The 81,945-nt window shown below is 45.7% G+C and carries 68 protein-coding genes, 7 tRNA genes and 9 pseudogenes; 33 read left to right on the forward strand and 51 right to left on the reverse strand.

The genetic code is table 11. From position 1 onward, the window contains the following. The first annotated feature begins 181 nt into the window (after nt 1-181). The 3 genes and pseudogenes from DXA13_RS13725 (at nt 182) to DXA13_RS13735 (ending at nt 4,075) form a co-directional block, all read left to right on the forward strand. Nucleotides 182-1,438 (forward strand): WYL domain-containing protein, encoded by a 1,257-nt coding sequence (locus DXA13_RS13725; protein ID WP_118245277.1) that lies wholly within the window; start codon nt 182-184, stop codon nt 1,436-1,438. Between the two features lie 4 nt (nt 1,439-1,442). Further along, on the forward strand, nt 1,443-2,441 hold the full coding sequence (locus tag DXA13_RS13730) for a WYL domain-containing protein (protein ID WP_118245158.1): 999 nt from the start codon (nt 1,443-1,445) through the stop codon (nt 2,439-2,441). A gap of 175 nt (nt 2,442-2,616) precedes the next feature. Continuing rightward, nucleotides 2,617-4,075, forward strand: a pseudogene (locus tag DXA13_RS13735) (BCCT family transporter). 169 nt (nt 4,076-4,244) lie between these two features. Here DXA13_RS13735 and nth read toward each other — a convergent pair. The 5 genes from nth to DXA13_RS13760 form a co-directional block, all read right to left on the reverse strand. Beyond that, nucleotides 4,245-4,877 carry an endonuclease III gene (gene nth / locus DXA13_RS13740; RefSeq protein WP_118245160.1) on the reverse strand — a complete coding sequence of 211 codons (633 nt, stop codon included), beginning with the start codon at nt 4,875-4,877 and terminating at the stop codon, nt 4,245-4,247. 19 nt (nt 4,878-4,896) lie between these two features. After that, on the reverse strand, nt 4,897-5,400 hold the full coding sequence (locus DXA13_RS13745) for a flavin reductase family protein (protein ID WP_243009142.1): 504 nt from the start codon (nt 5,398-5,400) through the stop codon (nt 4,897-4,899). A gap of 73 nt (nt 5,401-5,473) precedes the next feature. Continuing rightward, the gene (locus DXA13_RS13750; RefSeq protein WP_118245162.1) at nt 5,474-8,692 is read right to left on the reverse strand and encodes a UvrD-helicase domain-containing protein; all 3,219 of its coding nucleotides are present in this window, start codon (nt 8,690-8,692) and stop codon (nt 5,474-5,476) included. Nucleotides 8,693-8,729: 37 nt separating this feature from the next. After that, nucleotides 8,730-9,233: a hypothetical protein gene (locus DXA13_RS13755; RefSeq protein ID WP_118245164.1), complete on the reverse strand. Its 504-nt coding sequence runs from the start codon at nt 9,231-9,233 to the stop codon at nt 8,730-8,732. 452 nt (nt 9,234-9,685) lie between these two features. Further along, nucleotides 9,686-10,858, reverse strand: a complete 1,173-nt coding sequence (locus DXA13_RS13760) for a cyclopropane-fatty-acyl-phospholipid synthase family protein (protein WP_118245166.1) — start codon at nt 10,856-10,858, stop codon at nt 9,686-9,688. A gap of 238 nt (nt 10,859-11,096) precedes the next feature. On the opposite strand from DXA13_RS13760, the gene DXA13_RS13765 reads away from it, so the two are divergent. Further along, nucleotides 11,097-11,300 (forward strand): cold-shock protein, encoded by a 204-nt coding sequence (locus DXA13_RS13765; RefSeq protein ID WP_118245168.1) that lies wholly within the window; start codon nt 11,097-11,099, stop codon nt 11,298-11,300. A 317-nt stretch (nt 11,301-11,617) separates the two neighbouring features. On the opposite strand, the gene DXA13_RS13770 is transcribed toward DXA13_RS13765, so the two are convergent. From DXA13_RS13770 to DXA13_RS13805, 8 genes are all read right to left on the reverse strand, one after another. Next, on the reverse strand, nt 11,618-12,886 hold the full coding sequence (locus DXA13_RS13770) for a diaminopimelate decarboxylase (RefSeq protein ID WP_118245170.1): 1,269 nt from the start codon (nt 12,884-12,886) through the stop codon (nt 11,618-11,620). Between the two features lie 285 nt (nt 12,887-13,171). Further along, on the reverse strand, nt 13,172-14,608 hold the full coding sequence (gene pyk, locus DXA13_RS13775) for a pyruvate kinase (RefSeq protein ID WP_118245172.1): 1,437 nt from the start codon (nt 14,606-14,608) through the stop codon (nt 13,172-13,174). A 233-nt stretch (nt 14,609-14,841) separates the two neighbouring features. Further along, complete coding sequence (locus tag DXA13_RS13780; RefSeq protein WP_118245174.1) at nt 14,842-15,573, reverse strand: FadR/GntR family transcriptional regulator; 732 nt, start codon at nt 15,571-15,573, stop codon at nt 14,842-14,844. Between the two features lie 137 nt (nt 15,574-15,710). Then, complete coding sequence (locus DXA13_RS13785) at nt 15,711-16,433, reverse strand: FadR/GntR family transcriptional regulator (protein WP_243009143.1); 723 nt, start codon at nt 16,431-16,433, stop codon at nt 15,711-15,713. 30 nt (nt 16,434-16,463) lie between these two features. After that, complete coding sequence (locus tag DXA13_RS13790; protein WP_243009144.1) at nt 16,464-17,375, reverse strand: NAD(P)-dependent oxidoreductase; 912 nt, start codon at nt 17,373-17,375, stop codon at nt 16,464-16,466. 29 nt (nt 17,376-17,404) lie between these two features. Further along, entirely contained in the window at nt 17,405-18,892 is a 1,488-nt protein-coding gene (locus tag DXA13_RS13795) for a tripartite tricarboxylate transporter permease (protein WP_118245176.1), read from the reverse strand. Nucleotides 18,893-18,906: 14 nt separating this feature from the next. Beyond that, nucleotides 18,907-19,362 carry a tripartite tricarboxylate transporter TctB family protein gene (locus tag DXA13_RS13800; protein ID WP_118245178.1) on the reverse strand — a complete coding sequence of 152 codons (456 nt, stop codon included), beginning with the start codon at nt 19,360-19,362 and terminating at the stop codon, nt 18,907-18,909. 210 nt (nt 19,363-19,572) lie between these two features. Beyond that, the gene (locus DXA13_RS13805; protein WP_118245181.1) at nt 19,573-20,685 is read right to left on the reverse strand and encodes a tripartite tricarboxylate transporter substrate binding protein; all 1,113 of its coding nucleotides are present in this window, start codon (nt 20,683-20,685) and stop codon (nt 19,573-19,575) included. A 322-nt stretch (nt 20,686-21,007) separates the two neighbouring features. Here DXA13_RS13805 and DXA13_RS13810 point away from each other — a divergent pair, with 322 nt between their 5' ends. Further along, nucleotides 21,008-21,775: a TIM barrel protein gene (locus DXA13_RS13810; RefSeq protein ID WP_243009145.1), complete on the forward strand. Its 768-nt coding sequence runs from the start codon at nt 21,008-21,010 to the stop codon at nt 21,773-21,775. Then, nucleotides 21,750-21,962, forward strand: coding sequence for a hypothetical protein (locus tag DXA13_RS21920; protein ID WP_243009146.1), 213 nt, complete (start codon nt 21,750-21,752; stop codon nt 21,960-21,962). Before DXA13_RS13810 ends, DXA13_RS21920 begins: the two co-directional genes overlap by 26 nt. A 216-nt stretch (nt 21,963-22,178) precedes the next feature. Here DXA13_RS21920 and tnpA read toward each other — a convergent pair. Both tnpA and DXA13_RS13820 read right to left on the reverse strand, forming a co-directional pair. Continuing rightward, nucleotides 22,179-22,676, reverse strand: a pseudogene (gene tnpA / locus DXA13_RS13815) (IS200/IS605 family transposase). A gap of 294 nt (nt 22,677-22,970) precedes the next feature. Beyond that, nucleotides 22,971-23,384, reverse strand: a complete 414-nt coding sequence (locus DXA13_RS13820; protein ID WP_118245183.1) for a hypothetical protein — start codon at nt 23,382-23,384, stop codon at nt 22,971-22,973. A 168-nt stretch (nt 23,385-23,552) separates the two neighbouring features. Between DXA13_RS13820 and DXA13_RS13830 the strand changes: the two are divergent. The 4 pseudogenes from DXA13_RS13830 to DXA13_RS21060 all read left to right on the forward strand — a co-directional run. After that, nucleotides 23,553-23,675: pseudogene (locus DXA13_RS13830) on the forward strand (cysteine-rich VLP protein); the annotation flags it as partial. Between the two features lie 11 nt (nt 23,676-23,686). Next, nucleotides 23,687-23,983: pseudogene (locus tag DXA13_RS13835) on the forward strand (plasmid recombination protein); the annotation flags it as partial. Continuing rightward, nucleotides 23,967-24,176: pseudogene (locus DXA13_RS21055) on the forward strand (hypothetical protein); the annotation flags it as partial. The pseudogenes DXA13_RS13835 and DXA13_RS21055, both read left to right, overlap by 17 nt. Next, nucleotides 24,165-24,317, forward strand: a pseudogene (locus DXA13_RS21060) (recombinase family protein); the annotation flags it as partial. The pseudogenes DXA13_RS21055 and DXA13_RS21060, both read left to right, overlap by 12 nt. 266 nt (nt 24,318-24,583) lie before the next feature. Here DXA13_RS21060 and DXA13_RS13850 read toward each other — a convergent pair. Continuing rightward, nucleotides 24,584-25,441, reverse strand: a complete 858-nt coding sequence (locus tag DXA13_RS13850; RefSeq protein ID WP_118245186.1) for a hypothetical protein — start codon at nt 25,439-25,441, stop codon at nt 24,584-24,586. Nucleotides 25,442-25,473: 32 nt separating this feature from the next. Beyond that, nucleotides 25,474-26,415 carry a magnesium transporter CorA family protein gene (locus DXA13_RS13855; protein WP_118245189.1) on the reverse strand — a complete coding sequence of 314 codons (942 nt, stop codon included), beginning with the start codon at nt 26,413-26,415 and terminating at the stop codon, nt 25,474-25,476. 600 nt (nt 26,416-27,015) lie between these two features. Between DXA13_RS13855 and DXA13_RS13865 the strand changes: the two are divergent. Further along, nucleotides 27,016-31,252, forward strand: a pseudogene (locus DXA13_RS13865) (acyl-CoA dehydratase activase-related protein). 147 nt (nt 31,253-31,399) lie between these two features. Here the strand turns inward: DXA13_RS13865 and DXA13_RS22505 are convergent. The 5 genes from DXA13_RS22505 to DXA13_RS13890 all read right to left on the reverse strand — a co-directional run bounded on the left by DXA13_RS22505 (nt 31,400) and on the right by DXA13_RS13890 (nt 35,218). Beyond that, nucleotides 31,400-31,882, reverse strand: a complete 483-nt coding sequence (locus DXA13_RS22505) for a hypothetical protein (RefSeq protein ID WP_278287061.1) — start codon at nt 31,880-31,882, stop codon at nt 31,400-31,402. After that, nucleotides 31,765-32,889 carry a hypothetical protein gene (locus DXA13_RS22510; protein ID WP_118245194.1) on the reverse strand — a complete coding sequence of 375 codons (1,125 nt, stop codon included), beginning with the start codon at nt 32,887-32,889 and terminating at the stop codon, nt 31,765-31,767. The genes DXA13_RS22505 and DXA13_RS22510 overlap by 118 nt, the downstream gene beginning before the upstream one ends. Beyond that, the gene (locus DXA13_RS13880) at nt 32,886-33,173 is read right to left on the reverse strand and encodes a YhdT family protein (RefSeq protein ID WP_118245197.1); all 288 of its coding nucleotides are present in this window, start codon (nt 33,171-33,173) and stop codon (nt 32,886-32,888) included. Before DXA13_RS13880 ends, DXA13_RS22510 begins: the two co-directional genes overlap by 4 nt. A 20-nt stretch (nt 33,174-33,193) precedes the next feature. Then, nucleotides 33,194-34,198, reverse strand: coding sequence for a dipeptidase (locus DXA13_RS13885; protein WP_181995681.1), 1,005 nt, complete (start codon nt 34,196-34,198; stop codon nt 33,194-33,196). A gap of 147 nt (nt 34,199-34,345) precedes the next feature. Then, nucleotides 34,346-35,218 (reverse strand): LysR substrate-binding domain-containing protein, encoded by an 873-nt coding sequence (locus DXA13_RS13890; RefSeq protein ID WP_118245200.1) that lies wholly within the window; start codon nt 35,216-35,218, stop codon nt 34,346-34,348. A 123-nt stretch (nt 35,219-35,341) separates the two neighbouring features. Here DXA13_RS13890 and DXA13_RS13895 point away from each other — a divergent pair, with 123 nt between their 5' ends. Then, entirely contained in the window at nt 35,342-36,259 is a 918-nt protein-coding gene (locus tag DXA13_RS13895; protein WP_118245202.1) for an EamA family transporter, read from the forward strand. Nucleotides 36,260-36,469: 210 nt separating this feature from the next. Here the strand turns inward: DXA13_RS13895 and glyA are convergent, their stop codons facing one another. Together glyA and recJ are read right to left on the reverse strand one after the other, a co-directional pair. Beyond that, nucleotides 36,470-37,717: a serine hydroxymethyltransferase gene (glyA, locus tag DXA13_RS13900; RefSeq protein WP_118245204.1), complete on the reverse strand. Its 1,248-nt coding sequence runs from the start codon at nt 37,715-37,717 to the stop codon at nt 36,470-36,472. Between the two features lie 198 nt (nt 37,718-37,915). Then, the gene (gene recJ, locus DXA13_RS13905) at nt 37,916-39,625 is read right to left on the reverse strand and encodes a single-stranded-DNA-specific exonuclease RecJ (protein WP_118245206.1); all 1,710 of its coding nucleotides are present in this window, start codon (nt 39,623-39,625) and stop codon (nt 37,916-37,918) included. A gap of 217 nt (nt 39,626-39,842) precedes the next feature. Here recJ and DXA13_RS13910 point away from each other — a divergent pair, with 217 nt between their 5' ends. From DXA13_RS13910 to DXA13_RS13935, 5 genes and pseudogenes are all read left to right on the forward strand, one after another. Next, nucleotides 39,843-41,747 (forward strand): sigma 54-interacting transcriptional regulator, encoded by a 1,905-nt coding sequence (locus tag DXA13_RS13910; protein ID WP_118245208.1) that lies wholly within the window; start codon nt 39,843-39,845, stop codon nt 41,745-41,747. Nucleotides 41,748-42,006: 259 nt separating this feature from the next. Next, the gene (locus DXA13_RS13915; RefSeq protein ID WP_118245210.1) at nt 42,007-43,020 is read left to right on the forward strand and encodes a tripartite tricarboxylate transporter substrate binding protein; all 1,014 of its coding nucleotides are present in this window, start codon (nt 42,007-42,009) and stop codon (nt 43,018-43,020) included. A 22-nt stretch (nt 43,021-43,042) separates the two neighbouring features. Then, nucleotides 43,043-43,507, forward strand: coding sequence for a tripartite tricarboxylate transporter TctB family protein (locus DXA13_RS13920; protein WP_181995682.1), 465 nt, complete (start codon nt 43,043-43,045; stop codon nt 43,505-43,507). Nucleotides 43,508-43,574: 67 nt separating this feature from the next. Further along, a pseudogene (locus DXA13_RS21925) lies at nt 43,575-45,019 on the forward strand (tripartite tricarboxylate transporter permease). 5 nt (nt 45,020-45,024) lie between these two features. After that, a complete protein-coding gene (locus tag DXA13_RS13935) occupies nt 45,025-46,206 on the forward strand; it encodes an amidohydrolase family protein (protein WP_181995684.1) in 1,182 nt (393 codons plus the stop codon). Between the two features lie 169 nt (nt 46,207-46,375). On the opposite strand, the gene DXA13_RS13940 is transcribed toward DXA13_RS13935, so the two are convergent. From DXA13_RS13940 to DXA13_RS13965, 9 genes and pseudogenes are all read right to left on the reverse strand, one after another. Further along, nucleotides 46,376-47,389, reverse strand: a complete 1,014-nt coding sequence (locus DXA13_RS13940; RefSeq protein ID WP_118245220.1) for an MCP four helix bundle domain-containing protein — start codon at nt 47,387-47,389, stop codon at nt 46,376-46,378. A gap of 10 nt (nt 47,390-47,399) precedes the next feature. Next, nucleotides 47,400-48,380 carry an oligopeptide/dipeptide ABC transporter ATP-binding protein gene (locus DXA13_RS13945; RefSeq protein ID WP_118245222.1) on the reverse strand — a complete coding sequence of 327 codons (981 nt, stop codon included), beginning with the start codon at nt 48,378-48,380 and terminating at the stop codon, nt 47,400-47,402. After that, a pseudogene (locus DXA13_RS13950) lies at nt 48,370-49,412 on the reverse strand (ABC transporter ATP-binding protein). The gene DXA13_RS13945 and the pseudogene DXA13_RS13950 overlap by 11 nt, the downstream one beginning before the upstream one ends. A 12-nt stretch (nt 49,413-49,424) precedes the next feature. Beyond that, a complete protein-coding gene (locus DXA13_RS13955) occupies nt 49,425-50,333 on the reverse strand; it encodes an ABC transporter permease (RefSeq protein WP_118245224.1) in 909 nt (302 codons plus the stop codon). Nucleotide 50,334: 1 nt separating this feature from the next. Then, on the reverse strand, nt 50,335-50,652 hold the full coding sequence (locus DXA13_RS22515) for an ABC transporter permease (protein WP_278287059.1): 318 nt from the start codon (nt 50,650-50,652) through the stop codon (nt 50,335-50,337). Continuing rightward, a complete protein-coding gene (locus DXA13_RS22520; RefSeq protein ID WP_278287060.1) occupies nt 50,618-51,052 on the reverse strand; it encodes an ABC transporter permease in 435 nt (144 codons plus the stop codon). The genes DXA13_RS22515 and DXA13_RS22520 overlap by 35 nt, the downstream gene beginning before the upstream one ends. Further along, on the reverse strand, nt 51,037-51,255 hold the full coding sequence (locus DXA13_RS21935) for a hypothetical protein (RefSeq protein ID WP_243009147.1): 219 nt from the start codon (nt 51,253-51,255) through the stop codon (nt 51,037-51,039). The genes DXA13_RS22520 and DXA13_RS21935 overlap by 16 nt, the downstream gene beginning before the upstream one ends. A gap of 120 nt (nt 51,256-51,375) precedes the next feature. Further along, the gene (locus DXA13_RS21940) at nt 51,376-51,861 is read right to left on the reverse strand and encodes an ABC transporter substrate-binding protein (RefSeq protein ID WP_243009148.1); all 486 of its coding nucleotides are present in this window, start codon (nt 51,859-51,861) and stop codon (nt 51,376-51,378) included. After that, nucleotides 51,816-53,048: an ABC transporter substrate-binding protein gene (locus tag DXA13_RS13965; protein WP_243009149.1), complete on the reverse strand. Its 1,233-nt coding sequence runs from the start codon at nt 53,046-53,048 to the stop codon at nt 51,816-51,818. The genes DXA13_RS21940 and DXA13_RS13965 overlap by 46 nt, the downstream gene beginning before the upstream one ends. A 299-nt stretch (nt 53,049-53,347) precedes the next feature. Between DXA13_RS13965 and DXA13_RS13970 the strand changes: the two genes are divergently transcribed. From DXA13_RS13970 to DXA13_RS14000, 7 genes are all read left to right on the forward strand, one after another. After that, nucleotides 53,348-53,421 (forward strand) — tRNA-Arg (locus tag DXA13_RS13970). A 166-nt stretch (nt 53,422-53,587) separates the two neighbouring features. Further along, the gene (locus DXA13_RS13975; RefSeq protein ID WP_118245226.1) at nt 53,588-53,842 is read left to right on the forward strand and encodes a hypothetical protein; all 255 of its coding nucleotides are present in this window, start codon (nt 53,588-53,590) and stop codon (nt 53,840-53,842) included. Nucleotides 53,843-53,964: 122 nt separating this feature from the next. After that, nucleotides 53,965-54,903, forward strand: coding sequence for a LytS/YhcK type 5TM receptor domain-containing protein (locus DXA13_RS13980; protein WP_118245228.1), 939 nt, complete (start codon nt 53,965-53,967; stop codon nt 54,901-54,903). Continuing rightward, nucleotides 54,807-55,562, forward strand: a complete 756-nt coding sequence (locus DXA13_RS13985) for a histidine kinase (protein ID WP_118245230.1) — start codon at nt 54,807-54,809, stop codon at nt 55,560-55,562. Before DXA13_RS13980 ends, DXA13_RS13985 begins: the two co-directional genes overlap by 97 nt. 114 nt (nt 55,563-55,676) lie before the next feature. Then, a complete protein-coding gene (locus DXA13_RS13990; RefSeq protein ID WP_118245232.1) occupies nt 55,677-56,396 on the forward strand; it encodes a LytTR family DNA-binding domain-containing protein in 720 nt (239 codons plus the stop codon). 195 nt (nt 56,397-56,591) lie between these two features. Further along, the gene (locus DXA13_RS13995) at nt 56,592-57,956 is read left to right on the forward strand and encodes a GntP family permease (RefSeq protein WP_181995685.1); all 1,365 of its coding nucleotides are present in this window, start codon (nt 56,592-56,594) and stop codon (nt 57,954-57,956) included. Nucleotides 57,957-58,015: 59 nt separating this feature from the next. Beyond that, nucleotides 58,016-58,375 carry a cupin domain-containing protein gene (locus DXA13_RS14000; protein ID WP_118245237.1) on the forward strand — a complete coding sequence of 120 codons (360 nt, stop codon included), beginning with the start codon at nt 58,016-58,018 and terminating at the stop codon, nt 58,373-58,375. Between the two features lie 227 nt (nt 58,376-58,602). Here the strand turns inward: DXA13_RS14000 and DXA13_RS14005 are convergent, their stop codons facing one another. Together DXA13_RS14005 and DXA13_RS14010 are read right to left on the reverse strand one after the other, a co-directional pair. Further along, nucleotides 58,603-59,802, reverse strand: a complete 1,200-nt coding sequence (locus DXA13_RS14005) for a mandelate racemase/muconate lactonizing enzyme family protein (protein ID WP_118245239.1) — start codon at nt 59,800-59,802, stop codon at nt 58,603-58,605. A 49-nt stretch (nt 59,803-59,851) separates the two neighbouring features. Then, a complete protein-coding gene (locus DXA13_RS14010) occupies nt 59,852-61,174 on the reverse strand; it encodes an SLC13 family permease (protein ID WP_118245241.1) in 1,323 nt (440 codons plus the stop codon). A gap of 222 nt (nt 61,175-61,396) precedes the next feature. On the opposite strand from DXA13_RS14010, the gene DXA13_RS14015 reads away from it, so the two are divergent. Both DXA13_RS14015 and DXA13_RS14020 read left to right on the forward strand, forming a co-directional pair. Continuing rightward, on the forward strand, nt 61,397-62,143 hold the full coding sequence (locus DXA13_RS14015) for a GntR family transcriptional regulator (RefSeq protein ID WP_118245244.1): 747 nt from the start codon (nt 61,397-61,399) through the stop codon (nt 62,141-62,143). A gap of 55 nt (nt 62,144-62,198) precedes the next feature. Continuing rightward, complete coding sequence (locus DXA13_RS14020) at nt 62,199-63,197, forward strand: Gfo/Idh/MocA family oxidoreductase (protein WP_118245246.1); 999 nt, start codon at nt 62,199-62,201, stop codon at nt 63,195-63,197. Here DXA13_RS14020 and DXA13_RS14025 read toward each other — a convergent pair. The 7 genes from DXA13_RS14025 to DXA13_RS14055 all read right to left on the reverse strand — a co-directional run bounded on the left by DXA13_RS14025 (nt 63,189) and on the right by DXA13_RS14055 (nt 69,821). Next, nucleotides 63,189-64,271 (reverse strand): glycosyltransferase, encoded by a 1,083-nt coding sequence (locus DXA13_RS14025; protein WP_118245248.1) that lies wholly within the window; start codon nt 64,269-64,271, stop codon nt 63,189-63,191. The two genes, DXA13_RS14020 and DXA13_RS14025, sit on opposite strands and share 9 nt — an antisense overlap. Nucleotides 64,272-64,410: 139 nt before the next feature. Further along, the gene (locus DXA13_RS14030) at nt 64,411-64,836 is read right to left on the reverse strand and encodes a MaoC family dehydratase (RefSeq protein WP_118245251.1); all 426 of its coding nucleotides are present in this window, start codon (nt 64,834-64,836) and stop codon (nt 64,411-64,413) included. Between the two features lie 37 nt (nt 64,837-64,873). Further along, on the reverse strand, nt 64,874-66,163 hold the full coding sequence (locus DXA13_RS14035) for a TRAP transporter large permease (RefSeq protein ID WP_118245253.1): 1,290 nt from the start codon (nt 66,161-66,163) through the stop codon (nt 64,874-64,876). After that, a complete protein-coding gene (locus DXA13_RS14040) occupies nt 66,160-66,657 on the reverse strand; it encodes a TRAP transporter small permease (RefSeq protein ID WP_118245255.1) in 498 nt (165 codons plus the stop codon). The genes DXA13_RS14035 and DXA13_RS14040 overlap by 4 nt, the downstream gene beginning before the upstream one ends. Before the next feature lie 23 nt (nt 66,658-66,680). Then, nucleotides 66,681-67,805, reverse strand: coding sequence for a TRAP transporter substrate-binding protein (locus DXA13_RS14045; RefSeq protein ID WP_118245257.1), 1,125 nt, complete (start codon nt 67,803-67,805; stop codon nt 66,681-66,683). 67 nt (nt 67,806-67,872) lie between these two features. After that, a complete protein-coding gene (locus DXA13_RS14050) occupies nt 67,873-68,682 on the reverse strand; it encodes a DUF169 domain-containing protein (RefSeq protein ID WP_118245259.1) in 810 nt (269 codons plus the stop codon). Between the two features lie 98 nt (nt 68,683-68,780). Next, nucleotides 68,781-69,821: a LacI family DNA-binding transcriptional regulator gene (locus DXA13_RS14055; RefSeq protein ID WP_118245261.1), complete on the reverse strand. Its 1,041-nt coding sequence runs from the start codon at nt 69,819-69,821 to the stop codon at nt 68,781-68,783. A 786-nt stretch (nt 69,822-70,607) separates the two neighbouring features. Between DXA13_RS14055 and DXA13_RS14060 the strand changes: the two genes are divergently transcribed. From DXA13_RS14060 to DXA13_RS14080, 7 genes are all read left to right on the forward strand, one after another. Further along, nucleotides 70,608-72,224, forward strand: coding sequence for a class I adenylate-forming enzyme family protein (locus DXA13_RS14060; protein ID WP_118245263.1), 1,617 nt, complete (start codon nt 70,608-70,610; stop codon nt 72,222-72,224). Between the two features lie 25 nt (nt 72,225-72,249). Beyond that, entirely contained in the window at nt 72,250-73,191 is a 942-nt protein-coding gene (locus DXA13_RS23175; RefSeq protein WP_347559866.1) for a CoA-transferase, read from the forward strand. Next, nucleotides 73,188-73,841, forward strand: coding sequence for a hypothetical protein (locus tag DXA13_RS23180; protein WP_347559867.1), 654 nt, complete (start codon nt 73,188-73,190; stop codon nt 73,839-73,841). Before DXA13_RS23175 ends, DXA13_RS23180 begins: the two co-directional genes overlap by 4 nt. A 19-nt stretch (nt 73,842-73,860) precedes the next feature. Further along, nucleotides 73,861-74,604 carry a 3-oxoacyl-ACP reductase FabG gene (gene fabG, locus DXA13_RS14070; RefSeq protein WP_118245266.1) on the forward strand — a complete coding sequence of 248 codons (744 nt, stop codon included), beginning with the start codon at nt 73,861-73,863 and terminating at the stop codon, nt 74,602-74,604. A gap of 91 nt (nt 74,605-74,695) precedes the next feature. Further along, a complete protein-coding gene (locus DXA13_RS14075) occupies nt 74,696-75,619 on the forward strand; it encodes a thiolase family protein (protein ID WP_347559868.1) in 924 nt (307 codons plus the stop codon). 17 nt (nt 75,620-75,636) lie between these two features. Next, entirely contained in the window at nt 75,637-75,882 is a 246-nt protein-coding gene (locus tag DXA13_RS23185; RefSeq protein WP_347559869.1) for a hypothetical protein, read from the forward strand. 23 nt (nt 75,883-75,905) lie between these two features. After that, a complete protein-coding gene (locus DXA13_RS14080; RefSeq protein ID WP_118245268.1) occupies nt 75,906-77,087 on the forward strand; it encodes a CoA transferase in 1,182 nt (393 codons plus the stop codon). 129 nt (nt 77,088-77,216) lie between these two features. On the opposite strand, the gene DXA13_RS14085 is transcribed toward DXA13_RS14080, so the two are convergent. From DXA13_RS14085 to DXA13_RS14125, 9 genes are all read right to left on the reverse strand, one after another. Beyond that, a complete protein-coding gene (locus DXA13_RS14085; RefSeq protein WP_118245271.1) occupies nt 77,217-78,134 on the reverse strand; it encodes a DUF3298 and DUF4163 domain-containing protein in 918 nt (305 codons plus the stop codon). Between the two features lies 1 nt (nt 78,135). Next, nucleotides 78,136-78,612, reverse strand: coding sequence for a sigma-70 family RNA polymerase sigma factor (locus DXA13_RS14090; RefSeq protein ID WP_118245273.1), 477 nt, complete (start codon nt 78,610-78,612; stop codon nt 78,136-78,138). A gap of 224 nt (nt 78,613-78,836) precedes the next feature. After that, a complete protein-coding gene (locus tag DXA13_RS14095; protein ID WP_118245275.1) occupies nt 78,837-81,098 on the reverse strand; it encodes an EAL domain-containing protein in 2,262 nt (753 codons plus the stop codon). 181 nt (nt 81,099-81,279) lie between these two features. Beyond that, nucleotides 81,280-81,366: transfer RNA gene (locus tag DXA13_RS14100), tRNA-Leu, on the reverse strand. Between the two features lie 43 nt (nt 81,367-81,409). Then, nucleotides 81,410-81,482 (reverse strand) — tRNA-Val (locus DXA13_RS14105). Between the two features lie 35 nt (nt 81,483-81,517). Then, nucleotides 81,518-81,591: transfer RNA gene (locus DXA13_RS14110), tRNA-Asp, on the reverse strand. Between the two features lie 39 nt (nt 81,592-81,630). Then, nucleotides 81,631-81,704: transfer RNA gene (locus DXA13_RS14115), tRNA-Ile, on the reverse strand. A gap of 50 nt (nt 81,705-81,754) precedes the next feature. Continuing rightward, nucleotides 81,755-81,827: transfer RNA gene (locus DXA13_RS14120), tRNA-Thr, on the reverse strand. A gap of 11 nt (nt 81,828-81,838) precedes the next feature. Continuing rightward, a tRNA-Glu gene (locus tag DXA13_RS14125) sits at nt 81,839-81,910 on the reverse strand. Nucleotides 81,911-81,945: the final 35 nt, after the last annotated feature.

Below are 81,945 nucleotides of genomic sequence, written 5' to 3' on the forward strand. Positions count from 1 at the left end.
GGAGGCACCATATTTTCGAAGAAAATACGGAATAATATCCGCAGCGCGGTTATTATTCCTGCGCATCCCGATTTCTGCGTTCACCGCTGAAATCCGTGCGCTTTATTCCGCCGGAGGCGCCATATTTTCGGAGAAAATATGGTATAATAGCTGCATATCACAAATACGGGAGAGAATCATTATGGCTGAATTCCAGGAATTAATTAAAAACTTTGACAGAATTCGTGATTATATGCGTCAGTTTTATGTATATGGATTTAAAGTGCGGGGAGACTTCACGCAGAAAAGCGCCCGGACATACGACAATGAGCGGCGCAGAATCGAGAGCTGGATGTCCGGCCGAATACGGACCGGATATACGCAGAAAGGAAAACAGGTTTCCATAAGCCTTGGCGAAACTGACGTTTCCTCCAATCCTCTTTATGCTGCATGGAAATCCAAAAGTTTTACCGATAATGACCTGCTGCTGCATTTTTTCATCCTGGATCTGTTTGCCGGTGAAAATGAAATGACAGCCGGAGAGCTTGCCGATGCAATTTCTGCCTCCTACGGAATTGCCTTTGACAGCCAGACCGTACGCCTGAAACTCAAGGAATACGAAGCCTTGGAAATTCTCACTTCCCGCCGTGATAAAAAGTCCGTCTTTTATCGGCTTCACCAGCCGCTTTCGATCCAGCTTCCTGAGAATGACTGTGCCAGACGCCATCTGATGACCGCCGTTGCTTTCTTTTCCGAATACGCTCCGTTCGGCTTCATAGGCAGTACGATTCTGGATCAGGAACGTTTGAATAACTCCATTTTCAGCTTTAAACATCATTTCATTGTACATACACTGGAGGACGGGATCCTCTACCCTATTTTAACGGCTCTTCGTGAAGGACGTTATCTTTTTCTGGAAAACCACAGCGTCCGCTCCGGCAGAGTTGCGGAAATCGAAGGGCTGCCTCTGAAAATATTTGTAAGCACCAGAACAGGAAGGCGCTATGTCTGTATTTATGTGAAACGGGAACATCGTTTTCTGAACCTGCGCCTCGACTGCATCGCAGCTGTCCGGCCGTCTTCCTTCTGCAATGACGCTCCCTTTTACCGCGAAAAACTGGAAAAAAATATCCCGGACTGTTTCGGCGTCTCGTTCGGCGGACGCGCTGCAAGGCTGGAAGAACTCTGTCTCAAGCTGCATATCGATGAGGAAAAGGAGCCGCATATTTTAAACCGCCTGTACCGGGAGGGCCACGGCGGAGAAATTATCCGAGCAGAGAAAAATACGTTCATTTACAGCGGCTTCTTTTTTGATGTGAATGAGATCCTTTCCTGGGTGAAATCATTTACGGGCCGTATTCTGGATATTCAAAGTTCAAATCAGTCCGCTGTTATCAAAGTTACTGCGGACTTGGAAATCATGTACCGGATGTACTGCCGCGAAGATTCATGGGGGTAGAAATATGAAATCATTAGAATTGTTTGACAAGGTTTATAACTGCTATTATCAGGTGGTCAGAAAAATCCTGGAAGAAGCCGCCGCTTCTCCCATATCCGCTGCCCGTATGGAAGAAATCTGCAGGGAACTGGCCTTTGAAGAAAGTGCTCTGGCCATACTTCCCAGACTGACATGCGGAAGCTGGAGCGCTCTTTTGTCTGCCGAAGGAAAAACTATGTTTTCTTCCGCCCTTTCATCCGGCAGGCTATCCGTCCCTTTTACATCCTTACAGAAATCATGGCTGAAATCCCTGCTCTCCGACGACCGGATTTCCCTGTTTTTTACAGAAAAAGAGCTGGAACTTCTGTCCTCTTCGCTACACGACGTAGAACCGCTCTTTCACACAGAAGATTTTCATTATTATGACCGTTTTCACGACGGAGATCCATACAAAGACAGCACCTATCTTACCATTTTCCAAACAGTTTTATCCGCCTTTGAGACAAAACAGATTCTTCTCCTTTCTTATGGAGGAAAGAATCAGGAGCCTGTCGTCATGGAAGCCGCCCCCTGCCGTCTCCAGTATTCTTCCAAGGATGACAAATTTCGGCTTTTCTGCATGAAGCGGACAAAACGAGGATTTTCCGTTCCATTTACCTTAAATATAGGCAGAATTCTCGACTGCCGCCTTTCTCCTGAAAAACTCCCTTCCTCGTTCAGACCGGATAACGCGGTCTTTCGCTCTCTGAATTCAGAACCTGTCTGCATAGAAATAGACGGCAGGCGTAATTCTCTGGAACGGTGTATGCTGCATTTTGCAAATTACGAAAAGCATACGGAATACGATGAAGACCGTCACGTTTATCTCTGTTCCATTTATTATGATCCAAGCGACGAAACCGAACTGTTAATCGAGCTTCTGTCCTTTGGTCCGGTCATCCGTATTCTCGGACCGGAAACCATGCTCAAACAGATAAGAGAACGTGTTCAAAGGCAGCACGATCTGTTATACGGTACAATTTAATAAATAATATGCTTGCAAAATCAGGAGTAAGATGGTACAATGTTCAATAAATTAATATTTAATCTTTTTTTGAACATATTGAGTATTACCGAAAGGAGCACTTATCATGCAAAATCATACTTCTGATAACTTAAAGGGGAGGATCGACTGGGTTACGACGATTATTCCATTTCTTATGATCGTATTTCTCTGCCTCAGTTTTTTTCTGTTTCCTGATACGTCGAAACACATACTGGAATCCACCAGGTTTTTTCTTGGCGACCGCTTAGGCGTTTATTATCTTGCGATCGGGCTCGGCGTATTCCTCTTGTCTTTCTTTATTGCCTTTTCTAAATATGGCGACATCCGTCTCGGCAGACCGGATGAAAAGCCAAAATATTCTACATTCGCCTGGAGTTCCATGATGTTTACTTCCGGCTTGCGGCCGATATCTTGTTCTACTCCTTCTGTGAATGGGTTCTCTACGCCAAAGACCCTCATATCGGAGAAATGGGATCCATGCAGGACTGGTCCAGCACTTATCCGATTTTCCACTGGGGGCCGATCCCATGGAGTTTTTACCTCGTGCTTGCAGTCTCATTTGGCTTTATGCTTCATGTAAGGGGCTGTCACAAACAGAAATATTCCGAAGCCTGCCGCGCGCTTCTGGGTAATCATGTAGATAAGCTGCCGGGTCGGCTGATCGATCTTCTTGCGCTCTTTGCTCTTCTTGCCGGTACGCTACTACGTTCAGCCTTGCGACGCCTCTGATGAGTCAGATCACCGCCTCTCTCTTTGGGATTCCTAATTCCAAGTGGATTACCATTGCAATTCTGATTATCACCTGCGTTGTATATACCTTGTCTGTAGTCAAGGGGATGAAAGGCATTGCAAAGCTTGCCGCTTCTTGTATTTATCTGTTCTTCGCCCTGCTGGCTTACGTCCTCCTGGTCGGCGGAGAGACCCGTTATATCGTAGAAACAGGATTTTCCGCTATTGGAAATCTGGCGCAGAACTTCTTTGGCCTGGCTACCTATACGGACCCGACAAGAACTACCTCGTTTCCACAGACCTGGACGATTTTCTACTGGGCATACTGGATGGTCTGGTGCGTAGCCGCTCCGTTTTTCATCGGCAGCATTTCCAAGGGGCGTACAATCCGTCAGACCATTCTGGGCGGATATGTGTTCAGCCTTGGAAGTACGTTTACCAGCTTTTTAATTCTTGGTAATTACGGCCTAGGGCTGCAGGTAAACGGCCGCCTGGACGTCATTGGGATTTATACGTCTACCGAAAATCTGTACGAGACGATTATTGCCGTCGTAAATACGCTGCCTTTCCCGATGCTCGTGCTCATCCTTTTGGCAGTTACTATGATCGCATTCTATGCCACAAGTTTCGACGCAATCGCTCTCGTCGCCTCATCTTATACGTATAAACAGATCAATGCCGACGAGGAACCGCATATGGCAGTAAAAACATTTTGGTCCATTATGTTGATCTTGCTGCCCATTGCCCTTGTTTTCAGTGAAAATTCCATGGCGAATCTTCAGACCGTGTCCATAATTGCCGCTTTTCCAATCGGAATTGTTATTCTTCTAATCATTTTAAGCTTCTTAAAAGATGCGAAAAAATATATAGAAGAATTGAAGTAATAAATTCTCAGAACAAAAAAGAGAGTGCTGCAGAAAAGAAACAGTCATTGTTTCCTGCCGCACTCTCTTAATTTCTGTGATACCGCGTTGTGCAATCTTATTTCCTGCCGGTCCTCAGATATTTCCTGAAATATGTAACCGCTCTCTTCTTTTCATACTTCCTGTGCCCTCACAACCGTTTCATACACCATTCTTCCAGACTGCAGCTTTCACAGCGGCCTTTTCTGGCCGTACAGACTTCACGTCCATGATAGATCAGCTGAAAATTAATTCTGATCCAGTGTTCCTTTGGAAGCAGCTCCCGAAGCTCTTTTTCCACCTCCTGAGGATTCTTCCCCTCCGCCCAGCCCAGACGTCTGGATATCCGGAATACATGGGTGTCCACAGTTACTCCCGGTATGCCATAGGCGTCTGACAGGAAAAGATTTGCCGTTTTCCTGCCTACGCCTGCCAGCTTCAAAAGTTCTTCCATCGTCTTTGGTACAATTCCGCCATAGTCCTTGACAATCTGTCCGCAGCACTGTTTTACATTTTTTGCCTTACTTTTATAAAGGCCTACCGAACGAATGTAATCTTCAATCTCCTCGGCCGGTGCCTCCGCCATGGACTCAACTGTCCGATAGTGGTCAAACAGGGCCGGTATTGCCTCGTCCACCTGCTTGTCCGTACTTTGAGCGCTCAGCATAATCGCAATCAGCAGCTGCCATGGCTCGTGGTGATAGAATCCTTCCTTTGTTACGCCATATATCTCATCCAGTTGATCGAGGATATAAGGAAGGTTTTTCTTTACCTTTTTATCCATCTATTCTCCTTTGTATCGCTTATTCCCTGTATGAAACAGGAGCTGTTTTCGGGCTTTTCCCTTTAATCACCCGATGGTAATACTCGTATGTCATGGCAGGAGTTTCCGAATCATATACTTCTCCTTCCACAGCCTTTCCCAAAAATATCGTATGTGTTTCCGTTTCCATCGTATTGATTACTTCACACACGACATATCCTTTCGTGTCTTTCAATACCGGCATTCCATCCGCCAGTTCATATTCAGTCCCTTCGAATTTGTCCGTATCCCTGCTGGAACGAAAACCGAATTTTCCGATCAGAATCGGCTTTGAATCCTCCTTTAAAATGGAAAATGCAAATTTTCCTGCTTTCTGAATACATTCATTGGTGAAGTTATCATGGTGAATGCTGGCAGTGATATAACAGGGATCTGCCGTGACCTGTGCAACACTGTTAGCCGTGCATCCTACGGGCCGGTCGCCATCCATCGTAGTAACAATATACACGCCGTAAGACATATGGTTTAAAACCGTCAGATTCATAAAAATCCTCCTTTTAATGGCTTTTCTTCTTTCCATATGTATTATGGTGGAAACATCAGATATCATGCATACCTTACATAAAATCAAACAGGCTCATCTGTACAGGACGGTCTGTGCCGTTTCTCTTATCTGCATATTCCCTTATGCATGCTTCATCTGGTATGTCATCCAAAAAACAAGAAGGCTCCAGCCCTGAAGTCACGATCAATTCCTCCATGGCCCTTGTCATACCTACGTAGAACAGTCTGCGCTCCTCTTCTTCATCCGATTCTCCTCTGCTGTTTTCCAGCGGAAGCATTCCCTTTCTGGCTCCGTAAATCAAAACTGCCGGAAATTCCAGTCCTTTTGAGCCATGCAGAGTCATCAGCGTCACCGAATCTGATGTGTACGTTTTTCCACCGCATCTCTTCAGATCGCTTTCTCTGCCGAATGCCAGCTGTTCCAGAAATTCCTCCATATTCTTGTAAAATAACGCCATAGAAGCAAGCTTCTCCATGGATTCCTCTTCTTGTAATCCCATGTCTTCCATCCATCTGTCCATGATCTTCTGTGGCTTTTCCTTTTTAAACGATGTTTTATACCGTTCTGCCATCGCTTCATATATGCTCCCCGATATGCAATCCTCATCCAGATTCCACAGCAGCTTTAAGGCTGTTTTTCTTGAAAGGCTGTCTTCCGGGCTCACCAGACTCCTGAAAAAACAGATTGTTCCACGGACCGGCTTTTCTTCGAGAAATTCTTCACGCCCGGTTACTACATATGGAATCCCCTCTTTCTTCAGGCACTTCTCCAGCAAGGCCGCATGTCTATGGGTTCTGTAGAGAACAGCTATATCGCTGAAACTCCTGATCTTTGTATCACCGCCCTTTTCCCGTTCTTCTACATCCAGCATATCAATCCCGCCTACGAGACGGTTGATTTCCTTTGCCACGAATATGGCCTCAGCCATTTCTCCCTTCGCCTTCACCACCCGGATTGGCTGCCCTTCTTCGCGTACAGCATGAAGCACCCGTTCCATTCCCGGATTCTTTGAGATAACCGCACCGGCCCCCGTTACGATCCGGCCGGACGAACGATAATTCTCTTTCAGCTGTATGACATGTACGTCATTCCAGTCGCTGCAGAGGCGGTCAAAGCATTTCGCATCCGCTCCTCTGAATCCGTAAATAGCCTGATCGGGATCTCCAATTACGAATAACTCCCGTTTCTTTTTATTCCAGGCCATGATCAGCTCATACTGGATTGGGCTGATATCCTGAAATTCGTCCACCAGCAGATAGGAAAAGTTCTTTTTGTCCAGCCTTCCTGCCTCTGCTTCTTTCAGAGTCTCCAGAAGAAGATCATCGAAATCCAGCAGGTTTCTCTCTTTCAGCCGTTCATCATAATAGGAAAACGCTTCCCAGTTTTCTTCCCCCTCCGGCCTTTTTTCATTTTTCCAAAGAGATATCTGACGTAGAAACTGCTGTAAAGTTCCTTTTATTCCGAACTGCCTCATGGCATCGTCTGCAATTTCCAGCGTTTCTGTTTCATCCGCAAGTGAAAAACTGCCAAGCTCCTTCAGCTGTTCCCAACATATGGAATGGAACGTGCCGATATTGATCCTGCGCGCATTTCTTGCCCCCAGCTGACCCTTCAGCCGTTCCTTCATCTCTTCTGCCGCCTTATTCGTAAACGTCACAGCCGTAATTTCAGATGGCTTTACCTTTCTGTTCTGAAGCAGCCACAAAATTCTCGCCACCAGAGTCCGTGTCTTGCCTGTTCCCGGTCCGGCAATAACAGCCGTCACTCTGTCCACAGCATGTACGGCCTCTTCCTGCGCCTCATTCATGCCTGCCGATATATCCTTTGATACATCTGATACATGAATCTCCATTATCTGCCCATCGGATGCTGTACTTTCCTCCGCCGCCCTGTTCTGTGCTGTCACAGCTCTCTGATTCACGTCCGTCCGGCTTTCGTCTCCTGCCTCCAGGGCCGGACAGCGTTCTGATTTTGCGGCTGCTGATTCCATGGCCCCAAAACCTGGAAACAGGCTCAGCTGGCCATCCAGAATGTCAATCTCTCCCGGCTCAAAAAGCTTAATCGTCCCATATTCACCGTCAAAGCCCGGCAGTCGTTTCACATTTCCTTCCCTTAGCCTTCTGATTCCTTCCGATACGAGATATCCCGCTTCCTTACGAATATCTTCAACCGGTACTTCTCTAAGAATTTCAAATTCCGGCCCAAGTTTTTGTAGCATTTTTTCATATTGCGCCTGCACCGCCGCACCTGCAGAAGACCGGCCTGTGGAAGCGCCAATCACTTCCGGAAGGGGAACCATGCTTTCAAAGGGCTTTGCATCCGGCCGGACATATCCTTCTTTCCGGTCAGCCAGCTGTTCTACCCTGTGGTCCACGCCAATGGTCAGCTTTTTACGGCATACGGGACAAATTCCCTGGTTTTCCTCTGCCTGAAGGGGGCTCATGCAGATATGGCATTTTCTGTGTCCGTCGTAATGATACTTGCCTTCCTCCGGAAAAAACTCAATTGTGCCTTCCAGACCTTCACCTGTCTGTATGGCCCTTTCCATCCCCTCATAGCATAATTCTGTTCCAAAGAGATTCGCCTCTCTTCCCAGTTTTGACGGGGAATGGGCATCGGAGTTGGATACCAGCTGATAGGAGTCCAGAGCCGACAGTCTCCAGTTCATAGGCGGATCGGAAGACAGTCCCGTTTCGAGCGCATGAACATAAGGGGTAAGATCTTCAAAGCATTCTTCGATTGTGTCGAACCCGGAAAATGCACCGAACATGGAGAAATGGGGCGTCCATATATGAGCCGGTATGAAGATGCCGTTGGGGCAGATATCCAGCATGATTTCCAGCAGATCACGGCAGTCCAGCCCCAGAATAGGGCGTCCGTCCGAATGGATATTTCCAATCGTCTCCAGCTTTTTTGACAGAAGTTCCGCTGCTTCCAATCCTGGAAGCAGAATCAGATTATGTACCTTCCGCACCTTTCCGTTTTTCTTATAGATCGAACTGATTTCACCTGACACTACAAAACGGGGCTGTATGGCATCCGTTGCCGCCTCATTTTCCAGACGGTATTCATCCTTCAGACGATACAGCCCGTCTTCAGCGGCAGTCAGCCTGTCCCTCAGTTCCTCTCTCCAGGCCGGATGGGTAAAGTCTCCCGTTCCTACCAGCTGGATTCCCTTTTTGCGCGCCCAGAGATCCAGATGCTCCGGCGTACCTTCCCTGCTTGTAGCCCGCGAAAAGCGGGAATGGATGTGTAAATCTCCTATATACATAATTACCTGCCTTTTCTTCAGTAACAGCCCTCAGCCCTTAAATCTCATGTTTCTGACAGAAAGCCCTGACCGCCTCGTTCAGCTGGTTAAGTTCCTCTATGAACCGGAAATCATTAACGGAAATCTCCCCAATCTTCATTTCACTGATCCGCTTCATAGAATCATCGGCCGCCTGTTTTAATGTTTTTCCGATTTCCTGCTTTGTTCTTGCAAAGCGCTCATTTCCCGAACCTGACGCCGACGCAGCTGATCCCTCTGCTTCTACAACGCTGCCTGTATATACATATTTGGCCTTTTTGTAATATCCTGCTTTCTTTTCAAAGCCAGGCCCCATTCTGTATACGCCCCGCTCTACGTTCTGCAGTTCCCCGCTTTTGCACATATTCGTAAAGCATCCGGACAGCTGTCCGGATGTATACGGCTTACCGATGCGGTGGTCTATGTATTCCCGAATCTCCGCCACATCGTTCAGTCCGATCTGTGAAATGGCTTCCCTGATCAGTCTTCTGATTTCTTTACTGGTTGCTCTCTCTTCCATCATTCATATCCCTTCTGTCGATTTTTCTGCTTCTCTTCTTGATTGATTTATGATTCTTTCTTGACAAAATTAAGCAGAAGAAGTAAAAACGTGGCAAAATTAATCATCAGAGACATCGCTTCATACACATTCATATCCTTCGTTCCTTCCTGCTTTTATTCATTTGTTCTTTATGCCTCTATTATACATGTTTTTCATATAATGTCAATGCATTTAATTTAAATTTGCGTTTTTCTTTATTTACATTATTTACATTATTTACATTATTCAAGTATCAGAACGTTCCTGTACAAGAATACGATCTTTCCTGAAAAGTAAATAACAAAAGCAGCTAAGTTCCCATGCAGCATATGACGCTGACCTCATATGGCACGGTCTCTTAACTGCTTCTTTTATTGTTCAAATTCAGATACGTCAGCCAGCCGTACTGAAAAAGGGCCGTTCCTTTCTGAAGGTCAGTACCACCTCGTCATCGGCAGGCTGTTATTCACCCCTTTTGAAGCCAGGACCTGATGAATATCCACTACGCCGTTATGAAAAGCAGCCGCGCAGGACGCGAGGTAGAGCTCCCACATTCTAACGAACTTATCATCGAACATCTCTTTGACCTCATCGATGTGATTACGGTAATTTTCCTCCCAGCACAGCAGGGTTTTGTTATAGTGCAGCCTCAGATCTTCTACATCCAGCGTATGAAAATTATCGTCTGCCATGCAGGATATCATTTCGCGGAGGCTGGGAATCATGCCGCCTGGAAAAATGTATTTCTTTATCCATGGATCCCCCGGATATTCTTTCAGCCCGCTGATAAAGTGAAGCAGAAACAGTCCTCCGTCTTTCAGGCATTCATTCACACAGTCGATAAAAAGGTGATAGTTCTCTCTGCCCACATGCTCTGCCATGCCTACGCTTACGACTCTGTCAAATTTCCTTCCTGACTTGGGCAGATCCCTATAATCCATCAATAGGACCTCCAGCCGGTCTTCCAGACCTTCCTTTTGGATCCTCTGTTTAAATTCGTTATACTGCTCCCGGCTCAACGTGATCCCCGTACCTTTTATTCCATATTTTTTTGCGGCCTCAATCAGCAGAAAGCCCCAGCCGCAGCCGATATCCAGAAGCGTCATGTCTTTCTTCAGGTATAGTTTTTTCAAAATATAATCCACCTTGTTTACCTGTGCTTCATACAGCGTATCCTGTTCATTTCTGAAATACGCGCAAGAATAGCTCATCGTTTCGTCCAGCCACAGCTTGTAAAAATCGTTTCCCAGATCATAATGGCTGGTTACTTCCTTTTCCTGGTTCTTTTTCGATGTCGATGTATGAATCAGCTTCTTCAGCGCGTTTTCATCCATAGAAAATTTTCCGATCTGTCCAAGAAAATGATCGAGGGCTTCATACAGATCGCCATCAACTTCCAGATCTCCATCCATGTATGCCTCGCCTAAAGCCAGCGATGTACTCGTAAGCAGCCTGGACGCAGGAATCGTCTTCTTAAAGTCTACCGTAAATACAGGATTTCCTTCCCCCATTCTGTAATCATGACTGCCGAATCGGACGAGGAACGGGTACTCCGTAAACCTGCCCAGGAAATGCACCACTGCTTTCTCTTCTACTTTTTCCAGCATATTTCTTCCTCCTTTTCTCTTAATACATATAGTCTTGCCATTTCTTCCGGAAATAGTATTTTATCCATGATTTTCTCTTGACAAATCTATAATTTCATGTTATTTTAAAGAAGTATTTTTGATAAAGTTTTGATTTCACATATTCATGTAAATCATTATTCTATTAATGATTTACACGAGTATGTGATTTTTTTCTTTTCGTAAAAATATAATAATATTATTCAGGAGGTATCTTTTCATGAACAAAGGTACAGTAAAATGGTTTAACTCACAGAAGGGCTACGGCTTCATCACTAATTCCGAAAACAATACAGATATTTTCGTGCATTTTTCCGGTATTAACACAGACGGATTCAAGACATTAGAAGAAGGACAGGCTGTAACATTTGACATCACAAACAGCCAGCGTGGACTTCAGGCAGTTAACGTTTGTCTTGCATAAGCATATCTGCGTAAAAATAATGTAAGTTTTAGCAGCCGAGGGCAGAAGCCTTCCGGCTGCTTTTTACTTTCCCGAAAAACCCCGTTTTTTCAATAAAATATTGCCGGCTTTTCTCTATTTCAGAACAATCTGTCCGTATTTTATGGTATGGAATATTAAGAATTTCTTCAGAATCTATTCAAACAATCTACAAACATTTTCCAGAAGGCTATGATATACTAAGATCATAAGAAATGCAAAATCCTTTTAATACTTTTTGAAATACAATCGAAATAAAAAACCCTCTGCTCCCATCACCGGCAGAGGGTTTTTACCGTCTATAAATACTTCTTCATCATCGGACAGCAGTCCAGGGTTGCAAAATAGTCCTGTGCCGTCTCCGCTCTTCTGATCATCTGTACGGAACCATCTTCTTTGAGAAGAAGCTCCGCCGACTTTAATTTTCCATTATAATTGTATCCCATGGAAAATCCGTGAGCGCCCGTATCGTGAATAACGAGAAGGTCGCCTTTTTCAATTTCCGGTAAAATACGGTCAACCGCAAATTTGTCATTGTTCTCGCAAAGGGAACCTACCACATCGTACATGTGAGTTTCCGGATCGTTTTCCCTGCCCATAACGGTAATGTGATGATATGCCCCATACATGGCAGGACGCATCAGATTTACCGCACATGCGTCTACACCGATATATTCCTTATACGTATGCTTTTCATGGATTGCTTTTGTCACCAGGCAGCCATACGGCGCGAGCATATACCGGCCCAACTCCGTATAAATAGCCACATCACCCATTCCGGCCGGAATGAGGATTTCTTCAAATGCCTTTTTTACGCCCGCACCGATCGCCATAATATCGTTCGGTTCCTCCTCCGGACGGTAGGGTACTCCAATTCCGCCGGAAAGATTGATAAAGGAAATATGGACTCCCGTCTCATTTTTCAGCCTTACAGCCACTTCAAAGAGGATTCCTGCAAGTTTGGGATAGTATTCATTCGTGACCGTATTGCTGGCAAGGAACGCATGAATACCGAAATTCTTCGCGCCTTTTGATTTCAGTATCTTATATGCTTCGACCATCTGTTCATCCGTCATGCCGTATTTGGAGTCGCCCGGATTGTCCATAATGCCGTTGCTCATCTGAAATATTCCGCCCGGATTATAACGGCAGCTGATTGTCTCCGGAATTCTTCCCAGTACCTGCTCTACACAGCTGATGTGGGTAATATCATCCAGATTGATAATGCCTCCCAGGTCATCTGCCATCCTGAACTCTTCCGGCGGCGTATCATTAGAGGAAAACATGATGTCATGACCGGAAAAGCCAACTGCATCGGACATCATCAGCTCAGTGGCTGAAGAACAGTCCGTTCCACAGCCATACTCCTTCAGAAGCTGAAGGATATATGGGTTCGGCGTAGCCTTTACTGCAAAGTATTCTTTAAATCCCTTATTCCATGAAAATGCTTCTTTCAGTTTTTCTGCGTTTTCACGTATTCCTTTCTCATCGTATAGATAAAAAGGGGTTGGGTATGATTTCGTAATCTCCTGAAGCTGCTCCAGGGTGACAAAAGGGGTCTTTTTCATAACTGCTTATCTCCTTCTCGTATATCATTTGATAATTGTTCAGAACGGCGGACATACAGGAAGATGCGCCGCCCTCACTCATTGCTGACCGGCTGTGCCGGGTCCTTTTAAGGCAAACGGGGCCCGTCATTCGGTATCCCATGAGCTTCTGCGAGCCTTTCCGCTCCGCAATTTTTCATATTATACCTGCTGACAGACCCCTTTGTCCAGTCTTTTCCTCTTATTGGAATTTTATTCTGCTGTGTACCTCAGTTCAGCGCCCTGACTGAATAGATGTATTTAATCTCAATCAACGATAACAACGCGCATGATATTTGTATCGCTGGCCGGCTCATGACGCCTTGAATAACTTACAACTCCCGCCGTTACAACAGTTACATCGCCCTCTTTCACCAGGCCTTTCTCTTTTAAAAGCTCCATGGAAGAGTAAACGAGAACGTCGGTAGAATCGGCTCTCTTGGCCTGAAGCGGTATAACGCCCCAGAAAATCTGCATCTGGCGAACGGTAGATGAACTTGGAGACAATCCGATAATCGGCGCCAGAGGTCTCCATTTAGAAAGCATCTTGGCGGTAAATCCGCTGATCGTAGGCGTTACGATTGCCTTTACCTGAAGGTCATGAGCGGTAGAAACAGCTGCATAGCTTACTGCCTTGGAAATATTGCTGGTATGATTCATAATCTTGTCTCTGCGGCGGTAGTCGCTGTAATCGAGATGAGATTCTGCCTCTTCCACAATATGTGACATCATCTTAACAGCCTCAACAGGATACTTGCCCATGGCAGTCTCTCCTGACAGCATAACGGCGTCCGTTCCGTCATAAACGGCATTTGCCACATCCGTAACCTCAGCTCTCGTAGGACGGGGATTGCGGATCATAGAATCCAGCATCTGTGTCGCTGTAATTACGCTCTTGCACGCCTTGTTACATTTCTCAATAATCGTCTTCTGAATGTAGGGAACTTTTTCCGGCGGGATCTCAACGCCCATATCGCCTCTGGCTACCATAATACCGTCAGCAGCCTCGATAATTTCATCCAGGTTCTCAATTCCTTCCGCATTTTCGATCTTGGCGATGATCGCCATGCTTGCGCCGTGTTCTTCCAGAATCTGTCTGATCTCATAGATGGCATCTGCGCTGCGCACGAAGGAAGCCGCGATAAAGTCGAATCCCACCTCAATGCCGAACAGAATATCCTGGATATCCTTGTCTGTCAGGGCCGGGAGCTTAATCTTTACATTCGGTACGTTCACGCCTTTTCTGGCTCCTAATTCGCCGCCGTTTTCAACACGACAGACAATTTCCGTACCCTCAACCTTTACAACCTCCATCTCGATCAGACCGTCATCAATCAGGATCTTGTTGCCGGCAGCCACGTCTTCATGAAGCCTGTCGTAGTTGATATATGCAATATTCTCGTCGGAAAGCACTTCTCTGGTAGTCAGAGTAAATGTCTGTCCTTCTTTTAATGTCACTTTCTTATCGTCTTTTAAAAGTCCTGTTCTGATTTCCGGACCTTTTGTATCAAGCAGCGCAGCGATCGGCAGATCCAGTTCTTCTCTGATACTCTGCAGCAGCTCCAGTCTTGATTTATGTTCTTCGTAATCGCCATGGGAAAAATTAAATCTGGCAATATCCATGCCGTTTAAGGCCAGTTCTTTTAATAATTCTCTGTCGTTTGTGTTCGGGCCCATTGTACAGATAATCTTTGTCTTCTTCATCATTTTCTCCTTATTTTACAACCTTCACTTCAAATTCCAGAACGATGGTTACACTTTCGGATATTCTATGCACCAGCCTTCCAAATGTCTGAAATGAATCTATGCCCGTCGGTGCATCTCTCGCTAATATCCCATGTTATTGTACAATAAAGGAAATAAAAAGTAAACACCAATTTAAAAGGGGACGCGATATCTGCTCTTGCGGCAGACCCATCCCCTCTTTTATATTTCTGTTACTGCTGTTCTTCTTTTTTATCCAGGTCGCTGTAATACAGCTCTGTATTCTTGTCTACATGATAGCGCATTACTTTTCTGGCCTGGTCGGGATCGTGATTTTCAATCGCCTCCAGAATCAGGCGGTGGCACTTGACGCCGTGGTCATAGCCAATGCTGTCGGTAATTTTTCCCATGGTAACCTTGAGGATCTCTCCGATAATTTTATAGATTTCCCTGACCAGAACGTTCTGGGTACATTCCCCCAAAAGGGCATGAAATTCAAAATCGATGTCTATATATTTATCCAGCTTTCCCGTGTTCTGAAGCATTCTGGCAAAGTTATTCTGAAGCCTTTTGATCTGATCCTCTGTCGCATACTGTGCCGCCATCTCAGCCACACCGCACTCAAAAAGGGTCCGAAAGATAAATATCTCCTTTAAATCTTCTTTTTTCAGGCAGGATGCGGGAATCATTCCCCGAAAATAATTCTCCAGCTCCATGCTCTTTACATAAGAACCTTCCCCTCTTCTGGTCTCGAGGTAGCCGATCGCAACTAATTTCTGAATCGCCTGCCGTACCGTCGTCCTGCTGACTCCGAAAATCTCCATCAGTTGATTCTCTGAAGGTATTTTTTCATTTGCCGGCCATGCACCTGATACAATCTGTGCCTTCATCTGATCATACACCTGATCTCCAATATTAACCTTCTTGATAGCCCGCAGCCCCGGCACTTTGTCCGCAGATGACATGATAAGGTTCCCCTCCTTCCGACAGCGATATTTCTCCATTATTATATAATTCTACAATAAAGGAATTAAAAAGTAAACACCAATTTAAACGGCGGAGAAATCATAGCTGATGACATTTCTCCGCCGTCTTTCTTACGTTATTCCTTCTGCTCCAAATCACTGTAATACAATTCCGTATTTTTATCCACATGATAGCGCATCACTTCTCTGGCCTGATCCGGATCGTGGTTTTCAATCGCTTCCAATATCAGCCTGTGACATTTGACACCATGTTCATAACCGATGCCGTCCGTTATTTTTCCCATGGTAACTTTCAGAATTTCTCCAATAATCTTATAAATCTCTCTCACCAAAGTATTGCAGGTACACTCCCCTAAAAGGGCATGAAATTCAAAATCAATTTCTACGTATTTGTCCAGCTTCCCTGTATTCTGGAGCATCCGTTCCAAATTATTCCTCAGTCTTTTAATCTGTTCATCCGTCGCATATCTGGCTGCCATTTCAGCCACACCACATTCAAACAAGGTCCGGAAGGTAAAAATCTCCATGAGGTTTTCTTTTTTCAGGCATGAGGCCGGAATCATTCCCCGGAAATAGCTGTCCAGCCCCATATCTCTGACATAAGACCCCTCTCCTCTCCTCGTCTCAAGATATCCGATCGCCACCAGCTTCTGGATCGCCTGCCGCACCGATGTCCTGCTGACTCCAAAAATCTCCATCAACTGGTTTTCTGACGGTATCTTTTCATTTGCCGGCCAGGCACCTGATACAATCTGCGCTTTCATCTGCTCATATACCTGATCACCAATATTTACTTTTTTAATTGGCCGTAATTCCAGTATCTTTTCAGCAGACGACATTATATGGGTTTCCTCCCTCCAGCAGTGAGATCAGCCATCCAGCAGTTCATGCAGCATCCCAATACGGACTTCTGCAACATTTGTGCAGCAGTGGGGTGTAATTACGATATTAGGCAGTTCTGCGATATCCGCTGAAATGTTCGGTTCAAATTCATGGACATCCAGGGCCGCTCCTTTGATTTCATGATTCTTCAGCGCCTTCACCAGCGCCTTTTCTTCCACGATTGCACCACGGGCCGCATTGACAAGATAGGCGTCCTTTTTCATCATAGCGATCTTTTCTTCATCCATAAAATGATGCGTCTCATCTGTATATGGTATATGCAGGGTCACCACATCCGCCATATGGAGAAGCTGTTCCAGACCGACGGATTCTGCCTCATACTGGTCCAGTACTTCCTGGCGAACCGGGAATGGATCATAGCATATGATTTTCATTCCCAAAGCTGCAGCTCTCCTGGCAACAGCCTGGCCGATTCTTCCGAATCCCACAATTCCAAGCGTTTTCCCGTACATTACCATATCCCTGTAAAAGAAGAGCTGTCTGGTGCAGACGCGATCCCTTCTCAGTTCCCTGTCATACTGGACTACGCCGCGGCAGGCTCCCATCATTATTGCAATGACCATTTCCGCCGTAGACTCTACGACGGAACGTGGAGCATTCAGAACATGAATCCCTTTCTCTTTCGCATGAGCCGTATCTACATTGTTGTATCCCGATCCCATATTGCCGATAATTTTCAGATTTCTGCCGCTGTCAATCAGCCGGGCATCGCATACATAATCCGCAATGCAGATAAAAATGTCTGCGTCCTCTATGGCTTCCATGGCTTCTTCCCTTGTAAAGCATGCCAGCGGTTCCTTCGGTACTTTCACGTCCATATTTTTTACGTAATCAGAATAATATTCCTTCGGGATATTGTGGCTGAAAACTATTTTCATTCTTTTTCTGTCCTTTCTTTTTGTCCTTTTTATGCTTTCTGTTTCAGAAGTTTTTTCTTCTCCATGTGCTGTCTGATAAACGGCCATATCAATGAAATGATTCCAATAATAATAAATGCTGCCGAAAACGGGCGCTGGAAAAATATTGCATAACTGCCCTGCGACATCACCAGGCTTCTTCTGAAATTCCCTTCCGCCATTGGCCCCAGAATCAGGGCAAGTACGATCGGAGAAAGCGGATATCCTCCCTTCGTCAGGAAGTACCCCACGATCCCTGCGATCACCATAACGACTACATCATAGTAGTTGTTATTAATTGCAAAGGAACCAACCGTACATAGTACGATAATTACCGGTACCAGAATCCGTTTTGGAATAGAAACGATCTTTACGAACAGCGGCTGTCCGAGAAGTCCCAGAAGGAGCATGAAACAGTTGGCAACCATAAATCCGGCAAACAGAGTGTTGACTGTTGCCGCTTTTGTCAGAAACAGCTGAGGGCCTGGAGTCAGATTATGCATCATCAGAGCTCCCAGCATGACGGCCGTATTTGCATCTCCTGGAATTCCAAGAGTCAAAAGGGGAATCAGTGCGCCTCCCGTCGTACCGTTATTTGAGGCTTCGGGCGCTGCAACTCCCTCCGGAATTCCCGTTCCGAACAGTTCCGGGTGTCTGGAACAGCGGCGTTCCATGTCATAGGAAACAAATGCGCTGATATCCCCGCCTGCGCCTGGTATGCAGCCGATAAAAGTTCCTGTAAGGCCGGCCCTCAGGATTGTAGGCAGGATACACCTGAAATCCTTTTTGGAAGGAAGGGGATTTCTCGTCTTCTTCGCCTTTGCCCGTTCAACAAAAATCTCTTCTGTCGTCAGGAAACACTGGCTGAGTGCAAAGAGGCCTACCAGCACAGGAATAAAGGACAGTCCGCCCATCAGGTATGTAGAGCCGAAAGAGAATCTGGTATAGGCAGTCACATTATCCATACCGATCAATGACAAAAGAAGACCAAGTGTTCCTGACATAACTCCCTTGATCAGGTCTTTTCCTGAAATACTGGCGATAATGCTGAGTCCGAAAAAGGCCAGTGCAAAAGATTCCGGAGCGTTGAATTTCAAGGCGATCTGAGCCAGCTGGGGAGCGACCAGAATCAGGATAATACCACTGATAATTCCTCCGCCGAAGGATGCAAAGGTGGAAATGCCAAGCGCTCTTCCCGCTTCGCCTCTGAGGGTAAACTGGTAACCGTCAATCACGGTAGCCGCCGCAGAAGGTGTGCCCGGCGTGTTAATTAAAATCGCTGTTATGGAACCACCATAAATTGCACCGCAGAAAATTCCGATCAGTACAAGCATGCCCACATGAGGACTCATGGAAAATGTGATAGGCATAAGGAGCGCCACTCCCATGGTGGAAGTCAGACCAGGCATAGCTCCAAAAGAAATTCCCATTGCAACACCGCCTAATATTGCCAGCAGCGTAGCAGGGTTCATAATATTGCCGAGAACCGTCATAAACATGTTTCCTGCACCTCCTAAAATATGATTCCGGCCGGAAGTTTCACCTTCAGCAGGATTGTGAATACAAAGTAAAGAACTGCAGTAACGCCGATCGGAACGGCGACTGCCGCTATCCTGTTCTTCACCTTAAAGTACATGAGCATTGCAAATAAATAAACAGGTGTCATAATAATGAATCCGGCAATCTTCAGACTCCAGACATAGATGATGCAGGCCAGTACCGCGATCCATACCCTGAGGTTTTCTTTCTTAAACAGCAGCACTTCCTCCTGTCCCTGAGGAACTTCTGCTTTTCTGGAGCCAACCAGTTCCAGAACAGACAGAAAAATTACGAGTACAGCCAGAACTCTTGGGAAAAATCCCGGTCCCAGCGCGCCGTTTGATCCCGGCGGAAATGTTCCGGCTTCTATAAAAGCATAAACGCTGACTGCGATAAAGATAAGAGCGATTGCATTTGCAATCTTTTTCATAGTCAATACCTCCTAAGATAAAACAGAGGGGGTGCTGCAAAAGAGAAGAACCATACTGCCTCGAACCAGATTTTACGACTCGGCGGCTGCCTCAGAATGAAATCCGGAATCGATGGCATGTCTGACTTTACTTTTGCAACACCCTCTCTATCCTGCATTAAAAATTACTGCAATTATTCAAAACCTCCGTCCTGAACAGTTACATACTATTTACTTTGTGGCAATTCCCAGCGCTCTTGACTGTTCGGAATATACACCGTCCTCACGGTCCATAAGCGCTTTGAAATCAGCTGCATTCATATAATTATGGGTGTAGTTCTGTGTTTCCATAAACTCGCATACACTCTCATCTTCCAATGCGTATCTGGTAGCTGCGTCCAGCTTCTTAATGATATCCTCCGGTGTTCCTTTCGGTGCCAGGAATCCGCGGAAAACAGTCATCATAGAGTTAGGATAACCGCATTCCCCTGCAGTCGGCACATCAGGAAGCTCCGGAAGTCTCTCTGGAGAGAATGTAGCCAGAACCTTGATAAGGCCGGAATCTACGTATGTCTGTACTTCCTGTGGACTTACCGGAACGGCTTCCACATTGCCGCCTGCCAGTGCTACTGCTGCCGGTCCGCCGCCGTCAAATGGAACATGCACGACTTCAATGCCTGCCTCATCTGCAAAAGAAGCTGCTAAAATATGCCATACACCGCCGATACCGGAATTCCCGATACGGACCTTTCCAGGATTTTCCTTACAGTAGTCTACAAATTCTTCCAGCGTGTTATATGGTGCGTCTGCCGCTACAGAAAGCGCCCCATAGCAGGAATTGAAATTGCATACAGAATCAAAGCTCTCATATGTAAAGTTTACTTCAGATACGTATGGAAGGCCAAGCAGTTCCGATACGCCTGCAGTGATGCAGCTTCCGTCATTCGGATCCTGGGCACCGGCCGCAAATCCAATGGCGCAGCCACCGCCTGATTTATTCACTACGGATACAGGAACTCCCAGATATTCTTCCATAGCAGGAGCCATCGCCCTTAACAGAAGATCCGTACCGCCGCCTGCGCTCGGCGGACATGTAATCGTAACAGAAGACGCCGGATAATCATTAATTGGGGTTAAATCCTGGCTGTCTCCGCTTTCCTTTGCCTCTTTTGCCTGTTCTGCGCCGTTTTCTGCCTTTGTTTCATCCTTTTTCTCTGCAGAAGTCTCAGCTGTCTTTGTCGTTTCTTCCTTTGCTGATCCGCTTCCGCATCCTGCTGCCGTTACAGCAATTACTGCTGCCGCCATAACGACTGCTGCTGCCTTTTCAAATCCTCTTTTCCTCATGTAACATCCTCCTCTTACTTTATTCTACCTATCAGAGTTGTACCTTAACACCTATCATTTATAGGTTGTCGTACAACCGTTAACCGATGTGTGTATTATACTTGCCTGGTATATTTTTGTCAATTTTGATATTGCATAAAAAAACGGTTTGTTTTTTATATATAATGCACAAAACTTTTTCCTTTTCCCACGGTCAATTGACTTTTTTATACACATGTGATACGCTGACACAAATACTCTTTCTTTACGTAAATCCACTCTTTTTTATTTAGAAAAGCCTCTGCTTTAACCGAAATAATAAAAAAGAGAGGAACGTTTTATTATGCAGTTAAAAGATTTTGTCAGCTTTGGGATCAGCCCTTCCATGCTCTTTCCCGGCTCATTTGACGATGAACTCACTCATTATAAGGCGGTTGAATTGTGCTGCCATCTTCCGGAATTCGAACGTTTTGAGACTTTCCTTCCTCATTCCGAACGCCTGCGGCGTGCTGAAATTAATGATATGGCCAGACATCACAAAAAACTGAACTATAATATTCCCGGTTATTTTCAGCTGGATAATGAATTCAATCCGTGCAGCGACACCGCGTCCATTCGAGCTAACGCGCTCGCTTCCATGAAGGAGCAGATCGATTTTGCCGCAGAAGCCGGTTCCTCTATTGTGGAAATGACTGGTTCTGTTGACAAAGGCCCGGAACGCCGTGAGGAACTCCTAGACCGTTTTTTTGAATATTTTATGGAAGTTTCCCTCTATGCTGAAAAATATGGAATTCTCACTGCTATCGAACCGATTGAACGCAGTCGCTTTAAACGTCTTTTTCTTGGCCCCACATCGGAATGCGCGGAATTTATTAAAAAAGCCAGGGAAGCCGGCGCCGGCAATGCAAGACTGATGCTGGACTTTGCCCATCTTCCCCTTATGGAAGAACAGGCAGATGAGGCTGTAAGAATCAGCTCCGAGACTGGACTGGCTGTTGTCCATATGGCAATGCTGTTCTGGAACCTTCCAGCCAGTTTTACGGCCATACCCATCCCCCATAGGCGTGCCGAACGGCATGTTCGATATGGCGGAACTCATTTATCATTTTAAGCTTCTGATGGACTGCGGCTATATTTCTCCCGTCCCACAGCGAGACGGGCGTGCTGTCATATCTCTTGAAGTAAGGCCTTATCCGGGAGCTTCTCCGCTGACTTCCGCACGGCTGATGTATGAAAAGGCTTCCTATGCCTTTGAAAAGGCCGCCGAACAGTCACTGCGCTTTCATCTGAATTCCTGATAAAACGTCAACCGGCCTGATCATACGGTCAAACCGCAGCACTGAAAGAATCCCGCTCGCGGGATTCTCCGCCTGCGGCGGATCACTTCAGCGACATTATTCCTTACCGCCGCAGGGCGACCCTGCCCGGAGAACTTTTCTAAGTAGTTAAGACCACCGGCTTAGCCCCTAAGGGGGCTTGCTGGTTTGCTTTGACTCCCTACTGGCTCTTAAGTCTTACTTCTTGTTTTTCTTCACTGGCTCACCCGTAAACAGGTCAATGTACTCTACTAACGACATCTGGTCATATTCCAAGCCTTCCTTTATCTGATTTTGTATATATGCCTTTATGGCCGCTACATTCTTTCCTGCTGTGTCCACGTAATATCCATAGCACCAAAAATGACGGTTTCCGTACTTATACTTTAGATTCGCATGCTATTCGAATATCATGAGTGAACTTTTTCCTTTCAGATATCCCACCACCTCGGACACTGCATATTTGGGCGGAATGCTTACCAGCATATGGATATGATCTGGCATGCATTGTGCCTCGATTATCTCAATCCCTTTTCTTCGGCATAAGGTTCCTAGTATTTGGCCTACATCGGCCTTGATATCTTTATATATTGCCTGCCTCCGATATTTTGGTGCAAAAACCAGATGATACTTGAAATCCCATTTAGGTCAGTTTACAAGAGACTACGCGCAGACCGCGAAACGGGCTGCTGACAACAAACGGCGCTATGCTCCCGGCAGGGTGGCATAGCGCCGTTTTGTTGTGGGGAAACCAAAGGGGCAAAATCCTTTTGGCACACGACTTTGCGCAGCAAAGTGTAGTGTGTTATACGCTCTGTCGGCGTTGCCGCTTCAAATGCCGTTTCCGCCAGCGAAGGCAACGGCGGCGCTGTAAGCGCCGTTCATCTTGTCCGTTGACTGGCTCGGCTGGCTTTGCTATCTCCCCGATTATGCGATTGCGGCTTATACCAATAAGACGTACTACAAATTTGCCCGACAAACGGGAAGTAGTTATTTGTTTTCTGTAAAAGAAACGGTATCAATTTGAAGATAGGTCTTCTGATGGCGTGAAATAGAAAGAACAAGTATGTACTTGTCAGTAGTGCCGTCATCGTTTGTACATTGAAATATCATTTCACCTTTGCCATCGTTCAAAGCAATTATGTGAAACTCTGCAATGTTTTCAGTAATGTTATGATAATCACTTGCAAAAGTCTCAGGTTCTGATACGATTGACCAATCTTTGCTTTCATTGGAGTTGTTCAAATCCAAAATTAAAGTGCCTCCATTCTCAACCGTAGCCGAGAAAATCTCTCCATCTACAACAAAAGAGGTTGGCTTGTAAGGCTTGTTCACCACAAACAACACCGCAACAAGAGCAATTACCAATACAGAAATAGCAATAATTAAGCTTTTCTTTTTCATATTCATTGCCTCCTAAACTTCCGATTTGTAAAGTACGCCTTATACGCCTAAGGCGTACTTGTCATTTTCTCTTACCTCTCTGCGGCAAATAGCTTTTCGCCAGTTCGGATTTCTGGACAATCCGGGGCAGCCATTGTTTTTCTTCCTCTATCAGCTTACGGTTTTTGGGAGAACGGCAACTGCCTGTTGCTGGACGATGGGTAGGAATGTGTCTGCCCCCAGACTATCTCCTATTCCGTCTGCTGCAAGTGGTTTCGCTGGGCGGTGCTGCCCCAGGACAAGGCGCTGGACGGATCGGCCAGTTGAACGCCTGGAAGAAGAAAGAGGAAGCCCTCGTCCTGCTGAAAAAGTGGTTTCCGCAGATGGAGGACTTTTCCGGGCAACTGAAAAAGTACAAGGTGACGATTGCCGACCTGCTGGAAGAAAACAAGAAGCTAGAAACAAGGGCAAAGGCCAACGAAAGAAGCAAGATGAAAGACACGATGGAACGGGCGAAGCTGGAAAGCGAATTACATAATATCCAGCGGCTTGTGGAGCGTATTCCCCCGGACGTACTGGCGGAATTGAAATGGCAACCGCATGATAGAAAGGATAGGTAATTTTATAAGTGGTATCAGATATAAAAAAGAAACAGAGGTCGTGACTTTTCAGGGAAAGGAAATCATGCTGGAAAATCTCACCCCGATTTTCACGCCGGAACAGGAAGCGGCGAAACGCCGGGAATTGGAGCAGCAGCTTTATGATGTGTTCCGCAAGTACGCTAACAAGCGGCGGATCGAGAAAGCCATCAGCCCGAAACAGTTTATCCAGATTTCCGGCTATCTCGACACTTGGGACAGCGTATCCTTTGACGACAAGCGGCGGGTGGTGGATTTGATGATTACCACCATAGTCGCCACAAGCGACAGCTTAAACATTACATGGAAAATCTGACGGGCGGCACATCTCCCGTCAGACCGTTACCTTGTGTAGTCCCTTGTAAACTGTACTTTTGTATGATCTAAACTATTATTGTCCATTTTAGGACTTCCTGTGCTTTTTTATTTGTGGTTTGCAGACCTACATCTATTTTAGCACAGGAGTTACTTTTATCTAAAGATATTCCCTCCGCCTGCAGAGCAGGTGATTTTTTTACTGCGACACAACAAAAAAAGTTCCACGCAGGAGCAGTTTTCCTGCGCGGAACTTTTTTTATTTCCTTATGACGACTGATCGCTGCCGCCATGAGCGGAATCAGCCGAGTCTTTCGTCACATGTTTATGCGTATATAAATGATCAAGACAGTATTCATAATCGCCCTCGCATTTGGAGCAGTATCTAAATTCCAGATCGTCCCCATCCAGTTCCGTTCTTCCGCAGACAGCGCAGCGGTGATGGGTCTTCCCCTGAGGCATCATCTTGATCTGCGTTTTAAACTCACGCTTTCTCTTAATCTCTTTTGGATTCACCTTGCTGTAATTCCTCGTCATCAGCCAGAATATGATGAAGTTGAGAAGGGAGAGCACGATTGCGATTCTCGTCGCAGCCGTTCCCAAAAGGAGACCCTGAAGTGCCAGGACACCGTAAATCAGCGCAATCCATTTCGCTTTGATCGGTATAATAAAGTACAGCATAAACTGCAGATCAGGAAATGTTGCTGCAAATGCAAAAAGCAGAGAAAGATTTAAATACTCCGTGTTAAGATACCACAGCTGGTGGAAGAATACGAATCCGATGACCGCCGCCAGCACATGGCCCAAAACTCCCATAAAAAAGTACACATTAAACCGGAATGCTCCCCAGACTCTCTCCAGAGTCATTCCCAGAGAATAGTACAGATAAATCATAATCAGGTTTGACACCGGATTATTAAAGGGCGGCCAGATCATAAACGTCACAATCCTCCAGATCTGCCCCCTCAGAATCGCGCTGGCGTCCAGCGCAAGATACTGAATATAAAAGGACGGATTCAGCATCTGCAGTACCATTCCGACTACGTACATACCCACAATATAATTCATCAGGTTCGGAATGGCATATCTGCCGAATTTTCGTTCCATTTTGCTAAAAAAGCTCATTTTATCATCCTTTTTTCATGTTTTAACAGGCTCTAGAATAAATCTTTTTTTGAGAATATAAAGGCCACCAGAAGCGAAATCACCGCCGCAAATACAAGAACAATGGCAAATCCCCACGGACTTTGGGAAAACGGCATGCCCGCCGGATTGACATTCATTCCGTAAAAGCTGGCCACCATAGTCGGTATGGACATGACGATGGTGATCGTCGCCAGAAATTTCATAACAATATTCAGGTTGTTGGAAATAACGGAAGCAAATGCATCCATCATTCCACTCAGGATGCCGCTGTAAATATTAGCCATCTCAATTGCCTGCTTATTTTCGATGATAACATCTTCCAGCAGATCGGTGTCTTCCGGATACTTCTTTATTTTCTCATTTTTTAACAGTTTCTCCAGCACCACTTCGTTTGCACGGAGGGATGTGGTAAAATACACAAGGCTCTTCTCCAGTTCCAGCAGCTCAATCAGCTCCCTGTTCTTTGTGGACTGATGCAGCTTCTTTTCTATTACGGCACTCTTCTTGTCAATAATCCTCAGATATTGCAGATACTGAGAGGCATTCTTATAAAGCATTTGAAGAATAAACCGGGTTCTCATATTGGTATGGAAACCTCTGACGCGTCCATCCATAAATGCAGTAAGGACAGCCGTATCTTCCAGGCAGACCGTAATCAGTGCGCCCTCTGTCGTTATGATACCCATAGGAATCGTTTCATACCAGTCTTTTCCGTTCCGCTCCTCAATCAACGGTATATCCACAACGATCAACGTATATTCATCTTCTGTTTCAATACGGGAACGCTCTTCCTCATCCAGCGGTGCCCGAAGATCGTCAGGATCAATGTGGAAATGTTCCGCAATCTCAAGTATCTCCGTCGCAGTTGGATCTGTCAGGGCAATCCAGCAGCCGCTCTCAATCTCATCTGTCTGATGGATAATTCCATCTTCTGTCCTAAAAATCCGAATCATATCTTATCTTCCTTTCTTACGCATATATTCACCTGCGTACACAGAAAACCTGCAGCGCAGGTATCCGCTTTCGCACTTCCTCTGTAGTTTCCGCGTGATAACACGAGCCACCATCCATACCTGTCACTGTCCTTTCCTGCAGATTCTCTGCTTCCTGCCGGAAGCCTGCCCAGTCAGAGCCGGCTCTATGCCGGACGCTCTGCTGCCTGCTCATAACCGGCCGCCCGCCGTTAGGCTGCCGTTAAAATATGAATTCGTTTTGTTAAAAAAACATCACCATTATAAGCCGCATTGCGACAACTATCATTATAGTTTCAACAGGTTCGTTTGTCAACGTATTCCTGGCCCTTTTTCCCATATTTTACACCGCTTTTCCGGCCGTCCGACGCCATCTTTTACACCCGTCCTGTTACCGCATAATTCCCATAAAATCTACATTTTTTCACGTTTTTTTAACATACCTAACCAATTGTATTCTTCTATTTTTTATGTTAAACTGAATCCCGTATCATAGTTCTTTAAAGACTTAATTTACATAGAGAATTAAAACCCGGCATATCTTTCTTAATACAAAGGAGGAAGGGATTTTCCCGCATTAGAATGACCAATTTATTTAATTCATTAGGTATCGACATCGGTTCTACAACCGTAAAAATCGCCATTTTAAATTCAGAAAAGAAATTACTGTTCGCAGACTATGAGCGCCATTTCGCCAATATTCAGGGCACGCTGGCTCTCCTTCTGAAACGGGCGTATGAAAAGCTTGGTCCTATCGGGTTCTGTCCTGTCATCACAGGTTCCGGCGGCCTTACTCTTTCAAAGCATCTCCATGTTCCGTTTGTTCAGGAGGTAGTCGCGGTAGCCTCAGCTCTGCAGACAGAAGCGCCCCAGACCGACGTTGCAATCGAACTCGGAGGCGAAGATGCGAAAATAATCTATTTCACAGGCGGTATCGACCAGCGTATGAACGGCATATGTGCCGGAGGAACCGGTTCCTTTATCGATCAGATGGCAAGTCTTCTGCAGACAGACGCAGCCGGACTCAACGAATATGCCAGAAATTACCAGGCAATCTATCCGATTGCAGCACGCTGCGGCGTATTTGCAAAATCAGATATTCAGCCATTGATTAACGAAGGCGCAACGAGGGAAGACCTGGCTGCCTCTATTTCCAGGCAGTCGTCAACCAGACGATCAGCGGCCTTGCATGCGGCAAGCCGATTCGGGGCAACGTGGCGTTCCTGGGCGGTCCGCTTCATTTTCTATCTGAACTGCGTCAGGCTTTCATCCGTACGCTCCACCTGATTGGAGACCAGATCATCGCTCCTGAACATTCTCACCTGTTTGCTGCCATCGGTTCAGCGATGAACAGCGAAGGCGAAGGCTCTTTAACCATTGAAGAGATGATCGACCGGCTGGAGAATGGAATTCAGATGGAATTTGAAGTAAAGCGTATGGATCCGCTCTTCACGGACGAAGAGGATTTTCGCCGTTTTATTTCACGTCATGAAAACCACTGTGTCAAGAAGGCTGATTTATCCACGTACGAAGGAAACTGTTACCTGGCATTGACGCCGGTTCCACCACTACAAAGGTAGCTCTTGTCGGCGAAGACGGCTCACTTTTATACAGTTTTTACAGCAACAACAACGGCAGCCCTCTGGCTACGGCCATCCGCGCCATGAAGGAAATCAGCGAACAGCTTCCTGAAAATGCAAAAATCGTCTATTCCTGCTCCACCGGTTATGGAGAAGCCCTTTTAAAGGCAGCATTCATGATGGATGAAGGAGAAGTCGAGACGATTTCCCACTACTATGCCGCCGCCTTCTTTGAACCGGATGTAGACTGCATCCTGGATATCGGCGGACAGGACATGAAATGTATCCGCATCAAGAACGGCACTGTTGACAGCGTGCAGTTAAACGAAGCATGTTCTTCCGGCTGCGGCTCCTTCATTGAAACCTTTGCTAAATCTTTGAATTACAGTGTGGAGGATTTTGCTAAAGAAGCCCTCTTTGCAAAAAATCCCACTGACCTCGGAACCCGCTGCACCGTTTTTATGAATTCCAACGTAAAACAGGCGCAGAAGGAAGGCGCTTCCGTTGCCGACATTTCGGCAGGTCTTGCATATTCCGTTATTAAAAATGCTTTATTTAAGGTCATTAAAATAACAAATGCTTCCGACCTGGGTCAGCACGTCGTCGTTCAGGGCGGTACGTTCTACAATAACGCCGTACTCCGCAGCTTTGAGAAAATAGCGGAATGTGAAGCGGTGCGTCCTGACATCGCCGGAATTATGGGAGCGTTCGGCGCTGCGCTGATAGCCAGAGAACGCTATTCTGCAGTGAAACCGTCTTCCATGCTTCCTATGGAGAAAATACTCGGTTTGAAATATACAACATCCATGTCCCGCTGTAAGGGCTGTACGAACCACTGCGTTCTGACCATCAACCAGTTCAGCGGCGGACGCCATTTTATCAGCGGAAACCGCTGTGAGCGCGGCCTGGGTAAGGAAAAGCTGACAAAGGATGTTCCGAATTTATTCGCCTATAAATACCACCGCATGTTCGGCTATGATCCCCTTTCACCGGATCTGGCGGCCCGCGGCACCATCGGTATCCCGCGCGTGCTCAACATGTATGAAAATTACCCGTTCTGGGCTGTATTCTTTAAAGAACTGGGCTTCCGTCTCGTACTTTCGCCCCAGTCCACGAAGCAGCTTTACGAGCTGGGTATAGAATCCATCCCCAGCGAGTCCGAATGCTATCCTGCAAAGCTCGTCCACGGCCATATCTCATGGCTGATCTCCCAGGGAGTAAAGACGATCTTCTATCCGTGCGTGCCTTATGAAAGGAATGAAACCCCGGAAGCAGGAAATCACTACAACTGCCCGATGGTAACCTCCTATGCGGAGAACATCAAAAACAATATGGAAGAGCTGAAGGAAAAGGATATCCGCTTCCTGAACCCCTTCATGGCATTTACAAATGAAGAGATTCTTACCAGGCAGTTATGCATTGAAATCCCTAAGGAATTCGATATCCCATCGGATGAAGTCAGAACGGCTGCCCACAAAGCGTGGGAAGAGCTTACGGCTTCCCGGATGGATATGCAGAAAAAAGGCGAAGAGGTCCTTCAGTATCTGGAAGAAAACAACCGGCAGGGAATCGTCCTCGCAGGCCGTCCTTACCATATCGATCCTGAGATCAATCACGGCATACCGGAATTAATTACTTCCTATGGATTTGCAGTCCTTACGGAAGATGCCGTTTCGCATCTGGGTACTCCGGAACGTCCGCTCATCGTAACGGACCAGTGGATGTATCACAGCCGCCTTTACCGGGCTGCCGATGTTGTGAAACATAACAGCCGCCTGAATATGATTCAGCTGAATTCCTTCGGCTGCGGCCTGGATGCCGTCACTACGGATCAGGTAAATGATATCCTTACAGCCTCCGGAAAAATCTATACGGTTTTAAAGATCGATGAAGTGAATAACCTGGGTGCTGCCAGAATCCGTATCCGCTCTCTGATTTCTTCCCTGCGTGTGCGCGATAAAAAGCACTTTACTCACAAGGTTGTTTCCAGCGCATACAACCGTACGGAATTTACAAAAGATATGCGCAAAGGGTATACGCTTCTGTGTCCTGATATGTCACCGATCCATTTTGAACTTCTGGAACCGGCGATCCGCACCTTTGGCTATAATATCAGGGTACTTCAGAATTCCAACCGTTCCGCAATCGATACCGGGCTTAAATATGTAAATAACGACGCCTGCTATCCGTCCCTAATCGTGATCGGACAGATGATGGAAGCTCTGCTTTCAGGAGAATATGACCTGGATCACACCGCCGTTCTCATGAGCCAGACAGGCGGCGGCTGCCGCGCTTCCAATTACATAGGCTTCATACGCCGTGCGCTGGAAAAAGCCGGCATGCCTCAGGTTCCCGTTATTTCAGTCAATGCCAACGGCATGGAAACGAATTCCGGATTTTCCATTACGCCGCTCCTGCTGACGAAAGCCATGCAGGCCGTCGTATACGGAGATATCTTTATGAGAGTTCTCTATGCGACAAGACCGTATGAATCCGTTCCTGGTTCTGCCAACGCCCTTCATGAAAAATGGAAAGAGCGGTGTAAACGGTCGCTCTCCAAAAAGGCGCCGGCAATGATGGAATTTTCAAAAAATATACGCGGTATTATCCGTGATTTTGACAACCTGCCGAGAAAGAACATTCAGAAGCCTAAGGTGGGCGTCGTTGGTGAGATTCTTGTCAAATTCTCACCACTGGCCAATAACCACATTGTAGAGCTCCTGGAATCAGAAGGTGCCGAAGCCGTTGTGCCGGATCTTCTGGACTTTCTTTTATACAGCTTCTACAACAGCAATTTCAAGGCTGAGAATCTGGGCGGGAAGCGCTCGACAGCAAGGCTCTGCAACATCGCGATTTCCCTGCTGGAATACTTCCGCAGAACGTCCCGCAATGAGCTGAAAGCAAGCAGACATTTTACCGCACCGGCCAACATCGACCAGCTGGCCGACATGGCGAAAAATTTCGTTTCCCTTGGCAATCAGACAGGTGAAGGATGGTTCCTGACAGGTGAAATGCTGGAGCTGATCCACAGCGGCGTACATAATATTGTCTGCACCCAGCCGTTTGGCTGCCTGCCTAACCACATCGTAGGTAAGGGCGTGATTAAAGAACTCCGACGCCACTATCCGACAGCCAACATTATCGCAGTTGACTACGATCCCGGCGCAAGCGAGGTCAATCAGCTGAACAGAATCAAGCTTATGCTTTCAACCGCACATAAAAATGTAAAAGAGGCGTAAGTAAAAAAATCCCCCATGGTTCCGAGGCAGTGGCCAAGTCACCATGGGGGATTTTTTTCTCTTTGGACGAGGAACGGGAAGCGGATTACCATCAGGGATATTTTTCCTTTTATGGATGGCGATGTCTGCTTCAGCAGATATATCCGTTTAGTCTTCTATTGGTTTTGCACCCCAGAATATTCTAAGTGTCCTTTCATCTGATGGTTTCGTAGACATACTAATTACAATACAGGCAATTAAAGAGGCAGCTAGTCCTACCATAATCGGGTCCATTCCCATTGCCAATGGGGTATAAAACTTTTTTCCTATCATGTAAATAATAATACCTGATATCATCCCGCCAATTGCGCCCCACTGGTTCATACGTGTCCAATATAGTCCTAACAACATGGGCCAGAAAAATCCTGCTGCAAGTCCTCCTGTCGCGAACATTATTATCCATTCCAATTGACTTGGCGGGTTTAATGCCATTACAAATACTATAATTCCACATATTAGTGTAACTAATATCGTTATACTTTTTTGAGTATTCGGAGCAGCAGAAGGGCGTAATTTCTTATAAAGATTTTTGACGATTGTACACTGATTGCCAGTAGCATAGCTGCAATGGTTGACTGTGCCGCCGCACAGGCGCCTGAAATTGTTAAGCCCGCCAGAACCGGATGCAAAACAGTTGCCGCCATCAAAGGAGTGGTATGGTCCGCAACGTCTAATGCTCCAAAAATTCCGACGGATGCCAAACCGGAAAAGTTCATGGAAATAGACCAGATTGGGGTACATACGCAGGCAACAAATATAGCTCTGTGCAGTGTTTTTGTATCCTTATATGTTAAACACCCTAAAGCCCCATGCGGCATTGCCAGATAAATAATTCCAAACATTACCCACAGAGACAGCATCCACCACATGCTGTCAGTTGTTGGATTTACAAACGTCGGATCAAAAGCCTCAAGGCTCCGGAATATAGATTCCATTCCTCCCGCATAATGTACGGCTCCGATTCCCAGGGCAAGTGCTCCAATCGTCATAACTGTTCCCTGTAAAATTGAAGCAAGGCCGGCTCCACGTATCCCCCCTAACGTCGAATATGCTATAACTACCACAGCAAACAGAATTATTGCCACCTTATAATCCAAACCGGTGATAACTTCCAGCATTCTGGCGCCGCCTATAAATTGAGATGAGCAATAGCAAAGAAGGAATATCACAATCGCAAATGAACCAATACTCAAAATAATCTTATTGTTATTATATCTTGCCATGAAAACATCCATATAAGTATCTGCATTGATTCTTCTGGCAATTATACCTAACTTTTTCCCTACAGTTCCAATTGTGTTAACACCTATAAACACGAAGCTAAAAAAATTCATTAATGAATAACTTATACCACGGGCATTATCCATTCCAGGACCACCAATAAATGTTCCTCCGCTGCAGATTCCGGCAGCAGTGATAAATGCCAACATTAAGACGCCAGTCTTACGGCCTCCGGTAAAAAATTCATCCACATAATTTTTACTTGATATTTTCGACATACTCTTTCCTGAAAGAAAAGCAATGGCAATCAGAAAAATCGTATAGACAACAAATGTAATCGTGACTATCATTTTTATTTTTCCTGAAATAATATTCATTCCCTCTCCTCCTCGTCAACATATGCATCAATACTCATGTTCTTAAAATATTTAAAGCACAAAAATGCCAGCAACACAAAAAATACAGCAACTGTAACAAGCAGCGCAAAAAACCAGCTTGGAAAACCCATTATAAAACGATACTCGGACAACGGCTTCCCTCCAAAACCATACGCAATTATAAACATTGTAACTGTGTATGCTATTTGAAAAAGGAATGCAATAATCATTTCTTTTTTACAGATTTTAAAACGATTGTCAACCTCAAACGGTAATTTATCCATACAGCCCCTCCTTGTGATTATCACCAGACTTCATTTAAGACTCTAATATAGTTTTCACCAAGAATTTTCTTAATGTCACTGTCAGCGTAACCCCTTGCCTTTAATGCAGGTACGATATTGGGCATCATATCAGGGATTTCAATTTCTTTCGGAAAATGATACGGCGGCGGCGGATATGTCTTGGGCGACCATTGTCCGGTTTCTATCCTGTATGTATATTCTTTCATGGCTACATCGTCAGGAATTACTCCCGCCATCGATTCGCAATAATCCAGCCCTATACAAATATGATCGATACCTATTAATTTTGTATAATAATCAATATGGTCGATCAGTTGATTTATGTCGGGCTGACGGCTGTCTGACACAAATGTCGGAAAACCGTTTATACCAATTACGCCTCCCATTTTAGCAATTTTGATAACCTGTTCATCCTTTAGATTTCTTGGTGAATGATGAACATTATAAGGATTTCCGTGACTGAAAATACACGGTTTATCCGACACTTCCATAGCTTCCATCGTTGTTCTATACCCAGTGTGAGCAAGGTCTACAACAATTCCCAAACGGTTCATTTCCTTAATTACCTTCTCGCCAAAAATACTAAGGCCTCCATTCGAAGGTTCTTCGCATCCATCTCCTACTGCATTTTTTTTGTTATAGCATAAAAGTATCTGACGCAGCCCGAGACGGTAATAGATCTCTAAAAGGCTTATATCGGACTGAATATGATTGGTCCCCTGAAATGAAAAAATTATTCCCAGCTTTTTTTCTTTTTTTGCCTTATAGATGTCATCCACTTTAAGCACCTGCAGCAAGCGTTCATCCTTGTTGATCCGGTCATACCATTCAGCTATTCCTTTGATTGTTTCTGGTAAATAACCTGTCACAGGAAAAATAGTGGCGCCGATTGCAGTTAAGCGGCCATTGATGAAATGTCTATATTTATCTCCAACCGTTGCAAGCGGCGCACAGGTATCGATAATTATTGATTCATCATATAACCGATCCTCTGTTACTTCCATAGTATCCCCCTCCTTTTCTGACATTCTCGTTAACAATTTCATTATAACAATGGGCATGTTTATAATAAAGCGACAGTTTTTCACTTACATCATGAAAAAAAATCAAGTCTGAAACCTCTACATTTTGTATTAGTTCCAGACTTTCTACTATATCTCAACTATCATTTTTTTTACGTAATCAATAAACTTTCGAGCAGCAGGCGAAGCTTTTTCCAGGGATGGTAGAGCTATACTCATTGTTATATATCTTGGCGGATCTAATGGCTTTTTTACAACATTAGAAACCATTCCTTTTGTAATTAGTTCATTCATGATACTGATTCCTAACCCACATTCTATCATTGAAATAGTCGAATAATTATCCATCGTCGAAAAACTTATATCCGGTGTCACACGCGCTTCCCGAAGTAATTGAGCCGTATCATAGTCCTGCCCCAATGCAGGCATTATAAAAGGCTCTCCTTCACATGCGCTTATTGGATATGACTTCTTATTTGCATACGGATGATCAGGCGGAAGCACGGCAAGCATTGGATCATCTTTCAATGGTATCCAATCTCTTTTGATCTGAGGCTGATAACTATAAACACAAAAATCCACGCGATTTTCATCTAACCAAGTCTCCAACTCCTGCCGCACACCTTCCATTGTCCGTATCTTGATATGAGGATAATCGGCCTGAAATGCTTTTATAATTCTTGGAAGCCAGTGAATGGATATGCTTGCATATGTACCGATTGTCACAGTGCCTGTCTCTAAACCACAGATTTCTGAAACAACCTGTTCAAGTTGATTATCCCATTTTATCAATTCACGCAAAATAGGCAATATTTTAACACAATTATCCGTAGGCTTAACCCCTGAATGGCCGCGTACAAGCAGCTGAAATCCAACTTCTCGGTCCAGACTATTCATCATGTGGCTTATTGCCGATGGTGTATACCCCAGTTCGTCTGCTACTTTTGAAAAGCTGCCATAATCAACTGCCTTAAGCAGAACTTCACATTTTTTTAAATCCATTTGAGCTCCTCCTTATGTGAAAAATTGTCACGTTCTATATTAACAAATGTCGTTTTACTAAAAACATTCTCTACTATATACTTATATTAACAGGCTACTAACACAATAAATAGGGAGTATTGTATGAACTCAAAATATTATTCTAAAGATTTAAATCATATTAAATCAACAATTATGATTATTGCAGCTTCTATCTTGTGGGGTATAATTGGACTATTTACAAGGCCTTTATATTCTGAAGGCTTCACCGCAATACAGCTTACAGCAGCGCGATGTGTTATTTCCGCCCTCTTCTTGCTGTTTTTCACCCTGTTTTTTGACAAACACAAGCTTGATATCAGATTAAGGGACACAGGTTATTTTATCGGTACTGGTATATTTAGCATTATCTTTTTTAATATTTGCTATTTTATTACCATTCAATTATCAACATTATCAGTCGCATCTATTTTATTGTATACTGCTCCATATTTTACTGTAATTATTTCGTATTTTTTATTTCATGAGCCGTTAACTCGATATAAAATATTATCTATCCTATTATCTTTTACTGGGTGTGTATTAATTGCAGGCTTAGATCATATGCATAGCAGTACCGTCCAGATGCTTGCTGTAATTACAGGTATAGGATCAGGAATCGGTTATTCTTTATTCACTATCCTAAGTCATATGATCCTAAAAAAGTATTCCCCTATAACGGTCAATGTTTACACTTTTATTTTTGCTTCCATATGTATTTTACCTGCTGCAAACATAAATTCATGCATAAACTTAATAAAAGGAAATCATCAGATACTATATAACCTACTCTCTCTAGGTATTATATCCACTGCAATTCCATTTTTATTATATACAAAAGGACTGCAATATATGGAAACTGGAAAAGCCTCTATTCTTGCATTTATCGAACCTTTGGTAGCTTCGCTAATCGGTTCTGCAATATTTAAAGAAACCTTTACATTTAAAAACTTGGCAGGAATATTTTTAATCGTAATCTCTGTCCTATTATTAAATATCAAATTTAAAGATAAATATGAATGATTTCCTACCGTTAGTGTAATTGTCAAATAAAATATGGGGACTTGAATAAATCAAGTCCCCATATAACTGGTTTAGAAATAATCTGTCGATAATAGCTGCTTTTTTTCAGACGCATAACTATTCTTTTATAGCCCTCATACCAGATTCAGTGGTAACCTGGCTGCCATCTTAAAACAATGTCTGACACCAAAGGCATATCTGTCCTACTATTTATTCGTAAATCGGGTATTTCTCGCAGATCTTTGTTACCTCTGCACGGATATAATCTGCTTTCGCTTCAAAATCAGTGGCAGCAAGCCAGATCAGCTCTGCAATTTTCTCCATATCCTCTTCTTTCAGACCTCTTGATGTAACGGCCGGCGTACCGATACGCACGCCTGACGTTACGAACGGACTTCTCGGATCGTTTGGAACCGTATTCTTATTAAGAGTAATATAAACTTCATCACAGCGGTTCTGCAGTTCTTTTCCGGAAATATCCATACCTCTCAGATCAACAAGCATCAGATGGTTGTCCGTACCGCCTGTGAGAATCTTGAATCCCTGCTTCTCAAGAGCTGCCGCCAGCGCTGCCGCATTCTTCTTCACCTGGCTCTGGTATTCTTTAAATTCCGGCTTTAATGCCTCTCCGAAGCAGACGGCCTTGGCTGCAATAACGTGCTCCAGCGGACCACCCTGGCTGCCTGGGAAAATGGCCTTATTAAAGTTGAACTTCTCTGCCGCCTCTTTATTCGCAAGAATCATTCCGCCTCTTGGTCCTCTTAAGGTCTTGTGAGTCGTCGTAGTAACCACATCTGCATATGGAATTGGGCTCGGATGAAGGCCGGCTGCTACCAGACCGGCGATATGCGCCATATCCACCATCAGATATGCACCTGCCTTATCAGCAATCTCACGGAATCTCTTAAAATCAATCACACGAGCGTAAGCACTTGCTCCTGCAATAATCAGCTTTGGCTTTTTCTCCAGAGCGATCTTTTCCACTTCGTCATAATCGATAAAGCCTTCGTCATTTACACCATAGGACACGATATTGAAATAAAGTCCGGAGAAGTTTACTGGGCTTCCATGTGTCAGATGGCCGCCGTGGTCTAGGTTCATACCCATAACCGTATCGCCTGGTTTCAGCATGGCAATAAATACAGCCATGTTCGCCTGGGCTCCGGCATGAGGCTGTACATTTGCATAATCACAGCCGAACAGCTTTTTAGCTCTCTCAATGGCAATCGTCTCTGCCACGTCTACGTGCTCGCAGCCGCCGTAATATCTCTTACCCGGATATCCTTCCGCATACTTGTTGGTAAGAACAGTTCCCATAGCCATCATAACCGGCTCAGAAACGATATTTTCTGACGCAATCAGTTCCAGATTTCTTTTCTGTCGTGCATATTCTGCCTTGATTGCCGCTCCGACTTCACTGTCATAATCTGCAATCATATCCATAACTTCTTTCACCATGATACCATGTCCCTCCTGAATGTGATTTTCGTTCCGCGCTTTTCCGGCGCGTCACTTTTTTTACTTCGCTCGTTCCTCGCTCCATAAAACGTATGGGAACCGCCTTGACCTCGCGGTCAAGCCGTAGCAAATAGTTCCGCGCTTTTCCGGCGCGTCACTATTTTTAATATACCCTATTTCTTTTCACACTTCAACACTTTACCTTAATTGATAATTTTTTATCACGACCTGCAGTGTTCTGCTGCCGTTATATTCGTTAATTCCAGGGTAGTATACGGCATCCATGGTCCGGTGACCGGCCAGTTCCTTGACAAAAGCTTCCCCGTCTCCAAACCACAGCCCGTCCATTGGAAAACCGTTTTCCGTAACAAGAGATAGTCTCACCACGTTCCTGTTCTTTCCCATGACGCGGCTGTTTCTGACAGAGAGATTTTTCTGTGCAAACTGGGGCTTTTCATTCCCCTGTCCAAACGGCTCCAGCTTCTCCAGCTCCAAAATAAGTTCTTCTGAAATATAATCCAGAGGCATGGGTACATCAATCCATATTTTATTCACAAAATCTTCCTCTGTAAGCCTCGCATTCTCGTTCAGCCTCCGGCGGAATTCGTCAATATTTGTTTCGTTCAGGGAAAAACCGGCCGCCATCGGATGACCGCCGAATTTCGTAAGCAGATCTCTGACTTCCACCAGCCCATTGAACATGTGATACGCTTCGATTGACCTGCCTGACCCTTTTGCGCCCTGCTCCGCTTTCGTCAGTACAAGGGAAGGCTTCTGATAATGCTCCCTGAGCCTCCCAGCGATGATTCCAGCCAGTGATTCGTGGCAATCCGGCAAATATACCACCAGCACCTTATCGTCCCTGTAAAAGCGTTCTACGAGCTCTTCCGCCTCCTTTGTTCCCTTCTGAGTCATCTCCTTGCGCATATCATTCAGCTCTTTCAGCTCTTCCGCCAGCCTGTCCGCCTCAGCCTCATCGTCCGTAAGGAGCAGAGACAGGGCGACCTTCGCCGTCTGGAGCCTTCCGCCGGCATTCAGACAAGGTCCAATGACAAAACCTATATGGTATGCAGACAGACTTTCAATATCCAGATTATTCTTTTCCACCAGTTTTTTCAGGCCCTTATTCGATGTCGTCGCAATCTTTTTCAGCCCGTATTTTACAATAATCCTGTTTTCATCCTGGAGGCGCATGACATCTCCCACAGTGGCGACAGCAGCAAATTCAATCATTTCCTCCCATTCCTGACGCGGAATACCGCAGGATTCATACAGCACTTTCACAAATTTCCACGCCACAACTGCACCGCAGATTTCAGGATTCGGATACCGGCATTCCGCCTGCTTTGGATCTATTACTGCATCCGCCGGAGGAACGATCTCCTCTCCGTCTACACAAAGTACTTCGTGATGGTCCGTAATTACAACGGTCATCCCCAGCTCCTTTGCCAGAGCTATCTCTTTGACCGCCGCAATGCCGTTGTCACATGTGATAATCGTATCAATACCGTCGGCTGCCGCCGCCTCAATTATCATTTCGTTAATTCCATAGCCGTCTTTAATTCTGTCCGGTATCTCATAATCCACAAGAGCGCCTGCACGTTTCAGAGCCTTGTATAATATATATGTAGAGCAGACGCCGTCGATATCATAATCTCCAATTATGCGGATCTTCTTACTGCCCTGCACTTTATCCAGTATAAGTCCCACTGCCTTGTCCATGTCCTTTAAAAGGCGCGGTTCACAGAGATCTTCCGGCGTCCCATAGAGGTATTTGCGGATGGCCTCTTCTCCCGTCACATCTCTGTTTCTCATAATTCTGGCCGTAACAGGACTGATTGAAAACTTCCTTGCAATCTCATTAAAATCAGCCTTCTTTGTCTGAACCATCCATTTTTCCACTACCATTTTCTTCTGTCATTCCTTCCTGTCCCGATTTTTCTACAAAACCTTGTGTCCAGACCATATTTTATCATGTTTTTATGCAAAAGAGTATCTGAAACTTATTTCATATCTCATAATTTCAACAATTAACTCAGATATGTTATAATTAGACTCGTATAGGAACTGTCGGCTTATGTTTTAATGACAACTTTGCATCAGACGTTCGTATGGAGGTGTTCAAATGATAAATATCGTTTTAATCAAACCCTATGACTGGGTGACATCCGTGGTGGAAGAGGTTCTTGCAGAACATCCCAATAGCAGGGAGATTTCTCTGGAAATGATTGATTCACAGGCAAAAAGAAGTGTCTATGAAGGCAAACCGCTGCATTACAGATTCCGCAAAGATACGGATGTTGTAATTGCCAGGATGTATTCGGCTCAGTCCCTGATCCGTTCCGGTATAACAACGGTAGAAATTCCTATAAGCGGCTATGATGTAGTGATCGCTATCAATTCCTGTATTGAACAATACCATCCGAAAAGTATTGCTGTCTTTTCTCTGCCGAATGCCATGAAAGAAGCAGAAAAACTGATCGATATCTTTACCCAGAAGATCATATTTATGGAAATACGAAATCCCGAAAGTATCCCTGCTCAGATCGAGCACCTAAAGTTGCAGGGGATTGAAGCCGTGGCTGGCGGGTCCACCGTTCTGGAATATGCAAATGCACATAATATTCCAGGGTGCCTGATTGAATCCAGCAAATCAGACATTTCCAGAGCTCTGGACGAAGCCGTACGGATCGTTGAAATCAAGCGTCAGGAACACAAAAAGAATGAACGCCTTCGCAATATTATGGACTATTCCTTTGAGGGAATCATTTCAACGGATGCGGAAGGAATTGTCACTCTTGTCAACAGGTATGCACAGGAATTCTTTGAACTCTCCCCCTCCCGGCGTTATACCTTTCAGGAACTCTTTGAAGGAATTGACTATAAAGAGATCCAGTCCGGACGGCCGATGTCGGAAGAGCTTATCCGGATAAAAGGGGTGCTGCTCACAGTCAATGCAGTTCCCGTATTATCCGGCCCAGAGCCTGCAGGCATAGTTGCAACCTTTCAAAAGGCCGCAGTTATTCAGGAAATTGAGGGCAAAATCCGCAATAAAACTCACGAAAAGGGATTTTTTACAAAGTACTCCTTTGAGGACATCATTTATCAATGTTCGGAGATGGAGGAAATTGTCCGGACGGCCAGGCGCTACAGCTCAGTTAGTTCCAATATTCTGATACTTGGTGAAACTGGAACGGGGAAGGAAATGTTTGCCCAGAGCATACATAATGCCAGCGCACGGAGAGATGGCCCTTTTGTTGCCGTCAACTGTGCCGCTCTGCCGGAAAATCTCCTGGAAAGCGAATTGTTCGGGTATGTAGACGGCGCCTTTACAGGGGCCGCCAAGGGCGGAAAGGCAGGTCTATTTGAGCTGGCCCACAAGGGGACCATCTTTCTCGATGAGATATCAGACATCTCATCTAAAATTCAGGGCAGGCTTCTGCGCGTCATCCAGGAGAGAGAAATCATCCGCCTCGGCCATGACCGCGTAACCTCGATCGACGTAAGAGTCATTGCCGCTTCTAACAAAAATCTGATTAGCAAAGTCGAAGCGGGAGAATTCCGTAATGATCTGCTCTATCGCCTGGACGTCCTTCGCTTGGAAATTCCGCCTCTCAGGAGCAGAAAAAGTGATTGTCTGATTTTAGCTGATTATATCATTAAAAAGCACGATTTTGGATTTTGTTATCCTCTGAAATCGATTTCCCCAAAAGGCGCTTCCGCTCTCCTGCAGTACACATGGCCCGGAAATATACGGGAACTAAGAAACTTCTGCGAACGTCTGTGCGTGCTTTGTGACACAGCGACAGCCGGGCCGGATCTCGTAAAAAAAATGCTACTTACAAAAAACTACGATGAACATTTAGACGAATCCAGTTCTTCCCTCTCACTTACCGTCAGCAATGCGGAAAAACAGATGATCTGTACCGCTCTGAAAGCGGCTTCTGGAAGCAGGAAACAAGCCGCCACGCTGCTCGGATGGTCAAAAAGCACATTATGGCGAAAAATGAAAGAATACAACATCGAATAAATAGTTTTATTTTTGAAACATTTCAGCCATCAAGTTTTATTTTTAAAACGCAGGTCTCCTCCTCGGAGCCTGCGTTTTTTATGTTATATGGAACATTCTGGAAATTATTTTGAAGATCAGACTCTGACTTGCCGTTACTTCGTACGGTCCCAATCTCTTTTTTAAATTTAACCATAAACGACTGATTGCCTGGCATATGAATTGCTTTATAAATAAATAGACTGGTCAATCATCAAATATAAAAAGGAGAGGTTTATCTATGAAAAAACATCTGTTCACCGCACTTTGTACAATTACCGCCCTAAGTCTTGCCGCATGCAGTTCCAAAGGATCTGTACCCGTCCCTTCCGATCAAACCTCCGTTTCCAATCCCGACGGATCCGGTATATGGAAACCTGAAAAACCGATTACTCTGATCGTATTTGCCGGCGCTGGAGGCGGGGCCGATGTCTCCTGCAGGACACTGGCTTCCTATGCAGAAAAATACCTTGGACAAAATATTGTAATTCAAAACATTACGGGAGGCGGAGGGAGTGTCGGGCTGAATCAGCTCGTGTCATCTGCACCTGACGGCTATACAATTGCCTATATTTCTCCAGGTAAATCAAACAACGATATCCTACTGGAAGGCGTCGCAGCATCCGTTGGCGATTATACGCCGATCGTCAAATATGCCTCTGACCCAAATATTTTGATTGCTTCAAAATCCATGGGAATCACCAATTTTGACGAATTTATAAGCAAGACTCAGTCAGAACCGGAAAAGGTTACAATCGGCCTGGCCGGAACATGGGGAAACGGGGAATTTCTTCGAATTCAGCTGGAACGAAAATTTGATTTGAAATTCAAGCGTATGGTTTATGACAGCGGTATTCTGGCAGCTAATGCCGTAGCCAGCGGCGACTGCATGTGTTCCGGCCCCTTCTATACGGAAGGGATTGCTCAGATTGAATCAGACAATGTGGTTCCCCTGGCCGTCACCAGCAGCTCGCGAATGGAACTCCTGCCCGAAATTCCTACGGTTGCTGAACTGACCGGCAGCGATTTCAGCTGGTATGTCTGGCGTGGGATTGTAGGACCCAAAGGTATGGATGAAAAGATTGTAGCCGCTTTATCTTCCGCATTTGAACAGGCATGCAGCGATCCGGAATATCAGAAAAAAGCGTTAGAGCTTGGCATTAACACCGATTTCCAGAATTACAGAGAATTCAAAGAGTTCTTTCTAGAAGATCATCAGATTTATAGAGAAATGATTGAAAATGAAAGCCTTTAACTTTACATGGAGGTGTGATAGATTGAATGTTTTACAATTAAAGAAATGCACAACTGATCTCATAGTATCATTGGTTATTTACTGTTTTTTGGGTGCATTTGCCTTCCAGCTTTTTCAGATGCCCGATACAGCCGCATGGTATCCTCGTTGTCTTTTGTGGGGATCTGTATTTTTAAACACCGTTGTCTTTATTCAGAATGTCAAGAACAGCAGGAAGTGCAGCGAATACTGCGATTCCCGGGCGTTTTGCTCCCTGCTCCTGCACAGCTCTCTGTACATTCTCCTCTGCGGCGCTTACATCTTTCTGATCCCGATTACCGGTTATCTTCTGACCACACTGCTGTTTCTGATTATTATGCTGTTTACAGCCGGCTTCCGCTCCGTCAAAATACTGCTGATATTCCCGGCCCTGATGACTGCCTCTGTTTATGCCCTGTTTACTTACGTGCTTGTGGTATTTCTGCCCGCCGGCAGTATTTTCCGATAGCAGCAGAAAGGAGAGAAACAACATGCTGCAGAATATTTTAACTGGTTTATTAAATACCCTACAGCCGATGAATCTGCTTTTCAGCCTTCTCGGTCTAAGTGTCGGCACTCTTTTTGGCGCACTTCCTGGATTCAGCGCAACTATGGCCGTAGCTGTTATGGTCCCTTTTTCTTACGTAATGGAACCGCAGGCGGCTCTGCTTATGTTAAGCGGTGTCTACTGCGGCGGTGTTTACGGCGGGTCCATTCCTGCAATTCTGGTCGGTATTCCAGGTACTCCCGCTTCTGCTCCGACTGCTATGGAAGGCCATGCTCTGACCGTTCGAGGAGAAGCCGGAACAGCGCTTGGCTTATGTACGTTCTCATCAGCATTGGGTGGTTTTTGGAGTGCGGTTGCACTGCTTCTGTGTGCTCCTCTTCTAGCTGCGATCGCTATGAAAGTAGGGGCTCCTGAAAGCGTTATGATTGCATTATTTGGATTGAGTGTTGTTAGTATGCTGTCTGAAGGCAATATGGCAAAAGGTCTGCTCATCTGCTTTTTAAGTCTCTTGGTCGGTACCATGGGTCAGGATCCCTTAGAAGGATATCCACGCTTTACTTTTGGAAATCCTGCCTTAATCAGCGGGCTCTCTACTGTACCTGTTATGATCGGCATCTACTCGATCCCTCAGGTCTTTCATATGCTTCTCGAAAAAGAAAGTTCCAGCCTGCCGTTTGCCCACATTGGAAGTATGCATTTGCACATTCATGATCTGCTTTCTAATACCTCTAATTTCATACGTTCGATCTTAATTGGAATTGGTATTGGCATCGTTCCTGCCGCAGGGCCAGACGTGGCGGCTTTCGTTTCCTATAACGAAGCTAAGAAAGCATCGAACGTCCGGAGTTATTTGGAAATGGAAGTGTTGAGGGAATTATCGCTTCCGAATCAGCCAACAATGCCGTTACCGGCGGTTCTCTGATTCCACTCATCACGTTAGGAATCCCCGGAAGCGCCCCTGCTGCAATATTCTTAGGCGCAATGATTCTTCATGGCCTTCGTCCGGGACCGACGCTGTTTATAACGAATGGAGAAGATATTTATACGGTCGTTGTCGGATTTGCTGTCATTAATCTCATGCTTCTTGCCGTCGGGTTATGCTTCTGCAGATTCTCTAAACATATATTGCGGATACCGCAGAAAATCCTTGCTGTGATGATCGTCGTGCTGGCGGTAGTCGGCGCCTTTTCCATCAATCAAAATATGATCGACGTGGGAACCATGTTTCTGTCAGGCATCATCGGCTATATTCTTCTGAAGCACGGATATTCCATGTCTCCGGTTGCCCTGTCGCTTCTCCTTGGCAAAATGCTGGAAAAGAATCTCACACTTACCATGACAATGTATGACAGTATCTGGATGATTTTTAAACGGCCCATGACTGTTTGCTTTTTTATCCTGGCATGCGTGTCGATTGCGTTTCCATTTGCCCGTACCTTATTTCAACGACTAATCCATATGAAAAGGAGCTGATTCACTTGGCCGACTACACGATACTTACAGCCGACACCTTATTGGCAGGAAAGGACCTGGCTGAAACACATAATTCCTGCATTGTAATTGAAAACGATCTGATTAAAGAAATTCTTCCTACAGGCGCTGCAGTTCAAAAATATGGAGAAACGGCTGATATCCATCATCTGGGTAATGTTACACTGATGCCGGGATTTATTGAAAGTCACAATCACCTTTCTCTGGACGCAAGACTTCCAGGTCATCATCAGATGATGAATGACAGTACTTGCCGCTTATCCGTACTGGCTCTCAATTCCCTGCATGATGACTTAATGTCCGGAGTTACTTTTGCACGCTGTATGGGAGACAGAGATTTTATTGACACAACCTTAAAGGAAGAAATTGAAAAGAATCATGTGTTCGGACCTGATCTATATACTTGCGGTATCGGAATGCGTGGACTGCATGGACATGGCTTCGTAGGCCTTCCTCACACAGGTCCGGAAGAGTTTCGCCGCACGGCCAGGGAAAATATGCTTCATGGCTGTGATCATCTAAAAGTTTTCATTACAGCCGGCGCTCCGCCACTGAAGGGAAATGCTCCATATTTTATCTCCTATGATGAGATGAAGACAGTAGTAGAAGAAGGCGCCAGGCTCGGCCTTCCGGTCTCTGCGCACTGCATCGGCGGCGAAGGTTTAAAACAGGGAATCAAAGCAGGAATACACGCCTTTGATCACCTCTACTGTATTTCCGACGATGAACTGGAACTTTTAATTAAAAATGATCGATGGGCCATTCTTACGGCAGGCAACTTTCTTGATCCAAAGCGAGAGGCATTCTGTCCTCCGTCCAAGGTTGCCAACGTACGTCGAAACAGAGAACGGGTACGGGAGCGTATGTCAACCATCTTGAAAAGCGGCATAAAATTTGCTCTTGGCACGGATGCCTTCCATACCTTTCTCTACAAGGAAGCTATTTACGCACATGAATGCGGCGCCTCTGTAAGAGAGAGCCTGAAAGGTATTACCTATTATGGTGCTTGTCTGTGCGGCATGGAGCATTTGATCGGCAGTCTTGATAAAGGACGAAAAGCCAGCATCGTTGCACTAAAATGCAATCCATATCAAAATCTGGAGACGCTGAGCAGCCCTGTATTGGTAATGAAGAACGGCGTCATTTATAAAGACTGCATTAACAGCTGATAAATAAAAGCAGAAAAAAAGGGTGTTGCAAAAGTCGAATCCGCATTGCCGCCGATACCAGATTTCGTCCCAGGCAATGGCCCAATTACTACATCTGGTATCGGCGGCAATACTCTATTCCTTTTTGCAACATCCTCAGCAAACAGTTCCGGAGTTTCTCCGGGCATCGCTATTTCTCGTTGTTTTTCTGTTCTTTATTTTTCTGTTCTTTATTTTTTCCTTCCTGTCCCGATTTCCCGTCTCTGCATCGTTCCTCCAGCCGTTTTGCCATGCCGGTGATCTCATACAGAACGGCGGAAAAATCTCCTCTGTACACCTGGGGAGTCTGAGCTTTGATCTTGAATTCTCCGTCTCCAATGTCGTCAAACATCTGCTTTTCATCGCTGATCATCGTATTCAGACGCCATACCAGATCGTTCAGTCCCTTTGCCATCGTACCGATTTCATCCATGGAATCATAGTCTATATGCACTCTTAAATCGCCGTTGGATACCTTCCAGATTCCTTCCGTAATATCACTGATCGGCTTTCCGATCAGACGCATCAGATGAATATCCAGTCCTACAATCATCAATGTGATTAAAAGGAGAATAATGATTTTTCCAACCATATACCGTACGTACGTGTTCTCGTCCTGTATTCCTGCTCTCGCAGCCTCTTTTTCATTGTATTCTACGATATCCAGGAACAGGTCGCTTCCTTCCTTAAACATGTCATGCGATTCTTCAAACAGTGCTTTAATCTGAGGATCATGGCGATTAGCCCTGCTCACGGCCAGCATCGTTTCACTGCAGTCCATGTATTCCTTCCAGATCTCCTCTGCCTGATCGATCAGCGCTCTTGTCGGCTTATCTGCAGCATGTACCTTATAATCGCCGATTCCCGTCCAGATTTCTTCTCTCAGAACATGCAGTTCTTCCTCCAGATTCCGTCTTTCTTCCTCAGAATCTGACATAACATAGGAATACTCCTGTATACGGTAATCGGACGTCTTTGTGTTCAGATCTTCCAGGATGACGACGGACGGAAGCCAGTACTGGGAAATGTCCGTATTAATCTGTTTGATTCTGCTGGTGGCAACCGACGCCTGTATTCCCAGAATGAGAACGCCTGCAATGCTGATCGCTCCCAGAAGCATGAGCTTTGTCCGCACTTTTAAATTTTTCAGTCTGATATAGTTCATTTTTACCCCTTTACCTGTTTAACGGAAAATGGCAGAAAACCTGCCTCTCTCCAAAATTCTGTCCATTCGGCACCACCTGGCTGCAGATTTCCTGAGCATAAGGACATCTGGTATGAAAGCGGCAGCCGGACGGAGGATTTACCGGACTTGGAATCTCCCCGCTCAAAATCTCCTTTTCCTCATTTCTGAGCCTTGGATCTGCCTTTGGAATCGCCTCCAGCAAAAACTTCGTATATGGATGAAGCGGATGATCATATAATTCCTCCGTCTCTCCGATTTCACATACACTTCCTAAAAACATGACGCATACTCTGTCTGCAATAAATTTCACAACACTCAAATCGTGGGAAATGAAAAGGTAGGTCAGCGAATACATCTCCTGAAGGTCTTTCAGCAGGTTCAGAACCTGAGACTGTATGGAAACATCCAGCGCGGAAACAGGCTCATCACAGATGATCAGTTTCGGTCTCAGAGCAATTGCCCTGGCAATTCCGATCCTCTGGCGCTGGCCTCCGGAAAACTGATGAGGGTAACGGTTCAGAAAATCTCTGGGAATTCCTACCAGATCCATAAGTTTCAGAACTTCTTCCTCCGTTTCTTTTTTCCCTCTCATTCCATATGTTACGAGTGGTTCCGCTATGATTTCCTTCACAGACATACGCGGATTCAGCGAAGCGTACGGATCCTGGAATATAATCTGCATCTGCCGCCTTCTGCTGCCAAACTCCCTGTCGCTCATCCGTTCGATATTTTCACCTTCAAAAATAATCTCTCCCGATGTAGGCGGAATCAGCCGTATAAGAAGACGGCCAAGAGTACTTTTTCCGCAGCCCGATTCTCCGACCAGTGCCATTGTCTCTCCCTCGTAGATTTTCAGGCTGACGTCAGAAACTGCATGAACTGTCTGTTTTCCTCTTCTGCCCTTATTCAGCGGAAATTCTTTTACGAGCTGACGTGCTTCCAGGAGTATCTTTCTGTTCTCACCATTCATCTGCCTCGTTCTCCTTTCCCGCCGATATCTCCTTTTGCTGCATTTCTTCTTTGCTGCAGGCAGAATCCTTATATTTAAAGCATCTTACCTGATGGCCCTTTCTGATCTCGTACATATCCGGCCTCGATTCAAAACAGCAATCCATCGCCTCTTCGCATCTGCCACAGAAGCTGCAGCCTTTAGGAAGATGAAGGAGGTTCGGCACAACGCCCTCAATCGTGTATAGCCGTTCTTCCTTCCCGTCCAGCTTCGGGATTGATCTCAGCAGGCCTTTTGTATATGGATGGCTTGTTTTTTCAAAAAGCTCGAAGACTTCTGCCTGTTCCATCACCTTTCCCGCATACATAACATAGACGTAATCGCATACTTCCGCAACCACTCCCATGTTGTGAGTAATCATTATAATGGAAGTCCCCTGTTCATCGCGCAGACGCTTCATCAGTCTCAGAATCTGTGCTTCAATCGTCACATCAAGAGCTGTCGTCGGTTCGTCTGCAATCATCACTTTCGGTTTGCACACCATCGCCATACCAATCATCACTCTTTGCCGCAGGCGCCTGACAACTGGTGCGGATATGCGTAATACCGCTTTTCCGGTTCTGGTATTCCTACCTCCCGGAAGATATCGATTACCCGTTCCTTTGCCTCTTTCCTGCTCACTTTTTGATGGAGAACAATCGCTTCCCTAACCTGGCGTCCCACCTGGTAAACAGGATTCAGCGACGTCATCGGTTCCTGAAATATCATGGAAATGTCGCGCCCTCTCACTTCAGAGAACTCTTTTTTGTTCAAATGGGTAATATCACGTCCATCCAGAGTGATCGTTCCGTCCACAACTTTGCCCGGATGGCGGAGCAGCCCCATCACAGACATGGCTGTCATACTTTTTCCACAGCCAGATTCACCGACAATACCGACAATTTTTCCAGCCGGGACGTCGATGGATACCCCATCCACTGCAGGCACAACGCCTTTAGAGGTAAAAAAATGAGATTTCAGATTTTCAATCTGCAGTGCCATATGTTCGCTCATCGTTCTGCCCCCTTACTGTTCTTTCAGATATGGATCCAGCACATCCCTAAGTCCGTCTCCCAGAAAATTGAATGCCAGCACTACGACCATAATGGCAATACACGGAGCAATCGGAAGCCAGGGTTCGCTGAACAGATATTTTTTACCCCAGGAGGCCATCAGCCCCCAGCTGGCGTCGGGAAGCTGAACTCCCACGCCCAAAAAACTCAGGCTGGATTCAGAAAGAATGGCAGACGGAATATTCAGTGTGAATAATACGATCAGAGACGGTATGCAGTTAGGCAGTATATGGCGGAACATAATTTTCGGTTTTTTCACGCCGATTGAACGTGCTGCCTCCACATACTCCGTTTCCTTTAATGACATTGTCTGCGCCCGCACCACCCGGGCAGTGCTTGCCCACTCCGTTACACTCAGGGCGATAAAAATGTTCATCAATCCTCCACCCAGAGTATACATGAAGACCATTGCCAGAAGAAGCGCCGGGAAAGCCAGCATAATATCCCCAAGCCGCATAATAATATAATCAGTTTTTCCGCCGTAAAAACCGGCAACCAGTCCCAGGACAGTGCCCGCAGTCATCGCTACAACCGTAGGCACAATGCCGACCACCAGCGAAATCCTGGCACCGTACAGCAGCCTGCTGAATACGTCTCTGCCAAGTTCATCCGTACCCATAATATGAGCTGCGCTTGGCGCCTGCAGCCGGTTGACGAGGTCCTGTTCCAGATACCCGTAAGGGGCAATATGAGGGGCAAATACTGCCATTAGGGCGATAACGATAATCACCACAGCAGAAAACGCTGCCAGCTTATTCTGCCTTACCAGGGTTTTCAGTTTATCCAGCCACGTATCGGCCTCTCCGATCTGAGCCGCCGTATCCGACGGCTTCTGTATTTTCTTTCCTTCCAACTCTGCCATCTTATGCATCCTCCCTGATTCTTGGGTCTAATACGGAATACAAAAGGTCCGCCGCCAGATTGCCGATAATGACCAGGATCGTCGTAAATACAACCGTTCCCTGCAGCAAAGGCATATCTCTCGTTTCAATCGCGTTTACAGCCAGGCGGCCGATTCCCGGTATTCCGAATACGCTTTCTGTAATCACCGCTCCTGAAAGCATACTGGCAATCTGCAGAGCCATCATGGTTACGACAGGAGCATGGCATTTTTTAACGCGTGGCAGATAATGACTCTGTATTCTCTCAGGCCTTTTGCCTGGCTGTCCTGATGTAATCATCCTGCATGACCTCCAGCACATTAGACCGTGTCATCCTGGCGATACTGCCCGCCGAGTTCCATCCCAGCACGACAGCGGGTAGCACCATGCATGCAATGGAATCATATCCCGATACGGGAAACCATTTTAATTTGAAAGCCAGAGAGTACTGAAGCACAAGGGCGATCATGAACACCGGCATGGAAACGCCCATGAGAGCAGCTCCCATGAAAAGCCGGTCAATGATCTTATTCTGCCGAATAGCGGCTGTCATACCGGCAGCTATACCAATGATCCATGCAAATACCGCCGAACACACCGCCAGCTTAATCGTATTTGGAAATGCCTCCAGTATAATGGATGTCACATTCCTGTTCAGCCGGTAGGATGTTCCGAAATCACCTCTCAGAGCATTTCCCACATATCGGAAAAACTGCACGTAGAGAGCTGGTCAAGTCCCATCTCACGGCTGACCTTTTCAATTACGGCCTGATTGACATGCTCTCCCATCATCGTTGCCACCGGATTGCCGGGCACAATCCGAAGCATGATGAAAATAAGCAGAATAACGCCGATCAGAACAGGTATGGACGCTGCTATTCGTTTCAGAATTTTACTAACCACGAAGATTTTCCTCCTAAATGCCAAAACAGATGAGGTTTTGTCACAACCTCATCCGAATGACTGTCATATTTAAATATCACTGCAGCGGTTCAAGGCCGGAAGGTCCTGAACCGTTCTGTATTATTTTATAGATATGTTATAAAAACTAATGTCACTGAAACCATTCCATGCAGGAGCAAATCCCTCCACCTTGTCACCGACTGCAAACAGGTGCTCCTCTGAAAGAAGCGGAACCCATGCTGCATCCTCATGAATCAGCTTTTCCTCCAGATCATTGTATTCCGCAATTCTCTCGTCCTCGTTCACGATCGAACGCGCCTTCTGAATTCGTTCCATTACAGACTGATCCGGATAATTGAGGGAACGCATCTTTGTCTTTTCTTCATTGCCAAAGAACGCATAGATGAAGTTGTCAGGGTCATTATAGTCAGCCGACCACGTGGACGTATAGGATCCCATCTCTCCCGAATTCCTCGTATCCAGCCATGTGGATTCATCATATGTCTTGATGTCAGCCGTGATTCCAACCTGTGACAGCTGATCCTTGATGACCTGAAGAGTCATGGTCCTCGTATCGGAAGCGCTGCTGTCCGCCGCAATCTCCATCGTAAAACCGTCGGCGTAGCCGCCTCTGCAAGCAGCTTCTTCGCCTCCTCCGGATTATACTCTATAGTCGGAAGCTTTTCGTTAAATCCAATCAGATGATGAGGGAAAATACCGTTTTCCAGCTGTCCCTTTCCATCATAAAGAGAATCCAGTATTGCCTGGCGGTCAATGGACATCTGTACGGCCTTTCTCACCTTTACATCATTGAACGGTTCCATGTTCTGGTTCATAGTAAAATATGTAATTCCTACACGCGGGCCGGAAACGATCTGATCCGGATAAGCCTCCTCGAAGTGGCCGATGGAATCCCTTGCGTAATCTAAATCAACGATATCCAGTTCTCCGCTTTCAAACATCATGCTCTGCGTCTGAACGTCAGGAACCACTTTGATTACAACTCCCGGAAGCTCGGAAGCTCCCTTCCAGTAATCCTCATTCCGAACAAGCACAAGCTGGTCGTTCAGGGTCCAGGAAACGAATTTAAACGGTCCCGTTCCCACCGTAACAGAAGGATCAAGTCCAAACTGGTCTCCCGCCTTTTCCGTACTTTCCTTATCATAGATCGCTACGCCCGGGCTGGACAGACATGCCAGGAATCCTGCGTATGGTTCCCTTAACGTAATCTCCGCCTTATAATCGTCAAGAATTTTAATTCCCTCCAGCTCCTCTGCCTTTCCTTCGAACAGTTCTGAAGCCCCCTTGATCTGGTCCACAAATTCCGAGTTCGTGCCTCCCTGTACCGTCAGCATACGTTCCAGAGAATATTTTACATCTTCTGCCGTAAAATCAGCTCCGTTATGGAATTTGACTCCCTGCCGCAGATTAAATGTGTAAACAAGTCCGTCCGGAGTCACCTCCCAGCTCTCTGCCAGACCTGGAACAATCTTTGTGGTTCCGTCATCCTGAACCTCGACTTCCACCAGCCTGTCATAAATATTGAGCGGAATCTCATAGTCCTTGGATGTCTTATGTACATCAGCCGTCTGAATATCTGCCACTAAAGCCACCCGCAGAAAACCTGTGGTATCGACTTCTGTTCCCTTCGTCTCGCCCGGCACGTCTGTGCTTCCCGCATTCTCCGTCTGCTGCTGGGTCTCCGACTCCGCCGGCACCATACTGCCTCCGCAGCCCCAAAGTGCCAGACCTGCTGCCATTGCTGCCGCCAATACACCAAACCTTTTTTTCATATTACTCAAGTCTCCTCCTCTTCTTTGTCAGGCCGTCTTCGATGTTTCCTCCCTTTGGTAAATCAAAAACTGCACATACATAAAATTCCTATGATGCAAAAATGGGTGCATCGGCCCGGGGCCTGCACCTTCGCATTTTTCATCTTCCTGACATCCAACTTAGTGCTTGAATAATAACATATTGAGTATAAAATTTCAATGTTTTTGACCGTCCCAAAATTATTTATTCTTTTTTAACTTTTTCTCTTGACAAATTTCTTATAATATCATAAAATAATTAACGTTGCGAATGCAGCAATGTGCATGTAGCTCAGCTGGATAGAGCGTCTGACTACGGATCAGAAGGCCGGGAGTTCGAATCTTCTCATGCACGCTAAAAAGCCTTGATTACTCAGGGCTTTTTTGTTTTTCGGAAAACGATTGATCCTTTTCTGTCATCTGCCCCTTTCTGCGCTCTTTTAAAGTCTAAGCCCCTGTTTAACGATTCCTCCATACACCGCATACAATATAGAAATGATAACTGATGCAGAGGTATGCCTATGCCAGGCGGCTGGTCTTATCAATCCGATCTTACCCCCTATGATCTATACGTGTTCTACCGTGCAGTCGGAAAACACGACGACTATTTTTATGTGCCGGTAGCTGTTGCAAAACAGATCGTAAACGGCACTAATTACCGGTTTATGTGTATTGCAGAACCTCAGTCGGAAAATCTCAATCCCCATTTTGCAATTATTAGTATTTATCAGCCTCTCAGGGGAGAACCCTATGTAACGAGTATTCTCCCTCTGTAATTTCCGCCCGCCTTCCCGCCTCTTTGTCCCTGTATGGAAATATCCTTGCCCCATTTCCATTCTTCCGTTATAATAAACCTTAACGAAACATAAACATACATAGAGGTTGCCGGGGGGAAATTATGGCTTCACAAGGGATCTTTTTAAGCCTGATATTTAATATCAGCATGCTGTTTACCATCTCCAGCCTTTTAACCAGGATACCGTCGCTTCGGTATCTTGTCATGGAGCGTTGGGACAGGCTGGGCGGGAGGCTTATGCTGTCGCTCATTTTCAGCGCCGTCAGTATTCTGTCTACTTATACCGGAATCAATGTCAAAGGTGTAATCGTAAATACACGTGTGATTGGAGTTCTGGCAGGAGGCCTGATCGGGGGGCCGGTCGTCGGCATCACGGTCGGTATTCTCGCAGGGCTTCACCGCCTTCTTTTTGTAGGCGGCTTTACTACTTATGCCTGCGCCCTGTCCTGTGCTCTCTACGGATTTATATGTGCTGCTTTTTATCCGCATTTTGTCAGAGGCAGCTGGGAAGGCGGCAAGCTGTTTTGCATGACTCTGATCTGTGAAACTCTCCATATGTCACTGATTCTTATGATATCGCGCCCCTTCGATTCAGCCGTGGAAGCGGTCAGAATTCTGGCCCTCCCGATGGTCGTCCTGAATGCTCTGGGAACGCTTATGTTCCTGTCCAATTTCACTAAGACATTTCGTGAAAAGGATCATGAATCGGCGCGCAATCTGAAGATAGCGCTCTCCATCGCCCAGCAGTGCCTTCCTCATTTAAGGAGAGGACTGACCAGCCGTCAGGATATGGCCCAGACCGTAGACATCATTTTATCGGCAGGCATTGGAGATGAGGTCATCATCACTAACAAAGACCGTGTTTTAGCAGGCGCAGCAAGTTTCAGCCACATGCGAAAGAAGAGAACGACAGTACCGCATTTCCCCATGCCGCCAGACTTTCCATGGAAAAGAAACAGGTCATCACCGACACGGAAAATACAGGCAGTGCCGTCGTCTATGGGTGGACAAAGAAAAATACAACTATTGCCGCCCCTCTGATTATTCGGGGAGAACCGGTCGGGAGCCTGTCCGTATCCGTCAGAAACCGTCTTATGATGCTGGAAACAGATAAGGAATTTATCGAAGGACTTTCCGTGTTGTTTTCCACTCAGCTGGAGCTGTCGCAGCTGGAATTTCAGAAAAAACAGCTGCGCAAAGCAGAATTTAAGGCGCTTCAGGCTCAGATTAACCCGCACTTTCTTTACAATGCTCTGAACGCAATCTCATGTGTATGCCGGGAAAATCCCAGCAGAGCAAGAGAACTTCTGCTCTCCCTTGCCGTTTATTTCAGAGAAGGGCTTGAGAATACATCGTACGTCGTATCCCTTGGAGATGAACTGAAGCATCTGGATCATTACCTGGAGCTGGAGCAGGCACGGTTTGAAGAAGACCTTCAGGTATCCTTTGATATCAGGGCCGATTACGGCTGCCTCGTTCCGTCCAGTATTTTACAGCCCGTTGTAGAAAATGCCATCAAATACGGAAGCGACAGCCAGGGACGGAGAATCATTACGATACGTGCATGGAAAACGGAAAATGCCGTTAAAATTGAAGTGTCCGATCAGGGATACGGATTTCCGGAAGCTGCCGTCAGCCTTTGGAAGAGCGGTTTTGAGGGAACGAATCATTCGGACTGGCCAATGTGGACCAGCGCCTGAAAAACATATGTGAAGACGGTGCCGGAATTGTGATCGATACCGGAAAAGATGGAAGTAAAGTGATACTGACCGTTACTGAAATTACTGAAGAGATGAAAAACAGGGGTGGTGAAAATGAAAATAGCAATTATAGACGATGAGCGGCCGGCACGCAGAGAGCTGCGGCATCAAATCGAACTGGTCATGCCTGATGCCGAGATTTCAGAGGCCAACAGCGGTGCCTCGGCGCTGGAGCTTTTTGGGAAACAGGTCTTTGACCTGATTTTTGTAGATATTGACCTGCGCGACATGAAGGGCACGGTTCTGGCTGCTGCCGTCCTGAAAATGCTTCCGGAGGCTCAGATTGTATTCGCTACTGCATATTCTGAATACGCTCTGGAAGCGTTTGAAATGGGGGCTGCAAATTATATTATCAAGCCCTTTGATCCTGAACGCGTAAAAAAAATTGTGCAAAAATGCAGCGAACGGCTTCACGAGAGCCCGTCGCCTAAGAAACTGTCAGGACGTCTTGTCATAAACAGCAGCCGGAAAACAATTGTTCTGGATGTCCCGTCCATTATCTATATCGAAACAGGAGAACACGGCTGCATCCTCCATACGAAGGAAGGCGACTACACTGAAAATGCTGCAATCGGGGATTATGAGAAACGTCTGCAGCCCTATTACTTTTATCGTATACATAAAAGTTACCTTGTCAATCTCCGTTATATCTCAGAAATCTTTTTATGGTATAACAACAGCTTCGCTATAAAATTAAAGCAGAAAGCCGATTTGATCCTGCCTGTGGGCAGAGAAAAGATAAAGGGTCTCAGGCAGATTCTTAACGAATGCTGAGACGTAAATTTACCATTACCGTTCGGGGGCTGAAACTCGTAGTTCACGCCCTTTTTGAACGTTTTGCACAAAATATATTTACGATCCCCAATTAAATAGGTAATATATAATAAAATTGCAGCCGTTCCAGAGGGCGTAGCTTCTTGCGTTGTCAGAACAGCCGCATTAAAAAAAATGATTGGGGGTAGTTTTTTTATGGAAGCAGGCTTTAAATCCTTAGTGGTCATGATCCTGTGTATTATCGCATTAGTCATCATGATTATGAAACTGAAGATTCATCCGTTCTTTACGCTGATTATCGTAGCAGTTGTCGGCGCAATCGGATTCGGATTTCCTCTTCAGGATGTCTTTTCCACAGTTACCGGAGGGTTCGGGGGAACCATCGGCAACATCGGTATTGTAATCGTACTTGGATGTACGATCGGTGTAGTTTTGGAGGATACGGGCGGCGCTCTTGTCCTTGCCAACTCCATTTTGAAACTCGTAGGCAGAAAACGTTCCAAACTGGCAATGGCCCTTACCGGATATCTGGTTTCCATTCCTGTATTCAGCGATTCCGCCATTGTTATCATGTCCCCTGTTGCTCGTGCCCTTTCCGCCCGCGGCGGCATTCCGCTCGTTGCGCTCCTTGGTGCACTGAACGCAGGTATTCTGGCAACTCATACCATGGTTCCGCCGACTCCAGGCCCAATTGCGGCAGCTGGCACACTTGGCGCCGACCTGGGATTCATGATCATTCTCGGTCTTATCACTTCAGCAGCTTACACAGCAGCGGCTTCCGCATGGTGCAGCAGCAAACATATGCTGACAAAATATCCTGAGCTGGCTAAGGTTGAGCATGTAGAAACAGCTTTAGGCGATGATTTCACTCTTTCCAGCCCTGACGGACGTCCTCTGCCAAGTGCATGGATTGCTTTTGGAAGTATTCTGGTTCCGGTTATTTTAATCTGTATCAATTCCTTTGGCTCTCTGATGATTGCCGAGGATTCACCGGCTCTTCCATATTTAGGCTTTATCGGAAATCCAATCTTCGCTCTTTTTATAGGTGTTCTTATTTCCCTTTTAATGGACAAAGAACGTCTCACTTGGGATCAGTGCTACGCATGGTTCAGTGACGCTGTAGACAAATCCGGCTTCATTGTTCTGGCAACAGGAGCCGCCGGCGCATTTGGTGCTGTTTTAAAGGCCTCCGGCGTTGGTACATATCTTGGAGAACTGATTGCTCAGACTCCGCTTCCAGCTGTATTTGTACCATTCCTGATTTCTGTTTTACTTTCGGTAGCTAATGGTTCTGCAACCGTTGCTCTTATGACAGGTTCTGCCATCGTGCTTCCTCTCATGCCTTCACTCGGATTATCACCCGTTATCGCAGCTTTGGCGATTGCTGCCGGTTCTTCGTTCTTCTACCATGCAAATGCCAGCCATTTCTGGGTAGTGTTAAAATCCAACGGCGATCTCCCTATGTCGGAAGGATATGAACTGTGTTCCGTAGCTACTGCGATCGGAAGTGTGGCCGCCATGGCCGCCGTCTGGATCATGTCCATATTCTTACACGTTTAACTTGTGTGAGCCTGTAAATTCAGATAAGCGTTTAGAAAGCAAGAAAGGATTGCATTAAAATGATAAAGCATGCAAACGATTTAGATACTTCTCTTCTGCCCAACTTAAAGGGCGGACGTGATACCGTAAGAGTTGTACATATATTAAAAACAGAAGAAATGCACGGTACCGGCCGTATGTTCGGCGTTCAGATCATTCCTCCGGGCGGTTCCATCGGCAAACATGTCCATGAAGGCGACTTCGAGACATACTACATTCTAAGAGGAAAAGGGCGTATCAATGACAACGGAAACGTGCAGGAACTTTATCCAGGAGACATGGCACACTGCTGTGAAGGCGATTACCATGAGCTGGAAAATATCGGCGACGAAGACCTGGCTTTCCTGGCAGTCATACAGTTCACTGAAATAAAGCACTGATTTCCGACAGTTCCGGAATAACTGCTATTTTAGTTTTCTACTGATTTTCCACTCTTATAAAGCACACCCCAAAAGAGTGCTGCAGAAAAGAAAAATCATTGTCTCCGATACCGGACGGAATGAAATCCGGTATTGGAGGCAAGTCTGATTTTACTTCTGCAGCACTCTTTTTTATGTCTTTTATTTCTTTTTCTCAGTATCTGTCAGTCCTGTTCAGCCCTATCCTGTTATTTGACTGTAATCACTTCGCTGTTGGCAATCGCTTCCTCTGTGAGTTCCTGGCCGATTCCAGGCAGATCAGGCGTCTCAAAATATCCGTCTTTTGCAACGTAATCATATTTACATAAATCAATGTTGTCCTGAATCAGTGCGCTGGCGTGAAGTTCGTGTATGACAAAGTTAGGAATTACTGCCTCCAGCTGCAGAGCCGCAGCTGCGGAGATCGGTCCGCCGCAGCAGTGTACCTGGACGCCGATATCATAGACATGAGCCATATCACAGATTTTCTTGCCTTCCGTAATGCCTCCCGTATTGCAAAGATCCGGCTGGATAATGCTGATGGAATGATCTTCAAAAAACGGGCGGTAGCCCCATCTCGTATAAACCCGTTCTCCGGTAGCTACAGGAATGTTGACCTTCGCACTTATTTCTCTGAAAAGATTTGAGTTCAGAGGCTGAGTCGGCTCTTCATAATAAAAGCAGTTTAACTGCTCCAGTTCCCGGCCAAGCTGAACTGATGTAGTCGCATCCGTCAGCGCATGGAGTTCAATAATAATATCTACGTCAGGACCTGCCTCACGCATGGCCGCAACCCTGTCTACGGCCATCTGAAGCTGTTCTCTCTGAAGTACGCCGCGGCTGCTCCATCCCATCCACTTTCCCTGAGCGTCAAATCCAATCGGGTCTACCTTTACAGCGTCAAAGCCGTCAGCCATGGCTTTTCGCATCGCCTCTGCATATTCCTTTGGTTCCGCCAGGGATTTACTTACTTTTCCCCAGTCAAACTGAAGCTGGCTCGCATATGCCCGCAGCTTCTTATTCGTCTTTCCTCCCAGCAGCTTGTAAACAGGTGCATTCATAACCTTTCCTTTAATATCCCAAAGCGCAATATCGATGCCGCTGATCCCGGCCATAATAACGCCGCCGTTGCCCATTCCCCAGAACGTAAGGCGATGGAGGCGGTTCCATATATCTTCGCTGTTGAGAGGATCAAGGCCGATAATGCATTTTGCAAAATCCACGCCCATGCCGAAACCGGCACTCTGGGCATTTCCATACGCTACTCCGATTTCGCCGTAGCCGCTGATTCCCTCGTCTGTATTGATTCTTACGCATACCGGATGCCACGGAACACCTCCAACGGCGATTTCTGCCGGTTCTGACGGATTTTTAAACGTTTTGATAATGTCTACACTCGTTATTTTCATAGCATGACTCTCCCTTTCTTCTGCAGCTTCTATATCATTTAACTGCTCTCTATACCACAAAATTTAAAATCGATATGGCGATCATTGCAACAATTCCCATAATCACAGACGTTAGAGTGACTACACGGTAACTTTGGTTCAGCTCGAATCCCGCCAGCTTCGACACACACCAGAAGTAAGACGAATTCGTATGGCAGAACGAAAGCGAACCGGCCGCAATCGCAAGCACCGTAATTTCAGGCGACAACCCAAGCGTTCCAAGCATAGGCGCCATGATTCCTGCAACCGTTGTCAGGGCAACTGTCGCAGAGCCCTGGGCAATGTTCAGTAAAGCTGCCATTACGTACGGAATTAATATGGCCGGAAGCCCTGTTCCCAGAATCAGCCCAGTCAGGGTATCTCCGATCGTAGTCGCCTGAAGCACCTTGGCGAATCCTCCGGCTGCTGCGGTTATCAGGAGGATCTCCGCGGAACCCTGCAGCGCCTTTGCCACCCATGTACTTGTGACAGTCGGTGTGATTTTCGTCGGAAGCAGGAAGGAAAGTCCTGTTCCAATCAGCAGCGCTATGTACGGCTTTCCAATAAATGCAAGGACCATCTGGAATGTGCTGCCTTCTATATTTCCAAAGAAAGAAGCAATAACAATCAGCAGAATCGGTACTGCTATGGGCATAAATGACATAAATGTAGTCGGCGCTTTTGCTACGATCTCATTGAATTCCTTTTCTTTTTCCAAATCTCCGGCTGTTTCCGGCGCTATATCCGGATACGCGCCTTTGATAAATCTGGAATTTGCCCACATTGAGCAGACAATTACAACCGGCACGGAAACGATAATTCCATAAAACATGACTTTGCCGATATTCGCCTCCAGGAGCGCGGCTGCCGCAACTGGCCCGGGCGTAGGCGGCACAAACGAATGGGTACACAGAAGGCCCGCCATAAGCGCCACTACCAGGGAAGCAAACGGGATTTTTCCTCTCCTGGATATCCCCTTGATAATCGGATTCAGAATAACGTATCCTGAGTCGCAGAATACTGGAATTGAGACAAAGGCTCCCGTAGCAGACACCGCATATGTCGCCCTTTTAATACCGATCAGCTTTAAAATTGCATCTGCAATTTTCTGAGCTCCTCCCGTAACTTCCAGGATTTCCCCAATTACAACGCCGCAGACGATTACAATACCGATACTCTGCATGGTTCCTCCAAATCCGGCAGTGATGGTATTTGCTACCGTTTCTAGCGGAAGGCCGGCACAGATGCCAAAAAAGATGGCTGCAAGCAGCAGCGATAAGAATGCGTGTAATTTAAACTTGGCAATCATTAAAATTAATAAAACAATTGTTACAACGAAAATAAACAGCAGCATGTTTTACCCCCTTATGTTTTCATAGTAGTCTACAGTCTAAAATCATCTGGTCTTTCTTTCGATTTGAAATCCGCTCATCCCCCTTTCTGATCGTTCGTTTGCTTGTTCACTTGTTCGCCTAATTTTTATACGTTCATTATATAGACAAGGCTTCCATTTGTCAATACTTCTCCTTGTTTGACACGAAAATTTATGATACTATTCATTTGAGGTGACAATACCATGATTGCAAAAGCAAAAAAATCTTCAGGAATGAAAATAGAAAAACAGACAGCCTATAATCAGGTGTTCCAGAAAATGAAAGAGAATATATTAAATCACTATTGGGAAGCAGGCGAACGCCTTCCATCGGAAGTGGATCTGGCTTCCATGTTTGGCGTTAACCGGCTAACGATCCGGATGGCGCTTCAGAAATTAAATACACTGGGAATTGTGGAGACGAGAGTCGGCGACGGCACTTATGTCAAGAATTTTGAATTTGAATCCTATATGGACGAGATTCAGGACCTCTATGCCGCCCCGAAATTAATCGATGACGTGTGTGAATTCCGCAAGCTGATCGAGATCGAATGCGCCAGACTGGCTATGGACCGCGCAACTCCTGATGAACTTCAGGAACTGGAATCCATCTGCACCCGTTATGAAGATGTAAAAGCGAATATGGCTATGCCCATCAGTCCGGAAGAACTGCGGATTTTAGTAGAAATGGATATCGAATTCCATTCACAGATCTGTAAGATGTCTCATAATAACCTATACATCTATGCCTTTTCTGTTGCCAAGGGACCGATCAGCCAATATGTCGGAATGACATTAAAGCAGAGGATCGACGGCTGGGAAAAAAGAAATGTTTCTCTTATCAGCGGCGACTACCGCCATCGTGCGATTTTTGATTCCATATGTAAAAAAGATTTTGAATTGTGTAAGAAACTGTACAGCGACATGATTGACCATACAGTAGAACTGTAACACAGATCATGAGACGATATGTTCAGAATTAATTGATAAGATGTGGAGGAAATAAATGGAACGGATGATAAGGATCGGCAGTGTGGGTACGAGTTCGATCATGCACGTCATACAGGAAGCCTTACGCCTTACGGATGGGCTTTCATGCAGCATGATTTATTCCCGCAACGCCGAACGCGGGCGTGAATTCGCCGAATTGATGGGCATTGAAAAAAGCTGCTGTGATTATTTCGAAATGTTGAACCGGGACGATATCGATGTCATCTATATTGCTTCTCCAAACAGTCTCCATGTGACTCAGGCCTTACAGGCCATGAAAGCCGGAAAGCATGTGATTGTCGAAAAGCCCGCCGCTGTTACAAAATCAGATGCTGCTGAATTATACGAGGCCGCCATGGAGAATCACGTATTTTTCTTCGAGGCTGTCACTACACTGTTCATGCCGAATTTTACGGCCTGCAGAACGCTTCTTCCCCAGTTGGGCCGACTGAGCAAAGCGCAGCTGATATATGGGCAGTATTCTTCCAAATACGACGCCTATCTCCGAGGAGAAAATCCAAATATTTTTAATCCCCGGATGCAGGGCGGCGCCTTAAACGATATGGGAATTTATTGTATCCATGCGGCTGTGAGCCTCTTAGGCAGGCCTCAGAACGTACATTATGAGGCCTCCTGCGGCCCCAACGGAATCGACCTTTCCGGAAGGCTGCTTTTGGATTACCCTGACCTGACATGCGAAATTGTAACGGCAAAAGATTCCAGCCTTCCAAGCGGCTGCCTGTTTGAAGGTGAAAACGGGTATGTTGCGGAAGACGGGCCCCTCAATGAATTTGCCAAATGCCGCGCCTGTATCCACGGCAGAGAAACGGTCATTGACAAACAGCCGCCTGGGAACCGCATGTGGTATGAGCTGTCCCGGTTCAGAGACGCAATTCTGCAGAGGGACACGTCCTTTTTCGAGTCCATGGCAAAGCAGAGCCTTCTGGCGGCTTCCATTCTGGAACAGGCACACCGCCAAAACGGTTCGGATCAAAATAACCGTTCATTATTCTGAACTGCCAAAAAGCGTTTTAAAATATGCTTCATTCAATTGTACTTCTTTTGCAGAAGGACGCAGTTCTTTCGCCTTCTTGTGATGCAGATATGCTTCTTCATGATTTCCAGCCCTGTCATAGCACACGCACAGATTGATTTCGGGAAGATAATCGTAACACTCTTCCCGGACGAATCCACCTGATTCCGGATTTTTGTGTGCTTCCAGGGCTTTTTTATACCAGTAGACAGCTTCTCTCCACCGCTGTTTGTTCTGGAAGCAGTCACCGATCCTGCAGCAGATTTCAGCTCTCGGAACATCCAGTCCAAAACTTCTGAAAAGCGCATTCAGCGCCTGATCCTTTTTTCCGTCTGCCTCATAACAGTCAGCCAGATTCAGACATGCCTCTATTTTATTCTCGTTCCATCCGTCAGGATCTTCCATAAACTGTTCCAGCGCTGCGGCGGCCTCCTTCGTTCTTCCATTGTAAAGGAGTTCCCGGCCGTAATAGAACATTCCTCTCGCTCCCAGCTTTTCCCCTTCTGCAATCATTTTCTCATAGATTCTCAGATTCCGGCCGCTTTCCTGGGCCTTTATTTTTTTATGGGTAATTTCGATATCAGAATACAGAATGTTTCCCCGCGGAACGATCACTTCATGAATTCGTCCTTCCCATATAAATCCCGCCCTGTTTTTTACGATCCTTTCCCTGTAGTAGGAAAATGAAGCTTTACCATTTTCATCGCTGGCTGCAGCATACTTCATCATCACCACGTCTGTTTTGCCATTCAGCTGTCCCTTCAGTTCTTTAAACTTTCTTCTGTTCTCTTCCGTCATGATATCATCTGCATCCATCCACATGCAATATTCCATCTCTGCCTTGGAAAAGGAAAAATTCCGTGCCCAGGCAAAGTCGTCCTTCCACGGAATTTCATATATCCTTTTTGTATACTCAGCTGCAATCTCTTTTGTCTTGTCTGAGGAGCCGGTATCCACAAGAATGATCTCTTCCACCAGGTCCTTTACGGAATCCAGGCAGCGTTTCAGCACATCCTCCTCATTTTTTACGATCATACAAAGGCTTATGGTAATCATAGTCTATCTGCTTTCCTGTCTCTGTTACCATATTCTATGAAGATGGTTCAAATACCTTTCCTCTTTCTGCCTCATTGGCCCTGACCAGCACATTTCTAATTGTAAATGACAAACGGTGTGATTGCCTGATGTTCTGTCTTTACCGAAGTTCTTCCGGAATTTCGCGGGCAAGCCTGGTAATGCCCTCTCCGGTAATCACTTTCTCGCCATGTTGATTAAAGCCTTCTGTTTTCATGCGGACACGGCCTTTTCCGATCTTTTCCTCACAGGTAGCTACAATGCGGATTGTGTCTCCAATATACACCGGAGCGCAAAACTCCGTATGCTGCGAGATATAAATGGAGGTCGGAAACGCCCTTGTCAGCGTTGTAGAAATCAGACTGGAGGTCAAAGCCCCGTGGGCTATTCTCCGTCCGAATTTTGACCGTTTTGCAAATTCATCGTTCATATGCATGGGGTTGATGTCCCCAGAAACAGCAGAAAAGAGCAGAACATCCGCCTCCGTAATTGTTTTTTCAAACGTATTGGTATCCCCAACTTTCAGCTGTTCATATGTATATACCATTTACAGTCATCCTCCTTTCGTGTGCATCGTTTCGCATTTAATATCCCAACAGAGTGGGTAAAAATTCTGTAACTGCCGGAATAAATATGATAATTGCCAGAGCGATCATCAGAACAGCAATAAACGGGAGTATTTTCTTAACCAGATCTACAAACTGAATCTGCCCAATTCCGGTAGCTACGAATAAATTTACGCCTACCGGCGGCGTCAGCATTCCGATTGCCAGGTTTACTACCATCATTACGCCGAAATGGATCGGTCCGATCCCATATGCCTGGACGATTGGATAGAGAATTGGCGCCAGGATCAGGATCGCCGCAGCTGTCTCCATTACACACCCCACCACCAGAAGCAGCAGGTTAATCAGAATCATAATAACATAGATATTGTCGGAGATAGAGTTGATAAACATGGCCATTCTCTGAGGAACTCCCTCCAGAACAAACACTTTGGAGAGGATGGTTGCCGTACTGACAAGGATCAGAACCGAACCGACCGTCACCGCAGATTCAGACAGCGCCTTTGTAAATAAATTCCGTATATCCAGCTCTTTGTAGATAAAGACGCCTGCAATAAATCCATACACTACCGCAACTGAAGCAGCTTCCGTAGGAGTAAAAATACCTCCGTAAATGCCTCCTAAAATGATTACCGGCACCAGCAGGGCCCAAATCGCATTCTTAAAGGTAATCCACACCTTCCTCAGGGAAAAAGACTCTCCATTTCCAGAGTATCCGTTCTTGCGGCAGTAATATACTGCCACCACAATCAGGCTGAGCCCGCAAATCAGACCGGCGCTGATTCCCCCCAGGAATACCCCTCCGATAGAGGCATTCGCCGCGATGCCATACATCACCATGGGAATGGATGGCGGGATGATCACGCCCAGCATTCCAGCCGCCGCCACCAGCGCCACTGCAAATTTTTTGTCATATCCTTTCTCAACCATAGAAGGAATCATAATCGCGCCAATCGCTGCCACCGTAGCAGGAGATGACCCTGAAATCGCTCCAAAAAACATGCAGGTAATAACGGAGACAATGGCAAGCCCTCCGGTAAAGTGGCCGACTAAGGACTCGCAGAAGTCTACCAGCCGCTTGGACAGCCCTCCTCCTTCCATTACAGCTCCGGCCAGAATAAAAAACGGAACGGCCATCAGTGGAAAAGAGTCACAGGTGGTATACATATTCTTTGCAAGGAAGGTTAATGTGATTCCGCCGGTAGCCATTGCATACACGATCATAGACATCCCGATAGACACGGCAATCGGCACATTAATAATTAAAAGAGAAACAAAGACCAGCAATAAAAGTGTAATTGGGTTCATACATTTGCCTCCTTTCCGGCACTGCCTGCCAGTTCTTTTCCTGTCAGAATCAAATCCTGAACATACCGGATCGCGGAGATTGCCGCACCAAAATAAGGCGCCATGTATCCCAATATCATATTTGTATGAGTTGCCTGAGAGAACTGCGGTTTATTAATGAAGCTCTGAATTACATGCATTCCGTAATAAAAAACAATGCAGAAAAACAGCAGCCCGATAAGATCGGAAACCAGTTGAAGAATCAGATTTCCCTTTTTCTTCAGTAAGAGCGGCATAATGTCAATAGAAAGGTGTCTTTTCTGCATAATGGCTTTGCTGGTGGAAATATAAATAATCCATACGAAGAAAAACCGGGCGATTTCTTCTGTCCACACCAGAGGCATTCCAAGACCGCGAAAGATGACCTGAAGGAATATTATAAAGCACATACCCAGCAAAAGGATTCCATTAACATATATTTCTATAAAATCAAGCGCTTTGTTCACTGCTTTCATAACGAGCCTCCTTTGCCTGTGACTCACTTCACATCCTTATCACTTCCAGGATACATCTCATTGTACTTCTTAACGCCGTCTAGAATTGTATCCAGATCAATGTCCGGATATGTCTTGCGGAACCAGTCATAGGTCGGCTGTGCGGCCGTCACCCACTGCGAATACAGATCCTCATCCCCCATTACATCGATAATTTCCATACCATTGTCCAGAAGTTTCTGCTTGGCGGCCAGGTTATCCTGTTCTGCCAGCTCCAGGCCGTACTCCTGCGCCTCAGCCATAGCGTCGTTCAGCGCCTGTCGGATATCTTCCGGCATGCTCTCATAAAGATCCTTATTAATCTGTATGGTAAATACATCATAGATCACCGCAATCCGGCTGATATAATCCTGCACCTCCCAGTAGCCTCCTGATGCGGGAGTCACATATCCGTTAAACATACCGTCCACAGTCCCCTGCTGCAGCGCCGTATACAGCTCGGCAAAGGACATGGGCATCGGATTTGCTCCCAGATCATCCCATATCTGCAGAAGCACATCAGATTCCTGACAGCGGATCTTAAATCCTTTTAACTGGCTGGGTGATTCAATCGGTTTATTCGAGTAGAGATTAAAAAATCCATTATCTGCATAACCAAGAATTACGATGTTTGTCTCTTCAGCCGCCTTGTCGCGGATAGCGATCCCCTCTTCACTCTTCAGAAATGCCATTGCAGCATCTTTGGACTCCCACAAGAAGGGCAGATTAAACCATTTAAGCTGATTGGTATAGCCCGCCAGCTGGATTGATGCACACTCAGACATGTCTATATCGCCAGAGGCTACCTGAGACAGCACGTCCGTTGGGCCGCCCAGCTGATTATTGTTGTATACTTTAATGACAACGCGTCCGTCCGTCAGTTCTTCTACCTTGTCTCGAAAATAGTACTCCACTTTTGTTACCAAGTGTTCGTCGCTCACCGTACCAGAGAATGTCAGCGTATACTCCGCCGGCTTCTTATCTTCGGTCTTATCAGGCGAATCTGTTTTGACTGTGCTGCTCTCTGCTGCAGCTGTACCTGCTGCCGGCTTGTTTCCGCCGGATAGGCAGCCGCTCAGTGAGACTGCTGCTACAGTTGATATAAGCATTGCCATCAGTTTTTTTGTCATTATAATCTCCTCCTTAGTATTTTTGTTTCTTTCTCCGTCCGTACATCATATGTTTCGTTTTTCCCTTTTACGGCTCTCGTCTCAGCGCATTCAAATCGTAGAATGATCCCATTCCGGCTGCCACATCATTTTGTATGCCATACTGACTGGCCGGATACCGCATCCCATTTTTACTGAGAGCTCTGATTCCTTCTATCATTTTTACTATGTACTGCGGAGGAAATGCCATCAGCAGCTCATCTTCCAGAACGCCGCCAAACCTGCGTTCGCCATAACAGGGAATCGTAAAACAAGGTTTTCCTGTTACAAGCGCTCTGATCCAGGAATCCGTACATGAGCTTTCGCCCAGGAAAGTAGCTGTCATGCTTTCATATCCCTCATATTGCAGTCCACAGCACATAAAGAGGATCTGCTGCGGCGTACCGTACACAAGGCATACATCAGGCTCTCTTAATCGTCCTAATACCATAGGTGATACTGCTACTGCTTCATATCTCTCCCGGGGTAAAAATGCCGCTCTCTGATGCCGCAGCGCATCTTCCCTGGTAGCATACCATTTTCCTTCCAGATGGTCACTGTCACGGAAATGCTGTCCATCGATGAATCCCAACATTCCGGAGCATTGCAATGTTGGCATGTGCTGATTAGTAAATCCTACCGTATAGTTCAGACGAGTACTCTGAGCTACCAGCTGACAGGCAGTCAGCAACTCCCCCTTTCTTGGTATCCGAATCTTTTCAACTGCCTCCATTTCCCGCTTATCACTAAAAAATTTCATAGCGACAGGGGTAGCTTTCAATTTTAATAAATTGATCAGATCTCTGGTATAATCAGGGAGCCTGATTTCCTCGTATTCATACTTCTCCAACTGATCCACTATTACACCTCCTCATTTAAAAAACGGTTATTCGCCATCCCTGGTTATGAAGGTGCCGGTACAATTGAAAAGTTTTTTAGTAAAAGCCGCAGCCTACCTTACACTTCTGTCAGCGGCCCTTCCGGTGCGTACGGGGCCGTGGTACCTCGAACTACCAGGGTAGGTTCGATCATCGTGCGTAAAATCTCTGTATTGTCAGGAGATTCGATCTGCTGCAGCAATGTTTTGGCCGCACATGTGCACATCTCCTGTAAATGCTGGTCAACCGTCGTCATCTCCATTCCATACAATGCAGAGTACGTAATATTGTCAAAGCTGATTACAGAAAGTTGTTCCGGAATCTTCACCCCATTCTTTCTGGAATAATCAATGAATCCCATCGCCATAAGATCATTGCATATAATTACAGCAGTCGGATTTACATCCAGATGTTGAATATATTGCTCAGCTATCTTGACACCAGTTTCAAATTTCAAATCTCCTTTGTAGATGTGTTCGTTCTCAAATGTGAAACCATAGTTCTCCAGTGCCTGTTTATAACCTATATACCGCTGATAACCGGCCGATGATTCCATATTTCCCGTTATAAAAGCAATTCTCCTATGACCAAGTTCAATTAAATGTTTCGCGGCAATATATCCCGCCTGAAAATTATCAACAGACACAAAACTACCGTTAAAATCTTTCAGTGTCCTATTTACCAACACCAGAGGCATATTTGCCGCCCGTATATCATTAATTGCGCGAAGAATCAGATCACCTTTGGCAGTAATCAGCATCAGACCAGCGTATCTGGACTGAATTGCCTGGTTTATAAACTCCACTTCTTTTGCAGCGTCATAATCGCTGTTAAAAGCCATTACCATATAACCATGCTGCCCGAGTTCGCGTTGAATATAGTACAGCAGATCAGAATAAAAAGGATTGCGCACATCGCCAAAAACCAATCCTACCATATTCGTATGCCCTTTAATCATGCTTTGAGCAATCACATTTGGTTTATAGTTGACTTCCTCAATATAGTCACAAATACGTTTTCTTAATTCAGGACCAACGCCGGTTCGGTTATTAATAACCTTTGAAACTGTTGAAACAGAAACTCCTAATTCATTCGCTATATCAGTAATTGTTTTTTCCATATTATTCTCTTACCCCCGTTATTTTTATAAAAGGTTTTCGCTTTATTCAGATAATGGACATTATATCATGTTCTGCGAATAATTTGGAAGAAACAGCTGAAATATCTGTGAAAACAGCTAGATTTTCTGTATCTGTAACCATGTTTTCAAAATCATCTGTATACGAACAAAGTTATGTATTCATGGCAACACCCCTTTCGGACGCTGCAATTTTCAAAAAAGATCCTCTTTTAAACGTTGCAGTCCATCAATAACGTTTTCCTTTTAACGAACACTATTTTCTAAAAATTAAATAAAACGTTTTTCTTAAATACAATATAGTCTCAGAAGGCTTAGATGTCAATGGTAAAATTCAGGAAAATACTTTTTATGTGCATTTTTCACATTGTCTATTCAACAAATCATCCAATTAATAGAAATATTGTACATATCCATACTTGAATGCCGCCGATTTTTTTATCCTGACAACAGTCTGGTTTTGAAAAGCATTTATATCTCTCCAAACGGATGTAATTTTTTGGCTCATATATCCGTTCCGCATTTCTTTCCGCCCCTCATAAGCAAGGTTAAGGATACAGAAAACGATTGATTTTTAACCAAATTTATACATAAATATAAAATAGTCCGCAATTATTTCTGAATTTTCCGTTGACAAAAACGTATTCTTAATATATCATCTAAATTATAAAAATTTAAAGAAAACGTTTTTCTATTTTGCTAATCTTTTATGAATCTTTGATACTGCACAACGTGATTTTATATCTTACTCTTGCAAAGGGGAAAAATATGGTAAAGGGTAATGAATGCTGGGGATTCGACATAATCTCCGGCATGTGTACAGTTCATATCGCCGGCAGGGAGCTTACTGCCTTTTGCGGAATTCCTTCATCTCCATATCTCATGCTGATGGAGACAGAAAAAAGAAACGGGGAGAAGACGGCCATTGTAGACAACTGGAACAGGCCTTACTCTTTCAGCGAATTGCTGCTGAAGGTAAACCAGTTTTCGGGATATCTTCAGTCCAAAGGTGTGGATAAAGGGTCTCATGTCGGCCTGCTCCTGTATAACTGCGTGGAGTTTGCAGTGGCGTTCCTGGCTATAAGCAGACTTGGCGCCGTGACAGTTCCTTTACCGGGCAAGTACCGGAGACCTGAAGTCATTTCTCTGATGGAAAAGGGAAATGTAACTGTTCTCGTCTGTGATGAACACTTTGCCCCCTGGTTTGAAGGATACTCCTGCATGACGATAATACTCTGCCGCAATATCAGTCAGGTTTATGGTTTTTCGCATCTGGACATGCCGGCGGTGCCGTCCGCAGGCACCTGTCCCTCAGTATCATTGTCGGATACGTCCCTGATTATGTTTACCTCCGGGACCACATCGCAAAGTAAGGGGGTACTGCTTAAAAACTATAATATCATCCACAGCATCGAGGCATATCGGCGGATCTTTCATATTACGGACAACGACAGGACTCTGCTGGCTACACCTGTCTATCATGTGACAGGGATCATTGCTCTTCTTGGATTATTTATTTATACAGGAGGAACGCTTTGGATCATGAACAAGGTAGACCCCAGGCGCATGCTGCAGTGCGCCATTGACGAAAGCCTTACCTTTATTCACGCTTCTCCTACCGTCTTTCATCTGCTTCTGGAACATCGTGATGAATTCAGACAGATTCCAAGTCTGAAGCAGTTTGCCTGCGGAAGCAGCAATATGCCGGTGAGAAGTATTGAAAAGATTAAGGAGTGGCTGCCGCAGGTAGATTTCCATACGATTTATGGGATGACAGAGGTATCTTCTCCTGCCACCATATTTCCTGCCGGGGCGGCCGGAAGTCCGTACAGAGAATCCTCCGGAGTTCCAATTCCAGGGCTGGATATCAAGATTGTTGACAGCTGGGGAAACGACGTTGAAAATGGATGTCTTGGGGAAATTACCATGTACGGCACAAACGTGCTGGAAACCTATTATAACATCAAAAGTCCCGATCTCTCGGACGACGGATGGATTCGCTCCGGCGATATCGGTTACGTAAATGACGAAGGCTACCTCTGGGTGGTTGATCGTAAAAAAGATATGATAAACAGAGGTGGCGAAAAAATCAGCACGATTGATGTGGAAAATGCGCTATGTGCGATTCCTGGTGTAAGTGAAGCCATTGTAGCCGGTATCCCGGATGAAATGTATGGTGAGATACCTGCTGCGGCTGTAAAACTGGAGAACGGAGTCCGGCTTGCCGAAGAAGAAATCCGATCCTTTCTGAAACTTCAGCTTGCAGGATATATGATTCCTGTCCGATACATATTTTTAAAAAATCTGCCGCGGACAGTGAATGGAAAACCAGACAAACAGGCAGTTAAAAAACTGTTTACGAACGAGAAAGAGCCTTGCTTATAACGGCTTGGACCAAGGAGGGGGTCGAATGAAAAAACCATTATTTTTAAACGGAAATGAGGCGGCTGCTCTGATTGAAGACAATAAAACGGTCGCCACGATCGGCATGACGCTGGTATCTGCATCCGAAACAATTTTAAAAGCATTGGAAAAACGATTTATAGAAACCGGACATCCCCGTAATCTGACGCTGCTGCATTCCTGCGGCCAAAGCGATCGGGACCGAGGCATTCAGCATTTTGCTCACGACGGCATGCTTGGCCGGATCGTCGGAGGGCACTGGGGGCTTCAGCCGAGAATGATGGAACTGATAGCAAATAACAGACTGCTGGCTTACAACCTGCCCCAGGGTCAGTTCGCGCAGCTGTACCGTTCGATGGCAGGCGGCGAACCTGGAAAGATAACAAAAGTAGGCCTGGGCACCTATATAGACCCGCGTCTTGGGGGCGGGAAAATGAATGAGATTACTCAGGATGCCCCGGATATTGTAGACGTACTTACGATCGATGGCGAAGAATATATGCGGTATAAGTCGATACCGATTGATTACTGTATCATCCGCGGTACTGCGATCGATGAACTTGGAAATCTTACTACGGATGAGGAAGCCATGATGCTGGAAGTATTTCCAGCAGTAATGGCCTGTAAAAAGTATGGGGGAAAGGTAATCGCTCAGGTGAAATATAAAGTAAAAGCAGGTTCCCTCCACTGTAAGCGTGTCACCGTACCAGGAGTGTTTATCGACGCGGCTGTCATTTGCCCGGAACCGGAGACCGATCACCGCCAGACACACAGTTTTGCTATGAATCCTGCTTACTGCGGCGATATTAAGGTTCCAGATGAGGATGGCGGGATTCTGCCCCTTTCTGTCCGCAAGGCCATCGGGCGGAGGGCGCTGACAGAGCTTAAGGAAAATGACGTATTAAACGTAGGGACGGGGATCCCAAACGATGTCGTCGGTCCATCATGATGGAAGAAGGGATCGGAGACCTGTGTCTGATTACCGTGGAATCCGGTATCTACGGTGGAGTTCCCATGGGTGGAATTGACTTTGGCATCGCAAAAAATAATTTTGCTCTGGTACGTCATGACGATCAGTTTGATTACTACAACGGCGCCGGCGTGGATGTGACCTATATGGGAGCAGGAGAGCTGGATGCCGAGGGTAATGTCAACGCCACAAGGCTGGGGCCTAATCCTACCGGCGCGGGAGGATTTATTGATATCACCTCAAATGCCAAACATGTAGTCTTCTGCTCGACTTTTACCGGGAAAGGGCTTCAATGTTCTTTTAGCGGCGGAAACCTGCATATTGAACGGGAAGGCAGCATCATTAAGCTGGTCAAGAATGTCCAGCAGATTTCCTATAACGGCAGCCTGGCCCGTAAAAAAGGGCAGAAAATGCATTTTATTACAGAACGTGCGGTGTTTGAACTCAGGCCGGAAGGTCTGGTTCTGACAGAAGTGGCACCTGGCATCGACATTCGTACCCAGATACTGGATTTGATGGAATTTGCCCCTGTTATCGCACCGGAGATCCAAACGATGAATCCAAGGCTGTTTCAGGACAATGGACCTTTTGGTCTGAGGGATATCATTCAATCAAAAAATAAAAATTAATTTGAGGAGGAAATCAGAAATGAGACTAAAGGACAAGGTTGCAATCGTTACAGGAGCAAGCAGGGGACTGGGCCGCGGAATTGCGAAGAAGCTGTCAGAAGAAGGAGCCGTTGTCGTAATCGCAGATATGCTGCCTGCGGACGAGGCAGTCAAGGAAATTAACGAAGCCGGCGGGAAAGCGATCAGCCGCCAGGTAAATATCTGTAAACAGGAAGAAGTGGCTGATCTGATCGCTTCTACTGTCGAAACGTACGGGAAACTGGACATTATGGTAAACAACGCCGGAATTAACAGGGACGGCATGCTTCATAAGATGACAAAGGAAAACTGGGATACGGTAATTTCCGTCGATCTGACAGGCACCTTTTACGGTACGCAGGAAGCGATCCGGCATATGCGGACGCGCAATTATGGAAGAATTATAAATATTTCTTCGGGAAGCTGGCTCGGTAATATCGGGCAGGCCAATTACGCTGCTGCGAAGGCAGGCGTTGTTGGACTCACAAAGACAGCCGCCCGTGAAAATGCCAGAAAAGGAATCACCTGTAACGTTATATGCCCGGGCTTTATAGAAACCGATATGACGGTACAGCTCAAAGAAGTAAATGAGGGCGCGGCATGGGACAGCATGATGCAGAGAATCCCCATGGGCTATGCAGGAAAGCCCTCGGATGTAGGCAATATGGTTGCATTTCTGGCCTCGGATGAAGCGGCATATATCACCTCGGAAGTAATTAACGTAGGCGGCGGAATGATTGTATAATGAGACGCATGCCGATTCATATGCACCACTGTCAACGATTGAAAAAACCGTTGATAAAATACAGGAAAAAGGAATGGAGGAACATAACATAATGAATAAATTAAAGGAAGTTGTCATCGTAAGCGGTGTTCGTCTGCCAGTAGGATCCTACGGAGGAAGCCTGAAAGATATTCCGGTAATTGATATGGGAACCATGGTTGTCGCTGAAGCTGTAAAGCGGGCCGGAATCGAGCCTTCCCAGGTAGATGAAGTGATCGTAGGTGAAGTAGGCCAGATTGCACAGGACGGATTCGTCGCCCGCGCCATCAGTCTGAAGGCTGGACTGCCCAGAGAGTGTACTGCATATTCCGTAAACAGGCAGTGCGGTTCCGGCCTTCAGGCTATCGCGGATGCGTGTATGGAAATCCAGACCGGACAAGCCGATGTAGTGGTAGCCGCAGGCGCTGAAAATATCTCACGGCTCCCGTATTATGTAAAAGAAGCCCGCTGGGGTGCACGAATGGGACATAAAAGTTTTGAAGATGGTGTAATCGATATCCTGACCTGGCCGCTGGACGGGAATCACAATGGCGTAACGGCAGAAAATGTCGCAGAGAAGTATCATGTCGCCAGACAGGAGCAGGATGCGTTTGCACTTCGTTCTCACCAGCGGGCCTGTGCCGCTATAGAAGCCGGGAAATTTAAAGATGAAATTCTTCCGGTAGAGCAGAAAGACCGCAAAGGAAACGTTACGGTATTTGATACGGACGAGGGACCCCGCCGCGGATTGACAATCGAAAAGCTGGCCAGGCTGAAACCTGCATTCGTACCAGGAGGCACGGTAACAGCAGGTAATTCTTCCAGCCTGAATGACGGTGCTGCTGCAGTAGTTGTTATGTCAGGTGAAAAAGCACAGGCACTGGGCCTGAAACCGGTAATGCGAATTGAAGGATATGCCGTGGCTGGCTTTGACGCAGAACTGATGGGCTATGCGCCCAGGTTTTCCAGTGAAAAGCTGGCAGAAAATCTGGCTTAGACCTGAAGAATATCGATATGTTCGAAATCAACGAGGCATTTGCCAGCCAGGCATTTGCTGTGTCACGTGATCTCGGTCTGGATCCTGAAAGAGTCAATATCTACGGCGGCGGAATTTCTATTGGTCATCCGATTGGCGCAACAGGCTGTATTCTGGCCGTCAAGACGATGTATGAGCTGATGCGGACGGATAAAAGAGATGCCATGATAAGCATGTGTATCGGCGGCGGTCAGGGGATCTCCATGTATTTTACAAAAATATAGGACTCTTACAGAAAGGAATCAAAATGACGAAAGCACTTGAAGGTGTTCGTATCCTGGATTTTACGCGGGCTTATTCCGGGCCATACTGTACAATGCTCCTGGGGGATCTGGGGGCCGAAGTAATCAAGGTTGAACGTGCCGGGAGCGGGGACGATACGCGTACCCTGTTCCCTGTAAAAGACGGAAAGAGCGGATATTTTGCCTACCTCAACAGAGGCAAAAAAAGCATCGCTCTGAATTTGAAGTCGGAAGCTGGGAGGAACGCTGCATTAGAGATTGCCAAAAAATCAGATATTTTAATCGAGAATTTTTCTCCTGGAACCATGGACAAACTTGGACTTGGATACAACGATATAAAGTCCATCAATCCGGATATTGTGTACGCTTCCCTGTCTGGTTTTGGACAATACGGTCCTTACAGTAAAAAACCGGCTTATGACGGTGTAGTCTCCACAATGGCCGGACTCGTGAGCCTGTCAGGCACTCCTGAACAGCCGGTACGGCCGGGACCTGCCATAGCGGACAGCGCCACAGGCGTACATTGTGCTTTGGCTGTTATGGCCGCGTTCTGCTATAAGCTGAGAGGCGGTCATGGACAATATGTGGATGTTGCCATGATGGATACCGTCTTTTCCATGCTGGAAGGCTTCATACCAATGGCCTCTATGCTGAACATGCTGCCGGAACGGTTCGGCAATGGGAATGCCAGTTCGGCACCATACAATATGTATCAGACCATGGATGGTTTTGTCGCCATCGCTACTGCCAATGAAACGCTTTTCAGACGTCTGGCAAAGCTGATGAAACGGGAGGATTTGATCGAAAATCCGAAATTCTGTGAAAATTATCTGCGTAAGCAGAATGTAGATGAGCTGGACGCCATCATTGGCAGCTGGACTGCACAGTATACCTCGGACGTTCTTGTCGCCATGCTGGATGAAGCAAAGGTCCCCGGCGGAAAAATGAATACGGTATTCGATCTGCTTGAAGATCCGCAGATTAAGGCACGGAACATGCTTATAGAACAGGAGATTCCGGGGCTTGGCACGTTCACTTTTCCCGGAAATCCGCTAAAGCTGTCACTGACTCCGCCAGATACAAGTAAAAGAGCACCCGAACTGGGCGAGCATGCAGAAGAGATCTTGTTGGAATGCGGGTATTCGGACGTACAGATTGAACATATGAAAAGAGAAGGAATCATTTGAACGAAATCAATGAATTCCCTCTCCTAGAGATGATTTATCTTTATTTAACCTACTGCCAGCCTCAGGCCTTTCTGGATCAAATCTGTATCCAGAAAGGCCTGTACTGATTTGGCATGACTTCACATCGTTCTAAAACTCCCCTGTTACAGACTCGGGAATCGTGAATTCTACTGCCCCCATATAGCCTGGGGCCACCTGGTATTCATCAAACGTTATCACCATTTTTCCATCTTTATTAAAGTAGTAGCTCTCATCTCCCGTTAGCCCTTTAAAATCTAATTCCGGCATTTCGGTATCCAGGAAATACGATACAGTTTCATCTGCCTTCATCTGCTCTCTCATCTGCTCTTTGATGTTTTCACCAATCTTTTCAAGGGCATTCTCCCGCCCAGCCAGCAGTTCCTTCAGGGTCACTACGTTTCCGGTCTCCTTGTCAATGGTAAATACCTTTACAAATTCTGTTCCGCTGGCCATAATCAGCGTCGTTCTGATTCTCAGGGACAGATATTTATTATTATCAGATACGACATCATAAACGGATTCCAGAGCATAATTACCTTTCCCCTCACTGGCTTTTAAGTCAGCCTCATACATGGCAATCAGCTGATCCGCATATTCCTGAATGGACTTATTTGCCTCCAGATCCGTATTGTTTTCTCCTTCTACCTTGGGCACATCAATCTTTGCTTCAAAGTTGTTCGTCTTGTCTTCATATGTGCGGAAGGTAACCACTTTTGATATGCTGCCGATTACCGGGATCCGTTCCATAGCCTGAGCTATCGTAGGATTTACATTTGTAAGCACCGTGATTGCAAGAACTGCCGCAGCCGCTGTCATACCTGTACGTTTTATCATAAAAATAATTCCGCCTTCTCTATTTTTTCTATTATTATTTTTACCGTTCTTCATTTCAGAACCGCCTTCCATCTCTTCTCTTGCCTGTCTGATACCTGCGGCAATTCTGTCCTTTGCTTCTTTTGGGACTTTTGTGTGATCATATTGTTCTTTCATGGCATCCACCACTTTCCTGCTTTCTCTTTCATTCATACTATGCCTCTCCTCCCATTTCCAGCCTTAATTTCTTCAGCCCACGGTATAATCGGGCTTTTACCGTATTCAGGTTTTCATCCATAATTCTGGCGATTTCGTCCAGTTTCAGGTCCTCCAGGTAGCGCAGAACAATAATTGTCCGCTCTTTCTCTTCCAACCTGCTTAAGATCTCTTTAAAATCCCACTCCGCATAGCGGTCTTCCCAAACGGATTCCGGAATTTCTTCCATTGCTTCTTCTCTTTTGCTCTTTCGAAGAAAATCAAGAGCTGTATTGACAACAATCCTGTAAATCCATGTGGATATATAATTCTTATCTTTCAGCTGCCCGCAGTCTCGGACAGCCTTATAGGCGCTTTCCTGCACCACATCCAGCGCGTCATGTTCCTTGCGGACGTAGCTGATGGCCACACGGTAGTATTTTTCATAATTTTCAAGAAGAATTCGTTCTACCTCCTGCTCATACTGTTCGCTCATTCTCATCCTCCTCTCCTTCTCTATTAATTAGACGGCCCAGCTGATAAAAAAGTTGCACCTGTTGATATTTTCCAATTTTTTTCTGCACAATACAAAAGAGTGCTGCAAAAGTATAATCCTACATTGCCTTGATACCAGATCTCGTTCCAGGCCGCAGCCAAGTCCCCTCGTCTGATATCGAAGTCAGTGTTTTTATCTTTTTGCAACACTCTCACATATCCCGCTTATTTTTCCGCGTTACTTTTTCCGGAAAAGTAACTGGTTTCAAATTCATCCGCGCCAATCGGTTTCGCATAATAATATCCCTGGCCGATATCACACCCGATTGATTCCACAAGTTCTTTCTGCTCCTTCGTTTCGATTCCCTCTGCAACAGTTAGAATATGAAGATCATGGGCCAGATTTACGATATTTTTCATAATCAGGTCGCGCCGTTCAAGATCGATCCCCTCCTCGAGCATCTTCTTATCCAGCTTTAATTCATCAATCTGAAAATCTTTCAGCGTATTAAGCGATGAATATCCGCTTCCAAAATCATCCATAGATACGCCAAAACCGATTTCATGCATTTGAGCAATCATCTTTTTCATCTCTTCTTCATTGCTCATGGCAAGACCTTCCGTTACCTCCAGCATAATCATGGAGGCGGGAATCTTATATTTCGCAATAATTTCCTTAATCTGATCCAGGTACGTGCCTTTATAAAATACAAGTCTGGACTGGTTGACTGATATCGGTACGACAGGGTATCCCTTATCCATCCACTCTCTGAGCTTCCTGCAGGCTTCTTCCAGCATGTACATATCCAGTTTCACACAGAATCCGTTCTGCTCGAATATATAGATAAACTGGTCAGGATAGAATACCGCACCGTCTTTCCTCTCCCATCTTACCAGCGCCTCCGCACTGTGAAGCTTTCCGGTCTTCAAGTCCACTTTCGGCTGAAGTTTCATAATAAAATGGTGTTCCTGAAGCGCTTCATCCATCTGGCTTTCGATTTCGCTACGCATATGAAGCTTTTTATGCATCCGTTCATCGTAAAATACAATCATGTTTTCATGAAAGCCCTGTGCCTCTTTCAGCGCCAGCTCCACCCAGTTCATCTGAAGATTTATATTTATATTGCGTTCTTCTTCACTGATATACTTGACTCCGCAGCTACAAATAATCTTGTAGTTCTGGTTATCGCTCAGGCTGAACCTGCTGATTGATTCCATCAGTGAATTCAGACGATTTCTCAACACGCCTTCCTCATCCTTAAGAAGCAGCAGCGCAAATCGGTCTCCGCCCGTACGACAGTAAATTTCATGTCCCATGACTATTTCATCACACATCCGCTTGATATAGCACAGCAGTTCATCGCCTTTCTGTGCGCCGAACAGTTCATTGATTACCTGAAATTTTTCGATATTGATCATAGCCAATACGAATTCATGTTTTGAAGCAAACAGTTCTTTTTCCAGATAGCTAAAGTAGTTACGGTTATACGCGCCCGTCAGAGAATCATAATAAGCCATCCTCATAATAACCGAATTGTTATTCCAGATCACCCGAAAAATAAAAATCACCAGACAGACAATCATAATCAAAATCAAAATAAAGCTTCTCTGAAGAAGGTTCATAACACTTTTGAAACTGCCCAACAATGCAGTCCTTGGAGCTACACAAAATACATACCAGTTATTTATGCCTATGTTTTTAAATTCCAGTTCATATTCAATTTCTTTATATGCCGCCCATGTATTCGTATCTTTTCCCTGATTTAATTCTTTTGTGACCCTGGCAATTTCATCTGCATCAATCACATTCCCTTCAAACACATTATGGATATCCTGTTCAATTACTGCATTCTGCGTCCGGATTACAAAGTCGCCATCCGATTCAATCAGATGTATTCTCCCCTGCCCTGCAAAAACTGCATCACTGATCAAAGATTCCAGTACCTCAACATCATTCGTCGCCGTTAATGCACCGATAACCACATCGTTTCGGTATACGGGAACTGCATATTGAATTACCCGCTGTTCCAGCATTGCATCCTCTATCACACCTGAAACAACGCTTTCTCCATTCAAAGCCCTTATAATCGCCTCATTGCCCGCAACATTCTCATTGCGATATACTCTGCCGTCCAGGATAACAAAATTGCCGTTCATATCCGTATCTATGATTCCCATACGGATAAAATCGTTCTTAGCATTTGCCGCCTGTATGCACGATAGTAATGCATTATCATTAAATGCATCCGCTTTTTCCAAATATGCAGACAAGGTACTCAGCGTCTGCAGATCGCCCTCCAGCTGCTTAACCACAGAGCTTTTGTGAAGCTCCGCAGAGGAATCCAGAATTCTCTTCGCCTCTTCGATCTGCGCCTTCGCAGCATTCTGCCACCAGACATAACTCGTAACACCTAAAATAATGCTGATTACGGTAACCAGCATTGAAGCGATTATGATCTGTCTTTTTGCATTCTTTTCTATAAGCATCTGGTCCTACTCCAACTGTGCATATTTCCTGTCCCTGCCCAAGTCGCACTGTACTTTTATTCTAACATAGCACATTGGAAAATTCTATATTTTTATACATTTCGTGAAACGTTTATACATAATTAGTATTAAATAATCACAATGCAAAAAACCGTAAACAGATAACCTGTTTACGGTTTCGTGCCGGCGACCGGAATCGAACCGGTACGGGAGGATAAGTCCCGCAGGATTTTAAGTCCTGTGCGTCTGCCAGTTCCGCCACGCCGGCATTCATGAATTCTCATGACTGGCAACCTTTATTAAATTACCAATGGGGCCTACAGGGCTCGAACCTGTGACCCTCTGCTTGTAAGGCAGATGCTCTCCCAGCTGAGCTAAGACCCCACGAGTGAAAATCATATGTACCTTTTGGATACAAACGACCCGAATGGGACTCGAACCCACGACCTCCGCCGTGACAGGGCGGCGCTCTAACCAACTGAGCCATCGGGCCATATTCATTTGGTAATAAAACTGTTTCCTTAGTTCAAAGTGGACCTTCGGGGACTCGAACCCAGGACCGACCGGTTATGAGCCGGTTGCTCTAACCAACTGAGCTAAAGGTCCAAAATAAAATACTGTACTGGACTTATAACTCACTTGTCAAGTACTTTAAAAGCCGATGATCGGACTCGAACCGATAACCTGCTGATTACAAATCAGCTGCTCTGCCAATTGAGCCACATCGGCATAATCTTAAATGACCCCAACGAGATTCGAACTCGTGTTACCGCCGTGAAAGGGCGATGTCTTAACCGCTTGACCATGGGGCCTTAGCTTTTCCTGCCTCTTCCGACAGCTTCTGTTT

Origin of the sequence: Clostridium sp. AM58-1XD, from assembly GCF_003464085.1 — a bacterium.
Classification (GTDB): Bacteria; Bacillota; Clostridia; order Lachnospirales; family Lachnospiraceae; genus Lachnoclostridium_A.

Coding starts and splice junctions, on each gene's coding strand:
- DXA13_RS21920 (WP_243009146.1), top strand. CDS start 21,750: ATGGCGGAACTCATTTATCATTTTAAGCTTCTGATGGACTGCGGCTAT.
- DXA13_RS13765 (WP_118245168.1), top strand. CDS start 11,097: ATGAACAAAGGTACAGTAAAATGGTTTAACTCACAGAAGGGCTACGGC.
- DXA13_RS13820 (WP_118245183.1), bottom strand. CDS start 23,384: ATGAAAAAGAAAAGCTTAATTATTGCTATTTCTGTATTGGTAATTGCT.
- DXA13_RS14075 (WP_347559868.1), top strand. CDS start 74,696: ATGAATAAATTAAAGGAAGTTGTCATCGTAAGCGGTGTTCGTCTGCCA.
- DXA13_RS14060 (WP_118245263.1), top strand. CDS start 70,608: ATGGTAAAGGGTAATGAATGCTGGGGATTCGACATAATCTCCGGCATG.
- DXA13_RS13850 (WP_118245186.1), bottom strand. CDS start 25,441: ATGAGCTTTTTTAGCAAAATGGAACGAAAATTCGGCAGATATGCCATT.
- DXA13_RS13980 (WP_118245228.1), top strand. CDS start 53,965: ATGGCTTCACAAGGGATCTTTTTAAGCCTGATATTTAATATCAGCATG.
- DXA13_RS13995 (WP_181995685.1), top strand. CDS start 56,592: ATGGAAGCAGGCTTTAAATCCTTAGTGGTCATGATCCTGTGTATTATC.
- DXA13_RS13780 (WP_118245174.1), bottom strand. CDS start 15,573: ATGTCATCTGCGGACAAAGTGCCGGGGCTGCGGGCTATCAAGAAGGTT.
- DXA13_RS23175 (WP_347559866.1), top strand. CDS start 72,250: ATGAAAAAACCATTATTTTTAAACGGAAATGAGGCGGCTGCTCTGATT.
- DXA13_RS14010 (WP_118245241.1), bottom strand. CDS start 61,174: ATGCTGCTGTTTATTTTCGTTGTAACAATTGTTTTATTAATTTTAATG.
- DXA13_RS14055 (WP_118245261.1), bottom strand. CDS start 69,821: ATGGAAAAAACAATTACTGATATAGCGAATGAATTAGGAGTTTCTGTT.
- DXA13_RS13880 (WP_118245197.1), bottom strand. CDS start 33,173: ATGGATAAATTACCGTTTGAGGTTGACAATCGTTTTAAAATCTGTAAA.
- DXA13_RS13990 (WP_118245232.1), top strand. CDS start 55,677: ATGAAAATAGCAATTATAGACGATGAGCGGCCGGCACGCAGAGAGCTG.
- DXA13_RS13965 (WP_243009149.1), bottom strand. CDS start 53,048: ATGAAAAAAAGGTTTGGTGTATTGGCGGCAGCAATGGCAGCAGGTCTG.
- DXA13_RS13730 (WP_118245158.1), top strand. CDS start 1,443: ATGAAATCATTAGAATTGTTTGACAAGGTTTATAACTGCTATTATCAG.
- DXA13_RS14035 (WP_118245253.1), bottom strand. CDS start 66,163: ATGAACCCAATTACACTTTTATTGCTGGTCTTTGTTTCTCTTTTAATT.
- DXA13_RS13785 (WP_243009143.1), bottom strand. CDS start 16,433: ATGTCGTCTGCTGAAAAGATACTGGAATTACGGCCAATTAAAAAAGTA.
- nth (WP_118245160.1), bottom strand. CDS start 4,877: ATGGATAAAAAGGTAAAGAAAAACCTTCCTTATATCCTCGATCAACTG.
- DXA13_RS13975 (WP_118245226.1), top strand. CDS start 53,588: ATGCCAGGCGGCTGGTCTTATCAATCCGATCTTACCCCCTATGATCTA.
- DXA13_RS13760 (WP_118245166.1), bottom strand. CDS start 10,858: ATGCTGGAAAAAGTAGAAGAGAAAGCAGTGGTGCATTTCCTGGGCAGG.
- DXA13_RS13745 (WP_243009142.1), bottom strand. CDS start 5,400: ATGAATCTGACGGTTTTAAACCATATGTCTTACGGCGTGTATATTGTT.
- DXA13_RS22515 (WP_278287059.1), bottom strand. CDS start 50,652: ATGATTACATCAGGACAGCCAGGCAAAAGGCCTGAGAGAATACAGAGT.
- DXA13_RS14095 (WP_118245275.1), bottom strand. CDS start 81,098: ATGCTTATAGAAAAGAATGCAAAAAGACAGATCATAATCGCTTCAATG.
- DXA13_RS13725 (WP_118245277.1), top strand. CDS start 182: ATGGCTGAATTCCAGGAATTAATTAAAAACTTTGACAGAATTCGTGAT.
- DXA13_RS13885 (WP_181995681.1), bottom strand. CDS start 34,198: ATGGAAGTAACAGAGGATCGGTTATATGATGAATCAATAATTATCGAT.
- DXA13_RS14045 (WP_118245257.1), bottom strand. CDS start 67,805: ATGACAAAAAAACTGATGGCAATGCTTATATCAACTGTAGCAGCAGTC.
- DXA13_RS14015 (WP_118245244.1), top strand. CDS start 61,397: ATGATTGCAAAAGCAAAAAAATCTTCAGGAATGAAAATAGAAAAACAG.
- DXA13_RS22510 (WP_118245194.1), bottom strand. CDS start 32,889: ATGAATATTATTTCAGGAAAAATAAAAATGATAGTCACGATTACATTT.
- DXA13_RS21940 (WP_243009148.1), bottom strand. CDS start 51,861: ATGGAGATTGCGGCGGACAGCAGCGCTTCCGATACGAGGACCATGACT.
- recJ (WP_118245206.1), bottom strand. CDS start 39,625: ATGGTAGTGGAAAAATGGATGGTTCAGACAAAGAAGGCTGATTTTAAT.
- fabG (WP_118245266.1), top strand. CDS start 73,861: ATGAGACTAAAGGACAAGGTTGCAATCGTTACAGGAGCAAGCAGGGGA.
- DXA13_RS13790 (WP_243009144.1), bottom strand. CDS start 17,375: ATGAAAATAGTTTTCAGCCACAATATCCCGAAGGAATATTATTCTGAT.
- DXA13_RS13810 (WP_243009145.1), top strand. CDS start 21,008: ATGCAGTTAAAAGATTTTGTCAGCTTTGGGATCAGCCCTTCCATGCTC.
- DXA13_RS13910 (WP_118245208.1), top strand. CDS start 39,843: ATGATAAATATCGTTTTAATCAAACCCTATGACTGGGTGACATCCGTG.
- pyk (WP_118245172.1), bottom strand. CDS start 14,608: ATGAAGAAGACAAAGATTATCTGTACAATGGGCCCGAACACAAACGAC.
- DXA13_RS14090 (WP_118245273.1), bottom strand. CDS start 78,612: ATGAGCGAACAGTATGAGCAGGAGGTAGAACGAATTCTTCTTGAAAAT.
- DXA13_RS14030 (WP_118245251.1), bottom strand. CDS start 64,836: ATGGTATATACATATGAACAGCTGAAAGTTGGGGATACCAATACGTTT.
- DXA13_RS13915 (WP_118245210.1), top strand. CDS start 42,007: ATGAAAAAACATCTGTTCACCGCACTTTGTACAATTACCGCCCTAAGT.
- DXA13_RS13890 (WP_118245200.1), bottom strand. CDS start 35,218: ATGGATTTAAAAAAATGTGAAGTTCTGCTTAAGGCAGTTGATTATGGC.
- DXA13_RS14085 (WP_118245271.1), bottom strand. CDS start 78,134: ATGAATGAAAGAGAAAGCAGGAAAGTGGTGGATGCCATGAAAGAACAA.
- DXA13_RS13805 (WP_118245181.1), bottom strand. CDS start 20,685: ATGAGGAAAAGAGGATTTGAAAAGGCAGCAGCAGTCGTTATGGCGGCA.
- DXA13_RS13985 (WP_118245230.1), top strand. CDS start 54,807: ATGGAAAAGAAACAGGTCATCACCGACACGGAAAATACAGGCAGTGCC.
- DXA13_RS14020 (WP_118245246.1), top strand. CDS start 62,199: ATGGAACGGATGATAAGGATCGGCAGTGTGGGTACGAGTTCGATCATG.
- DXA13_RS13750 (WP_118245162.1), bottom strand. CDS start 8,692: ATGTATATAGGAGATTTACACATCCATTCCCGCTTTTCGCGGGCTACA.
- DXA13_RS14000 (WP_118245237.1), top strand. CDS start 58,016: ATGATAAAGCATGCAAACGATTTAGATACTTCTCTTCTGCCCAACTTA.
- DXA13_RS23185 (WP_347559869.1), top strand. CDS start 75,637: ATGTTCGAAATCAACGAGGCATTTGCCAGCCAGGCATTTGCTGTGTCA.
- DXA13_RS13855 (WP_118245189.1), bottom strand. CDS start 26,415: ATGATTCGGATTTTTAGGACAGAAGATGGAATTATCCATCAGACAGAT.
- DXA13_RS13955 (WP_118245224.1), bottom strand. CDS start 50,333: ATGGCAGAGTTGGAAGGAAAGAAAATACAGAAGCCGTCGGATACGGCG.
- DXA13_RS13795 (WP_118245176.1), bottom strand. CDS start 18,892: ATGTTTATGACGGTTCTCGGCAATATTATGAACCCTGCTACGCTGCTG.
- DXA13_RS13755 (WP_118245164.1), bottom strand. CDS start 9,233: ATGATGGAAGAGAGAGCAACCAGTAAAGAAATCAGAAGACTGATCAGG.
- DXA13_RS23180 (WP_347559867.1), top strand. CDS start 73,188: ATGATGGAAGAAGGGATCGGAGACCTGTGTCTGATTACCGTGGAATCC.
- glyA (WP_118245204.1), bottom strand. CDS start 37,717: ATGGTGAAAGAAGTTATGGATATGATTGCAGATTATGACAGTGAAGTC.
- DXA13_RS14025 (WP_118245248.1), bottom strand. CDS start 64,271: ATGATTACCATAAGCCTTTGTATGATCGTAAAAAATGAGGAGGATGTG.
- DXA13_RS14080 (WP_118245268.1), top strand. CDS start 75,906: ATGACGAAAGCACTTGAAGGTGTTCGTATCCTGGATTTTACGCGGGCT.
- DXA13_RS14005 (WP_118245239.1), bottom strand. CDS start 59,802: ATGAAAATAACGAGTGTAGACATTATCAAAACGTTTAAAAATCCGTCA.
- DXA13_RS14040 (WP_118245255.1), bottom strand. CDS start 66,657: ATGAAAGCAGTGAACAAAGCGCTTGATTTTATAGAAATATATGTTAAT.
- DXA13_RS13770 (WP_118245170.1), bottom strand. CDS start 12,886: ATGAAAAAGACCCCTTTTGTCACCCTGGAGCAGCTTCAGGAGATTACG.
- DXA13_RS13800 (WP_118245178.1), bottom strand. CDS start 19,362: ATGAAAAAGATTGCAAATGCAATCGCTCTTATCTTTATCGCAGTCAGC.
- DXA13_RS13940 (WP_118245220.1), bottom strand. CDS start 47,389: ATGAACTATATCAGACTGAAAAATTTAAAAGTGCGGACAAAGCTCATG.
- DXA13_RS13945 (WP_118245222.1), bottom strand. CDS start 48,380: ATGAATGGTGAGAACAGAAAGATACTCCTGGAAGCACGTCAGCTCGTA.
- DXA13_RS13895 (WP_118245202.1), top strand. CDS start 35,342: ATGAACTCAAAATATTATTCTAAAGATTTAAATCATATTAAATCAACA.